Origin of the sequence: Nocardioides luti, assembly GCF_014212315.1 — a bacterium.
Lineage (GTDB): Bacteria > Actinomycetota > Actinomycetes > Propionibacteriales > Nocardioidaceae > Nocardioides > Nocardioides luti.
In genome coordinates, this window is sequence record NZ_JACKXE010000001.1 from 3,719,857 (window position 1) to 3,831,845 (window position 111,989).

Annotated in this window: 112 protein-coding genes and 1 tRNA gene (2 of these 113 only partly in view); 72 read left to right on the top strand and 41 right to left on the bottom strand. The window is 72.1% G+C overall.

Annotated elements, in window-relative coordinates; translation table 11 throughout:
• The 4 genes from H5V45_RS17670 to rsrA form a co-directional block, all read left to right on the top strand.
• Positions 1-513: the 3' portion of an SOS response-associated peptidase gene (locus tag H5V45_RS17670; RefSeq protein ID WP_185254142.1), read on the top strand. The gene continues 243 nt to the left of window position 1, outside the view; only the last 513 of its 756 coding nucleotides appear in the window; its start codon lies off the left edge, out of view; the stop codon is at positions 511-513.
• The gene (locus H5V45_RS17675; protein WP_185254143.1) at positions 510-1,196 is read left to right on the top strand and encodes an alpha/beta hydrolase family protein; all 687 of its coding nucleotides are present in this window, start codon (positions 510-512) and stop codon (positions 1,194-1,196) included. The genes H5V45_RS17670 and H5V45_RS17675 overlap by 4 nt, the downstream gene beginning before the upstream one ends.
• 77 nt (positions 1,197-1,273) lie before the next feature.
• Positions 1,274-1,915, top strand: a complete 642-nt coding sequence (locus H5V45_RS17680; RefSeq protein WP_185254144.1) for a sigma-70 family RNA polymerase sigma factor — start codon at positions 1,274-1,276, stop codon at positions 1,913-1,915.
• The gene (gene rsrA / locus H5V45_RS17685) at positions 1,912-2,193 is read left to right on the top strand and encodes a mycothiol system anti-sigma-R factor (protein WP_185254145.1); all 282 of its coding nucleotides are present in this window, start codon (positions 1,912-1,914) and stop codon (positions 2,191-2,193) included. Before H5V45_RS17680 ends, rsrA begins: the two co-directional genes overlap by 4 nt.
• Before the next feature lie 114 nt (positions 2,194-2,307).
• Here the strand turns inward: rsrA and H5V45_RS22910 are convergent, their stop codons facing one another.
• From H5V45_RS22910 to H5V45_RS17705, 5 genes are all read right to left on the bottom strand, one after another.
• Positions 2,308-2,382 carry a 50S ribosomal protein bL37 gene (locus H5V45_RS22910; protein ID WP_372727394.1) on the bottom strand — a complete coding sequence of 25 codons (75 nt, stop codon included), beginning with the start codon at positions 2,380-2,382 and terminating at the stop codon, positions 2,308-2,310.
• Between the two features lie 87 nt (positions 2,383-2,469).
• Positions 2,470-2,835 (bottom strand): thioesterase family protein, encoded by a 366-nt coding sequence (locus tag H5V45_RS17690; protein WP_343061612.1) that lies wholly within the window; start codon positions 2,833-2,835, stop codon positions 2,470-2,472.
• A 1-nt stretch (position 2,836) separates the two neighbouring features.
• Positions 2,837-3,331 carry a GNAT family N-acetyltransferase gene (locus H5V45_RS17695; protein WP_185254146.1) on the bottom strand — a complete coding sequence of 165 codons (495 nt, stop codon included), beginning with the start codon at positions 3,329-3,331 and terminating at the stop codon, positions 2,837-2,839.
• A 3-nt stretch (positions 3,332-3,334) separates the two neighbouring features.
• A complete protein-coding gene (locus H5V45_RS17700; protein WP_185254147.1) occupies positions 3,335-5,056 on the bottom strand; it encodes an acetolactate synthase in 1,722 nt (573 codons plus the stop codon).
• Positions 5,057-5,091: 35 nt separating this feature from the next.
• Positions 5,092-5,949, bottom strand: a complete 858-nt coding sequence (locus H5V45_RS17705; protein WP_343061613.1) for a DUF2785 domain-containing protein — start codon at positions 5,947-5,949, stop codon at positions 5,092-5,094.
• 59 nt (positions 5,950-6,008) lie between these two features.
• On the opposite strand from H5V45_RS17705, the gene H5V45_RS17710 reads away from it, so the two are divergent.
• Positions 6,009-7,493 (top strand): histidine kinase N-terminal domain-containing protein, encoded by a 1,485-nt coding sequence (locus tag H5V45_RS17710; RefSeq protein WP_185254148.1) that lies wholly within the window; start codon positions 6,009-6,011, stop codon positions 7,491-7,493.
• Between the two features lie 58 nt (positions 7,494-7,551).
• On the opposite strand, the gene H5V45_RS17715 is transcribed toward H5V45_RS17710, so the two are convergent.
• A complete protein-coding gene (locus H5V45_RS17715) occupies positions 7,552-7,803 on the bottom strand; it encodes a WhiB family transcriptional regulator (RefSeq protein WP_085873022.1) in 252 nt (83 codons plus the stop codon).
• A 247-nt stretch (positions 7,804-8,050) separates the two neighbouring features.
• Between H5V45_RS17715 and H5V45_RS17720 the strand changes: the two genes are divergently transcribed.
• Positions 8,051-8,437: a hypothetical protein gene (locus tag H5V45_RS17720; RefSeq protein ID WP_185254149.1), complete on the top strand. Its 387-nt coding sequence runs from the start codon at positions 8,051-8,053 to the stop codon at positions 8,435-8,437.
• 31 nt (positions 8,438-8,468) lie between these two features.
• On the opposite strand, the gene H5V45_RS17725 is transcribed toward H5V45_RS17720, so the two are convergent.
• The 3 genes from H5V45_RS17725 to sodN all read right to left on the bottom strand — a co-directional run bounded on the left by H5V45_RS17725 (position 8,469) and on the right by sodN (position 10,207).
• A complete protein-coding gene (locus H5V45_RS17725) occupies positions 8,469-9,284 on the bottom strand; it encodes an RNA polymerase sigma factor SigF (protein WP_185254150.1) in 816 nt (271 codons plus the stop codon).
• A gap of 1 nt (position 9,285) precedes the next feature.
• Complete coding sequence (locus H5V45_RS17730; protein ID WP_185254151.1) at positions 9,286-9,708, bottom strand: ATP-binding protein; 423 nt, start codon at positions 9,706-9,708, stop codon at positions 9,286-9,288.
• A gap of 97 nt (positions 9,709-9,805) precedes the next feature.
• Positions 9,806-10,207 carry a superoxide dismutase, Ni gene (gene sodN, locus H5V45_RS17735; protein WP_185254152.1) on the bottom strand — a complete coding sequence of 134 codons (402 nt, stop codon included), beginning with the start codon at positions 10,205-10,207 and terminating at the stop codon, positions 9,806-9,808.
• A gap of 63 nt (positions 10,208-10,270) precedes the next feature.
• On the opposite strand from sodN, the gene H5V45_RS22465 reads away from it, so the two are divergent.
• From H5V45_RS22465 to H5V45_RS17755, 4 genes are all read left to right on the top strand, one after another.
• Positions 10,271-10,633 (top strand): S24 family peptidase, encoded by a 363-nt coding sequence (locus H5V45_RS22465; RefSeq protein WP_343061614.1) that lies wholly within the window; start codon positions 10,271-10,273, stop codon positions 10,631-10,633.
• A gap of 110 nt (positions 10,634-10,743) precedes the next feature.
• Entirely contained in the window at positions 10,744-11,949 is a 1,206-nt protein-coding gene (locus tag H5V45_RS17745; protein WP_185254153.1) for an NAD(P)-dependent malic enzyme, read from the top strand.
• 44 nt (positions 11,950-11,993) lie between these two features.
• Entirely contained in the window at positions 11,994-12,962 is a 969-nt protein-coding gene (locus H5V45_RS17750; protein WP_185254154.1) for a zinc-binding dehydrogenase, read from the top strand.
• Positions 12,959-13,645 carry an SDR family oxidoreductase gene (locus H5V45_RS17755; protein WP_185254155.1) on the top strand — a complete coding sequence of 229 codons (687 nt, stop codon included), beginning with the start codon at positions 12,959-12,961 and terminating at the stop codon, positions 13,643-13,645. Before H5V45_RS17750 ends, H5V45_RS17755 begins: the two co-directional genes overlap by 4 nt.
• 30 nt (positions 13,646-13,675) lie before the next feature.
• On the opposite strand, the gene H5V45_RS17760 is transcribed toward H5V45_RS17755, so the two are convergent.
• Positions 13,676-14,317, bottom strand: coding sequence for a TetR family transcriptional regulator (locus H5V45_RS17760; protein ID WP_185254156.1), 642 nt, complete (start codon positions 14,315-14,317; stop codon positions 13,676-13,678).
• A 168-nt stretch (positions 14,318-14,485) separates the two neighbouring features.
• On the opposite strand from H5V45_RS17760, the gene H5V45_RS17765 reads away from it, so the two are divergent.
• From H5V45_RS17765 to H5V45_RS17780, 4 genes are all read left to right on the top strand, one after another.
• Positions 14,486-15,562: a ferredoxin reductase gene (locus H5V45_RS17765; RefSeq protein ID WP_185254157.1), complete on the top strand. Its 1,077-nt coding sequence runs from the start codon at positions 14,486-14,488 to the stop codon at positions 15,560-15,562.
• A gap of 48 nt (positions 15,563-15,610) precedes the next feature.
• Positions 15,611-16,801 carry a fatty acid desaturase family protein gene (locus H5V45_RS17770; protein ID WP_185254158.1) on the top strand — a complete coding sequence of 397 codons (1,191 nt, stop codon included), beginning with the start codon at positions 15,611-15,613 and terminating at the stop codon, positions 16,799-16,801.
• Positions 16,802-16,811: 10 nt separating this feature from the next.
• A complete protein-coding gene (locus tag H5V45_RS17775; RefSeq protein ID WP_185254159.1) occupies positions 16,812-17,015 on the top strand; it encodes a hypothetical protein in 204 nt (67 codons plus the stop codon).
• A gap of 99 nt (positions 17,016-17,114) precedes the next feature.
• Positions 17,115-17,399, top strand: a complete 285-nt coding sequence (locus H5V45_RS17780) for a hypothetical protein (protein WP_185254160.1) — start codon at positions 17,115-17,117, stop codon at positions 17,397-17,399.
• A 21-nt stretch (positions 17,400-17,420) separates the two neighbouring features.
• Here the strand turns inward: H5V45_RS17780 and H5V45_RS17785 are convergent, their stop codons facing one another.
• The 3 genes from H5V45_RS17785 to H5V45_RS17795 form a co-directional block, all read right to left on the bottom strand.
• Positions 17,421-18,023 (bottom strand): acetoacetate decarboxylase family protein, encoded by a 603-nt coding sequence (locus tag H5V45_RS17785; RefSeq protein ID WP_185254161.1) that lies wholly within the window; start codon positions 18,021-18,023, stop codon positions 17,421-17,423.
• Positions 18,024-18,051: 28 nt separating this feature from the next.
• Positions 18,052-18,228: a DUF6104 family protein gene (locus H5V45_RS17790; RefSeq protein WP_185254162.1), complete on the bottom strand. Its 177-nt coding sequence runs from the start codon at positions 18,226-18,228 to the stop codon at positions 18,052-18,054.
• 126 nt (positions 18,229-18,354) lie between these two features.
• On the bottom strand, positions 18,355-22,146 hold the full coding sequence (locus tag H5V45_RS17795; RefSeq protein WP_185254163.1) for a multifunctional oxoglutarate decarboxylase/oxoglutarate dehydrogenase thiamine pyrophosphate-binding subunit/dihydrolipoyllysine-residue succinyltransferase subunit: 3,792 nt from the start codon (positions 22,144-22,146) through the stop codon (positions 18,355-18,357).
• Between the two features lie 140 nt (positions 22,147-22,286).
• On the opposite strand from H5V45_RS17795, the gene H5V45_RS17800 reads away from it, so the two are divergent.
• Both H5V45_RS17800 and H5V45_RS17805 read left to right on the top strand, forming a co-directional pair.
• Positions 22,287-22,892 (top strand): hypothetical protein, encoded by a 606-nt coding sequence (locus H5V45_RS17800; RefSeq protein ID WP_185254164.1) that lies wholly within the window; start codon positions 22,287-22,289, stop codon positions 22,890-22,892.
• A complete protein-coding gene (locus H5V45_RS17805) occupies positions 22,889-23,818 on the top strand; it encodes an LCP family glycopolymer transferase (protein WP_185254165.1) in 930 nt (309 codons plus the stop codon). Before H5V45_RS17800 ends, H5V45_RS17805 begins: the two co-directional genes overlap by 4 nt.
• A gap of 61 nt (positions 23,819-23,879) precedes the next feature.
• Here H5V45_RS17805 and H5V45_RS17810 read toward each other — a convergent pair whose 3' ends face one another.
• Positions 23,880-25,256, bottom strand: coding sequence for a hypothetical protein (locus H5V45_RS17810; protein WP_185254166.1), 1,377 nt, complete (start codon positions 25,254-25,256; stop codon positions 23,880-23,882).
• A 332-nt stretch (positions 25,257-25,588) separates the two neighbouring features.
• Positions 25,589-25,661, bottom strand: a tRNA-Arg gene (locus tag H5V45_RS17815).
• A 146-nt stretch (positions 25,662-25,807) separates the two neighbouring features.
• Between H5V45_RS17815 and argS the strand changes: the two genes are divergently transcribed.
• The 27 genes from argS (at position 25,808) to H5V45_RS17950 (ending at position 53,032) form a co-directional block, all read left to right on the top strand.
• Positions 25,808-27,472: an arginine--tRNA ligase gene (gene argS / locus H5V45_RS17820; RefSeq protein ID WP_185254167.1), complete on the top strand. Its 1,665-nt coding sequence runs from the start codon at positions 25,808-25,810 to the stop codon at positions 27,470-27,472.
• 7 nt (positions 27,473-27,479) lie between these two features.
• Positions 27,480-28,883, top strand: coding sequence for a diaminopimelate decarboxylase (gene lysA, locus H5V45_RS17825; RefSeq protein ID WP_185254168.1), 1,404 nt, complete (start codon positions 27,480-27,482; stop codon positions 28,881-28,883).
• Between the two features lie 8 nt (positions 28,884-28,891).
• Positions 28,892-30,214 carry a homoserine dehydrogenase gene (locus tag H5V45_RS17830; protein ID WP_185254729.1) on the top strand — a complete coding sequence of 441 codons (1,323 nt, stop codon included), beginning with the start codon at positions 28,892-28,894 and terminating at the stop codon, positions 30,212-30,214.
• On the top strand, positions 30,211-31,311 hold the full coding sequence (gene thrC / locus H5V45_RS17835; RefSeq protein ID WP_185254169.1) for a threonine synthase: 1,101 nt from the start codon (positions 30,211-30,213) through the stop codon (positions 31,309-31,311). Before H5V45_RS17830 ends, thrC begins: the two co-directional genes overlap by 4 nt.
• Positions 31,312-31,318: 7 nt before the next feature.
• Positions 31,319-32,224: a homoserine kinase gene (gene thrB / locus H5V45_RS17840; RefSeq protein ID WP_185254170.1), complete on the top strand. Its 906-nt coding sequence runs from the start codon at positions 31,319-31,321 to the stop codon at positions 32,222-32,224.
• 270 nt (positions 32,225-32,494) lie between these two features.
• A complete protein-coding gene (gene rho / locus H5V45_RS17845; RefSeq protein WP_185254171.1) occupies positions 32,495-34,441 on the top strand; it encodes a transcription termination factor Rho in 1,947 nt (648 codons plus the stop codon).
• 110 nt (positions 34,442-34,551) lie between these two features.
• Positions 34,552-34,923 carry a response regulator gene (locus tag H5V45_RS17850; RefSeq protein ID WP_185254172.1) on the top strand — a complete coding sequence of 124 codons (372 nt, stop codon included), beginning with the start codon at positions 34,552-34,554 and terminating at the stop codon, positions 34,921-34,923.
• Between the two features lie 16 nt (positions 34,924-34,939).
• The gene (locus H5V45_RS17855; protein WP_185254173.1) at positions 34,940-35,998 is read left to right on the top strand and encodes a HEAT repeat domain-containing protein; all 1,059 of its coding nucleotides are present in this window, start codon (positions 34,940-34,942) and stop codon (positions 35,996-35,998) included.
• Entirely contained in the window at positions 35,998-37,476 is a 1,479-nt protein-coding gene (locus H5V45_RS17860; protein WP_221634046.1) for a glycosyltransferase family 2 protein, read from the top strand. Before H5V45_RS17855 ends, H5V45_RS17860 begins: the two co-directional genes overlap by 1 nt.
• Positions 37,473-39,134 carry an ATP-binding protein gene (locus H5V45_RS17865; RefSeq protein ID WP_185254174.1) on the top strand — a complete coding sequence of 554 codons (1,662 nt, stop codon included), beginning with the start codon at positions 37,473-37,475 and terminating at the stop codon, positions 39,132-39,134. Before H5V45_RS17860 ends, H5V45_RS17865 begins: the two co-directional genes overlap by 4 nt.
• Positions 39,135-39,219: 85 nt before the next feature.
• The gene (rpmE, locus tag H5V45_RS17870) at positions 39,220-39,450 is read left to right on the top strand and encodes a 50S ribosomal protein L31 (RefSeq protein WP_185254175.1); all 231 of its coding nucleotides are present in this window, start codon (positions 39,220-39,222) and stop codon (positions 39,448-39,450) included.
• A 103-nt stretch (positions 39,451-39,553) separates the two neighbouring features.
• Positions 39,554-40,627 carry a peptide chain release factor 1 gene (prfA, locus tag H5V45_RS17875; RefSeq protein ID WP_185254176.1) on the top strand — a complete coding sequence of 358 codons (1,074 nt, stop codon included), beginning with the start codon at positions 39,554-39,556 and terminating at the stop codon, positions 40,625-40,627.
• A complete protein-coding gene (prmC, locus tag H5V45_RS17880; RefSeq protein ID WP_185254177.1) occupies positions 40,627-41,505 on the top strand; it encodes a peptide chain release factor N(5)-glutamine methyltransferase in 879 nt (292 codons plus the stop codon). Before prfA ends, prmC begins: the two co-directional genes overlap by 1 nt.
• Positions 41,506-41,509: 4 nt before the next feature.
• On the top strand, positions 41,510-42,172 hold the full coding sequence (locus tag H5V45_RS17885) for an L-threonylcarbamoyladenylate synthase (RefSeq protein WP_185254178.1): 663 nt from the start codon (positions 41,510-41,512) through the stop codon (positions 42,170-42,172).
• Positions 42,173-42,179: 7 nt separating this feature from the next.
• On the top strand, positions 42,180-43,319 hold the full coding sequence (locus H5V45_RS17890) for an MraY family glycosyltransferase (RefSeq protein ID WP_185254179.1): 1,140 nt from the start codon (positions 42,180-42,182) through the stop codon (positions 43,317-43,319).
• Between the two features lie 275 nt (positions 43,320-43,594).
• Positions 43,595-43,813: an AtpZ/AtpI family protein gene (locus H5V45_RS17895; RefSeq protein ID WP_185254180.1), complete on the top strand. Its 219-nt coding sequence runs from the start codon at positions 43,595-43,597 to the stop codon at positions 43,811-43,813.
• 36 nt (positions 43,814-43,849) lie between these two features.
• Positions 43,850-44,278 carry a hypothetical protein gene (locus tag H5V45_RS17900; protein ID WP_185254181.1) on the top strand — a complete coding sequence of 143 codons (429 nt, stop codon included), beginning with the start codon at positions 43,850-43,852 and terminating at the stop codon, positions 44,276-44,278.
• On the top strand, positions 44,275-45,066 hold the full coding sequence (atpB, locus tag H5V45_RS17905) for a F0F1 ATP synthase subunit A (RefSeq protein ID WP_185254182.1): 792 nt from the start codon (positions 44,275-44,277) through the stop codon (positions 45,064-45,066). The genes H5V45_RS17900 and atpB overlap by 4 nt, the downstream gene beginning before the upstream one ends.
• Before the next feature lie 72 nt (positions 45,067-45,138).
• Positions 45,139-45,402: a F0F1 ATP synthase subunit C gene (locus H5V45_RS17910; protein ID WP_185254183.1), complete on the top strand. Its 264-nt coding sequence runs from the start codon at positions 45,139-45,141 to the stop codon at positions 45,400-45,402.
• A gap of 46 nt (positions 45,403-45,448) precedes the next feature.
• Entirely contained in the window at positions 45,449-45,991 is a 543-nt protein-coding gene (locus H5V45_RS17915; protein ID WP_185254184.1) for a F0F1 ATP synthase subunit B, read from the top strand.
• A gap of 11 nt (positions 45,992-46,002) precedes the next feature.
• A complete protein-coding gene (locus H5V45_RS17920; RefSeq protein ID WP_246415919.1) occupies positions 46,003-46,812 on the top strand; it encodes a F0F1 ATP synthase subunit delta in 810 nt (269 codons plus the stop codon).
• A 59-nt stretch (positions 46,813-46,871) separates the two neighbouring features.
• Positions 46,872-48,509 carry a F0F1 ATP synthase subunit alpha gene (gene atpA / locus H5V45_RS17925; protein WP_185254185.1) on the top strand — a complete coding sequence of 546 codons (1,638 nt, stop codon included), beginning with the start codon at positions 46,872-46,874 and terminating at the stop codon, positions 48,507-48,509.
• A 3-nt stretch (positions 48,510-48,512) separates the two neighbouring features.
• Positions 48,513-49,442, top strand: a complete 930-nt coding sequence (locus H5V45_RS17930; protein ID WP_185254186.1) for a F0F1 ATP synthase subunit gamma — start codon at positions 48,513-48,515, stop codon at positions 49,440-49,442.
• Between the two features lie 5 nt (positions 49,443-49,447).
• Positions 49,448-50,905 carry a F0F1 ATP synthase subunit beta gene (gene atpD, locus H5V45_RS17935; RefSeq protein WP_185254187.1) on the top strand — a complete coding sequence of 486 codons (1,458 nt, stop codon included), beginning with the start codon at positions 49,448-49,450 and terminating at the stop codon, positions 50,903-50,905.
• Positions 50,905-51,303 (top strand): F0F1 ATP synthase subunit epsilon, encoded by a 399-nt coding sequence (locus H5V45_RS17940; protein WP_185254188.1) that lies wholly within the window; start codon positions 50,905-50,907, stop codon positions 51,301-51,303. Before atpD ends, H5V45_RS17940 begins: the two co-directional genes overlap by 1 nt.
• Positions 51,304-51,387: 84 nt before the next feature.
• Positions 51,388-51,831 (top strand): DUF2550 domain-containing protein, encoded by a 444-nt coding sequence (locus H5V45_RS17945; RefSeq protein WP_185254189.1) that lies wholly within the window; start codon positions 51,388-51,390, stop codon positions 51,829-51,831.
• Positions 51,832-51,865: 34 nt separating this feature from the next.
• Entirely contained in the window at positions 51,866-53,032 is a 1,167-nt protein-coding gene (locus H5V45_RS17950; RefSeq protein ID WP_185254190.1) for an MFS transporter, read from the top strand.
• A gap of 9 nt (positions 53,033-53,041) precedes the next feature.
• Here H5V45_RS17950 and H5V45_RS17955 read toward each other — a convergent pair whose 3' ends face one another.
• Positions 53,042-53,812 (bottom strand): hypothetical protein, encoded by a 771-nt coding sequence (locus H5V45_RS17955; protein WP_185254191.1) that lies wholly within the window; start codon positions 53,810-53,812, stop codon positions 53,042-53,044.
• A gap of 1 nt (position 53,813) precedes the next feature.
• Positions 53,814-54,404: a cob(I)yrinic acid a,c-diamide adenosyltransferase gene (locus H5V45_RS17960; protein WP_185254192.1), complete on the bottom strand. Its 591-nt coding sequence runs from the start codon at positions 54,402-54,404 to the stop codon at positions 53,814-53,816.
• An 18-nt stretch (positions 54,405-54,422) separates the two neighbouring features.
• Here H5V45_RS17960 and H5V45_RS17965 point away from each other — a divergent pair, with 18 nt between their 5' ends.
• From H5V45_RS17965 to H5V45_RS17990, 6 genes are all read left to right on the top strand, one after another.
• Positions 54,423-55,052, top strand: a complete 630-nt coding sequence (locus H5V45_RS17965) for a hypothetical protein (protein ID WP_185254193.1) — start codon at positions 54,423-54,425, stop codon at positions 55,050-55,052.
• Between the two features lie 87 nt (positions 55,053-55,139).
• Positions 55,140-55,439: an STAS domain-containing protein gene (locus tag H5V45_RS17970; RefSeq protein WP_246415920.1), complete on the top strand. Its 300-nt coding sequence runs from the start codon at positions 55,140-55,142 to the stop codon at positions 55,437-55,439.
• Positions 55,440-55,570: 131 nt separating this feature from the next.
• Positions 55,571-57,583: a protein meaA gene (locus tag H5V45_RS17975; RefSeq protein ID WP_185254195.1), complete on the top strand. Its 2,013-nt coding sequence runs from the start codon at positions 55,571-55,573 to the stop codon at positions 57,581-57,583.
• A 39-nt stretch (positions 57,584-57,622) separates the two neighbouring features.
• Complete coding sequence (locus tag H5V45_RS17980) at positions 57,623-58,237, top strand: histidine phosphatase family protein (protein ID WP_185254196.1); 615 nt, start codon at positions 57,623-57,625, stop codon at positions 58,235-58,237.
• A gap of 31 nt (positions 58,238-58,268) precedes the next feature.
• The gene (locus tag H5V45_RS17985; RefSeq protein WP_185254197.1) at positions 58,269-58,469 is read left to right on the top strand and encodes a hypothetical protein; all 201 of its coding nucleotides are present in this window, start codon (positions 58,269-58,271) and stop codon (positions 58,467-58,469) included.
• A 52-nt stretch (positions 58,470-58,521) separates the two neighbouring features.
• Entirely contained in the window at positions 58,522-59,046 is a 525-nt protein-coding gene (locus tag H5V45_RS17990) for a ferritin-like domain-containing protein (RefSeq protein WP_185254198.1), read from the top strand.
• 21 nt (positions 59,047-59,067) lie between these two features.
• On the opposite strand, the gene H5V45_RS17995 is transcribed toward H5V45_RS17990, so the two are convergent.
• The 3 genes from H5V45_RS17995 to H5V45_RS18005 form a co-directional block, all read right to left on the bottom strand.
• On the bottom strand, positions 59,068-60,144 hold the full coding sequence (locus H5V45_RS17995) for an alpha/beta hydrolase (protein WP_185254199.1): 1,077 nt from the start codon (positions 60,142-60,144) through the stop codon (positions 59,068-59,070).
• Between the two features lie 151 nt (positions 60,145-60,295).
• Positions 60,296-60,850, bottom strand: a complete 555-nt coding sequence (locus tag H5V45_RS18000) for a hypothetical protein (RefSeq protein ID WP_185254200.1) — start codon at positions 60,848-60,850, stop codon at positions 60,296-60,298.
• Complete coding sequence (locus H5V45_RS18005) at positions 60,840-62,696, bottom strand: right-handed parallel beta-helix repeat-containing protein (RefSeq protein WP_185254201.1); 1,857 nt, start codon at positions 62,694-62,696, stop codon at positions 60,840-60,842. Before H5V45_RS18005 ends, H5V45_RS18000 begins: the two co-directional genes overlap by 11 nt.
• A 73-nt stretch (positions 62,697-62,769) precedes the next feature.
• Between H5V45_RS18005 and H5V45_RS18010 the strand changes: the two genes are divergently transcribed.
• The 3 genes from H5V45_RS18010 to H5V45_RS18020 all read left to right on the top strand — a co-directional run bounded on the left by H5V45_RS18010 (position 62,770) and on the right by H5V45_RS18020 (position 65,390).
• A complete protein-coding gene (locus tag H5V45_RS18010; RefSeq protein ID WP_185254202.1) occupies positions 62,770-63,690 on the top strand; it encodes an FAD-dependent oxidoreductase in 921 nt (306 codons plus the stop codon).
• Between the two features lie 24 nt (positions 63,691-63,714).
• A complete protein-coding gene (locus H5V45_RS18015) occupies positions 63,715-64,413 on the top strand; it encodes an alpha/beta fold hydrolase (protein WP_185254203.1) in 699 nt (232 codons plus the stop codon).
• Positions 64,414-64,613: 200 nt separating this feature from the next.
• A complete protein-coding gene (locus tag H5V45_RS18020; RefSeq protein WP_185254204.1) occupies positions 64,614-65,390 on the top strand; it encodes a class I SAM-dependent methyltransferase in 777 nt (258 codons plus the stop codon).
• On the opposite strand, the gene H5V45_RS18025 is transcribed toward H5V45_RS18020, so the two are convergent.
• Complete coding sequence (locus H5V45_RS18025) at positions 65,339-65,656, bottom strand: DUF952 domain-containing protein (RefSeq protein WP_185254205.1); 318 nt, start codon at positions 65,654-65,656, stop codon at positions 65,339-65,341. The two genes, H5V45_RS18020 and H5V45_RS18025, sit on opposite strands and share 52 nt — an antisense overlap.
• A complete protein-coding gene (nucS, locus tag H5V45_RS18030; protein ID WP_185254206.1) occupies positions 65,656-66,354 on the bottom strand; it encodes an endonuclease NucS in 699 nt (232 codons plus the stop codon). Before nucS ends, H5V45_RS18025 begins: the two co-directional genes overlap by 1 nt.
• A 24-nt stretch (positions 66,355-66,378) precedes the next feature.
• On the opposite strand from nucS, the gene H5V45_RS18035 reads away from it, so the two are divergent.
• From H5V45_RS18035 to H5V45_RS18060, 6 genes are all read left to right on the top strand, one after another.
• Positions 66,379-66,876 carry a GNAT family N-acetyltransferase gene (locus tag H5V45_RS18035; RefSeq protein ID WP_185254207.1) on the top strand — a complete coding sequence of 166 codons (498 nt, stop codon included), beginning with the start codon at positions 66,379-66,381 and terminating at the stop codon, positions 66,874-66,876.
• 60 nt (positions 66,877-66,936) lie between these two features.
• On the top strand, positions 66,937-68,754 hold the full coding sequence (locus tag H5V45_RS18040; RefSeq protein ID WP_246415921.1) for a 3-hydroxyacyl-CoA dehydrogenase family protein: 1,818 nt from the start codon (positions 66,937-66,939) through the stop codon (positions 68,752-68,754).
• Between the two features lie 54 nt (positions 68,755-68,808).
• Positions 68,809-69,375, top strand: coding sequence for a sigma-70 family RNA polymerase sigma factor (locus tag H5V45_RS18045; protein ID WP_185254208.1), 567 nt, complete (start codon positions 68,809-68,811; stop codon positions 69,373-69,375).
• The gene (locus tag H5V45_RS18050) at positions 69,372-70,424 is read left to right on the top strand and encodes a hypothetical protein (protein ID WP_185254209.1); all 1,053 of its coding nucleotides are present in this window, start codon (positions 69,372-69,374) and stop codon (positions 70,422-70,424) included. The genes H5V45_RS18045 and H5V45_RS18050 overlap by 4 nt, the downstream gene beginning before the upstream one ends.
• Before the next feature lie 87 nt (positions 70,425-70,511).
• A complete protein-coding gene (locus H5V45_RS18055) occupies positions 70,512-71,990 on the top strand; it encodes an MFS transporter (protein WP_185254210.1) in 1,479 nt (492 codons plus the stop codon).
• A 27-nt stretch (positions 71,991-72,017) separates the two neighbouring features.
• Positions 72,018-72,251 (top strand): hypothetical protein, encoded by a 234-nt coding sequence (locus H5V45_RS18060; protein WP_185254211.1) that lies wholly within the window; start codon positions 72,018-72,020, stop codon positions 72,249-72,251.
• 28 nt (positions 72,252-72,279) lie between these two features.
• Here the strand turns inward: H5V45_RS18060 and H5V45_RS18065 are convergent, their stop codons facing one another.
• Positions 72,280-72,873, bottom strand: coding sequence for a DinB family protein (locus tag H5V45_RS18065; protein ID WP_185254212.1), 594 nt, complete (start codon positions 72,871-72,873; stop codon positions 72,280-72,282).
• Position 72,874: 1 nt separating this feature from the next.
• Positions 72,875-73,483 carry a DinB family protein gene (locus tag H5V45_RS18070; RefSeq protein ID WP_185254213.1) on the bottom strand — a complete coding sequence of 203 codons (609 nt, stop codon included), beginning with the start codon at positions 73,481-73,483 and terminating at the stop codon, positions 72,875-72,877.
• Between the two features lie 61 nt (positions 73,484-73,544).
• On the opposite strand from H5V45_RS18070, the gene H5V45_RS18075 reads away from it, so the two are divergent.
• Together H5V45_RS18075 and H5V45_RS18080 are read left to right on the top strand one after the other, a co-directional pair.
• On the top strand, positions 73,545-74,501 hold the full coding sequence (locus H5V45_RS18075; protein WP_185254214.1) for a helix-turn-helix transcriptional regulator: 957 nt from the start codon (positions 73,545-73,547) through the stop codon (positions 74,499-74,501).
• Positions 74,502-74,505: 4 nt separating this feature from the next.
• Positions 74,506-75,279 (top strand): hypothetical protein, encoded by a 774-nt coding sequence (locus H5V45_RS18080; RefSeq protein ID WP_185254215.1) that lies wholly within the window; start codon positions 74,506-74,508, stop codon positions 75,277-75,279.
• A gap of 101 nt (positions 75,280-75,380) precedes the next feature.
• Here the strand turns inward: H5V45_RS18080 and H5V45_RS18085 are convergent, their stop codons facing one another.
• Positions 75,381-77,270 (bottom strand): S8 family peptidase, encoded by a 1,890-nt coding sequence (locus H5V45_RS18085; protein WP_185254216.1) that lies wholly within the window; start codon positions 77,268-77,270, stop codon positions 75,381-75,383.
• Positions 77,271-77,337: 67 nt separating this feature from the next.
• Between H5V45_RS18085 and H5V45_RS18090 the strand changes: the two genes are divergently transcribed.
• Both H5V45_RS18090 and H5V45_RS18095 read left to right on the top strand, forming a co-directional pair.
• Positions 77,338-78,123 (top strand): endo alpha-1,4 polygalactosaminidase, encoded by a 786-nt coding sequence (locus tag H5V45_RS18090; RefSeq protein ID WP_185254217.1) that lies wholly within the window; start codon positions 77,338-77,340, stop codon positions 78,121-78,123.
• A 44-nt stretch (positions 78,124-78,167) separates the two neighbouring features.
• Positions 78,168-78,962, top strand: a complete 795-nt coding sequence (locus H5V45_RS18095) for an alpha/beta fold hydrolase (protein ID WP_185254218.1) — start codon at positions 78,168-78,170, stop codon at positions 78,960-78,962.
• A gap of 15 nt (positions 78,963-78,977) precedes the next feature.
• Here H5V45_RS18095 and H5V45_RS18100 read toward each other — a convergent pair whose 3' ends face one another.
• On the bottom strand, positions 78,978-79,721 hold the full coding sequence (locus H5V45_RS18100; RefSeq protein WP_185254219.1) for a hypothetical protein: 744 nt from the start codon (positions 79,719-79,721) through the stop codon (positions 78,978-78,980).
• Positions 79,722-79,783: 62 nt separating this feature from the next.
• Positions 79,784-80,329 (bottom strand): CGNR zinc finger domain-containing protein, encoded by a 546-nt coding sequence (locus tag H5V45_RS18105; RefSeq protein ID WP_185254220.1) that lies wholly within the window; start codon positions 80,327-80,329, stop codon positions 79,784-79,786.
• A gap of 48 nt (positions 80,330-80,377) precedes the next feature.
• Between H5V45_RS18105 and H5V45_RS18110 the strand changes: the two genes are divergently transcribed.
• Positions 80,378-81,358 carry an EamA family transporter gene (locus H5V45_RS18110; RefSeq protein ID WP_246415922.1) on the top strand — a complete coding sequence of 327 codons (981 nt, stop codon included), beginning with the start codon at positions 80,378-80,380 and terminating at the stop codon, positions 81,356-81,358.
• A gap of 113 nt (positions 81,359-81,471) precedes the next feature.
• Here H5V45_RS18110 and H5V45_RS18115 read toward each other — a convergent pair whose 3' ends face one another.
• The 4 genes from H5V45_RS18115 to mce all read right to left on the bottom strand — a co-directional run bounded on the left by H5V45_RS18115 (position 81,472) and on the right by mce (position 85,916).
• Positions 81,472-82,671, bottom strand: a complete 1,200-nt coding sequence (locus tag H5V45_RS18115) for an AI-2E family transporter (RefSeq protein WP_221634047.1) — start codon at positions 82,669-82,671, stop codon at positions 81,472-81,474.
• A complete protein-coding gene (locus tag H5V45_RS18120) occupies positions 82,668-83,933 on the bottom strand; it encodes a coiled-coil domain-containing protein (RefSeq protein WP_185254222.1) in 1,266 nt (421 codons plus the stop codon). Before H5V45_RS18120 ends, H5V45_RS18115 begins: the two co-directional genes overlap by 4 nt.
• Positions 83,934-84,058: 125 nt before the next feature.
• Positions 84,059-85,396: a crotonyl-CoA carboxylase/reductase gene (gene ccrA / locus H5V45_RS18125; RefSeq protein ID WP_185254223.1), complete on the bottom strand. Its 1,338-nt coding sequence runs from the start codon at positions 85,394-85,396 to the stop codon at positions 84,059-84,061.
• Between the two features lie 73 nt (positions 85,397-85,469).
• Positions 85,470-85,916, bottom strand: coding sequence for a methylmalonyl-CoA epimerase (gene mce / locus H5V45_RS18130; protein WP_185254224.1), 447 nt, complete (start codon positions 85,914-85,916; stop codon positions 85,470-85,472).
• 227 nt (positions 85,917-86,143) lie between these two features.
• Here mce and H5V45_RS18135 point away from each other — a divergent pair, with 227 nt between their 5' ends.
• Together H5V45_RS18135 and meaB are read left to right on the top strand one after the other, a co-directional pair.
• Positions 86,144-87,334 (top strand): acetyl-CoA C-acetyltransferase, encoded by a 1,191-nt coding sequence (locus H5V45_RS18135; RefSeq protein ID WP_185254225.1) that lies wholly within the window; start codon positions 86,144-86,146, stop codon positions 87,332-87,334.
• Between the two features lie 64 nt (positions 87,335-87,398).
• The gene (meaB, locus tag H5V45_RS18140; protein ID WP_246416571.1) at positions 87,399-88,331 is read left to right on the top strand and encodes a methylmalonyl Co-A mutase-associated GTPase MeaB; all 933 of its coding nucleotides are present in this window, start codon (positions 87,399-87,401) and stop codon (positions 88,329-88,331) included.
• On the opposite strand, the gene H5V45_RS18145 is transcribed toward meaB, so the two are convergent.
• The gene (locus tag H5V45_RS18145) at positions 88,321-89,178 is read right to left on the bottom strand and encodes an alpha/beta fold hydrolase (protein WP_185254226.1); all 858 of its coding nucleotides are present in this window, start codon (positions 89,176-89,178) and stop codon (positions 88,321-88,323) included. The two genes, meaB and H5V45_RS18145, sit on opposite strands and share 11 nt — an antisense overlap.
• A 126-nt stretch (positions 89,179-89,304) precedes the next feature.
• Between H5V45_RS18145 and H5V45_RS18150 the strand changes: the two genes are divergently transcribed.
• Positions 89,305-90,420: a glycosyltransferase family 4 protein gene (locus tag H5V45_RS18150; RefSeq protein ID WP_185254227.1), complete on the top strand. Its 1,116-nt coding sequence runs from the start codon at positions 89,305-89,307 to the stop codon at positions 90,418-90,420.
• Here H5V45_RS18150 and mptB read toward each other — a convergent pair.
• On the bottom strand, positions 90,378-91,742 hold the full coding sequence (gene mptB, locus H5V45_RS18155; RefSeq protein WP_185254228.1) for a polyprenol phosphomannose-dependent alpha 1,6 mannosyltransferase MptB: 1,365 nt from the start codon (positions 91,740-91,742) through the stop codon (positions 90,378-90,380). The genes H5V45_RS18150 and mptB overlap by 43 nt on opposite strands.
• Before the next feature lie 207 nt (positions 91,743-91,949).
• Between mptB and H5V45_RS18160 the strand changes: the two genes are divergently transcribed.
• Genes H5V45_RS18160 through H5V45_RS18185 form a run of 6 tightly spaced genes read left to right on the top strand, consistent with a single transcriptional unit; the run spans position 91,950 to position 96,857 of the window.
• On the top strand, positions 91,950-92,105 hold the full coding sequence (locus H5V45_RS18160) for a hypothetical protein (RefSeq protein ID WP_185254229.1): 156 nt from the start codon (positions 91,950-91,952) through the stop codon (positions 92,103-92,105).
• A gap of 38 nt (positions 92,106-92,143) precedes the next feature.
• Positions 92,144-92,644, top strand: coding sequence for a PH domain-containing protein (locus H5V45_RS18165; protein ID WP_246415923.1), 501 nt, complete (start codon positions 92,144-92,146; stop codon positions 92,642-92,644).
• Positions 92,645-92,692: 48 nt separating this feature from the next.
• Positions 92,693-93,193 (top strand): MarR family winged helix-turn-helix transcriptional regulator, encoded by a 501-nt coding sequence (locus H5V45_RS18170; protein ID WP_185254231.1) that lies wholly within the window; start codon positions 92,693-92,695, stop codon positions 93,191-93,193.
• Between the two features lie 44 nt (positions 93,194-93,237).
• Entirely contained in the window at positions 93,238-94,950 is a 1,713-nt protein-coding gene (gene icmA / locus H5V45_RS18175; RefSeq protein WP_185254232.1) for a coenzyme B12-dependent isobutyryl-CoA mutase large subunit, read from the top strand.
• Positions 94,951-94,970: 20 nt separating this feature from the next.
• A complete protein-coding gene (locus tag H5V45_RS18180; protein ID WP_185254233.1) occupies positions 94,971-95,831 on the top strand; it encodes a hypothetical protein in 861 nt (286 codons plus the stop codon).
• Between the two features lie 24 nt (positions 95,832-95,855).
• Positions 95,856-96,857 (top strand): co-chaperone YbbN, encoded by a 1,002-nt coding sequence (locus tag H5V45_RS18185; RefSeq protein ID WP_185254234.1) that lies wholly within the window; start codon positions 95,856-95,858, stop codon positions 96,855-96,857.
• 100 nt (positions 96,858-96,957) lie between these two features.
• Here the strand turns inward: H5V45_RS18185 and ppdK are convergent, their stop codons facing one another.
• From ppdK to H5V45_RS18225, 8 genes are all read right to left on the bottom strand, one after another.
• Positions 96,958-99,627: a pyruvate, phosphate dikinase gene (gene ppdK / locus H5V45_RS18190; RefSeq protein WP_221634634.1), complete on the bottom strand. Its 2,670-nt coding sequence runs from the start codon at positions 99,625-99,627 to the stop codon at positions 96,958-96,960.
• Between the two features lie 42 nt (positions 99,628-99,669).
• A complete protein-coding gene (locus H5V45_RS18195; protein WP_343061615.1) occupies positions 99,670-100,704 on the bottom strand; it encodes an NUDIX hydrolase in 1,035 nt (344 codons plus the stop codon).
• A 175-nt stretch (positions 100,705-100,879) separates the two neighbouring features.
• Positions 100,880-101,824, bottom strand: coding sequence for a type IV toxin-antitoxin system AbiEi family antitoxin domain-containing protein (locus H5V45_RS18200; RefSeq protein ID WP_185254236.1), 945 nt, complete (start codon positions 101,822-101,824; stop codon positions 100,880-100,882).
• Positions 101,825-102,063: 239 nt separating this feature from the next.
• A complete protein-coding gene (gene glgB / locus H5V45_RS18205) occupies positions 102,064-104,256 on the bottom strand; it encodes a 1,4-alpha-glucan branching protein GlgB (protein WP_185254237.1) in 2,193 nt (730 codons plus the stop codon).
• Positions 104,253-105,692 carry a maltokinase N-terminal cap-like domain-containing protein gene (locus H5V45_RS18210; RefSeq protein ID WP_185254238.1) on the bottom strand — a complete coding sequence of 480 codons (1,440 nt, stop codon included), beginning with the start codon at positions 105,690-105,692 and terminating at the stop codon, positions 104,253-104,255. The genes glgB and H5V45_RS18210 overlap by 4 nt, the downstream gene beginning before the upstream one ends.
• Positions 105,689-107,443: a maltose alpha-D-glucosyltransferase gene (gene treS, locus H5V45_RS18215; protein WP_185254736.1), complete on the bottom strand. Its 1,755-nt coding sequence runs from the start codon at positions 107,441-107,443 to the stop codon at positions 105,689-105,691. The genes H5V45_RS18210 and treS overlap by 4 nt, the downstream gene beginning before the upstream one ends.
• A gap of 5 nt (positions 107,444-107,448) precedes the next feature.
• Positions 107,449-109,434, bottom strand: a complete 1,986-nt coding sequence (locus H5V45_RS18220; RefSeq protein ID WP_185254239.1) for an alpha-1,4-glucan--maltose-1-phosphate maltosyltransferase — start codon at positions 109,432-109,434, stop codon at positions 107,449-107,451.
• Positions 109,435-109,581: 147 nt separating this feature from the next.
• Positions 109,582-111,989, bottom strand: partial view of a M36 family metallopeptidase gene (locus tag H5V45_RS18225; protein WP_185254240.1) — the 3' portion only. It continues 1,024 nt past the right edge of the window; 2,408 of the gene's 3,432 nt are visible here — the last part of the coding sequence; its start codon lies beyond the right edge, outside the window — the gene reads right to left on this strand; its stop codon occupies positions 109,582-109,584.

Sequence of the window (111,989 nt, forward strand, 5' to 3'; positions counted from 1 at the left end):
ATGATCAACGCCCGGATGGAGACCGTGGCGGAGAAGCCGGCGTACAAGCGGGCCTTCGCCAAGCGACGCTGCCTGCTGCCCGCCGACGGCTACTTCGAGTGGTACCCCACCTCCCAGCTGACCGCCGCGGGCAAGCCGCGCAAGCAGCCGTTCTTCATCCGGCCGCAGGACCGCGGCATCCTCGCGATGGCCGGGCTCTACGAGATCTGGCGCGACCCCGCGAAGGCCGACGACGACCCGGACCGCTTCCGCTGGACCTGCACGGTGATCACGACCGACGCCGAGGACGCCGTCGGCCACATCCACGATCGGATGCCGCTGATGGTCGAGCGCGACCGCTGGCACGAGTGGCTCGACCCGACCCCGACCGCCCAGGCGTCGCTGCTGGACCTGCTCGTGCCGGCGGCGCCGGGACGGCTCGAGGCCTACCCCGTCTCGACGATGGTCGGCAACGTGCGCAACAACGGCCCCGAGCTGCTCGAGCCGCTGCCGCTGGAGGAGGTCGTCGAATGAGCACCGAGCGCCTGGTCCCGACCCCGCAGGGCGATGCGCGCCTGGTCACCCACCGGGCCCGGCACCCTGCGGTCACGCTGCTGCTCAGCCACGGCGCCGGCAACGGCATCGACACCCGCGACCTCACGGCACTGGCGAGGGCGCTGCCCCGCCACGGGGTGACCGTGGTGCTCCTCGAGCAGCCCTGGAAGGTCGCCGGCCGGAAGATCGCGACCGCGCCCGCCACCCTCGACGAGGCCCTGGTGACGGCGTCCGACCAGCTGCGCGTCCGCACCCCGCTGGTCGTCGGCGGCCGCTCCGCCGGCGCCCGCTCGGCCGCCCGCTGCGCCAAGCGGCTGGGGGCCGTCGGCTGCCTGGCGCTGGCCTTCCCGCTGCACCCGCCGGGCCGTCCCGAGAAGACCCGGCTGCCGGAGCTCCGCGCCGCCGGCGTACCCACCCTCGTCGTGCAGGGCGAGCGCGACACCATGGGCACCCCCGAGGAGTTCCCGGACGGCATCGACCTCGTCGTGGTCCCCGGCGGCGACCACGGGCTCAAGGTCCCGGCCCGCGGCCCGCTGACCCAGGACGACGCGATGGAGATCCTCGTCGAGGCGACGCTGGAGTGGCTGACCCGCGAGGTCACGGGCGGCGGATCGCCCGGGGACGGCCGCGGGAAGGCGCGGGGGAATGGTCCGCGCGGCTGAGGTGTTCTCCTCCCGTGCTAGCCGTTCTGGAACCTCCGACCTCCCGCGTGGGGGAGACCCGACTAAAGTGGGCGTCGATGACTGACTCCCCGATCGGGACGACCGACGAGATCGTCGACCCCGCCACCGAGACCGACGACGAGCGATCGCTGCGCTTCGAGCGCGACGCGCTGCCCTTCCTCGACCAGCTGTACTCCGCCGCGATGCGCATGACGCGCAATCCCGCCGACGCCGAGGACCTGGTCCAGGAGACGTTCGCGAAGGCCTACTCGTCCTTCCACCAGTTCCGCCCGGGCACGAACCTCAAGGCGTGGCTGTACCGCATCCTCACGAACACCTTCATCAACACCTACCGCAAGAAGCAGCGCCAGCCGCAGCAGTCGATGTCCGAGGACGTCGAGGACTGGCAGCTCGCCCGTGCCGAGTCGCACTCCTCCACCGGGCTCCGGTCCGCGGAGATGGAGGCCCTCGAGCACCTGCCCGACTCGCAGGTCAAGGACGCGCTCCAGCGGCTCCCCGAGGAGTTCCGCCTGGCCGTCTACCTCGCCGACGTCGAAGGATTCGCCTACAAGGAGATCGCCGAGATCATGGAGACCCCCATCGGGACCGTGATGTCCCGCCTGCACCGGGGCCGGCGCCAGCTCCGCGACATGCTGTCGGACTACGTCCGCACCAACGACCTGACCCCGGTCGGTCAGCGGAACGGAGGCATCTCGTGAGCCACGACCACCCGCACCCCGACGACGTGTCGGCCAGCGACTGCGCCGACTACCTCGAGCGGATCGTCTACTTCCTCGACAACGAGCTGGACGAGGCCGACTGCTCGGTCGTCCGCGCGCACCTCGACACCTGCAACCCCTGCCTGGAGAAGTACGACCTCCAGCGCACGGTGAAGTCCGTCGTCGCGCGCTCCTGCTCCGAGGCCGCGCCCGACGAGCTGCGCCAGCGCGTGATGCTGCGCATCCGCGAGGTGCAGGTCCGGATCACCGAGGTCTGACCTCCCCGCGGGCGGGCGCCCGCGGAAAGCAACGAGCCCCCGGCCGGATCGGCTGGGGGCTCAGTGCATGTCGCTGTCTGCCGGTGTTCGGCAGCGGCGCGTCGGGGCCTGGACTCAGGCGTTGGGACGCTTGCCGTGGTTGGCCTTGTTCTTCTTGCGCGCGCGGCGCTTGCGACCGGTCTTGCCCATGGTGTCCTCCTCGAATCGGGTGCGACCCGCGAGGGCCAGCGGACAGTCTCTCAAAGGTTGGCGCGGACGGGAAATCCGCCCCCGGGCTCAGAGCCGCGAGAGGAACCGCTCGGCGTCCACGACGACCCGGGTGATCTCGCCGGTGCCGACGACCTTGCCGTTCCCACCGAGGTGCCGGGCGGCGACGGTGAAGCGGTGCAGCCGCCCGTCGACGTACGTCGAGGAGGCGGTGACCTCGACCTCCTGGCCCACGGGGCTGGCCCCGGTGTGCTCGAGGGCGACGCGCGTGCCGACGCTGGTGGCGCCCGCGCCGAGGGTGGGCTCGAGGGCCGCGCAGGTCGCCGCCTCGAGCCAGGCCAGCAGCCGCGGGGTCCCGAGCACCGGCAGGCTGCCGGAGCCGACCGCGGCGGCCGTGTCGTCGTCGGTCACGGTGAAGGTCAAGGTGGCGTCCACGTCACGCTCCGTCCGGGTCGAGGGGCAGGTGGAAGGCGATCAGGGAGACCCCGGGCACGGGGGCCCAGTCGCGCTCGGGGGCACGGCGGAAGCCGAGCCGTCCGTAGAGGCGGTGCGCCCCGGCCATGTCCTCCAGGCTCGAGAGCACCACGGCGGTCGCGCCCTGCTCGCGTGCCCGGTCCACCGCGAGCCGCGCGAGGGCCTCGCCCACCCCGCTGCCCTGGGCGGTCGGCGCGACCGACAGCATCCGGAACTCGCCCTCGTGCGGCCCGGCCAGCTCGCGCCAGGGCGACCCGGGTGGGCACACGGTGACGGTGCCCAGCACCGCGCCGTCCTCCTCGGCCACCCACAGCTCCGCCTCGCGGTCGCGGGTCGCGGTGTCGCGGAGCCGGGCGACGTAGGGGTCGGTGGGGCCGAGCGTGAACGGCTCGTACGCCGCCACGGTCACCTCGCCGGCGGCCTCCAGGTCGTCGGTCGTCGCCCGTCGCAGCCGCACCGCTCAGATCCCGAAGGTGCTGCGCGGGTAGGCCGCCTCGACGTCGGTGATCACGTTGACGAGGTAGGGCACGTTCGCCTCGAACGCACGGTCGATCGCCCCGCCGATCTGGCGCGGGTCGGTCACGGTCTCGCCGGCGCCGCCGAGGGCGCGGACCACCTCGTCGTACGCCGTGCGCGGCGCGAGGTCGGCGGCGACGTCGTAGCCGTAGAGCATCTGCATGGGGCCCTTCTCCAGGCCCCAGGCGGAGTTGTTGCCCATCACCATGACCACCGGCAGGTCGTGGCGCACCAGGGTGTCGACGTCCATGAGGGAGAAGCCGGCGGCCCCGTCGCCGAGCAGCAGCACCACCTGGGCGGACGGACGGGCGATCCGGGCGGCGATCGCGCCGCCGAGACCGGCGCCGAGGCAGCCGTAGGGCCCGGGGTCGAGCCAGCCGCCGGGGCGCTTGGGCTCGACGTACTTCCCGGCGAAGCTGACGAAGTCGCCGCCGTCGCCGATGACCACCGCGTCGTCGGCCAGCCGGGGGACCAGCTCGCCGTAGATCCGGGCCGGGTGGATGGGGTCGGCCTCGGCGCCGAGCAGGGCCAGGTCGCGCTCCACGGCACCCGCGACGGTGTCCTGGAGGTCGCGGACCCAGGCCGCCCAGTCGGGCCGGCGCTGCGAGCCCTCGACCGCGGTCTGCAGCGCGTCGATGACGGCGGTCAGGTCGCCGGAGACCGCCGAGGCCAGGGTGGCGTGGGTCGAGAGCTGGCCGGGGGAGTCGGCGACGTGCACGACCTGGGCGGGCGCGGCCCCGTCCTTGCCGCCGAAGACGCCGTAGCCGAGCCGGAAGTCGAGCGGGGTGCCGACCACGACGACCAGGTCGCTGCCGCCGAGGGCGGCCCCGCGGGCCTTGGTCACGAGCAGCGGGTGCCCACCGGGGACGACGCCACGACCCATGCCGTTGGTGATGGTCGGGATGCCCAGCGCCTCGACGAAGCGGAGCGCGGCCTCCTCGGCGCCGTCGGCCCACACGTCGGTGCCGAGGATGAGCACCGGCCGGGCGGCCTGGACGAGCAGGTTCGCGATCTCGGCGACCTTGTCGAGGTCCGGCTCCGCGCCGCGCCGGCGGGAGCCCGACGGGGCGGGGCCGGAGGAGGAGGCGAAGAACTCGTCCATCGGCACGTCCACGAAGACCGGCCCGCGGTGCGAGGACCCGGCCGCCGTGAACGCCTCGTCCATCCCGCCGAGCACGTCACCGGCGGTGTGGAGGGTCTTCGCGAGCTTGGAGACCGACTGCACGATCGGCGGCTGGTCGAGCTCCTGCAGGCTGCCGCTGCCCCAGCGGTTGGCCGGGGCCCGGCCGCCGACGACGACCATCGGGGAGCCGGCGAACTGCGCCTGGGCGATCGCGCTGACGCCGTTGGTGACGCCGGGGCCCGCCGTCAGCACGGCCAGCCCAGGGACCCGCGTCAGCTTGCCGGTCGCCTCGGCGGCGAAGGCGGCCGTCTGCTCGTGGCGCACGTCGAGCAGGCGCATCGGCGGGTCGGCCTTCACCGCCCCGTCGTACATCGGGAAGACGTGCGCGCCGGACAGCGTGAACATCGTCTCGACGCCGTGCGCCCGGGCGACGGCCACCGCGAGCTGGCCCGCGTGACCGCTGACCTCCCCGGGGGCGGGGGTGGGGGCGTCGGTCCCGGGGGTGCTGTCGGGGCCGGGCGTGGTCGGGTCGGCGTCGCTCATGTCCGCAGGCTACCCACAGGTAGCCGTCGGGCGGCTCACTCGAAAGGGCGCAGGTGGTCCGGGTTCGTGCGCCGGAGCGCGTCGACCAGGACCAGGAGCAGGTCGGAGCGGACGGCGGGCGGCTTCGGGCCCAGCGACAGCTGGAGGTAGAGCGCCCGCAGGAACGCCTCGGCGTTGCCGCCGAGGAGGAACGGGTCGCGGTCGTCGTACGACGCGCGGATGCCGGCGGTCGCCGCGATCCGGGCGATCCACGGCTCCAGCACGGTCAGCGGGACCTGGTTGCGGCGCAGCACCTTCATCGTCGCGCGGGCCAGCCGGTCCGGCTCGCCGGAGGTCCAGAGCCGCTCCACGGGGAGCAGCAACCGGTCGGCGACCACGTCGAGGAGCACCGTGAGCTCGGGGACGGACAGGTGGGGGGACTCCGCCAGCGTGCCGAGCGCGTCGGCGCCGTGGGCGATCGCGTGCGCCCAGCCCTTGCCGGGCACGAAGCCGCGGTGGTCCTGCTCGCGCAGCAGCCAGGTCGCGATCCGGTCGCCCCAGTCGAGGATGGTGCCGCCGGGCAGCAGCGGACGGCCGTTGTCGCGGTGGATGCACTCGGCCAGCACGAGCGAGGAGGAGCTGCGGCGGAAGACCGAGTCGGTGCCGTTCTCGCCGATGCCGACCTGCAGGCCGGCGGCCATGCCGTCGCCCAGCCCGCGCAGGAGGTCGTCGTAGACGCCGCGGTCGACCCAGGTCGCGAGGGTGGGGTACGCCGTGCCGTCGCGCAGCGCCGGGTCCGGGGAGCCGAGCATCGAGGTCAGCTCGGCGGTGAGGTCGTCGAGGGGACGGTCCGACGGGACGGCGAGCCCGTCGGAGTGGACCTGCTTCCAGTACGACCCCGACATGGCCCCCATCTTGCCAAACTCGGCGGACGCCACGCCCGGGCCCCCGGTGTGACCTCTACCCTGACGGTGTGCCGTCCCTCAGCGAGCTCGTCCGCAGCCACACGGACCTCGTGGACGAGGACGTCGCCTGGCTCCAGCTGCTGCAGGCGGACTGGCAGATCATCGCCGACCTGAGCTTCGCGGACCTCGTGCTGTGGATCCCCGACCGCGAGGGCAAGGGGTTCTGGGCGGGCGGCCAGATGCGCCCGACCACCGGCCCGACGGCGTACGTCGACGACGTGATCGGCACCTTCGTGCCGATCGGTCGCCGGCCGATGCTGGACGCGGCGTACGAGCAGGGCCGCCTGGTGCGCGAGGGCGATCCCGAGTGGCGCGACGACGTGCCGGTGCGGGTCGAGACGATCCCGGTCCGGCGGGCCGGCCGGGTGATCGCGGTGGTGGCGAGGAACACCAACCTGCTCGGCGTCCGCACCCCGAGCCGTCTCGAGCTGTCCTACCTGCAGACCGCCGCGGACCTCACCCAGATGATCGCCCAGGGCCACTTCCCGGGCGGGGGCCAGCGCAGCGACCACGCCGACTCGCCCCGCGTCGGCGACGGCTTCCTGCGGGTCGACGCCGGCGGCCGGGTCGTCTACGCGAGCCCGAACGCGCTGTCGGTCTACCGTCGCCTCGGCCTGTCCGGCGACCTCGCCGGGCTCGGCCTGGCCGAGCTGACCCGGGAGCTGGTCCCGCCGCGACGGCGCCCCGACGAGGAGACGCTCAGCGCGGTCCTCGGGGGCCGGGCCCACCTCGACACCGAGCTGGGCACCGACGACGCGTCGCTGATCGTCCGGGCGATCCCGCTGCGGCCGCAGGGCGAGCACATCGGCGCGCTGATCCTGGTGCGCGACGTCACCGACCTGCGGCGCCGCGACCGCGAGCTCGTCACCAAGGACGCCACCATCCGCGAGATCCACCACCGCGTGAAGAACAACCTGCAGACCGTCGCCGCGCTGCTGCGCCTGCAGGCCCGCCGGATGGACTCGGAGTCGGCCCGCTCGGCCCTCGAGGAGGCGGTGCGCCGCGTCGGGACGATCGCGATCGTGCACGAGACGCTGAGCCAGGCCGTCGAGGAGCACGTCGACTTCGACGACGTCGCCGACCGGCTCGGCCGGATGGTGACCGAGGTGAGTGCCGTCGGCAGCCGGGTCCGGGTGCGCCGCGAGGGCCGGTTCGGCGTGCTCAGCTCCGAGGTGGCCACGGCCCTGGCGATGGTGCTCACCGAGACGCTCCAGAACGCCGTCGAGCACGGCTACGACCCGGAGGACCTCGCGGGCCAGGGAGCCACGGGGGAGATCGTCGTGACGGTGGACCGGCGCGTGGGCCGCCTGCACCTGACGATCGCCGACGACGGGCACGGGCTGCCCGACGGCTTCGACCTCGACGGGTCGATGAACCTCGGGCTGTCGATCGTGCGCACGCTCGTGGAGTCCGAGCTGGGGGGCCAGCTCGGACTCGGAGCGGTGGTGGACGGCCCGGGCACCCGGGTCGTCATCGACGTCCCCGTGGAGTGAGGCCCGCGGACGGGGCCGCCACGAGACGTCGGGTCGGTCAGTCGGGGGTCGGGTCGGTCTAGGCCGTGCGGACGCGGGAGCGGGCGTTGCGGCGCTTGAGCGCGCGGCGCTCGTCCTCGCTGAGGCCGCCCCACACGCCGTGGTCCTGACCAGCCTCGAGCGCCCACGCGAGGCACTGCTCGCGCACCTCGCAGCGACGGCACACCTGCTTGGCCTCCTCGATCTGGAGGATGGCCGGACCGGTGTTGCCGATCGGGAAGAACAGTTCCGGGTCCTCGTCGAGGCAGGCGGAACGGTGGCGCCAATCCATGGCTGGGGAATCCCTCATCTCTACAACGTCGTGCAGGGCGGCGATGGCCGGCCTGCGGGCGCGCGCGTGGGCACGACGGAAGTTACCCGTGTGAACCCGTTCACGAGGCGCATCGACAAGCGTGGCAACTATTGGACCGTTAAACAACCCCAAACGACCGGTGGGTTTCGTCATGCGCGTCACACGGGCGTAACACGGGGTCGGCGCCACGGCGGCCCGGGCCCGGACGCCGACTAGCCTAGCCGCCGTGAGCACCCGTCGACCGGACCGTCCCGCACCCCTCGTCGTCGCGGCCAGCCTGGTCGGCGTCGAGGGCGGCCTGCTGCTGCTCTTCGCCGTCCTCGAGCTGGGCAACCTGACCTCCGAGCGGGTCACGATGGGCCTGTCCACGGCCGTTTTCTTCCTGGCCTGCGGGGCGGCACTGCTCGTCTGTGCGGCCGCCGTCGGGCGCGGCCACTCGTGGGCGCGGAGCCCGATCGTGCTCGCCCAGCTGATCCAGCTCGGCATGGCCTGGAGCTTCCGCGGCGGCAGCACGACGGGGGTCGCGGTGGCCCTGGCGGTCGTCGCGGTCGTCGTCGTCGCCGGCCTGCTGCACCCGGCGAGCATCGCGGCGCTCGACGACGACCCGGTCTAGCGCGGCGGGCCGCCCGCGGCACCCGCCCTGGCTAGCGGGCTTCGTCCAGCGAGGTCCGCAGCTGGTCCAGGGTGCGGTTGAGCAGCCGGGAGACGTGCATCTGCGAGACGCCGATCTCCTCGGCGATCTGCGACTGGGTCATGTTCTTGAAGAAGCGCAGCAGCAGGATCTTCTTCTCCCGCGGCTCGAGCCGGTCGAGGAGCGGCTTGATGGACTCACGGATCTCCACGTGCTCGAGCCCGGCGTCCTCGACCCCGAGGGCGTCGAGCATGGTCGCGGCGCCGTCGTCGTGGTCGTCGCTGGCGTCCAGCGAGAGCGTGGAGTAGGCGTTGCTCGACTCGATGCCCTCGACGATCTCCTCGACCGTGCAGCCGATGGCGTGGGCGAGCTCGCGGGGCGTGGGGGAGCGGCCGAGGCTCTGGGTGAGCTCGGCGGTCGCGGCGCCGATCTGCATCCGCAGCTCCTGGAGCCGGCGGGGGACCCGGATCGCCCAACCCTTGTCGCGGAAGTAGCGCTTGATCTCGCCGATGATCGTCGGGGTGGCGTACGTCGAGAACTCGACGCCGCGGTCGGTGTCGAAGCGGTCGACCGACTTGATCAGGCCGATGGTGCCGACCTGCACGAGGTCCTCGAACGGCTCGCCGCGGTTGCGGAACCGTCGGGCGCAGTGCTCGACCAGCGGGAGGTGCAGGTGGACGAGGGAGTCCCGGGCCGTCTCGCGACTGGCCTCGGGTGCGTTCTCGTCACGGAACTGCCCGAACAGTTCCGCGCTGCGTCGTCGGGTGGCTTCGACCCCCGTCAGGACTTCCGGCGTGCTGCCGTCGTCCTGCGTCGTGTCCCCGAACATCTCAGAGGCCCGCCCCCAGGTGACCGGGCACCATCGTGAGGCTGACGGAGAAGACGCCGTCGCCGGCCGTCGCCTCCGCGCTCGTGGCCAGGGTGGTCAGCACCTGCCACGCGAAGCTGTCGTAGTCGGGCGCGGGGATCGCGCTCGTGGAGGTCACGCCGAGCGCGACCGTGAGCTCGCCGGGCCGCAGGTAGAAGCGGCACAGCAGGTCGCCCTCGGGGTCGGCCTCGGGCAGCACCATCGCGCTGGCCTCGCCGACCGCGATGCGCAGGTCCTCGATGTCGTCGATGGGGAAGTCGAGGCGGGCTGCGAGGCCGGCCGTGGTCGTGCGCAGCACGGACACGTAGGCGCCGTCGGCGGGGAGCCGGAGCTCGACGTCCGCACGGTCGCCCGGGTGGTCAGGGGCGGGCCCGGTCACTGACATGTAGCCGTCCTTCGTCGGGGTGGTCGCCGGAAACAGTAGTGGGGGTCGGTCCCCGGGTGCTGCACCCGGCGACCGACCCCCACCGTGTCGGGAGGCGTCAGGCCTTCTTGGTCTCCCAGAAGATCTCGGCGATCTCGTCGATCTTGGCCAGCAGCTCGTCGGCCTTGCCGGCGTCGAGCTCACCCTTGGTGCCGGTCGCGCCGGCCAGCTTGGTGGCCTCGTTGACGAGGGTGTGGAGCTGGGGGTACTTCTCGAAGTGCGGGGGCTTGAAGTAGTCGGTCCACAGCACCCACAGGTGGTGCTTGACCAGCTCCGAGCGCTGCTCCTTGATCAGGATGGCGCGGGTGCGGAAGTCCGGGTCGTCGTTGTCGGCGACCTTGGCGATGATGGCCTTGACGGACTCGGCCTCGATGCGGGCCTGGGCGGGGTCGTAGACGCCGCAGGGCAGGTCGCAGTGGGCGGAGACCTCGAGGGTGGGGGCGAACATTCGCGCGAACATGCGAGTCCTCTCGTCGTGGGGGAACCCTGCATCCACAGGGGTTCGGCTGCGACACTACTCCGCGTGCCACACGAAGATCGAGCCGTTCATTTCCGGCGGAATCGGGTACCCCGCCTGGGATTCGCGGTGGTGCGCGGCGACTCGATGCTCCCGAGCCTGCGGTCCGGGGACCGGCTCCTGGTCTCCTACCGGCGCGAGGTCCGGCCGGGCGCCGTCGTCGTGGCGCGGTTCGCGGACGGGACGCTCGCGGTCAAGCGCGCCTCGGAGCGTCGTACGACGTCGGCCGGCGCGTCCGGCTGGTGGCTGCTCAGCGACAACCCGGGAGCGGGCGTCGACTCCCGGCACCGGGGTCCGGTGCCCGACGAGCGGGTGCTGGCCGTGGTCGTGGGACGGGTGTGGCCGCGCCCCGGCGCTGTGCCAGACTGAGAGCAGGGAGACCCCCTGGTCCGACGAGTTCCGCGAGCCACCCGCACCGCGTCGAGCTGGACCACCGCGCATCCTCAGCACGGCCCCGAGCCTGGAGACTTCAGACGATCATGAGCACCGACGAGACCGGCCTCTCCCCGACGCGTGCGCCGCACCCGCACGCCGGCGACCCCATCTTCGACCTGCACGTCGGCGGCAAGATGGAGACCCGCTCGACGGTCGCCCTCGCCGGCCCCGACGACCTGTCGCTGGCCTACACGCCCGGCGTCGCGCTCGTGTGCGAGGCGATCGCGGCCGACCCGTCGATGACGCAGCACTACACCTGGGTGCCGAACACCGTCGCGGTCGTCTCGGACGGCACCGCCGTCCTCGGCCTCGGTGACATCGGCCCGGCCGCCGCGATGCCGGTGATGGAGGGCAAGGCCGTGCTGTTCAAGCAGTTCGGCGGCGTCGACGCCGTCCCGATCTGCCTGGCGACGACCGACACCGAGGAGATCATCGAGACGGTGGCGCGGCTCGCCCCCAGCTTCGGCGGCATCAACCTCGAGGACATCTCCGCCCCGCGCTGCTTCGAGATCGAGGCGCGGCTCAAGGAGATGCTCGACATCCCCGTCTTCCACGACGACCAGCACGGCACCGCCGTCGTCGCGCTCGCCGCGCTCGTGAACGCGCTGCGGCTGACCGGGCGCAACCCGGAGTCGACCCGCGTCGTGATCTCCGGTGCCGGTGCCGCCGGCGTCGCGGTGGCGCGGATCCTGCTCGAGGCCGGCATCAAGGACCTCGCGGTGACCGACCGCAAGGGCGTCCTGAACTCCGTCCGGGGCGACCTGACCCCGGTCAAGAAGGCGCTCGCCGTCGACACCGCCGACCACTTCGGCCGCACCGGCACCCTGGCGGACGTGCTCGTGGGTGCGGACGTGTACATCGGCGTCTCGGGGGGCACCGTCCCCGAGGAGCACGTGGCCACGATGGCGCCGGACGCGATCATCTTCGGGCTCGCGAACCCGACGCCCGAGGTGCACCCGGACGTCGCGCACCGCCACGCCCGCGTGGTGGCCACCGGTCGCTCCGACTTCCCGAACCAGATCAACAACGTGCTGGCCTTCCCCGGGATCTTCCGGGGTGCCTTCGACGTGCACGCGACCGCGATCACCGAGGGCATGAAGCTCGCCGCGGCCACCGCGCTCGCGGACCTGGTCGGCGACGACCTCGCCCCCGACCACGTGATCCCCTCGCCGTTCGACCCCCGGGTCGGGCCCGCGGTCGCGACCGCCGTGGCGGCCGCCGCGCGTCGCGACGGCGTCGCGCGCCGCTGACCCTGCACGGTCGGGCCGCTCCCGAGTCCCGGTAGGTTCGGAGAATGTTCTCCGTCTATGCCGACACGTTCTCCTCCGACGACCCGCTCTCCGGCCTCGTGGTCGGTGAGCGGCCCGACCCCGTGGCCCCCGAGGGCTGGACGACCGTGACGGTCAAGGCCGCCTCGCTCAACCACCACGACCTCTGGTCGCTGCGCGGCGTCGGCCTGCGCGAGGAGGCCCTGCCGATGATCCTCGGCTGCGACGCGGCCGGCCACGACGAGGACGGCAACGAGGTCGTCGTGCACGCGGTCGTGAGCGACCCCGACTGGTCGGGCGACGAGACCTTCGACCCGAAGCGGTCGCTGCTGTCCGAGCGCCACCAGGGCACCTTCGCCGACCAGGTGGTCGTCCCGCGCCGCAACGTCGTCCCGAAGCCCTCCTCGCTGTCGTTCGAGGAGGCCGCCTGCCTGCCGACGGCCTGGCTGACGGCGTACCGCATGCTCTTCACGCAGGGGAACCTCAAGGCCGGTGACACGGTGCTGGTGCAGGGTGCCGGCGGCGGCGTCGCCACGGCACTGATCACGCTGGCCCGGGCGGCCGGCCTGCGCGTCCTGGCCACGAGCCGCGACGAGCGCAAGCGCGCGCGGGCGCTCGAGATCGGCGCCCACGACGTCTTCGAGTCCGGTGCCCGGCTGCCGATCAAGGTCGACGCCGTCATGGAGACCGTCGGCCGCGCGACCTGGTCGCACTCGATCCGGGCGCTGCGCCCCGGCGGCGCCATCGTCATCTCCGGCACGACGTCGGGCCCGAAGCTCGACGACGCCGAGCTGACCCGGATCTTCTTCCTGCAGCTGCGGGTGATCGGCTCGACCATGGGCACCCGCGACGAGCTGGCGAAGCTGGTCACGATGCTGGACGCCACCGGCGCCCGCCCGTTGATCGACCGGGCGATCCCGATGACCGACGCCCGCGACGGCTTCGCCGCGATGGCCGACGGCGACGTCTTCGGCAAGATCGTCTTCACGCGGTGACCCGCACCCACCTGGTCACGGGTGCCGGCTCGGGCATCGGGGCGCTGCTCGCCGAGCGGCTCCTGGAGCGCGGCGACGCCGTCGTGCTCACCGCCCGCTCCGAGGCGCGGGCGCACGACCTGCGCGCGGACCTGCCGGGCGCCGAGGTGCTGGTGGCCGACCTCGCCGACCCCGCCGCGGTCGAGGCGCTCGGTCCGCGGCTGCCGGACCGGCTCGACTCCGTGGTGCACGCGGCCGGGGTGGTCGACCTCGGGCCGGTCGCCGAGCTGTCCGCCGCCGCCTGGCAGGAGCAGCTCGCGGTCAACCTGGTGGCCCCGGCGCTGCTGACGCGGGCGGCGCTGCCGGCGCTGCGCAGCGCCCGCGGCACCGTCGTGCTGGTGAACTCCGGCGCGGGTCTGAGCGCCCACCCGACGTGGTCGGCGTACGCCGCCTCCAAGCACGGGCTCAAGGCACTCGCCGACGCGCTGCGCGGCGAGGAGCAGGACGCGGGCGTGCGGGTGACGACCGTCTACCCGGGGCGGACGGCGACGCCGATGCAGGAGAAGGTGCACCGCCAGGAGGGCAAGGAGTACGACGCCGCCGCCTGGATCGACCCCGCCACCGTCGTCGCGACGATCCTGCACGTCGTCGACCTGCCGGGCGACGCCACGATCCCGGACGTCACGCTGCGACCGACGCCGTAGGAGCCGATCGCGCCGCCGGTGCTGCCGGCGTCAGCCGCGCGACTGCCAGTTGAGCGCGCCGATCAGCACCATCCGCAGCTGGGTGCGCGCGGCCTCGACGATCTGCTTCTCGGCGTCGGGGCGCGGGGGAGCGGCCATGATCGCCTCGGCGGTCGCGACCATCGCCATCACGATCAGGTTCGACAGGGTCCGCAGGTCGTCGCCGGACCACGAGCTCGGCCCGGGCAGCCGGGCCAGGTCGGTGGCGAGCTCGCGCTCGCACAGCTCGATCTCGTGCCGGATCGCCTCGCGCACGGCGAGCGGCCCCGCCGCCCGCTCGCGCGCGATGAAGAGGAAGTGCGAGCGCTGCCGGTGCACGTGCTCGACGAGGATCGAGATCGAGCGGTCGACGATGTCGGTGAAGGACGGGTCGCGACGGCGCACGTCGCGCAGCATCGCGCGCAGCGACACGAACGACTCGTCCACCAGGGCCAGGCCGAGGGCCTCGATCGACTCGAAGTGGCGGTAGAACGCGGTCGGGACGATGCCGACCTCCTTGGCCACCTGGCGCAGCGAGAGGGCGACCAGGCTGCTGTCCTCGCAGAGGGCAAGGGCGGCGTCCAGGATGGCGCGCCGGGTGCGCTCCTTGCGCTCGCCCCGGGTCTCCGGGGGAGTCGCCGCCTGCTGTGCCATGCCCTCGATGCTAGTCCTCGGTGAACGGGCGTGCACTCCACGTCACACCGGGAGCGGCGCGTGGCCAGCGTCACCGTGGGTCGTCCTTGACCGTACCCGCGGTATGCGGCAGGGTTTTCAGTGAACGCTTGTTCACTCAATCTGATCCTGCATCGAAGGGAGGCACCCATGAGCATCGCCACCACCATCCTCCGCTCCCGGGCGGTCGCGGCACTCGCGTCGCCCCACGGGGTGGACCGCTACCTCGAGCAGGTGAACCCGATGTGGGCGGCCCACGAGGTCCGCGCCAGGGTCGTCGACGTGCACCGCGAGGTCGACGTCGACGGTCACCCGCCGGTGGCCACGATCACCCTCCAGCCGACGAGCACCTGGCGTGGGCACCGCGCCGGCCAGCACGTCCAGCTCGGGGTCGAGATCGGTGGCGCCCGGCGCACCACGCGCGTCTTCACGGTCTCCAGCCCCGACTCGCGCCACGGCGACCGCTTCACGATCACCCTGCGGGCGAACCCCGACGGCCTCGTGAGCCGCTTCCTCGTGGAGGAGGCCCGGCCCGGCACGATCGTCCACCTCTCGCAGGCGGAGGGCGACTTCGTGCTGCCCGACCACGTGCCCGACCACATCGTGCTCATCTCCGGCGGCTCCGGCATCACGCCCGTGATGTCGATGCTGCGCTCGCTCCAGCGCCGCACCCACCGCGGCCGCATCACGTTCCTGCACTACGCCCAGGGCCCCGAGCACCAGATCTACGCCGCGGAGCTCGACGACATCCGCCGCTCGGGCCACGGCATCGACGTGCACCTGCTCCACCCCGAGCTCGGGGACCCGGCCCTCTCGCCGGCCTGGCTCGGCCGCCTCGTCCCCGGCTACCGCGACGTGCCCACCTGGGCCTGCGGACCGGCCCCGCTGATCGAGGCCGTCCAGGCGGCGTACGACGGCTCCGAGGCGCTCCACGTCGAGTACTTCAAGCCCCCACGCACCGCGACCGGCTCCGCCGAGGGCGAGGTCGCGTTCTCCCGCTCGGGCGCGGAGGCGGCCAACACCGGCGCCTCGCTGCTCGAGCAGGCCGAGGCCCTCGGGCTCAGCCCTGAGTTCGGCTGCCGGATGGGCATCTGCTTCTCGTGCACCTCGCGCAAGACCGAGGGCACCGTCCGCAACGTCCTGACCGGCGAGGAGTCCTCCCTCCCGGACGAGGACATCCGCATCTGCGTCTCGGCTCCCGTCGGCGACTGCGTCGTGGAGCTCTAGCCCCGTCTCGCCCAGTCGGCGCCCACAGACCACCGAAAGGCCATCACGATGACTGCCACCCAGATCAAGCCCAGCACCACGTCGAAGAAGAAGTCCACCGCCCGCCAGTCGGAGGCGCCCACCGTCCCCGGTGACGACCTCTTCGAGCGGCTCACGCCCGAGCAGCTCGAGGCGTTCGGTGACGAGATGGACGCGATCCGCCAGCGGGTCATCTCCCAGCTCGGGGAGGAGGACGCGGCGTACATCCGCAACGTCGTCAAGCGCCAGCGCCAGTTCGAGGTCGCCGGCCGGGCGCTGTTCTACCTGCCGCCGGCCTGGCCGCTCGCCGTGGCCGCGCTCAGCGTCTCCAAGATCCTCGACAACATGGAGATCGGCCACAACGTCATGCACGGCCAGTACGACTGGATGGGCGACCCCGGCCTGAACTCCCGGATGTACGAGTGGGACAACGTGTGCCCCTCGGAGCAGTGGAAGTACAGCCACAACTACATCCACCACACGTTCACCAACATCCTCGGCAAGGACCGTGACGTGGGGTACGGCATCCTGCGGATGGACGAGGAGCAGCCGTGGCGCCCGTACTACCTGGGCAACCCGGTCTACGCGCTGCTGCTGATGACGTTCTTCGAGTGGGGCGTCGCGATGCACGACCTCGAGGTCGAGAACATCGTGGCCGGCAAGCGCAGCATCGCCGACAACAAGCCGCTCTACCCGGGCCTGATGCGCAAGATCCGCAATCAGGCGCTCAAGGACTACCTGCTGTTCCCCGCGCTGACCGGTCCGCTCTTCCCGCTGACCCTCGCGGGCAACGCGACGGCGAACCTGGTCCGGAACATCTGGGCCTTCAACATCATCTTCTGCGGCCACTTCCCGGCCGGGGTCTCGACCTTCTCCCAGGAGGAGTGCGAGGACGAGTCGCGCGGGCACTGGTACTACCGCCAGCTGCTCGGCTCGGCCAACATCACGGGCAGCAAGCTCTTCCACGTGATGACCGGCAACCTGTCGCACCAGATCGAGCACCACCTGTTCCCGGACCTGCCGGCGCGCCGCTACCCCGAGATCGCCGACGAGGTCCGCGAGATCTGCGAGCGGTACGGCATCGCCTACAACACCGGCCCGCTCGGTCGCCAGCTCGCCAGCGTCGCGAAGAAGATCTGCCGCCTGGCGCTGCCCGACCGGCTCACCGGTCGCGGGTCCCGGGACGCGGACGTGGTGGCCGACGACGCCGTCGCGGCCTGAGGATGGACGCATGAGCGACCACCTCAGCAAGGGCGAGATCCGCAAGGACGCCGTGCAGGGCGCCGTCCAGGCCGCTGCCACGACCGTGGGCCAGGTGACCTCGATCCTCACCGGCGCCGTCCGCGACGTGGCCGAGGCCCTGGGCGGCTTCGCCACGGAGATCTTCGAGATCCGTGACTCCGCGCGGAAGGCCGCCGGCGACCACGAGGAGTGACGTCCGGTCCAGACCTGTGGTTCGGGTCACCCGGGCGGGGGTACGAGTCGGTCCTCGGGGACGGGGGTTCAGGTTTCGCACCGGACCGTGGGAGGGCTCATGGACACGACCTTTGCAACGCACTACGACCCGGGCACGAGCACGCTCGAGCTCACCGGGACGTTCGACCACGCTGCCTGGGCGCTGGTCGACGCCGAGATCGACCGCGCGTTCCGGCGTACGGCGTGCCGGCTGACGATCGACCTGTCCCGCGCCACCGACGTGCCGCCGCACGCGGTCGGGCGCCTCGTCCACCTCTGCAACTGCGCCTACCCCGGCACCATCGTGCGGGTCGCCTCGCGCTCGCGTGCCGCCGTGCAGGTGCCCGCGCCTGTCGCTGCCTGACGACGTCCGCTCGGGCGCGCCTCAGCCGAACGACATCCGGAAGCCGGCCATCCGCACGGACGCGACCGCGCGCTGGCCGCGCAGCCAGCCGAGCGGGCCGTCGCCGGCGAACTCCCAGGTGCCGCGGCACGGCAGCGTCCTGGCCGAGCCGCGCATCGTGGCGGTCCGCTCCTCGCCGCCGGTCTCGGCGATGCCGGGCTGCCAGGTGCCGCCCCTGAAGGGGAGGCGTACGGCGGCCCGGGAGACGTCCGTGAAGCGCGCGTGTGCGATCGGGCGGCGCTCGGCGCTGGCCGACCACTCGGTCCGGCAGAGCGGGCCGGTGTGCGAGGACTCCAGGGTGAAGTCGCACAGGTCCTTGGGGATCGCCCACAGCTCCCGGCCGCCGAGCATGGAGGCGGGGGAGTCGACCCAGATGTTGCTGATCGAGACCCGCCGGCCGTGCTCGTCGGAGCGCACCGGGTGCGCCACGAGGAGCTCGGAGTAGGTCAGCGAGCTGCCCTCCTCGTAGCTCACGAAGGCGGCGCCGTGGATCCCGTCGGGGTGCCCGGCCACGCCCTTCACGCGGAAGAGCGAGAGCCACATCTGGCCGACCATGGGCCAGGGGGCGGGGGGATAGGTGCTCATGCCCCCACCCTGTCAGGCGCCGGGGCGCTCAGTCGTCAGGATCGTCGAGCCGGGCCAGCCACGTGGCGAACCTCTCGACCGGCGTCTCGAACTCCGGGTGCGTGTCGGTGAACTCCTGCAGGCGCTCGGCGAGCCACGCCAGGGTGACCTCCTCGTCACCCCGGCGCTTCTCGAGCTCCTCGATGCCGCGATCGGTGAAGTACATGGTGGTTGCTCTTCCTCCTGCGCTCACGGTGTCTCGACACGGCGGTCGCGGCCTCGCAGGCTCGGCCGCGCGCCTGCTCGACCTCCCTGAGATCCGGATCCGTCCTCGTTCCTCGGACGGCTCCGCTCAGTGAAATGCCCGGTCGAGCAGGTCCTTCTGCTCGGCCGTGTGCCGCTTGACGGTGCCGACGGACGGCGAGGACGAGGCCTCCCGGGTGACCGGCTCGACCTGGGCGTCGACCTCGGGCCACACGTTGAGCGCGTAGTGCGGCCACGGGCCCATGTTCGAGGGCTCGTCCTGCACCCAGCGGACCGCCTTGAGGTGCGGGTAGCGGGCGATCTCGGCCTTGATCTCGTCGATCGGGCGCGGGTAGAGCTGCTCCACGCGCGCGATCGCGAACCGCTCCGGGTTCTCGCGCTTGGCCCGGTCGACCATCAGGTCCCACGTCACCCGGCCCGAGCACAGCAGCAGCGTGTCGACCTTGTCCTGGTCGGCCGCGGCGTCGCCGATGAAGGGGCGGAACGTCCCGCTGGTGAAGTCGGACGGCTGCGAGGCCGCCTCCTTGCGCTTGAGCATCGACTTCGGGGTGAAGACGATCAGCGGGCGGTGCTCCTCGCCGAGCGAGTGCTGCCGCAGCAGGTGGAAGTACGACGCGGGCGTGGACGGCTGGGCGACGACGAAGGCCTCGTCGGCGCACATCGCCATGAACCGCTCGATCCGGGCGGAGGAGTGGTCCGGGCCCTGGCCCTCGTAGCCGTGCGGCAGCAGCAGCACGACGCCGGACTCCTGGCGCCACTTGGTCTTGCCGGCGGTGATGAACTCGTCGATGACGGTCTGGGCGCCGTTGACGAAGTCGCCGAACTGCGCCTCCCAGAGGACGAGCGCCTCGGGACGGGCCACGGAGTAGCCGTACTCGAAGCCGAGGGCGGCGTACTCGCTGAGCAGCGAGTCGTAGACGTAGAACTTGGCCTGGTCCTCGGTCAGCGAGGTCAGCGGCGTCCACTCGTCCGCGTTGAGCCGGTCGATGATCGTCGCGAACCGCGAAACGAAGGTGCCACGGCGGGAGTCCTGGCCGGCCAGGCGGACCGGGCGGCCCTCCATGAGCAGCGCGCCGAAGGCGAGGATCTCGCCGGTGCCCCAGTCGATCGGCCCCTCGGTGATCGCGGCGGCCCGGCGCTGCAGCTGCGGCATCACCTTCGGGTGGACGGTGAAGCCCTCGGGCGGCGTGACGTAGGCGTCGGAGATCCGCTTGAGGACGTCGACGGACACGGCCGTCTCCGTCTCGCCGGCCGGCTTGTCCGGGTAGTCCGGGACGGTCGTCCACTCGGACGGCTGGCTGCTGGCCTCGCGCACCTCGGTGAAGACGCGCTCGAGCTGCTGCTGGTAGTCGCGCAGGACCTGCTCGGCCTCCTCGATCGTGATGTCGCCACGACCGATGAGGGACTCGGTGTAGAGCTTGCGGACCGAGCGCTTCTGCTCGATCAGGTCGTACATCAGCGGCTGGGTGTACGACGGGTCGTCACCCTCGTTGTGACCGCGACGGCGGTAGCAGACGAGGTCGATGACGACGTCCTTGTTGAACGCCTGGCGGTACTCGAAGGCGAGCCGGGCCACCCGGATGCACGCCTCGGGGTCGTCGCCGTTCACGTGGAAGATCGGCGCCTGGACCATGCGGGCGACGTCGGTGCAGTAGAGCGACGAGCGCGAGGAGCCGGGCGAGGTGGTGAAGCCGACCTGGTTGTTGACGACCACGTGGATGGTGCCGCCGGTGCGGTAGCCGCGCAGCTGGGAGAGGTTGAGCGTCTCCGCGACCACGCCCTGGCCGGCGAACGCCGCGTCGCCGTGCACGAGCAGCGGCAGCACGGGGAACTCGCCGCCGCGGTTGAGCACGTCCTGCTTGGCGCGGGCGATGCCCTCGAGCACGGGGTCGACGGCCTCGAGGTGGGACGGGTTCGCGGCCACGGAGACCTTGATCTTGTCCTTCGAGCCCGCGACGAACTCGCCCTCGGCGCCGAGGTGGTACTTCACGTCGCCGGAGCCCTGGACCGTGCGCGGGTCGATGTTGCCCTCGAACTCGCGGAAGATCTGGGAGTACTTCTTGCCGACGATGTTGGCGAGCACGTTGAGGCGGCCGCGGTGGGCCATGCCGATCGCGACCTCGTCGAGGTGCGCCTCGGCGGCGGCCTCGCAGAGCTCGTCGAGCACGGGGACCGTGGTCTCGCCACCCTCGAGGCTGAAGCGCTTCTGGCCGACGAACTTCGTCTGCAGGAACGTCTCGAAGGCCTCGGCCTGGTTGAGCTTCAGCAGGATGCGGAGCTGCTCCTCGCGGGGCGGCTTCACGTGCGGCTGCTCGACCCGCTCCTGGATCCAGCGGCGCTGCTCGGGATCCATGATGTGCATGTACTCGATGCCGGTCGTGCGGCAGTACGAGTCGCGCAGGATGCCGAGGATGTTGCGCAGCTTCATGAACGGGCGACCCTTGCCGCCGAACGAGCCGGTGGCGAACTCGCGGTCGAGGTCCCACAGCGTCAGGCCGTGCTGCTCGATCTCGAGGTCGGGGTGGCTGCGCTGGCGGTACTCGAGCGGGTCGGTGTCGGCCATCATGTGGCCGCGCACGCGGTAGGCGTGGATCAGCTCGAGGATCCTGGCCTGCTTGCTGATGTCGTCGTCGTGCGTGGTCGCGATGTCCTTGGACCAGCGGATCGGCTCGTAGGGGATCCGCAGCGACCGGAAGATCTCGTCGTAGAAGCCGTCCTCGCCCAGCAGCAGCTGGTGCAGGCGGCGCAGGAACTCGCCGGACAGGGCGCCCTGGATGACGCGGTGGTCGTACGTCGAGGTGAGCGTCATGACCTTGCTGACGGCGTTGCGCGTCAGGGTCTCCTCGGAGGCGCCTTGGTACTCGGCGGGGTACTCCATCGCGCCGACGCCGATGATCGCGCCCTGGCCCGACATCAGGCGGGGCACCGAGTGCACGGTGCCGATGCCGCCGGGGTTGGTCAGCGAGATGCTGGTGCCCTGGAAGTCGGCCACGGTGAGCTTGTTGTCGCGCGCCTTGCGCACGACCTCCTCGTAGGCGGTCCAGAAGCCGGCGAAGTCCATCGTCTCGGCGGCCTTGATGCTCGGCACCAGGAGCTGGCGCGAGCCGTCGGGCTTCGGGACGTCGATGGCCAGCCCGAGGTTGATGTGCGCGGGGGTGACGAGGTTGGGCTTGCCGTCCTTGACCTCGAAGCCGACGTTCATGTCGGGGATCGAGCGCACCGCCTGCACCAGCGCGTAGCCGATGAGGTGCGTGAAGGAGACCTTGCCGCCGCGGGCGCGGGCGAGGTGGTTGTTGATGACGGTGCGGTTGTCCCAGAGCAGCTTCACCGGCACCGAGCGGACCGACGTCGCGGTCGGCACGGTGAGGGAGGCGTCCATGTTCGCCGCCGTGCGCGCGGGCGCTCCGCGCAGGACGGTGTACGTCGGCTCGTCGCTCGCCGCGGCAGGGGCAGCGGTCTTCGACTCCTTGGGCACCGGGTTGCTGGTGCCCTTGGCGGGCTCGGCGGCCTTCGCGTCGGGGCGCGGCTTGGCCTGGGCGGCCGGCGCGCTCTTGGCCGGCTCGGCCTTGGCGGGCTCGGCCTTCTCGGGGGCCTTCTCGGGGGCCTTGTCGGCGGCCTTCGGCGCGGCCGCCGGCTTCGACGCGGCCTTCGGGGCCTGCTGCTTCGCGGGCTCGGCGGCCTTCGCGGGGGCGGAGCCGTTGCCGGCGCCGTTCGCGGTGCCGTTGCTCAGCCCGTGGTCCTTGAAGTACTGGACCCAGGTGGCGTCCACGCTCCCCGGGTCGGACGTGAACTGGTCGTACATCTCCTCGACCAGCCACTCGTTGGCGCCGAAGTCGGCGGAGGGCTGTTCAGGGGACTGGGGGCCTGACGACTGCGGCACGACTTGCTTCGCCTCTTCCGGGAGCGCGCGGGGATGAGTTCAGTCCTCAAGGCTAGACCCACACGCCAGCAAATGCCGAGGGAAGGGTGGCCTTTGGGGCAGGGTGTTGCGCGAGCCACACGACAGGGAGATTCACGAGCATGAGAACACCCGCCCGAACGGGCGCACCTGTGGCCGCCGTGCTGCTGGTCCTGGCGCTCCTCGCGGGGGCCTGCAGCGGCGACGACGGGGGCGACGGTCCCGGTGCCGAGGCCTCGGCCACCGCGACCGGCAGCGCCGCGGCCGACGAGCCCGCGCCGATCACCACCACCGCGTCGCTCGGCGTGCTGACCGGGAAGCTGGGCAGGAAGGACCGGGCCCGCTTCACGAAGGCCGTCACCCGGGTCGTCGACGACTGGATCGACGCGGCGTACCTCGACGGGGACTACCCGCGCGGCGACTTCAGGGCCTCCTTCCCGCACTTCACGACCGGCGCCCGCGCCGAGGCGCTCCGTGAGAGGGACCTGATGACCAACCAGGACGTCGGCCGCCGCATCGACGGCGTCACCGCGACCCGCCGGGTGCTGCACATCGACGCACTCGTGGTGCGCCACCGGCCGGTCGGGGCCACGGCTCGCTTCGTCCTGCGGCTGCGCACGACCGGCGACCTCGAGCGCCGCATCGAGGTGGCCGGCCGCCTCTTCCTCACCCAGCACCACGGCTGGCGGATCTTCGGCTACGACGTCCACAAGGGAGCCCTGACGTGAGCACGCCCCACCCGCGCCGGAGCACCCGCTACCCGCGCCTGCTCCGCTGGGCCGCCCTCGCGGCCGTCCTCGGTCTGGCCGCGCTGGTCGTGCCGGCCTCCGCGGTGAAGCCGACCGAGGTCGCGCTGGTGAAGGTGCACCGCGGCTCCGGGGTCGACGTGAGCCCGGACGTCGTGTGGATCCTCGCGGTCGGCTCCGACGCGCGGCCGGGGGAGAACATGACGCGCACCCGCGGCGACGCCCTCCAGCTGATCGGGATGAACACCCGCACCGGGGCGGCCGCCGCCATCGGCGTACCCCGCGACTCCTACGTCTCGATCCCCGGCCACGGCTACGACAAGATCAACGCCGCGCTGTACTTCGGCGGCCCCGACCTCCTCGGGCAGGCGGTCGGCAACCTGGTGGGCATCCAGCCGGACTACGTGTTCGTGTCGCGCTTCCCGTTCTTCATCGACATGGTGCGCTCGATCGGCGGCATCGAGGTGCGCAACCCGGTCGCCTTCGCGGACACCTACCTCAAGCCGAAGGGCTTCCGGGCCGGGCGCATCCACCTGAGCGGGTACGACGCCATGGCGTTCGCCCGCACGCGCCACGACCTCATCCGCGGGGACTTCGACCGCTCCGCCAACCAGCAGCGGGTGCTGCGCGGCATCCAGGCCAAGGTGCGGGCCCGCGCGGACCGGCCCGGCTTCATCGAGCGCGGCGTGATGAACGTGATGGAGCACCTCTACACCGACCTGCCGCCGGCCGAGCTGTTCCGGCTCGCGCAGGCGATGGCCCAGGTGGAGCCCGCGAAGATCACCACCTGCGTCGTCCAGGGCAGCATCGGCGAGGCAGGCGGAGCCAGCATCGTGCGGCCGTTCACCAGCCAGGCGCGGATGCTCGGCAACGAGGCCCGCAAGGACGCGACGCTCGAGCACTGCTGAGCCCGCGCCGACGTACGAACGACCCCCCGACCAGCAGGTCGGGGGGTCGTCCGCGTGGGGATCAGTAGGCGAAGATCCGGCTCTGCGCCTTGGCCAGGTCGATGACGAGGTTCTCGTCGACCAGCGTGAGCCGCAGCGCGGTGACGGTGTTGCTGCTCTTCTCGAAGGACAGGCCCTCGAGGTAGCCGATGTCACCGAGGTTGACCGTCTTGCCCGGGCCGGGGGCCGCGACCGTCTCGCCCTGGTAGGTGATCGAGCCGACCGAGCCCGAGTGACCGTTGGTGATGTCACCCTTCCTGTTCATCCGGGCCGTCGACCGCGCGACGATGTCGTTGAGGGTCAGCTGGAGCGAGGGGATGCTGATCTCGCCGATCCGCTGGACCTCCAGGCCGCGCGCGCTGCCGTCCGGGCGCTGCCGGCCCATGAACGTGTAGTCGATGTCGGTGGCGCCGATCAGCAGGCCGCCGGGCGCCACGCTGGCCGAGTCGAGGTGCCGGTGGGCGGTCCGGCCGCGGGTGCCGGCGCACGGGATCGTCTTGGGCTTGACGGCGCCGAAGTGCAGGACGCCGTCCAAAGCGCTCACCTCGAGCGGCATCGACGTGGAGCGGAAGACGCCGGCCGGCGTCGGGCCGCCGATGACCGCCCGCGCCTGGCCCAGCTGGAGCGACTGCTCCTCGCCGGTCGCGTCGATGACGAACTGCAGGGCCTTGGTGTCGGACTCGGCGCCGTACTTGCCGGCGTGGCCCTTCATGTAGCCCATCGCGATGCTGCCCAGCTGCGGGATCTCGATCGGTGCGCCGGCCTGCTGGAGCACGTCGATGACCTGTCCGGTCAGCTGGTTGCCGGTCTGCTCGAGGGTGTCGAGCAGGTCGGTCAGCTCGGGCGGGATCGGGACACCGTTGTCGGTCAGCACGCTGACGTCGATGGCCAGGGTGGGGGCCGTGAACGACTCCTTGTGGCCGTAGCCCTGGGCGGTGTGGAAGGCGTCGGCCGTCGTCTGCAGGCCCTTGAGGGTCACGATCGGGGTCGACTCGTCCTGGCCGGGGAGCGTGCCACCGAGGGTGATGTCGCCCAGCGTGTTGACCGCGCGGACGCCGTACCGGCCGTTCTTCGCGTAGCTCAGCGTCCGGCTCGTCGACTCGGACAGAGAAATGAGGGAGTTCTCCGGTGCCGTCAGCTTCCCGCTCGCGTCGACGACCCGGTCGACCTTGCGGGTGCACCGCAGGGGCGCCTCGGCCTCGCGCAGCGACAGGTTCTCCACGTTGCCGGTGATCAGGCGGGCGCCGACGGCGGTGCCCTTGTAGCCGTAGCCGGTGATCTTGCCCGGGCGCTCGGCCCGGCCCTGCTGGGCGGAGGCGACCGGACCGGCCGTCAGGGTGGCGGCCACGGCCGCGCAGATGGTGGTGGCGGCGAGCGCGCGCCGGACGGTTGGCTTCACTGCGGGATCTCCCTCGGGTGTGGCGACAGTGGGAGGCCGGGATGGGGGCTCCGGCCCGTGCCCGCGCCCCCGAGGACGACGAGCGCTGACTCAACGAGATCTTGTTCCCGTGGTCACGTCGCGGGACCGAGGTCGCACCAGATCGGCCGAGCCGTCTGGACCGCACGGCAAAACTGCCGTGGAAAGGTTCCGCGGGCACGCCCCGCGGGTGCACACTGCTCGGTCCTCCGAGGCGGGGGAGGTGGCTGCGCCGGGGCTGCGCGCGGGCCGGGCAGGGCGGAGCCGGACCCGGTGAGGGTCCGGCCGGCCGGATCTCCGGAGAGATCGAAGGGTGCCCCCGGCAGGATTCGAACCTGCGGCACCTGGTACCGGAAACCAGTGCTCTATCCCCTGAGCTACGGAGGCATGCTGCCGCGACGTACGCCGTCGTGGTGGCTGCCCGAACCCTACCGTCGACCCCCGACCGGGATGCAATCGGCCCGGGATCGGGCGGCGATCCCACCAGCGATATCGATGCGGGGCGGTGAAGCGGGCGCCGATACGCTGGGGTGGTGACTCCCGAGCAGCTCTCCACCACGATCGTCGACGTCCTGACGACCCTCTCCGACCGGGGTGACCTCACCCTGCCCGAGGGCGTCCCCACGACCGTGACGGTGGAGCGCCCGCGCCAGAAGGGGCACGGCGACTACGCCACCAACGTGGCGCTGCAGCTCGCCAAGAAGGCCGGCACCAACCCGCGCGACCTCGCCACGCTGGTCCAGCAGGGGCTCGAGGCGGCCGACGGCATCGCCGCGGTCGAGATCGCCGGGCCCGGCTTCCTCAACATCACGGTGGCGGCCGGCGCCCAGGGCGTGGTGGCGGCGCAGGTCGTCGACGCCGGCGCGGCGTACGGCGGCAGCGACGCGTTCGCGGGCGAGAGGATCAACCTCGAGTTCGTCTCCGCCAACCCGACCGGCCCGATCCACATCGGCGGCGTCCGGTGGGCCGCGGTCGGCGACGCGCTGGGCCGGATCTTCACCGCGACGGGCGCGCAGGTCACCCGGGAGTACTACTTCAACGACCACGGCGCCCAGATCGACCGGTTCAGCCGGTCGCTGCTCGCCAGCGCGCTGGGCCAGCCCGCGCCGGAGGACGGCTACGGCGGCGCCTACATCCACGAGATCGCCGCGGCGGTCGTGGCCAAGGAGCCCCAGGTCAAGGACCTCACCGATGCCGAGGCGCAGGAGGTCTTCCGCGCCGAGGGCGTCGAGATGATGTTCGAGGAGATCAAGCAGAGCCTCCACGACTTCGGGGTCGACTTCGACGTCTACTTCCACGAGAACAACCTGCACCGCAGCGGGGCCGTCGACCGGGCCGTGGCGCGGCTGGGCGAGCTCGGCAACACCTACGAGAAGGACGGCGCGGTCTGGCTCGCCACCGAGAGGTTCGGCGACGACAAGGACCGGGTGATCATCAAGTCGGACGGGGAGGGTGCCTACCTCTCCGGCGACCTCGCCTACTACCTCGACAAGCGCGAGCGCGGCTTCGACCGGTGCCTGATCATGCTCGGCGCCGACCACCACGGCTACGTCGGCCGGATGAACGCCATGTGCGCGGCGTTCGGCGACGAGCCCGGCACGAACCTCGAGATCCTGATCGGCCAGATGGTCAACCTGCTCCGCGACGGCCAGCCGCTGCGGATGTCCAAGCGCGCCGGCACCGTCGTGACCATCGACGACCTCGTCGAGGCCATCGGCGTCGACGCCAGCCGCTACGCCCTGGCACGCTTCAGCTCCGACTCCAACATCGACCTCGACCTGGACCTGTGGGCGCGGCAGACCAACGACAACCCGGTCTTCTACGTCCAGTACGCCCACGCCCGGGTCTCCGGCATCCTCCGCAACGCGGGCGAGCTCGGCATCGCCTGGGGCACCGACTCCTTCGACCCGGCGCTGCTCGCCCACGAGAAGGAGGGCGAGCTCCTGCGGGCGCTGGCCGAGCTCCCGCGCGTGGTCGCCAGCGCCGCCGAGCTGCGCGAGCCGCACCGCGTCGCCCGCTACCTCGAGGACACCGCCGGGGTCTACCACCGCTTCTACGACAGCTGCCGCGTGCTCCCGATGGGGGACGAGGAGGTCAACGACCTCCACCGGGCCCGGCTGGTCCTCGTGGCCGCGACGCGCACGGTGCTCGCCAACGGTCTCGGCCTGCTCGGCGTCTCGGCGCCCGAGCGGATGTGAGCGGCTGATGCGCGCGCACGAAGCAGGCTGGGCCCATGCCGAGGGCGCCCTCAAGGGGCCCTCGTGGCTGCGGGAGCCCGCAGACGCCAACGAGCTGGTCCGCCACCTGTGGTCGACGACGGCTCGCAAGGCCGACGGCGTCCTCGAGGTCGGCGGGGTGTCGCTCGCGGCGCTGGTCGCGGAGCACGGCTCCCCGGCGTACGTCCTCGACGAGGACGACTTCCGGGCCCGCGCCCGGGCCTTCCGCGACGCGTTCGCGGCGTACGACGTCTACTACGCCGGCAAGGCGTTCCTCTGCACCGCCGCCGCGCGCTGGATCGCGGAGGAGGGGCTGAGCCTCGACGTCTGCTCGGGCGGCGAGCTCACCGTCGCCGAGCGTGCCGGGGTCGACCCGGCCCGGATCGGCTTCCACGGCAACAACAAGACCCCCGCCGAGCTGCGCCGCGCGGTCCGGCTCGGGGTCGGGCGGATCATCGTCGACTCCTTCGTCGAGATCGAGCGGCTGGCCGCGATCGTCGCCGAGCTCGGGGCGACCGCGGGCGTGATGGTGCGGGTGACCGCCGGCGTCGAGGCGCACACCCACGAGTACATCGCCACGGCCCACGAGGACCAGAAGTTCGGCTTCTCGATCACCAACGGCCAGGCCTTCGACGCCGTCCGGGCCGTCCTGGACGCGCCGGGGCTGGAGCTGCTCGGCCTGCATTCCCACATCGGCTCGCAGATCTTCGACTCGTCGGGCTTCGAGGTCGCCGCCCGCCGGGTGCTCGCGCTGCACGCCCGGATCTCCACCGAGCTCGGCGTGACGATGCCCGAGATGGACCTCGGGGGCGGCTTCGGGATCGCCTACACGACCCAGGACGACCCGTCCGACCCGTCGCAGCTCGCGACCGAGATGAGCAAGATCGTCGAGCACGAGTGCCGCGCCCTCGGCATCCCCGAGCCGCGGCTCTCGATCGAGCCCGGGCGCGCGATCGTCGGGCCCGCCATGTGCACGGTCTACGAGGTGGGGACGGTCAAGAAGGTCGCGCTCGACGGGGGAGCGGTCCGCACCTACGTCTCCGTCGACGGCGGCATGAGCGACAACATCCGCACCGCGCTCTACGACGCCGACTACTCCTGCACGCTCGCCTCGCGGCACTCGGACGCACCGGCCGTGCTGACGCGCGTCGTCGGCAAGCACTGCGAGGCCGGCGACATCGTGGTCAAGGACGAGTTCCTGCCCGGCGACGTCGCGGAGGGGGACCTGCTGGCGGTGCCGGGGACGGGTGCCTACTGTCGCTCGATGGCCTCCAACTACAACCACGCGCTGCGACCGCCGGTGATCGCAGTCCGGGACGGCGTCGCACGGATCGTCGTGCGCCGCGAGACTGAGGACGACCTGTTGGCAACCGACGTGGGAGACGTTTCGTGAGCACCGGCATGACGGAGGGCGACAAGCCCAGGACCAGCCTGCGCGTGGCGGTGCTGGGCTGCGGCTCGGTCGGCTCGCAGGTGGTGCGGCTGCTCCAGGAGCAGGCCGGCGACCTGGCGGCGCGCGTGGGCGTGCCCGTGGAGCTCGTCGGGGTCGCCGTACGCCGGCTCGACGCGGCCCGCGAGGTCGAGGTCGCCGCGGGGCTGCTCACCACGGACGCCGCGGGGCTCGTGGCGCGCGACGACGTCGACCTGGTCGTCGAGGTGATCGGCGGCATCGAGCCGGCCCGGTCGCTGATCCTGTCGGCGCTCGAGAACGGCGCCAGCGTCGTCACCGCCAACAAGGCTCTGCTCGCCGAGGACGGACCGACCCTCTTCGAGGCGGCCGCCAAGGCCGACCGCGACCTCTACTACGAGGCCGCCGTGGCCGGGGCGATCCCGATCCTGCGTCCGCTGCGCGAGTCGCTCGCCGGTGACCGGGTCACCCGGGTGCTCGGGATCGTCAACGGCACCACCAACTTCATCCTCGACAAGATGGACAGCTCCGGCGCCGGCTTCACCGAGGCGCTCGAGGAGGCCCAGGACCTCGGGTACGCCGAGGCCGACCCGACCGCCGACGTCGAGGGCTTCGACGCGGCGGCCAAGGCCGCGATCCTGGCCTCGCTGGCGTTCCACTCGCGCGTCACCGCGGCCGACGTCCACCGCGAGGGCATCTCCGAGGTCACCGCCGCCGACGTGCAGTCGGCCCGCGACATGGGCTGCGTGGTCAAGCTGCTCGCGATCTGCGAGCTGCGCCCCACGGAGAACGGCGACGACGCGGTCGCCGTGCGCGTGCACCCCGCGATGATCCCGCGCTCGCACCCGCTGGCCTCGGTCCGCGAGGCCTACAACGCGGTGTTCGTCGAGTCCCAGGCCGCCGGCCAGCTGATGTTCTACGGCCCCGGTGCCGGCGGCGCCCCGACGGCCTCCGCCGTCCTCGGCGACCTCGTCACGGTCGCCCGCAACCGCCTCGGCGACACCCGGGGCGCCGGCGAGTCGGCGTACGCCGACCGGGCGGTGCTGCCGATGGGGGAGACCCGCACCCGCTACCACGTGGCGATCGACGTCGACGACAAGGCGGGCGTGCTCGCCGCGGTCGCGCTCGCGTTCGCCGAGCAGGGCGTCTCCATCCAGACGGTCCGCCAGGAGGGCCGCGGTGCGGAGGCCCAGCTCGTCGTGGTTTCGCACGAGGCCACCGACGCCCAGCTCAGCGCCACCGTGGAGCACCTCCGCGGGATGGACATGGTCCGCGAGGTCACCTCGGTGATGCGCGTCGAAGGGGAGCAGGAATGACCACCGCACCGACCGTCGGCCGGACCCGCCAGTGGCGGGGCGTGATCGAGGAGTACCGCCACCTGCTCGAGATCCCCGAGGGCACCCCGGCGGTGACGCTCCGCGAGGGTGGCACCCCGCTGGTGCACTCGGAGTGGCTCTCCGGGCTGACCGGCGCCGAGGTCTGGCTCAAGGTCGAGGGCGACAACCCCACCGGCTCCTTCAAGGACCGCGGCATGACCGCCGCGATCTCGGTCGCCAAGCACGACGGCGCCGAGGCGGTCGTCTGCGCCTCGACCGGCAACACGTCCGCGTCGATGGCGGCCTACGCCGCCAAGGCCGGCCTCAAGCCGCTCGTGCTGGTCCCCGAGGGCAAGATCGCCGCCGGCAAGATGGCCCAGGCCGTCATCCACGGCGCGCAGGTGATCATGGTCCGCGGCAACTTCGACCACTGCCTGATGCTCGCGAAGGGCCTGGCCTGGGACTACCCCGTGGCGCTGGTCAACTCCGTGAACCCGGTCCGCCTCGAGGGCCAGAAGACCGCCGCCTTCGAGATCGTCGACTTCCTCGGCGACGCCCCGGACTACCACCTCCTGCCGGTCGGCAACGCCGGCAACATCTCGGCGTACTGGCTGGGCTACACGCAGTACGCCGACCTCGGCCTGGCCACCCGTCGTCCGGTGATGCGCGGCTTCCAGGCCGAGGGCGCCGCGCCGCTCGTCACCGGCGAGCCGTTCCCCGACCCCGAGACCCGGGCCACGGCCATCCGGATCGGCAACCCCGCCTCGTGGAAGCTGGCCGAGGCCGCCCGCAACGAGTCCCACGGTCGCTTCGCCGCGGTGAGCGACGACCAGATCCTGGCCGCCCAGCGCGAGCTCGCCTCGCACGACGGCGTCTTCGTCGAGCCGGCCTCCGCCGCCGGGATCGCCGGGCTGCTCCAGGAGCTCGCGGCGGGGGAGTCGTACGCCGGGAAGTCGGTCGTCGTGACCGTCACCGGGCACGGGCTCAAGGACACCGCCACGGCGCTCGAGGGCTTCGCGAGCAGCGGCCACAGCATCGTGGACACCGTCATCGACGCCGACGTGAGCGCGGCCGCCGAGGCTGCCGGACTCGCCTGACCGCGTCGTGACCACCTTCGTCACCGGCCCGGTCCGGGTCAGCGTCCCGGCCACCTCGGCCAACCTGGGTCCCGGCTTCGACTCGCTCGGCCTCGCGCTCGACCTCCGCGACGAGCTCACGGCCGAGGTGCTGGCCTCCGGGCTGGAGATCGAGGTCGAGGGCGCCGGCGCCGCGGACGTCCCGCGCGACGAGACCCACCTCGTCGTCCGCGCCATGCGTGCCGCCTTCGCCGAGATGGGCGCCCAGCCGAGCGGCCTGCGCCTGTCCTGCCGCAACGTCGTCCCGCACGCCCGCGGCCTCGGCTCCTCGTCGGCCGCCATCGTCGGTGGCGTCAGCCTGGCCCGGGCGCTGGTCGCCGGGGGCACGCTGCTCCTCGACGACGACGCGGTCTTCCGGCTCGCGGCGCGGCTGGAGGGCCACCCGGACAACGTGGCGCCCGCGTTCTACGGCGGGTTCGTGATCTCGGGCCGGGAGGCGGACGTCTTCTACGCCGTCCGCTCGTCGGTCGACCCCCGGGTCTCGGCCGTCGTCCTGGTGCCGCCCTCGCCGGTGTCGACCGCGGTGGCCCGCGGCCTGCTCCCGGCCGAGGTTCCGCATGCCGATGCCGCCGCGGACGCCGGGCGCACCGCCCTGCTCGTCGCCGCGCTCGCCGGACAGCCCGAGCACCTGCACCTGGCCACCCGCGACTACCTCCACCAGGAGTACCGCCGCCCCGCGATGCCGGAGTCGCTGGCGCTCGTCGACGCGCTGCGGGTCGACGGCGTCCCCGCCCTCGTGTCCGGTGCCGGACCGACGGTCCTGGCGTTCGCCGACGGCGACCGGGTGGCCACCGCCGCGCTCCTGGCCCGCTGCCCGGACGGCTGGGCCGCGCACCACCTCGCCGTCGACGCCGACGGCGTCCGCGTCGGGTGAGCTCCGCCGTCCGCGCGACGCGGCTCGCGGACGATGTGCCCGATGCCACACCGGGCATTCCCGGTGCTACCCTCGGAGCGCGTCAGACATCTCGGCGTAGCGCCATCAGGTGACATCAGTCCCTGGGTGCGCACCTTCCTCGATCCCGTGCGGGCCCCGTCCCGCGCCACCGTCGCTCTGCCCTCTCCCGAGGTCGGACGGCCGGGGAAGCAATGACCAGACGCCGACGGCTCGTCGAGCCGAGCGGCTGATACGTGGGAAGGACCTCACGTGACGGAAACCATCGAATCCTCCACCTCCTCCTCGGACGCTCCGAAGAAGCGCGGTGGCGGGCTCAACTCCCTGCTGATCGCCGACCTGAAGTCGATGGCCGGCGGCATGGGGATCGCCGGCGCCGGCTCCATGAAGAAGGCCCAGCTGGTCGAGGCCATCAAGGCCGCCCAGTCGGGCCCGGGCAAGGCCGCCGGCACGACCGCGTCGAAGCCGGCGCGCAGCGCGGCCCCGACCAAGGAGGCCGCGCCCGAGCGGGCCGCGTCCCCGGACGCCGCGCCGCAGGAGGCGTCGCCCACCCGTGAGGAGCGGCCGCGCAAGGCACGCACCCGCGGGGGTCAGCCGCGCCAGGACGACGCCCGCGCCGACGAGCCGCGTGCCGACGAGTCCCGCCAGGACCAGCCCCGCCAGGCCGAGGGCCGTCAGGACCAGCCCCGCAAGGCCGAGGGCCGTCAGGACGACGAGCGCAACGACCAGGGTCGCCAGGGCGACCAGGGTCGCCAGAACGACCAGGGTCGCCAGAACGACCAGGGTCGTCAGAACGACCAGGGTCGTCAGAACGACCAGGGTCGTCAGAACGATCAGGGTCGTCAGAACGACCAGGGCCGGCAGAGCGACCAGGGCCGCCAGAACGACCAGGACGGCAACGCCGAGCAGGGCGAGGGCAGCCGCCGCAACCGGCGGCGCCGCGGGCGCGACCGGGACCGCGAGCCGCAGCCGCAGCGCGACCAGCCGGCGAACCGCGAGCCCCGCGCCGCCCGCAGCGGCGGCCAGCGCAACGAGCCCGACACCACGATCCTCGAGGACGACGTCCTCGTGCCGGCGGCGGGCATCCTCGACGTCCTCGACAACTACGCCTTCGTGCGCACCAGTGGCTACCTCCCGGGCAGCGACGACGTCTACGTCTCGCTGTCGATGGTCCGCAAGTTCGGCCTGCGCCGTGGCGACGCGATCGTCGGCCAGGTGCGCCAGCCCCGCGAGGGCGAGAGCAAGGCGAAGTTCAACCCGATGGTCCGCATCGAGGGCGTGAACGGCGCCGACCCCGAGTCGGCCCGGACCCGCGTCGACTTCGCGAAGCTCACGCCGCTCTACGCCTCGGAGCGGCTGCGCCTCGAGACCGAGCCGACCAACCTGATCGGGCGGGTCATCGACATCGCCGCCCCGATCGGCAAGGGCCAGCGCGGCCTGATCGTCTCGCCGTCCAAGGCCGGCAAGACGATGATCCTGCAGTCGATCGCCAACTCGATCACGACGAACAACCCCGAGTGCCACCTGATGGTGGTCCTCGTGGACGAGCGTCCCGAGGAGGTCACCGACTTCGAGCGCTCGGTCAAGGGCGAGGTCATCTCGTCGACGTTCGACCGCCCGGCGAGCGACCACACGATGGTCGCCGAGCTGGCGATCGAGCGGGCGAAGCGGCTGGTCGAGCTCGGCCACGACGTGGTCGTGCTGCTCGACGGCATCACCCGCCTGGGCCGGGCCTACAACCTGGCCGCGCCTGCCAGCGGCCGGATCCTGTCCGGCGGCGTCGACTCGGCCGCGCTGTACCCGCCCAAGAAGTTCTTCGGCGCCGCACGCAACATCGAGAACGGCGGCTCGCTCACGATCCTCGCGACCGCCCTGATCGAGAGCGGCTCGAAGATGGACGAGGTGATCTTCGAGGAGTTCAAGGGCACCGGCAACATGGAGATCCGGCTGCGTCGCGACTTCGCCGACAAGCGGATCTTCCCGGCCATCGACGCCGTGCAGTCCGGCACCCGCCGCGAGGAGCTGCTGATGAGCGCCGAGGAGCTCGCCGTGGTGTGGAAGCTGCGCCGGGTGCTCTCGGGCCTCGACGGCCAGCAGGCCCTCGAGCTGCTGCTGGAGCGCCTCAAGAAGTCCTCCACGAACATGGAGTTCCTCCTGCAGGTCCAGAAGTCCACGCCCAAGCCGGGCAGCAGCGACTGACCACGCCTCGGGACCGGACCCGGGTCGCCCCGATCGGGCGGCCCGGTCCGCCGTCGAGGTGGCCGGGCATGCCCTAGGCTGCCACCACACCTGCAGGAGAAGGGGAAATCGTGGCTCGCATTCTTGTCGCTGACGACGACGTCGACATCCGTGAGCTCGTCGAGTTCAAGCTCTCGACGCTCGGGCACGACGTGATCGCCGTTGCGGACGGCGCGGCCGCGATCGACGCCTGCCAGGCCCAGCGGCCGGACCTCGCGGTGCTGGACGTGATGATGCCGGGCGTCTCCGGTCTCGACGCGATCCGCGTCATCCGCGCCGACCCGGCGCTCGCCGACCTCCCGGTCATCCTGCTGACCGCGCGGGCCCAGGAGTCCGACGTCGAGACCGGCTTCGACTCCGGTGCCGACGACTACATCACCAAGCCGTTCAGCCCTCGCGAGCTCGCGTCCCGAGTCCAGGCGTTGCTGTCCCGATCCCGATGAGGGCACCCGGCACGACATGAGCGTCGCGAATCTCGGGTATGTCGCGGCCGTCGTCCTCACGCTGGCCTGCGTCGCGGTGGTGCTGCTGCTGGTGACCATCCGGGTCACCAAGGACCGCAGCGAGGCACGCCGCGTGCACCTGCGCGGGCCGGTCTGGCGCCACGTCATGACCCTCAGCACGGGGGAGAAGGACGAGGTCGAGGAGTCCCTCGCGGTGCTCCTGGCCGCTGGTCCCCAGGACCGTGCCGCCGTCGTCGACGACGCCTTCGCCCTGGTCCCGAAGCTGCGGGGCACGGCCCGCGACCTCCTGCGCGACGTGCTCCGCGAGTGGGGGTCCCTCGACGACGCCGTCGCCCAGACCCGGGCCCGCTCGGCGGTCCGTCGCTGCCGCGGGATCTACCGCCTCGGCGTGCTGCGCTACCCGACCAGCCGCGACCTGGTCCTCGCCGGTCTCGACGACCGCGACTTCGGCGTACGCCGCACCGCGATGCTCGCCCTCGGTGCCTTCCACGAGGCCGAGGTGGTCGAGAACCTCCTGCGCCGGGCCGCGCTGGAGCCGCGGCTGCGCCGCGACTTCCTGTCCTCGATCGACCGCATCGGCAGCGTCGCGGTCCCCGTGCTCCGCGCCGGGCTGCGCCAGTCGGTGTCCGACGGCGAGAGCGGGGACCGGCGCGGCTCCCTGGCCGCGGCCGCCCTCGGCCTGGTCGGTGCCATCCAGGCCGTCCCCGAGCTCGAGCAGGCCCTCGAGGACGGGGACGTCGAGCTGAAGATCGCCGCCATCTACGCGCTCGGCGAGCTCGGCGCCTCGAGCTCGGTCATCGCGCTCGCGGCTCCCCTCGGCCACGGCGACGCCGACGTGCGCCGCGCGGCGGCCCGCGCCCTGGGCCTGATCGGGGGCGACTGGGCCGTGCCGGCGCTCGCGAGCGTCCTGCACGACGACGACAACGTCGAGGTGTCCCGCGCCGCCGCGAACGCCCTGCACCGGTGCGGTGCCGCCGGCCGCGAGGTGCTGGAGCACTCCCGAGCCCCCGTGGCCCGCGAGGTCGTGGCCCTGGCCGCCCTGGGGGGCAGCTGATGCAGGTCCTCCTCCTCGACGGGTTCGTCGCCGGCTTCAGCCAGGTGATGTTCGCGCTCGGGATCGCGTTCGCGATCTACTCCGTGCTGATCAACTCCAGCTTCCTGATCCTCACCGGGCTGGCCCTGAGCGACCTGCTGGCCTACCGCCGCCGCGTCGACTTCGCGGGGTACGACGAGTGGTTCCTCGACCCGCACACCCGCGGTGTCTCGGTGCTGATGCCGGCGTACAACGAGTCCGCCACGATCGTGCAGTCGGTGCAGGCGATGACGTCGCTGCGCTACCCGGACTTCGAGGTCGTGGTCATCGACGACGGCTCCAAGGACGACACCGTCGCGAAGATGGTGGCCGAGTTCGACATGGTCGAGGTGCCGCTGGTGCCGGGCGGCCGGATCGCCACCAAGGGCGAGGTGCTGAGCACCTGGGTGAGCCGCCGCGGCTCGCACAACCTGGCGCTGGTCGCCAAGGGCAACGGCGGCAAGGCGGACGCGCTGAACGCGGGGATCAACTACTCGCGCAAGGAGCTGGTGTGCATGGTCGACGCCGACTCCCTGCTCGACCCGCAGGCGCTGCTCGACGTCGCCCGGCCGTTCGCCGACGACCCGGGGCGGGTCGTCGCCTCGGGTGGCGTGGTCCGGGTCGCGAACGGCTCGCGCGTCCAGCGCGGCCGCGTGACCGACCTGCGGATGCCGGGCGGCTGGCTGGCCCGCATCCAGGTCGCGGAGTACCTCCGCGCGTTCCTCATCGGGCGCGCCGGCTGGTCCCGGCTCGGGGGCCTGCTCATCATCTCCGGGGCCTTCGGCCTCTTCCGCAAGGACGTGCTGCTCGAGGTCGACGGCCTGGCCACCGACTGCATCGGCGAGGACGCCGAGCTGGTGGTCCGGATCCACCGGATGCTCGGCGACGAGGGCCGGGACGCCGACGTGGTGTTCGTCCCGGAGCCCGTCGCCTGGACCGAGGTCCCCGAGGACCGGGCCGTGCTGCGCAAGCAGCGCCGTCGCTGGCACCGCGGCCTCACCGAGATCTTCGTGCGGCACCACCGGATGCTGATGCGCCCGCGGTACGGCGTGATCGGGATGGTCACGATGCCGTGGTTCCTCTTCTTCGAGCTGCTCGCGCCGATCGTCGAGGTCTTCGGCCTGGCCTACTTCGTCTTCCTGATGGTCGGGCTCGGTCTGGAGCACCTGTTCTTCCCGAGCTGGGACGTCGTGAACGTGCCCATCGTGGTGCTCCTGCTGTCCGCCTCGATCCTCTTCGCCTGCTTCGTGACTCTTGTGTCGCTTCTGGCCGAAGAGGTCTCGTTTCGGCGCTACCGTGGACTTCCGGATCTGTTCCGGGCGATGGGTGCTGCGGTCGAGGAGAACTTCGGCTACCGGCAGATCAACGCCTGGTGGCGTCTGGGGGGGATCGTCGAGGTGCTCCGTCGGTCGAGGCACGACTGGGGAGACATGCAGCGCAAGGGGTTCGGTGGGACATGAGCGGTGGACGTCCGGTCGCGCGACTGGTGGCTCCGGTCATCACCCGTGTCTGGGCGCTGGTCGGGCTGATGGCCCTGATCGCGATCACCGGGGTGGTCCTGTCCACCCGCAGCGTCGACTACGTCAGTGACCGGCTGCAGCCGGCGGCCGCCGCGAACCAGGACGTCCTCCAGGACCTGACCGACATGGAGGCCGCCGTCGGGGCCTACGCCCGCAGCGGCGAGACCGCGTCGATCGACGACTACCGCCAGGCCCTCTCGCGGCTGCCGGCCCACGAGCAGCGGGTCGCGCAGTTCGCCCGCGGCGACGTCGAGCTCGAGCTGCTGGTCGCCCGCCAGGAGGCGACCGCCCAGGCCTGGCTCGACCGCTACGCCGAGCCGCGCGTCGCGGCCCCCGGCGGGCCGGAGACCTTCCAGCCCAAGCGGTTCCGCACCGGGCAGGTCCGGTTCGCGGAGTTCCGCTCGGCGCACCAGGAGACGTCCGAGGCCTTCGACCGCCGGGTGCGCCAGGCCAACGCCGACGCCGGGGTCCGGCTCAAGGGCACGATCATCGCGATCCTCGCCCTCGCCGCGGCGGCGTGGTACGTCGTCGCCCGGGCCCGCCGGCGGCTCCTCGACGAGCTGTCGCGACCGCTGGCCGACCTCGAGGCCGTGGTGCAGCGGATGGCGCGCAACGACCCCGACGTCCGCGCCGAGGCGGCCGGCCCCCAGGAGGTCCGGGCCGTGGCGGCGGCGCTCAACGAGTTCGCCGAGGCCCAGGGCCGTGCCCGGGCCGTCGAGCACCGGATCCAGGACGAGCTGCGCACCCTCGACACCGCCAAGGACGACTTCGTCTCCAACGTCTCCCACGAGCTGCGCACCCCGCTGACCACGATCAGCGGCTACCTCGAGATGGTCGCGGAGGAGTTCGAGGACGTCATGGCGCCCCGTCACGAGCGGATGCTCGAGGCGACCCGGCGCAACGTCACGCGGCTCAAGACCCTCATCGACGACCTGCTGACGCTCTCGAAGGCGGAGGCACGCGGCACCGACCTCGAGCAGGTCGACGTGGTCGCCCTGGTGCGCGACGCCGTGACCGACGTCCGGATCACCGCCGCCCGGCGCGGCATCCAGGTCGAGGTCGCGGTCCCCGACGAGCAGCTGATGGTCCTCGGCGACCGCGCGATGCTGCACCGCGCCTTCCTCAACGTCACCGCGAACGCCGTGAAGTTCAGCCGCGACGGCGGGACGGTCGAGGTGGCGGTCGCCCGGGTCCGCCAGCGGGTCACGGTCACCGTCACCGACCACGGCATCGGCATCCCCGCCGCGGAGATCGATCGGCTGGGCTCCCGCTTCTTCCGGGCGTCGAACGCCGTCACCAACGAGATCGCGGGCACCGGGCTGGGCCTGAGGATCGTCCAGACGATCATCGAGAAGCACGCCGGCGACGTCGTCATCGAGTCCGACGAGGGCAAGGGCACGGCGGTCGCGATCGACCTGCGGCTGCAGGGCGAGCCCCGCGCGCGGGTGGCCGCCCCGCCCCCGCCCGAGCCGGTCTTCCGGGCCGAGCCGGGCACCGAGCGCGACGCCGGTCCGGTGCGGGCCGAGGACCCCGAGGTGCTCGTCGAGACGGCCGGCAGCGAGGCCGCCCCGGACGACGGGTCCGTGATTACCGGTTGACCGCGCCGGGTGGCAGAATGGACCACTGGTTCCGGTTCACGCCGTCCGCAGGGCGCGGAGGCGACCCGGCGACTGAGAGGACACCATGAAGAAGGACATCCACCCCGACTACACGGTCACGAACGTCACGTGCACCTGCGGGGCCCAGTTCGTCACGAAGAGCACCTCGGCCTCCGGCTCGATGCACGCCGACGTGTGCTCGCAGTGCCACCCGTTCTACACCGGCAAGCAGAAGATCCTCGACACCGGCGGCCGCGTGGCCCGGTTCCAGGCTCGCTACGCCAAGGCTGGCGACAAGGCCGGCGACAAGAAGTAGCCACCACCGAGCGCCGGTTCCTGCCCACGGGCGGGGACCGGCGCTCGTGTCGTGTCCGGGGGACCGTGCCGGTCCCCACCAGATCGTCAGCGAGGGGTCAGCCGTGTTCGAGGCCGTCGAAGGTCTGCTCGTCGAGCACCGCGAGCTCGAGGGCAAGCTCGCCGCCCCCGAGACGCACGCCGACGCCCGGCTCGCCAAGCAGCTCAACCAGCGCTACTCCCAGCTCTCGTCGATCATCGGCGCCTGGCGCGAGTGGCAGCAGCTCGGCGACGACCTGGGAGCGGCGCGCGAGCTGGCCGGCGAGGACGCCGCGTTCGCCGAGGAGGCCGAGCAGCTCGTCGAGCGCCGGGCCACCGCCGAGGAGCGGCTGCGCCGGCTGCTGGTCCCGCGGGACCCCACCGACGAGAAGGACGCGCTGCTCGAGGTGAAGTCCGGCGAGGGCGGCGAGGAGTCCGCGCTGTTCGCGGGCGACCTGCTCCGTATGTACACCCGCTACGCCGAGGCCCGCGGCTGGAAGGTCGAGATCCTCGACGCCACCGAGTCCGACCTCGGCGGCTACAAGTCCGTGACCGCGGCGGTGAAGGCGAAGGGCACCCCGGAGTCGGGGGAGGCCCCGTTCGCCCAGCTCAAGTTCGAGGGCGGGGTGCACCGCGTCCAGCGGGTGCCCGTCACCGAGTCCCAGGGGCGCGTCCACACCAGCGCCGCCGGCGTCCTCGTCTTCCCCGAGGCCGAGCAGATCGACGTCCAGGTCGACGAGAACGACCTGCGCATCGACGTCTACCGCAGCAGCGGCCCGGGCGGCCAGAGCGTCAACACCACCGACTCGGCCGTGCGGATCACCCACGTGCCGACCGGCATCGTGGCCAGCTGCCAGAACGAGAAGAGCCAGCTGCAGAACCGCGAGCAGGCGATGCGGATCCTGCGTGCCCGGATCCTCGCCGCCGCGCAGGAGAAGGCCGACGCCGAGGCCGGCGCCGCGCGCCGCAGCCAGGTCCGCACCGTGGACCGCTCCGAGCGGATCCGCACCTACAACTACCCGGAGAACCGCATCTCCGACCACCGCACCGGCTACAAGGCGTACAACCTCGACCAGGTGCTCGACGGCGACCTCCAGCCGGTGCTGGACTCCTGCATCGAGGCGGACCTGGCCACCCAGCTCGAGTCGCTCGAGTCCTGATGACCGGCACGGACGCGACCCCGGTGGACCGGCGTCGGCTGCTGGCGGAGGCGACGGCCCGGCTCGAGGCCGGGGGAGTGGCCAGCCCGGCGCACGACGCGGCCGAGCTGCTCGCCCACGTCCTCGGCACCACCCGCGGCCGGCTGGTCCTCGTCGACGAGGTCGCGGCCGACCGGGCCACGGCGTACGACGCCCTCGTGACGCGCCGCGCGGCCCGGGAGCCGCTGCAGCACCTCACCGGGACGGCGCACTTCCGCTTCGTCGAGCTGCAGGTCGGGCCGGGGGTCTTCGTGCCCCGCCCGGAGACCGAGCTGCTGGCCGGCTGGGCGATCGAGCAGGCGCTCGCGGTGGCCGCGACCGAGGGGCGCCCCCCGGTCGTCGTGGACCTGTGCACGGGCTCGGGCGCGGTCGCCCGCGCGATCGTGGACGAGGTCCCGGGGGCCGTCGTGCACGCCGTCGAGCTGGACGAGGACGCGCACGCCTGGGCGCAGCGGAACCTGGACGGCACCGGCGTCGACCTGCGGCACGGCGACATGGCCACCGCCTTCGACGAGCTGGCCGGCACCGTGGACGTCGTGACCTGCAACCCGCCGTACATCCCGCTCTGGGCGTGGGAGTCCGTCGCGCCCGAGGCGCGCGACCACGACCCGCACCTCGCCCTCTTCTCCGGCGACGACGGCCTGGACGCGATGCGCGTGCTGGCCCGGCGCGCCGCGCTGCTGCTGCGGCGCGGCGGGGTGGTCGGCGCCGAGCACGCGGACGAGCAGGGCGTCGAGGCGCCGGCCGTGTTCACCGCCGACGGGCGCTGGTGCGAGGTCCGCGACCACGAGGACCTCGCAGGGCGTGCGCGCTTCCTGACGGCGCGACTGGCACCATAAGGCGGTGACCTCCGAACGTTTCCCCACGAGCACCGAGGACGAGCGCGAGAAGGCGATCGAGGCCGCGAGCCTCGCGGTGCAGCGCGGCCAGCTGGTCGTGCTGCCCACCGACACCGTCTACGGGATCGGCGCGGACGCCTTCGACCCGGTGGCCGTGCGCTCGCTGCTCGACGCCAAGGGCCGCGGCCGCGAGATGCCGCCGCCGGTCCTGGTGAGCAGCGCGACCACCGTCGACGCGCTGGCCGTCGGGATCCCCGGCTACGCCCGTGCCCTGATCGACGCCTTCTGGCCGGGGCCGCTGACGCTGGTCTGCCGGCAGCAGTCGTCGCTGCAGTGGGACCTCGGCGACACCCGGGGCACCGTCGCGGTCCGGATGCCCGACCACGACATCGCCCGCGAGATCCTCGAGCGCACCGGTCCGCTCGCCGTCTCGTCGGCCAACCGCACCGGCATGCCCGCCGCGACCGACGCCGACCAGGCGCTCGAGATGCTGGGCGAGCACGTCGAGGTCGTCGTCGACGCGGGGGAGTCCCCGGGTGGCGAGGCCTCCACGATCGTCGACGTCACCGGTACCCAGGGCCGGGTGCTGCGCCGCGGCGCGCTGTCGCTCGAGGACCTGAACGCCGTCCTCGAACCCCTCGGGGCGACGCTGACGGACGAGGACTGACCGCCCGGTGCGCGAGTACGCCCTCGTCTTCCTGGTCGCCGCCTCGGTGACCTACCTGCTGACCGTCGTCGCGCGCGAGATCGCGCTGCGCACGGGAGCGGTGGCCGAGGTGCGGGACCGCGACGTGCACGCCGAGCCCATCCCGTACCTCGGTGGGCTGGCGATGCTGGGCGGGCTCGTGGCGGCGTACGTCGTGGCGCGGCAGCTGCCGTTCCTCTCCACCAGCAGCCCCTTCGTCTTCCGCGACGCGGGCATCGTGCTGATCGCCGGGGCGCTGATCTGTGCGGTCGGCGTCCTCGACGACCTCTTCGAGCTGGACGCGCTGACCAAGCTGGGCGGGCAGGTGCTCGCGGCCGGCTTCCTCATCGTCTTCGGGATCCAGTACGTCTTCTTCCCGACCCCCGACGGCAGCCAGTTCTCCCTCGACGTCTCCCAGGGCGCGCTGTTGACGGTGCTCGTCGTCGTCTCGACCGTGAACGCCGTGAACTTCGTCGACGGCCTGGACGGACTGGCGGCCGGCGTGGTCGGGATCGGCGCGGTGGCGTTCTTCCTCTTCTGCTACCAGCTCGCCAACATCAACGACGTCTCGCTGGCGACGACGGGGGCGCTGCTCAGCGCCGCTCTCGCAGGCGCGTGCGCGGGGTTCCTCCCGCACAACTTCCACCCCGCCCGGCTGTTCATGGGGGACAGCGGCTCGATGCTGATCGGCCTGGTGCTGTCGGCGAGCGCGCTCACCCTGACCGGACAGTTCTCCGGCACCGAGATCAGCCAGGGTGCCGACGGATCGAGCGCCAGCCTGCTGCCCACGTTGCTCCCGCTGCTGCTGCCGGTCTCGATCCTGGTCGTGCCGATGGTCGACCTGCTGCTCGCCGTCGTACGCCGCACGCGGGCCGGCCGATCGCCGATGGCCCCGGACAAGCAGCACCTGCACCACCGGCTCCTGGAGATCGGCCACTCGCAGCGCCGCGCGGTCTTCATCATGTGGCTCTGGGCGGGCCTGGTGGCCTTCGGGACGGTGCTCGCCAGCCTCTACACGGGGGTGTGGATGTGGACCTCGCTGGCGGTCATGGCGGCCGTCACCGTGGGCCTCACCTTCGTCCTCCCGGTGCTCCACAAGCCCCACCTGTCACTGCCCGAGGAGACCTGATCGGGGCCGGTTCGCAGGCCCTCCGGACTTTGTGCTAGTTTTCACAAGCACCACAGATCCTCCGACGACAGAACGGCCGCCACCATGACGACCGCGACCAGCTGGACGACCTCCGGGCCCTCCGCGAGCACCCCTGGGACCACCCCGGTCCCGAGGTTCGCGGGCCCCCTCGCCTGTGGTAGTTTCACGCCGTCGTCGGACGTCGATGAGTGGAGTGCCACGAGGCCCCACGGTGCCGACGTCTTCAAGCCTGCCGATGAAAGCGACTTGGGTGAATGGTCGATGAGAGCTCCCCGAACGGCCTACGAGGTCGCGACCTCATCGGGCTCGGTGGACTTCTCGTCGGCGCCGTCGTCGCGGGGCTGGTCCTCGGTCTCGTCGTCGACGACCGTGCCGGCACCGCACCGACGTTCGCGCTCGTCGGCATCGCCCTCGGGATCCTGGCCGGTGGCCTCGGTTTCGTCGCGCGGGTCCGTGCCGCTCTCCGGGACTGAGGTCGGGCGATGACCGACCAGACGACGGAGGACACCATGACCGAACCCGCCTCGCAGCCCGTCCCCGCGACCGGCACCGCCTCGCTGGGCCGCGTCCTACGCGACCAGCGCAAGACCTTCTTCGTCGCGCTCGGCCTCGCCGTGGCGACGTACTGGATCGCGGGCCAGCTCGGCGAGTGGGGCCTGGCCGGCTGCATCGTCGCGGGCATCGCCCTCGGCCTGGCGAACCACGTCGCCACCGAGTACTGGCTGCTCAAGACGATCACGTCGGGCGCCCAGCCCTCGCGCAACGAGCTGATCGCTGCGACGCTGGTGCGGCTGGCCGTCCTGTCGGTCGTCGCCGTCGGCATCGCCGTCTGGTTCTGGCCCGACGGGATCGGCCTCCTGCTCGGCCTCGCCATCTTCCGCCTGATCGCACTCGTGATGACCAGCGTCCCCCTGCTCAAGGAGCTGAACCACCCATGACCGGCCTGTTGCTGCCCCTCGAGGGGTCCGAGATCGAGATCGGCAAGCACGTCGAGCGCACGATCGGCGGCTTCACCTTCAACCTCGACACGATCTGGGCGACCGCCGTCGCCGGCACCCTGGTGCTGATCCTGGGCTTCGTGGCGCGCAGCGCGCTCACGAAGAAGAACCCCAGCCACGTCCCCACCAAGGTGCAGCTCATCTGGGAGACGATCGTCGGCCAGGTGAACACCCAGGTCGAGGACAACCTCGGCAAGATCAACCCGTTCGTGGTCCCGCTCGCCGTCGCGCTGTTCTTCTTCATCCTCTTCGCGAACTGGCTCGAGCTGCTCCCGACCGAGCTCAACCACGACGCCCACCTGCTCCCGGCCCCCACGGCCGACACCAACCTCACCTACGCCATGGCGCTGATGGTGATGGTCGGCGTCTGGACCTACGGCATCCGGCAGAAGGGCGTGAAGGGCTACTTCAAGCACTTCCTCGAGCCCTTCCCGATCCTGCTCCCGCTCAACATCCTCGAAGAGCTCATCAAGCCGCTCACGCTGGCGCTGCGACTCTTCGGCAACATCTTCGCCGGTGGCATCATGCTCGCCCTGATCGCGCTGATGCCGGCCTACCTCCTGTGGGCCCCCAACCTGATCTGGAAGCTGTTCGACATGGCGATCGGCGGCATCCAGGCCTTCATCTTCGCGCTGCTCACCGTCCTCTACTTCGGCATGGCCGGAGCGGGCCACGGCGAGCACGAGGACGAGCACGCCGACGAGGAAACCCCCGCACTTGCGCACTGACCGGCCCATCCGGTCCGGCGCACGACCAGGTAAGTGAAAAGCACCGCACGCGGTGCGTAACCAAGGAGAGACATGGCAGACAGCGCAGCACTCGACTCGGCCATCAAGACCGCCGGCGCCTTCGTCGGCGGCGGCATGGCCCTCGCCGGTGGCGCCATCGGCGCCGGTATCGGTGACGGCCTGGCCGGCTCGTCGTACATCCAGGGCGTCGCCCGCCAGCCCGAGGCCCAGGGCCGCCTGCAGACGATCTTCTTCCTGACGGTCGGTCTGTGTGAGGCCGTGTTCTTCATCAACCTGGCCTTCATGGCGCTGTTCGTCTTCGTCCTCGGCAAGTGACGAAGCCCGAACCCACACCGCACCGCCTGACACAAAGGATCCGTAGATGAGTAGCGCAGCGCTCCTCCCGATGGCGAGCAACTTCCTCGTCCCGAACGCTACGTTCTTCGTCGAGCTGTTCGCCTTCGCGCTGATGGTGTTCATCCTCGGCAAGTACGTCATCCCGCCGATCAACAACGCGATGACGGCTCGCCAGGAGGCCATCCGGCAGCAGTTCGCCGAGCTGGACGAGGCGAAGTCCGACGCGCAGGAAGCCGAGCAGGAGTTCCGCTCGCAGATCGCGGAGGCTCGTCACGAGGCTGCGCGCATCCGCGAGGAGGCGCGTGAGCAGGGGGCGACGATCATCGCCGAGATGCGGGAGCAGGCCCAGGCCGAGGCGAACCGCATCGTCGAGCACGCCCACACGCAGATCGAGGCGGACCGCAAGCAGGCCGTCGCGTCGCTGCGTGCCGAGGTCGGCGACCTCGCCACCACGCTCGCGGGTCGCATCGTGGGCGAGGCGCTCGAGGACGAGGCTCGCCAGAGCCGCGTGGTCGACCGCTTCCTCGCCGACCTGGACGCCGAGCCGCAGACCCAGGCGGCTCCGTGATGCAGGGTGCGATGCAGGGTTCGTCGGCCGACTCGCTGGCTCGTCTGACCGACGCGCTGGGCACGGCGATCGAGGGCGGCGCCGACGGCGCGGCCCTCGGCGAGGGGCTCTTCGGTGCTGCCGACGTGCTGCGGGCCCAGCCCGCGCTGCGTCGTGCGACCACCGACCCGTCCATGCCGGCCGAGGCCAAGCGGGCGCTCGCCACCGGGGTGTTCGGCAGTCACCTGGATGCCGCCGCCACGGAGATCGTCGGCACCGCCGCCGGTCTGCGGTGGACGCGCAGCAGCGACCTCGGTGCCGCGCTGGAGCAGCTCGGTGTCGTGGCGCTGGTCAAGGCCGGCGACGCGAAGGGCGAGGGCGACCGGATCGAGGACGAGCTGTTCGCCTTCGGTCGCGCCGTCACCGAGAACCACGACCTGCGTGACGCGCTGTCCGACCCGGGCCGCTCGGACGCGGACAAGCAGGCGCTGGTCCGTGGCCTGCTCGAGGGTCGTGCCAGCGACGGGAGCATCCGCCTCGCGGAGCGCTCGGTCTCCGGTGCGCACCTCACGGTGACCCGGGCCATCGGCGAGTACGCCAAGATCGCCGCCGGCACCCGCAACCGCCTCGTCGCGCTGGTCCGGGCCGCCCGCCCGCTCGGCGACGACGAGCAGCAGCGCCTCGGCGAGGTCCTCTCGCGCCAGTACGACCGCCCCGTGCACATCAACGTCGTGGTGGAGCCGGCCCTGGTCGGCGGCGTCCGCGTCGAGATCGGTGACCAGGTCATCGACGGCACGATCGCCAGCAGGCTCGACGACGCCCGCCGTCGTCTCGTCGGCTGATCCGGTTCGACCAGCTCAACCACAATTTTTCGCAGACTGAGAAGAGAGTAGGGACGAAGATGACGGAGCTCACGATCCGTCCGGAGGAAATCCGCGACGCGCTGCAGAAGTACGTCGCCGACTACAAGCCCGAGGGTGCCAGCCGCGAAGAGGTCGGCACCGTTGCGGAGGCCGGCGACGGCATCGCGCGGGTGACCGGTCTTCCGTCGGCCATGGCCAACGAGCTGCTGGAGTTCGAGGACGGCACGCTGGGCCTCGCCCTGAACCTCGACACCCGCGAGATCGGCGTCGTCGTCCTCGGTGACTTCGACAAGATCGAGGAGGGCCAGACGGTCCGCCGCACCGGCGAGATCCTCTCGGTCCCCGTGGGCGACAACTTCCTCGGCCGGGTCGTCGACCCGCTCGGCACCCCGATCGACGGCCTCGGCGACATCGAGTCCGACACCCGGCGTGCCCTGGAGCTCCAGGCCCCGACGGTGATGGACCGCAAGTCGGTGCACGAGCCGCTCGCCACCGGCATCAAGGCCATCGACTCGATGACCCCGATCGGCCGCGGCCAGCGCCAGCTCATCATCGGTGACCGCGCGACCGGCAAGTCGACGATCGCGATCGACACGATCATCAACCAGAAGCAGAACTGGGAGTCGGGCGACCCGACGAAGCAGGTCCGCTGCATCTACGTCGCCATCGGCCAGAAGGGCTCGACCATCGCCTCCGTGCGTGGCGCCCTCGAGGAGGCCGGCGCGCTCGAGTACACCACCATCGTGGCCTCGCCCGCGTCCGACTCCGCCGGCTTCAAGTACCTCGCCCCCTACACGGGCTCGGCCATCGGCCAGCAGTGGATGTACGACGGCAAGCACGTCCTCATCGTGTTCGACGACCTGACCAAGCAGGCCGAGGCGTACCGCGCCGTGTCGCTGCTGCTGCGTCGCCCGCCGGGCCGCGAGGCCTACCCGGGTGACGTCTTCTACCTGCACAGCCGGCTGCTCGAGCGCTGCGCGAAGCTCAGCGACGCGCTCGGCTCGGGCTCGATGACCGGCCTGCCGATCATCGAGACCAAGGCCAACGACGTGTCGGCGTACATCCCGACCAACGTCATCTCGATCACCGACGGCCAGATCTTCCTGCAGTCGGACCTGTTCGCGGCCAACCAGCGCCCCGCCATCGACGTGGGTGTCTCGGTCTCGCGCGTGGGTGGTGCCGCCATGACGAAGGCCATGAAGGCCGTCACCGGCTCGCTCAAGGTCGACCTGGCGCAGTTCCGCGCCATGGAGGCGTTCGCGATGTTCGCCTCGGACCTCGACGCCGCGTCGCGCCAGCAGCTGGACCGCGGGCAGCGCCTGATGGCCCTGCTCAAGCAGCCCGCGTACTCGCCGTACCCGCTCGAGGAGATGACCGCCTCGCTGTGGCTCGGCACCACGGGTCGCCTGGACAAGGTCCCGGCCGACGACGTGCTGCGCTTCGAGCACGAGTTCCTCGACTACCTGCGTCGCTCGCACGAGGGCGTCCTCGCGGCGATCCGCGAGACGCAGAAGTTCGAGGACGACACGGCGAGCTCGCTCGAGAGCGCCTACGACTCCTTCCTCGACCAGTTCGAGACCTCGGAGGGTGGCTCGATCAAGGTCGGCCACGAGCCCGAGGTCGAGGCGCTGGAGGACGAGGACCAGGAGCAGATCGTCAAGCAGAAGCGGGGCTGACCCATGGCTCTTTCGGTGCGTGAGTACCGTGCGCGGATCAAGTCGACGGAGTCGATGAAGAAGATCACGCGCGCCATGGAGCTGATCGCTGCGTCGCGCATCATCAAGGCGCAGCAGCGGGCCCAGTCGGCCGCGCCGTACGCCCGTGAGCTGACGCGTGCGGTGTCGGCCGTCGCCACCTACGCCAACGTCGACCACCCGCTGACGCGGGAGCCGGAGGACCCCAAGCGGGCCGCCGTGCTCATCGTCACCAGCGACCGTGGTCTCGCGGGTGCCTACTCGTCCAGCGTCCTCAAGGAGTCCGAGCGACTCGCCGAGAAGCTGCGCGAGGAGGGCAAGGAGGTCGACACCTACATCGCCGGACGCAAGGGGGCCGCGTACTACAAGTTCCGCGGTCGCCCGGTCGTCCAGTCGTGGTCCGGCTTCTCCGACCAGCCCTCCAACGCGGCCGCCAGCGACATCGCCAAGGCGTTGATCGAGGCGTTCCTGCTGGAGGACGGCGAGCAGGGCGAGGACGGCAAGCACGGCGTCGACGAGGTGCACGTGGTCTACACGCGCTTCAAGTCGATGCTCGTGCAGGAGCCCACCGCGGTGCGGCTGCTGCCGCTCGAGGTGGTCGAGGGCGAGGAGAAGCCCAGCTCCGACGAGGTCCTGCCGCTCTACGAGTTCGAGCCGTCCGCCGAGAGCGTCCTGGACGGGCTGCTGCCGCAGTACGTCCAGAGCCGGATCTTCTTCGCCCTGCTGCAGGCGGCCGCCTCCGAGCTGGCCGCCCGTCAGAAGGCGATGAAGTCCGCGACGGACAACGCCGACGAGCTCATCAAGAAGTACACCCGAATCGCCAACCAGGCCCGCCAGGCTGGTATTACCCAGGAAATCAGCGAGATCGTCGGTGGCGTGAACGCCCTCGCCGACGCCAACGCCGGGAATGAGTGAGAGCAATGACTGCGACGATTGACGAGACCACGGAAACCACGGGCAAGGGCGGCGTCGGCCGCATCGCCCGGGTCATCGGCCCGGTGGTGGACATCGAGTTCCCCACCGACCAGATGCCCGAGATGTACAACAAGCTGGAGACCCAGCTGGAGCTCGGCGGCGAGACGTCCGTCCTGGCCCTCGAGGTCTCGCAGCACATCGGCGACGGCATGGTCCGCGCCATCTCGCTGCGACCCACCGACGGCCTCGTGCGCGGCGCCCAGGTGACCGACACCGGTGGCCCGATCACCGTGCCCGTGGGCAACGCGACCCTCGGCCACGTGTTCAACACCCTCGGTGACTGCCTGAACCTCGAGGAGGGCGAGACCCTCGACGTGCAGGAGCGGTGGGGCATCCACCGCAAGGCGCCCGCCTTCGACCAGCTCGAGTCCAAGACCCAGATGTTCGAGACGGGCATCAAGGTCATCGACCTGCTCGCGCCGTACGTCCTCGGTGGCAAGATCGGCCTGTTCGGTGGTGCCGGCGTCGGCAAGACCGTGCTGATCCAGGAGATGATCGCCCGCGTCGCCAAGGACCACGGCGGTGTGTCGGTGTTCGCCGGTGTCGGTGAGCGCACCCGTGAGGGCAACGACCTCATCGTCGAGATGGAGGAGGCCGGCGTCATCGGCCAGACCGCCCTCGTCTTCGGCCAGATGGACGAGCCGCCGGGCACCCGCCTGCGCGTCGCCCTGTCGGCCCTGACGATGGCGGAGTACTTCCGCGACGTGCAGAGCCAGGACGTGCTGCTCTTCATCGACAACATCTTCCGGTTCACGCAGGCCGGCTCCGAGGTCTCCACGCTCCTCGGCCGGATGCCGTCCGCGGTGGGCTACCAGCCCAACCTCGCCGACGAGATGGGCACGCTCCAGGAGCGGATCACCTCGACCCGTGGTCACTCGATCACCTCGATGCAGGCGATCTACGTGCCGGCCGACGACTACACCGACCCGGCCCCGGCCGCGACGTTCGCGCACCTCGACGCGACGACCGAGCTGTCCCGCGACATCGCGTCGCAGGGCATCTACCCGGCCGTCGACCCGCTGACCTCCACGTCGCGGATCCTCGACGCGCAGTACATCGGTCAGGCGCACTACGACTGCGCGATCCGGATCAAGCAGATCCTGCAGCGCAACAAGGAGCTCCAGGACATCATCGCGATCCTCGGTGTCGACGAGCTCTCCGAAGAGGACAAGATCATCGTGTCCCGCGCCCGTCGCATCCAGCGCTTCCTGTCGCAGAACACCTACGTGGCCAAGCAGTTCACCGGCCTCGAGGGCTCGACGGTCCCGATCGCCGAGACCATCGACGCGTTCAACAAGATCGCCGACGGCGAGTACGACCACGTCGCCGAGCAGGCCTTCTTCATGTGCGGTGGTCTCGACGACGTCGAGAAGAAGTGGTCCGAGATCCAGAAGGGCATCTGATGGCGTCGGAAGGCGACCAGCTGCAGGTGGAGCTCGTCGCGGCCGACCGGACCGTGTGGTCCGGTCAGGCCTCGATGGTCGTCGCCAAGACGGCGGAGGGTGACATCGGCGTGCTGCGCAACCACGCGCCGCTGCTCTCCCTGCTCGTCGAGGGCCTCGTGGAGATCGACGCCGTGGAGGGTGACCGCCTCGTGGCCGCCGTCGACGGTGGCTTCCTGTCGGTCGCGAACAACCGCGTGTCGATCCTCTCGGAGAACGCCGTGCTGGCCGCGGACATCGACGTCGAGGCCGCTCGCGCGGCCCTCGAGGAGGCCAACGCGGCCGACTCCGACGACGAGGACGCGGCCGCTCGGGGCCGGGCCGCCCAGGCCCGGATCCGGGCTGCGGAACGGGTCTGACCCCGGCGTCCACCTCCCGGGCCCGGTCGCTACAGTGGGCGCCCTCCGGTGCGCACCACGGCGTGCCGAGTCGGGAGGGGACGCATGCCGGTCTGGCAGTGGCTGCTCGACACGGCCGGCGCCCTGCTCCTGCTCGTCCTGCTCTACGGCGTCGCGCTGATCGTGCGGCGCCGTGTGCTCTCCCGCAACGGTGGCACCTTCGAGCTCTCCTACCGCGTCCGTCCCGAGAGGGCCGGGCGCGGTTGGCTTCTCGGGCTCGGTCGCTACTCGGGGGAGACCCTCGAGTGGTTCCGCATCTTCTCGCTCTCGCCACGCCCCAAGCGGTCCTGGCCGCGGGCGCGGCTGGCCTACGGCGACCGGCGCGAGCCCGAGGGCGTCGAGCAGATGTCGCTCTACCCCGACCACGTCGTGGTCTGCTGCATGACGCCCGACGGCGAGGTCGAGCTGGCCATGGGCCCCTCCTCGCTGATGGGCTTCCAGGCCTGGCTCGAGGCCGGTCCTCCCGGAGGGACGGCCCGCCCCCGCTGACCGGTCGTCCGACCGCGTGCGATGGACTGGTCCCGTGCCGTCCGTGATCCCCGCCCGCAACGCGGTCGCCCTGACCTTCGGCCTCAACGGCCTGTGCTTCGCGACCCTGGTCTCGAGGATCCCGGACGTCCGGTCCGACCTCGGGCTCGACAACGGCGACCTGGGCCTCCTGCTGCTGGCGATCGCGGCGGGCTCGGTGCTGGCCCTCCCGTCGAGCGGGCGCCTCATCGAGCGCGGCAGCGCGGCCGGGGTGGTCCGGCTGGGCGCGGTGTTCGCCGCCGGCGGCCTGCTCGTCGCCGCCGTCGGCGCGGGGGTGGTCGCCTCGACCGTCCTCTGCGCCCTGGGGCTGTTCGCCTACGGCATCGGCATCGGCATCTGGGACGTGGCCATGAACGTCGAGGGCGCCGAGGTCGAGCGGCAGCTGGCCCGCACCGTGATGCCGCGCTTCCACGCCGGCTGGAGCGTCGGCAGCATCGTCGGGGCCGGGATCGGCATCCCGATGGCCGCGCTGCACGTGCCGATGCCGGTGCACCTGGGCGGTCTGGCCCTGCTCTCGCTCGGCGTCGTCTGGGTCGTGTCCCGGGCGTTCCTCCCTCCGGTCCCCGCGCCGGAGGTGCCGGTCGTCCACCGCTCGGCGTGGCTCGAGCCGCGAACCCTCGCCGTCGGCGTCATGGTGCTGTCCTTCGCCGTGGTCGAGGGGTCCGCCAACGACTGGCTGGCGCTCGCGCTGATCGACGGGTACGACGCCCGCCACTGGGTCGGGGTGGCCGGCTTCTCCCTGTTCGTGACCGCGATGACGATCGGCCGGCTGGTCGGGCCGGTGGCGCTCGACCGCTTCGGCCGGGCGCCGGTCCTGTGGGGCACGTCCGGGGTCGCGGCCGCGGGCGTGCTGCTGGTCGTGCTGGGCGGCAGCGCCCCGGTTGCGGCGACCGGCATCGTGCTCTGGGGGCTCGGGGCGGCCCTGGGCTTCCCGGTGGGGATGAGCGCCGCGGCCGACGACCCGGTCCGCTCGGCGGCCCGGGTCAGCGTGGTGTCGACGATCGGCTACGCGGCGTTCCTGGCCGGGCCGCCGCTGCTCGGCCAGCTCGGCAACCACGTGGGCACGCTCGACTCGCTGCTGGCCATCGCCGCCCTCATGGCGCCCGCCGCGCTCACGGTCTTCGCCGCCCGCGAGTCGGGCTCGCGGCAGCGCACTGCCTGACGCCGGGTCCTACTCGGGCTCGAGCCCGTCCTGCACCGACGTGATGAGCGTGACGACCGCCTGCAGGTAGGCCTCCACCCGCGACTCCTCGGCCACCACCATGGCCACCGGCACCACGAGGACGACGTCGCTGACGACGCCCTCCGCGCTGTCGTCGTCCCCGCTGGTGTCGTCCTCGTCCTCCCCGGCACCCTCCCAGGCCGAGATCTCCATCTCCTCGACGTCGCGCACGACGACGTGCAGGGCGATCCCGTGGAGGCGGGCCCGCCGGGCGGCGAACTCCTCGTCGTCCAGCAGCACGCCGAGCGCGGCCTCCCACGCCTCGTCGGTGGTCGCGACCAGCGGGAGGCCCGGGTCGTCCCCGGCGTCGTCGTCGGGGCGCCACGAGGTCTCGACGCCGACCGGCACCTGCCTGCTCTTCCACTGCAGGGTCAGGCCGACCTGCTCGAGGTCGGTCAGGAAGCCCGCGACGAGCAGGTGCTCGGCCTCCGCCCAGGCCCAGTCGTCGGGATCGAGGGGGCCACCGGCCGACAGCACGTGCTCGTAGCGCGAGCGTCCGCTGGCCACCACCGCGGCCGCGAGCCACTCGGCGGTGTCGCCGGCGTGCGAGGGCGGGACGGTGCAGGCGGTCAGCAGCTGGCGGACCTTGTCCTCGACGAGGTCGAGGAACTCCTCGGACTCGCCGGACTCGACCAGCACCGCCTCGAGCCGCGGCACGGTGCGGTCGTCGGCGACCCCGCCGAGGACGTCGACGAGCTCCCAGAAGCGTGCGGACTCCATCTCAGCCCTCGCCGCGCTGGCCGCGCTCCCCGCCGGGCACCCAGAGCACGTCGCCCTGCTCGCGGTTCGCGTGGCGGGCCAGGATGAAGAGCAGGTCGGAGAGGCGGTTCAGGTAGGTGATCGCGAGCGGGTTCATCGTCGCGGCGTGCTCCGCATGGGCGGCCCAGGCCGACCGCTCGGCACGGCGTACGACAGTGCGCGCGACGTGGAGCAGCGCGCCCCCGTGGGTGCCGCCATTGAGGATGAAGGAGCGCAGGTTGGGCAGCGTCTCGTTGTAGTGGTCGCACCACTGCTCGAGCCGGTCGACGTAGTCCTGCTCGATGCGCAGCGGCGGGAACTCCGGCTCCGCGACGACCGGGGTGCAGAAGTCGGCACCCACGTCGAAGAGGTCGTTCTGCACGTGCGTGAGCACCTGCACCACGTGGTCGTCGAGGTCGCCCTGCGCCAGCGCCAGGCCCAGGTGGGCGTTCGCCTCGTCGACGTCGGCGTAGGCGTGCAGCCGGAGGTCGTTCTTGGTGGTGAGGCTCATGTCGCCGAGGCGGGTCTCGCCGGCGTCGCCGGTGCGGGTGTAGATCCGGGTGAGGTTGACCATGCAGCGAGACTAGTGGCCATGCCCCGGTCCCGGTTCGCGCTCCCCGTCCTGCTCGCGCTCCCCGGACTGGCCCTCGCGGTGGCCGGGCTCTTCCACCCGCACCACCTCACGTACGCGACGTCCGAGCGCTGGTGGACCCTGCACGTCCCCGGCCTGCTGGTCTTCCCCCTCGTGGGGCTGGCGCTGGCCCACCTCGTCCGCGGGCGGCGCGACGCCGTGGCCTGGGTGGTCCGGCTGACGGCGTACGCCTATGCCACGTTCTACTCCGCGCTCGACGTCATCAGCGGCATCGGCGCGGGCTACGTCACCCACGAGCTCGGTCCCGGCGCCGCACGTCCCGAGGCCGTCAGCCTGATGTTCCGGATCGGCACCGACCTCGGTCGGGTGGGGGAGTACGCCCTGCTCGCCTGCGTCGTGGTGCTCGCCGTCGACCAGGTCGTCCGGCTCGGCGTGCGGGCACTGCCGGGGCTGCTGCTGGTGCCCGGGGCCTGGCTCGTGCACGTCGGGCACATCTTCGCGCCGCAGGGCGTCGCCGGCACGGCGCTGCTCGGCGTGGCCACCGGCTGGCTCGCCTGGGTCGCCGCGACGCGGGGCGCCGTCCCGACCCACCGGACAACTCGCCGTCGGGACGCAACCCAATCGGGGTGATGCGCGTCATAGTGGGTACAGAGGCGTCATCGACATCGACGACCGCGGTTTCTCTGGGCCACGGGGGATGAGGCAACGATGGACATCATGACCGACGGAGCGACACTGGTCCTGAGCGGCGACTTCGACGTGCGCAGCACGTGGGAGGTGCGCAACGCCCTCTACGAGCACCTCGAGGGCCACGACGAGGACGTCGTCATCGACATGACCGACGTGAACGCCGTCGATGTGACCGCGCTCAAGGTGCTGGCCGTCGCCACCCGGCAGGCCGTCCGCGCCGGGCACCACCTCACGCTGCGCGGCTGCTCTCCCGCCGTACGCCGGATGCTGCACCTGTCGCGGCTGATCCGCGTGCTCGAGGTCGAGCGCCAGGCCGTCAGCGCCTAGTCTCGACACGGTCGGTGCGCGACCTGCTCGACCACCGAGGACGGGGCGGCGCCCGAGATGTGTTCCACGTGTCGGATGTCCCACACGCCAGACTCGTGACCCGCCGGTAACCCACGTCCTACGCTCACCCCATGAGCGAAACCGAACGGGCACCGAAGGACCGTCCCTGGGTGATGCGCACGTACGCCGGCCACTCGACGGCCACGGCGTCCAACGCGCTCTACCGCACCAACCTGGCCAAGGGCCAGACCGGCCTGTCGGTGGCCTTCGACCTGCCGACCCAGACCGGCTACGACCCCGACTCGCCGCTCGCCCGCGGCGAGGTCGGCAAGGTCGGCGTCCCGGTGCCGCACCTCGGCGAGATGCGCCGCCTCTTCGACGACATCCCGCTCACCGGGATGAACACGTCGATGACGATCAACGCCGTCGCGATGTGGATGCTCGCGATGTACCAGGTGGTCGCCGAGGAGCAGAACCCGGACAGCACCCCCGAGGAGGTCGCCGCCCAGCTGGCCGGCACGACCCAGAACGACATCATCAAGGAGTACCTCTCCCGCGGGACCTACGCGTTCCCGCCCGAGGCCTCGATGCGGCTGATCGCCGACATGATCGCCTACACGGTCCACCAGATCCCGAAGTGGAACCCCATCAACATCTGCAGCTACCACCTGCAGGAGGCCGGCGCGACGCCGACGCAGGAGCTCGCCTACGCGCTGAGCACCGCGATCGCCGTGCTCGACCAGGTCAAGAACGCCGGCCAGGTCTCCGACGACGACTTCGAGAAGGTCGTCGGCCGGATCTCGTTCTTCGTGAACGCCGGTGTCCGGTTCGTCGAGGAGACCTGCAAGATGCGGGCCTTCAACCAGCTCTGGGACGAGATCACCCGGGAGCGGTACGGCGTCGAGGACCCGAAGATGCGCCGGTTCCGCTACGGCGTCCAGGTCAACTCGCTCGGCCTCACCGAGGCCCAGCCCGAGAACAACGTGCAGCGCATCGTGCTCGAGATGCTCGGCGTGACGCTGTCGAAGAACGCCCGCGCCCGCGCGGTCCAGCTCCCGGCGTGGAACGAGGCCCTCGGCCTGCCCCGTCCGTGGGACCAGCAGTGGTCGCTGCGCCTGCAGCAGGTGCTGGCCTTCGAGTCCGACCTGCTGGAGTACGACGACATCTTCGACGGCTCGCACGTCATCGAGGCCAAGGTCGCCGAGCTGGTCGAGGGCGCCCGCGCCGAGATCGACCGGGTGCAGGCGATGGGCGGTGCGATCGCCGCGGTGGAGTACATGAAGTCCGAGCTGGTCTCCTCGCACGCCGCCCGCCGTGCCCGGATCGAGTCCGGCGAGGAGAAGATCGTCGGCGTCAACGTCTACGAGACCACCGAGCCCTCCCCGCTCACGGCCGACCTCGACGGCGCGATCATGGCCGCCGACCCGCAGGCCGAGCAGTCCGCGCTGACCTCGGTCGATGAGTGGAAGGCCGCCCGGGACGAGACCGAGGTGGCCGAGGCGCTCGCGCGGCTGGCCGCCGACGCCAAGACCGACGCCAACCTGATGGCCGCCACGCTGGCCGCCGTCCGCGCCGGCGCGACCACCGGCGAGTGGGCGGGCACCCTGCGCGAGGTGTTCGGCGAGTACCGCGGCCCCACCGGCGTCAGCGGCGCCGTCGTGGCCGAGGCGGGCGCCGAGCTGACCGCGGTGCGCGAGAGGGTCCGCGCCACCGGCGCCGAGCTGGGCGGGCGGCTGCGGCTGCTCGTTGGGAAGCCCGGCCTCGACGGCCACTCCAACGGCGCCGAGCAGGTGGCCGTCCGGGCCCGCGACGCCGGCTTCGAGGTGATCTACCAGGGCATCCGCCTGACGCCCCAGCAGATCGTCGCGGCCGCGGTGGCCGAGGACGTGCACTGCGTCGGCCTCTCGATCCTGTCCGGCTCCCACATGGAGCTGGTGCCGGACGTGCTGGACGGCCTGCGCGAGGCCGGGCTCGGCGACGTCCCGGTCATCGTCGGCGGGATCATCCCGGACTCCGACGGCCGCCGGCTCAAGGAGCAGGGCGTCGCCGCGGTCTACACGCCCAAGGACTTCGGGCTCACCGAGATCATGGGCGGCATCGTGGACGTCATCCGCCGGGCCCACGACCTCGACGACCAGGACTGAGCCCGACGGGGACGGCGCCGGGCGCGCTAGCTTCGGGCCATGAGCTCGCTGCAGTGCCCGGCCCGCCTCGTCCTCGCCCGCCACGGCGAGGCGGAGTACGAGACCGACCTGGTCACCGACGACGGCGGCTCGCTGAGCGCCGCCGGGCGTCAGCAGGCACGGGCGCTGGGGGAGTCCCTGCGCGGCGAGCGGGTCGCGCGGGTGTGGACCAGCCCGCTGTCGCGCGCCGTCCAGACGGCGGAGCTCGCCGCGGGCGTGCTCGGCACCGACGTGGTCGTCCGCAACGGCCTGCGGGAGTACGGCGTGGGCTCGCTGGCCGGCACCGACGGCGACGAGGGCGCGACCATCGGGCCGGTCTTCCGGGCCTGGGCCGAGGGTGACGACACCGCGGCGATCGACGGGGGAGAGGTCGTCGGCGACATCGTCGCCCGGGTGCACGCCGTGCTCCGGGAGGTCGCGGACGCGCACCGCGGGGAGACGGCGCTCGTGGTCAGCCACGGCGGCGCGATCCTCGCGAGCGTGCCCGGGCTGGTCGGGGCGCCCCGGCTGTCGTCGTACGACCTGGTGCTGCCGAACTGCGGGTTCGTGGTGCTCGAGGCCGACGACGAGGGGTGGCGGCTCGTCAGGTGGGATGCCGCTCACACAGTGAGGTAAGGCTGCCCTTGGTGATGTTAGGCTCACCTACATGGGCAAGAAGAAGGCGTCGGCGGAGGTGCGCAAGCTCCCCAAGACGGAGTGCTGCGTCTCCTCGTCGAAGTGCGGGCGCTGCCCCCTGCGGATGCTCAAGGAGGGCACGCTGCCCGCCGGGTATACCGTCAAGAAGCGCAAGCTCGTCCGGGTCGACGGCAAGAAGGTCACCAAGAAGAAGCTCGCGAAGGCCGCCTGACGCCTCCCGTGGCCGCACCACCCGCCTGATCCGTCGACCCGAGGAGCGCCCCGTGGCCGCCACCCGATTCACCGACCAGCTCAACGTCCAGATCGGGAACGAGCTGGCGGCGCACAACCAGTACCTCGCCTGCGCGGTCCACTACGACGACCTGACGATGCCGCGGATGGCGGCGTTCTTCTACGCCCAGGCGCTCGAGGAGCGGGCGCACGCCGCGATGATGATCCAGTACCTCCTCGACACCGACACCAAGGTCGTGATCCCCGCCGTCGAGGCCCCCGTCAACGACTTCGCCGACGTCGTCGCGCCGGTTGCGCTCGCGCTCGAGCAGGAGAAGCGGGTCACCGACCAGATCAACGGCCTGCTGCGGATCGCCCGCGAGGAGTACGACTTCGCCTCCGAGCAGTTCATGCAGTGGTTCATCAAGGAGCAGGTCGAGGAGGTCGCCACGATGAGCGACCTGCTCGCGGTCACGACCCGCAACCGCGACGACATCGAGGACATCGAGGAGTACGTCGCCCGCGAGCAGGCGTCCGGCGAGGCCGACCCCACGGCCCCGCGCGAGGCCGGCGCCTGACGCGCAGGCCCCGCGCTCGGGTCAGTCGAGCGTGTGCAGCCAGTGCAGCACGCGCGAGCGGGTCCGGGCGGCGGAGGCCTCGAGGGCCAGGGCGCTGCCCGCGCCCTTCACGGTGTGGTGCGTGACGCCGGTCGAGGAGTCGTAGGCGTCGACCTGGGTCTGCCGGGCGTCACGACGGTTGAGGGCGTCCTTGCCGCCGAAGAGCAGCAGCACGGGGGCCTCGATCTTGCGCGTGGTGGTCGGTGCGGACGCCACCATCTGGGAGAGGCTCAGCGCGTCGCCGCACGGCGTGGCCGCGCGGAGGTCGGCACCGTCGCGCTGCACCGTGCGGGCAGCGCTGGCGAACAGCAGGCTGCGGTAGTCCTTCTTCGAGCCGCCGAAGGTGGCGTGGTCCTGCCCCTTGAGGCAGAGCGAGGACTGCGCCTGCGCCGCGTCGAGCGCGCGCTGCGAGGCGCCGCGGTCGGTCCACGACATCACGACCAGGCCGTCGATGTCGTCGTACGTCCCGGCCTCGAGCTCGGCGATGGCCGCCCCCGTGGAGTGGCCGTGGACGACCACGTGCTCGGCGGCGGGGGTGCCGCGGTCGGGGTGCCGCGAGAAGTCGTAGTGGCCGGAGCGCAGGTGCTGGACGACCTGGTGGAGCATGTCGGCCTGCGCGCCCAGGCAGGTGGCGTTGCCGTCGGGGAGGGGGCTGCGGCCGTAGCCGAGCCGGTCGAGGACCAGCGAGGTCTCGCCGCGCTGGGCGAGCTTGCGCGCGTAGTCGACGCCGGGGTGGCGGCGCAGGTGCCACGACCACGAGCCCGTCGCCAGGTCGTGGACGAGCACGTTGATGCGGGGGGCGCTGGCGCTGAGGACCTCGTGGCGGGGACCGACCAGGCTGCCGTGCAGCTCGTAGGACTGGTTGTCGGCGGAGCAGGCGAGGTTCGTGCCGTTCGTGTTGACGACGTCGAAGGTGACCGCGCGGGAGACCACGTCCGTGCCGCGGGCGGACGGGGTCGCCGGCGCGGCGCCCACCGGCGAGGAGAGCGGAACGGCGGCCAGCACGCCGGCGACGAGGCCTGCGGCGACGAGTCGGGCGACGGGTCGGACGGTGAGCATGGGGAACCCCTCAGGTGGACGGTCTTATTGAAGATGTGTCAACAAGAGGGTTCCAGCATGTCATACCGACGGTACGCGAAACGGCCCTGCGGGTGAGTTCTCCATCACCACGCAGGGCCGTCGCAGGGCCGTTCGTTTTGTCGAGGCGGACTCAGCCCGGGGGACGCGAGGTCGCCGTGGAGCGGGGGCAGAACGCCTCGCGGGGCGAGCCGGTGTGCACCTCCTCCGGCAGCGTGAGCGTCACGTCGTCGTCGAAGACGCCGGCCTGCTCGGTGCGCAGGTTGACCTCGGTGACGAAGGCACCGGCGCGGGCCGAGAGCGACTCGCAACCGCCCATCTTCAGGGCCAGGGTGAGGCGGCCGGTCTCACCCGGGCCGAGGTGCAGCGTGCGCGCGCCGTCGGTCGTCGTGAGGCCGGTGTAGGTGAACAGCCGGGTCTTCGGCTGCTCGTCGGCCAGGCCCAGGACGGTCAGCGGCAGCCGACCGTCGTTGGTGACCGGGAACGTGTAGCGGAGCGTGCCGCCGTCGTCGTACCGGATCTGGCGCACCGTGCGGTCGGCGATGGTGAAGACCGTGGTGGCGTCCGTGCCGGCGACCGCGGTGCGCCCGTGGCTGCTGAGTGCCGGGGTGCTGCGCGCCACCGCCACCCCGCCCCCCACGAGGAGGAGGGCGAGGACGGCGAGGGCGACGAGTGCCTTACGCAGCATGGCTCTGGCGCCGGCGGCGCAGGCCGAGGGCCACGAGCAGGGCGCTCACGGCCGTCATGACCGGTGCGGCGACCAGGAAGCCCGAGTCCTGCTCCGAGGCCTCTGGGGCGCCGGTCGTGCTGCCGGAGGCGTCCGGCTTGGTCGGGCTGTCGAACCAGTTGCACCCCTCCGGGTGCGAGAAGTTCGGGTCGTCGCGGTCGTACTGGCTGCAGCTCAGGAAGCCCGCGTCCTTGACCGGGGCGCCCGGCGTGAAGACCGAGCCGCCGTCGGCGCACGAGGGCGGGTCGACGGTGAAGTTGTCCGTCTGCACGCCGCGGGAGTAGGTGTTGTTCTCCCAGCAGTTGCCGTTGCCCTGCTCGTCCCACCAGTGGTCCGAGCCGTTGTGCTCGATCTCGCCCGACTTGGTGAAGCCCATCTGGTTGTCGGTCGTGTGGTTGTGGTGCGAGGTGTCGTTCTGCAGGGCGGGGTCGTACTCGTCGCGCAGCGCCGCCGGGACCCAGAACTGCATGGTGCCGAAGCGCCAGTTGTCGTAGATCCAGTTGTGGTCGGTGCGGTCGAAGTTGCCGCCGGCGATCAGCACGCCGGTGCCGACCGGGGTCGGGACCACGGGGCACACGGTGCCGTTGATGTAGCCGCGCTGCTTCATCGGCTTGGCGCAGACGCCGGTGTCGACGAAGCGGGTGTACCAGTTGGAGTTGTTCGAGTAGATCTCGTTGCGGTTCCAGCGCGCGTGGTCCTGGGGCAGGCCCGGGTGGCCGGGGAACAGCGAGTCCGTCGCGATGCCGGTGGCGTTCTTGTAGAACTTGTTGTCGTGGGCCCAGATCGAGTTGCCCGCCGTGCCGGAGTAGCCCAGCGTGTTGTGGTGGCTCTTGTTGAAGCGGATCTCGATCGCGTAGCGCGTGGCCTCGAGGTTGGGGTTGTCGGCGTTCAGGTCCGAGCCGGAGCCGGGGTAGAAGCCCGAGTCGCCGTTGTAGTACGCCTCCGAGCGCTGGATCAGCCCGTGGTCGCTCGCGAACGCGAGGATGCCGTACTCGTCGTTGCCGCGGGCCATCACGTGGTCGACCACGAAGCCGTCGGTCTCGAGGATGTAGACGGAGTTGAACTCCGCCTGCTCGAAGGTGATGTTCTTGAGGTAGAGCCCGCCCGCGCGGTCGGCGCGGATGCCGTTCAGCTTCGAGAAGCGGTTGTTGACGATCACGTCGGTCTTGCTGCGGCCGGTGCCGACGACCTGCAGGCCGCAGAACTTGCTGTCGCAGGAGATCGACTTGTTCTTCGGGGTGCGGTCACCGAAGACCGCGATCAGGTTCAGGTTGTGCGGGCATGCGCGCTGGTCGGCGTACGACAGGGCGATGGGGTTCGACGTGCCGCCGCTGTCCTCCTTCGCGCCGGTGTCGGGCGAGGAGAGGCTGCCGATGTACTCCGACGCCTCCAGGGGCGACTTCGACGAGGTCTCGAGGTGCGAGCAGTACTGCGAGCGCTTCCGGTGGGCCCAGCGGGCCTCGGTGTAGACGCCGGGGAGCACGTAGACCGAGGTCCTCGGCTTCCTGATCGAGTTGATCGCGGTCTGGATCGACCGGAAGTCGCACTGCTTCAGCAGGCGCTCGTTGCGGGTCTTGAGCTTCCCCTCCGGCATCGCGGCGATGCGGGAGGCGCTGCTGGGCTTGCAGACCACGCGGGCGCGGGGGTTGTCGTAGCCGAGGAACGACGGGCGGTGGCCCGTGCCGTCCGGGAACTGTGCGGGGCGCTCCTCGTGGGCGGAGGCGGCGGTCGATCCGGCAGCGAGGCCGGTGGCGACCAGACCGGGGACGACCACGAGAGCGAGGAGTGCACGACGGAGTCGGGGCATGGGGATCCTTTCGTCAGGCCACCAACGAGCCGGAGGTGATGTGGGTTACGTGCCGGTAGGTCAGACTGCGTCCATGAGCAGGGTGATCGTCGTGGGTGCCGGCGTCGTGGGGCTGTCGTGCGCGGTCCGGCTGCTCGAGGCCGGGCACCGCGTCGACGTGGTCGCCCGCGACCTGCCCCGGGAGACGACCTCCGCCGTCGCGGCGGCGATCTGGTACCCCTACCGCGCGCTCCCGCAGGACCGGGTCACCGCGTGGTCCGGGACGACGTACGCCGTCCTGGACGCGCTGGCCGCTCCGCTGGCGTACGGCGGCTCCCCGGAGTCGGGGGTGCGGATGCTGCCCGGCACCGAGGTCTTCGACCGGCGCCAGCCCGACCCGTGGTGGCGGGCCGCCGTCCCGGCGCTGGAGCGGGTGGACGCGCCGCCGGCCGGCTTCGTCGACGGCTGGTCGTTCACCACGCCGGTCGTGGAGATGCCCGTCTACCTGCCGTGGCTCGCCGGGCGGGTGGAGGAGCTCGGCGGCACCATCACCCGGCTGAACCTGCGGGCGCTCCCGGAGGGCGGTGACCTGGTCGTCAACTGCAGCGGCCTCGGCGCGCGGCTGCTCGGGGCCGACCGGACGGTCGTCCCCGTGCGCGGCCAGGTGGTGTACGTCGAGCAGGTCGGGCTCGAGCGCTGGTGGCTGGACGGCTCCGGGCCGACGTACGTCGTGCCGCGCAGCCACGACATCGTGGTCGGCGGCACCGACGAGGAGGGGGAGTGGAGCCGGACGCCCTCGCCCGAGTCCGCCGCCGAGATCCTCCAGCGGGCCTCCCGGCTGGTCCCCGCCCTCCGCGACGCCAAGGTGCTCCGGCACAAGGTCGGGCTCCGCCCGGTCCGCCCCGCCGTCCGCCTCGAGCGCGAGGGCCGTGTCATCCACTGCTACGGCCACGGTGGCGCCGGCGTCACGCTGAGCTGGGGCTGCGCCGACGAGGTCGCCGCGCTCGCGGAGTAGCGCGGCTTGCTAGCGTCCGCGACCATGCAGGCGAGCAGGGTCGAGGTCGACGGTGTCGAGCTGCACGTCGGCGTGACCGGCGAGGGGCCGGACGTCGTCGTGCTGTCGGGCGGGCCGGGGTGCGTGCACTACCTCGAGCGCGACGAGATCGCGCCGGCCGGGTACCGCTGCTGGTACCCCGAGCCGCGGGGAGTCGGGCGCTCGGGCGGCGGTCCGCACACGATGGAGCGGGCGGTCGACGACCTCGAGGCGATCCGCGCGGCGATGGGGGTGGAGCGCTGGACCGTGCTCGGGCACTCGTGGGGGAGCGACCTGGCGGTCCGCTACGCCGTCGACCACCCCGAGGCCGTCGAGGGCGTGGTCGGCCTGTGCGGTCGCGGCCCGCAGCGGGACCGGCACTGGTCCGAGGCCTACGAGGCGGGCCGGCCCGACGAGCCGGTCGTGGACATCGCGTTCGACCCCGGGGTGCACGCGTCGCTGGGGGCGTCGTTCACCGAGTGGATCCACACGCCCGACCTGTGGCGCGGCCTCGCGGACTGCGACGTGCCGATGCGCTTCATCGCCGCCGAGCACGACATCCGTCCGTCGTGGCCGCTGGCCCAGCTGGCGGCCCTGGTCCGGCACGGCTCCTTCGAGACGGTGCCCGGGGTGCCGCACGACTTCTGGTCCACCCACCCCGACGTCTGGCGGGCGACCGTCGCGCGGGCCTGCTCGATCCCGTAGCCCGGTCGTTTGTGTGTGGTTGATCGGTGTCACCAGGTGACAGTGATCCACCGCAGAACGGGCCGGTGCCACGGCTTCTGGCCCCCGAGACCGGTGCGCGAGCGCTTGTGTGGTGGATCCGGTTCACCAGGTGAACCGGATCCACCACACAAGCAGTGAGGAGCGGCCCCGCGCGGTGCTCGCGTGTCAGGATCGTCGACATGGCGTCCTCACGAGCAACCAGCTTCGGCGCGTGGGCGGACGAGTACGACGAGTGGCGGCCCACCTACCCCGAGTCGGCCGTCGACTGGCTCGTCCCGTCGGGCCTGGCCAGCGTCGTGGAGGTCGGAGCAGGGACAGGGAAGCTGACCGACCACTTGGTGGCGCGCGGGCTCGACCCGGACGTCGTCGAGCTCGACGGCCGGATGCTCGCCGTCCTCCGGCGTCGTCACCCAGGGCTTCGGACCCACGAGGCCGCCGCGACGGCCCTCCCGTGTGGAGACGCGACCGTGGATGCGGTGCTCGTCGCGGACGCCTGGCACTGGTTCCCCCGTGACGAGGCCGCCGCCGAGGTGTCGCGAGTGCTTCGCCCGGGAGGCTGGCTCGGCTGTGTCTGGAACGTCCCGGTGCTCGACCACGAGTGGGAGTGGCGTGCCCTCGGGCTCGACCCCGCCCTGCAGCGACCCGCCGACCTCGACCCGCTCGAACGGCTCGGACTCACGAGCGGTTCGGCGGAGCAGCGGACGTTCCGTTGGACGTGGTCCCTGACCCCGCAGCAGTGGCGAGGCTTCGTGTCGACCGTGTCGCACGTCCGACTGCTCCCAGCTGACGAGTGCGCCGATGCCCTCGACGAGACCGAACGTCTCGTGGCGCAGGCGTGCGCGGACGCCGGGTCCGGGGCCGTGACCCTCACGCATGACGCGCTGTGCGTCCGGTGGCGCCCCGATCAGGACAGCGGGCGGACCTCGACGACGGCGGCGGGGTCGAGCGGGCCGTAGATGTGGGGGAAGGTCTCGGTCGTGCCGGGGGCGGGGGCCTCCTCGACCAGCGGGACGCCGAGCAGGTCGGGGTCGATGACCAGGAGGACGAGGGGCTCGGTCACGTCGGCGTAGTAGCGGGCCCGGACGCCCTCCCACTGGTGGGCGTGGCTGGCGTGGAGGTAGCCCTCCTGCTCGAGGGTCACCCCGAGCGTCGAGGTGGTGTAGCTGCCGCTCGCCAGCGCGGCCTCCCACTCGGAGGCGAGGGCGAGGTGGTAGATCGCCATCAGAAGAGCCGGTGCTCGGAGTCGTCGATGCCGCGCAGGGCGTCGTAGTCGACGGTGGCGCAGGCGATGCCGCGGTCGGTGGCGAGGACCCGCGCCTGGGGCTTGATCTCCTGCGCGGCGAAGATGCCGCGGACGGCGCCCTTGCGGGTGAGGGCCGGGTCGCGGTTGAGCAGCTCGAGGTAGCGGGTCAGCTGCTCCACGCCGTCGATGTCCCCGCGGCGCTTGATCTCGACGGCGACGCTGAGGCCCTCGGCGTCGCGGCACATCAGGTCGACCGGGCCGATCGCGGTGGGGAACTCGCGGCGTACGAGCGTCAGGCCCGTCGCCAGCGTGGCGGGGTGCTCGGCGAGCAGCTCCTGCAGGTGCTTCTCGACGCCGTCCTTCTGCAGGCCGGGGTCGACGCCGAGGTCGTGCAGGGAGTCGGAGACGATCTCCTCGAGCAGGATGCGCAGGGTGTCGCCCGGGCCCTTGGAGCTGGCCTTGCTGGACACCGTCCACTCGACCTGCCCGTCCTCCGTGGTGCCCTCGCGGAAGGTGCACGGCGGCGACATCCAGTTCAGCGGCTTGTAGGAGCCGCCGTCGGAGTGCACGAGCACCGACCCGTCGGCCTTGATCATCAGCACCCGGGTCGCCATCGGGAGGTGGGCGGTCAACCGCCCGGCGTAGTCGACCTGGCAGCGCGCAACGACGAGTCTCACGGGCGCCGAATCTACAGTGACGTCATGTCGTACGACGTCCGGCGGGCCACCCGCGAGGACCTGGCCGCCCTGCAGTCCGTCGAGCTGAGCGGCAACCCGATGTTCGACGAGCTGTTCGGGCCCACGGGCTGGGGCGCCCCGACGGGAGCCGAGCGGGCCGCCCAGCCGGGCTTCGTCCTCGTGGCCGGGGACCCACCCGTCGGCTTCGCGCACGTCCTCGACCTCGAGGGGACCGCCCACCTGGAGCAGCTCTCCGTGCTGCCGGACCTCCTCCGCCAGGGGATCGGCAGCGCGCTGGTCCGGGCGGCGCAGGCGGAGGCGGCGGCGCGCGGCCACGCCGCGCTCTCGCTGTGCACCTACCGCGACGTGCCGTGGAACGCGCCGTTCTACCGGACCCTCGGCTTCGTGGAGGCCGAGCGGCTGACGCCCCTGCAGCGCCGGCTGCGCGACCACGAGCACGACGCCGGACTGGACCGCTTCGGGGTCCGCGTGGTGATGGTCGCCCCGCTCGCCGGGCCGTAAGTTACCGGCCAGTGAACTTGCTCACGGCGGGGTCCCGGAGGCCGTGCCATGATGCGGCCCATGACGAGCACCCCTCCTGAGTCCGCCGCGCCCGCAGCCGGTCGCGAGTTCCGCACCATCGGCGTGATCGGCCTGGGCACCATGGGTGCCGGCATCGCCGAGGTGTTCGCCCGCGAGGGCTTCACCGTGGTGGGCGTGGAGCGGGACGAGGACGGCCTGGCCCGCGGCCGTCAGCACCTGCAGCACTCGACCGCCCGCGCGGTGAAGCGCGGCAAGATCACCGAGGCCGAGCAGGGCGAGATGCTGGGTCGGATCACCCTGACCACCGAGATGAAGGACCTGGCCGAGGCCGACTTCGTCGTCGAGGCCGTGGTCGAGTCGCTCGAGATCAAGAAGGCCATCTTCCGCGAGCTGGACGGCATCGTCGGCAAGGACGCCGTGCTCGCGACGAACACCTCCTCGCTGTCGGTCACCGAGATCTCGACCGCGAACTCCAGCCCCGGCCGCGTGATCGGCGTCCACTTCTTCAACCCCGCGCCGGTGCAGAACCTGGTCGAGGTCATCCGCACCGTCGTCACCGAGCAGAGCGTGCTCGACGACGTCGCCGGCCTGGTCACGAAGCTCGGCAAGAACCCCGTGGTCTGCGGCGACAAGGCCGGCTTCATCGCCAACACCCTGCTCTTCGGCTACCTCAACCACGCCGTGTCGATGTACGAGGGCAGCTACGCCTCCCGCGAGGACATCGACGCCGCCATGCGCTTCGGCTGCGGCTACCCCATGGGCCCGCTGGCGCTGCTCGACCTGATCGGCCTCGACACGGCGTACGAGATCCTCGACACGATGTACAAGCAGGGCCGCGACCGCCTGCACGCACCGGCGCCGCTGCTCAAGCAGTACGTCACCGCGGGCCTGCTCGGCCGCAAGTCGGGCCGCGGCTTCTACACCTACGAGTCCGCCGACAGCCCGGTCGTCGTCGACGACGCGCACACCCCGAGCGCCGACGACCAGCCGCAGCTGCGCCACGACATCAAGCTCGTGGGCGTCGTCGGCACGGGCACGATGGCCAGCGGCATCGTCGAGGTCTTCGCCAAGAGCGGGTACGACGTGCTCTTCGTCGGCCGCAGCCAGGACAAGGTCGCCGGCGTGCACGCCGCGATCACGAAGAACTTCGACAAGCAGATCCAGCGCGGCAAGACGACCGAGGAGGTCAAGGCCGAGGTGCTGGCCCGGGTCACCGGCACCACCTCGCTCGACGACCTCAAGGACGTCGACATCGTGGTCGAGGCGATCGCCGAGGACCTGACGATCAAGACCACGCTCTTCGAGAACCTCGACGAGATCTGCAAGCCGGGCGCGATCCTGGCGACCACGACCTCCAGCCTGCCGATCATCTCGATGGCCCGCGTGACCAAGCGTCCCCAGGACGTCATCGGCATGCACTTCTTCAACCCGGCCACGATCATGAAGCTGGTCGAGGTCGTCTCGACCGTGGCGACCGACGAGAAGGTCACCGAGACGACGCGCGCCCTGTGCGGCGCGGTCGGCAAGGTCGCGGTCTCCTGCGCCGACCGGGCCGGCTTCATCGTCAACGCCCTGCTGTTCCCCTACCTCAACGACGCGGTCAAGATGCTCGAGGCGCACTACGCCACGGCCGACGACATCGACGTGGCCATGAAGCAGGGCTGTGCGCTGCCGATGGGTCCCTTCGAGCTGCTCGACGTGGTCGGCAACGACGTGTCGCTGGCGATCCAGCGCGAGCTCTACCTCGAGTTCCGCGAGCCGGGCTTCGCGCCGGCGCCGCTGCTGGAGCACCTGGTCACGGCCGGCTACCTCGGTCGCAAGACCAAGCGCGGCTTCCGGGACTACAGCCAGCGCTGACCTGCGCCGGAACCGGCGTGCAACGATCGGCGCCGTGCCGGACATGAGCCTGACGTGAGCCAGCGCCAGGAACGCTTCCGACGTCTGTACGCCGAGCAGTTCGACCCGCTCCTGGGCTACGCCCTGCGCCGGGTCGACCGGCCCGAGGACGCGGCCGACGTCGTGGCGGACGCGTTCCTGGTCGCGTGGCGCCGGCTCGACGACGTACCCCCCGGCGACGAGGCGCGCCTGTGGCTGTACGGCGTCGCGCGCCGGACGCTGGCCAACCACCGTCGCGGCGACGGCCGGCGCGGCGCGCTGGGGGAGCGGCTGCGCCAGGACCTCGCCACCTCGGTGCCCGACCACGCCGACGGCGTGACCGAGCGCGAGACCGTCCGCCAGGCGCTGCACCGGCTGGCCGCCCGCGACCGCGAGGTCCTCGAGCTGGCCGCCTGGGAGGGGCTGGAGCCCCGCGAGATCGCCGAGGTGCTGGGCATCTCGCCGATCGCCGTGCGCAGCCGGCTGTCGCGCTCCCGCGCCCGGCTGCGGGCCCTGGTCGACCAGGACGCCGGCAACGATCCCGGGCCACCCGGACATGTCCCCAGCAGACAACCGCAGCTCGCCCGGAGGGAGGACCGATGAACGACCAGGACCCGCTGATCCCCGCACGGATCACCGACGACGAGGTCGCCCGTCTGCCCGTCCACGCCGGGCGCGCCGACCTGCTGGAGGACCTCATGGCCACGCCCGTCGTCGACCGAGTCGACCACCGCCCCACCCGCCCGCGCCGCCCGGTCTCCGCCTGGCTGGCCGTGCCCGCCGCGGCCGCCGCCATCGCCGCGATCGCCCTCGTGCCCGTCCTGCGCGGAGGCGCGGACGGCCCGACCCCCGACCGCCAGGGGCCGGCCGGCGGCAACGTCCCGTCGGCGTCGCCGTCCACCCCGACCACCGAGGCCAGCCCGGCCGCCGAGGGCGTGCGCTCGGTCCCCGGCGGTGAGTACGTCGCGCTGGACGCGCCCGGCTGGACGGTGGAGTACGTCGCCGAGGACGGCGTCACCTTCGCCCACGACGGCCAGACCCTCGAGATCGTCAGCTACCCCGCCGACGCGCACGCGAGCTACTACGAGGACCGCGAGCACGTCAGCGACCCGGTGCCGCAGGAGCTGCTCGGGCTGGCCTCGTCGACCTTCACCTACAGCGGCGACGACCACGCCACGATCCGGCCGGCCGAGGGCGACCGCTTCCTCGAGGTGCGCGGCTCGGGCATGGGGCTCGCGGCCTACCGGCGGCTGCTCGGGCAGCTCGTGCAGACCGACGCCCGCGGCTTCGCCGACGCCGTCCCGCCGGCGATCGTGACGCCGTACGACAAGGACGAGGCGATCGCCGACCTGCTCCGCGGCGTCGACGTGCCGGACGGCTTCTCGGCCGCGGACGTCCGGCTCGACGGCTTCCACGACCGCTACCAGGCGGCGGTCGCGGTCGCCGGCGCCGTCGGCTGCGCGTGGCTCGACGTGTACGCCGGGGGAGGCGCGGCCGGCCGCCAGCAGGCGCTCGCCGCGCTCGACGGCAGCGGCGGCTGGCCGTTGGCGGACGACCTGGCCAGCGGCATGTACGGCTCCGTCCTCCGCGACACCGCCGACCAGCTCAGGAGCGGGGCGTCCACGCAGGACCTCCGCGGGGGCCTCTGCTGACCCACCCGGGTGACCGCCGTCGCGCGCCGGAAATTCGACGGGTGTGACGGTGGTTACCCTAACGGGTGAGTGGGTACGCCCTGCGACATGGCAGTAGAAACAGGACGCATCACGACCGACATCCCGGCCCGGCTCGACCGGCTGCCCTGGGCGAAGTTCCACTGGATGGTCGTCGTCGGCCTCGGCACGGTCTGGATCCTCGACGGGCTCGAGGTCACGATCGTCGGCTCGATGTCGACGGCGCTCGCCGACCCGAAGACCGGCCTCGGGATGAGCAGCTACCAGGTCGGGCTGGCCGGTGCGGTCTACGTCGCCGGGGCCTGCCTCGGGGCGCTGTTCTTCGGGCAGCTGACCGACCGGCTCGGTCGCAAGAAGCTCTTCCTCATCACGCTCGCGGTCTACACCGTCGCGACCGTGCTGACGGCGTTCTCGATGAACGTGATGTGGTACCTCGCCGCCCGCTTCCTGACCGGCGCCGGCATCGGTGGGGAGTACGCCGCCATCAACTCCGCGATCGACGAGCTGATCCCCGCGAAGTACCGCGGCCGCGTCGACGTCGCGATCAACGGCTCCTTCTGGGTCGGTGCCGCGGGCGGTGCGATCCTCACGATCCCGCTGCTCAACCCGACCGTCATCGACCAGAGCTGGGGCTGGCGGCTGGCCTTCGGTCTCGGCGCGATCCTGGCCGTCGGCATCCTCGTCGTACGCCGGCACGTGCCCGAGAGCCCGCGCTGGCTCTTCATCCACGGCCGCGAGGACGAGGCCGAGTCGATCGTGAAGGACATCGAGCGGACCGTGAAGGACGAGACCGGGCGCGAGCTGCACGGCGTCTCGGACTCGATCACGATCCGCCAGCGCAAGACGATCAGCCTGGTCCTGATCGCCAAGACCGTGTTCACGATGTACCCCAAGCGCACCGTGCTGTGCTTCTCGCTCTTCGTGGGCCAGGCGTTCCTCTACAACGCCTTCTTCTTCACCTACGGCGACAGCCTCACGACGTTCCTCGACGTGAAGCAGACCGGGTGGTACATCGCGGTCTTCGCCCTCAGCAACTTCGCCGGGGCCCTGCTGCTCAGCCGGCTCTTCGACACCGTCGGCCGGGTCAAGATGATCACCGGCACCTACGTGCTCTCGGGCGTGCTGCTCGGCATCACGGGCCTCTTCCTCGGCAGCGTCACCGCCGTCACGCTCACGCTCATCGGTGCGATCATCTTCTTCTTCGCCTCGGCCGGCGCCAGTGCGGCGTACCTCACCGCCAGCGAGGTCTTCCCGATGGAGACGCGGGCCCTGTGCATCGCGTTCTTCTACGCGATCGGCACCGCGGTCGGCGGCATCAGCGGCCCGCTGCTGTTCGGCAAGCTGATCGACGACGCGTCCGCCAGCGGTGACATCACCGGGCTCGCACCGGGCTACTTCCTCGGCGCCGCGCTGATGGTCGCCGGCGGCATCGTGGCGGCGTTCCTCGGCGTCAAGGCCGAGGGCCAGTCGCTCGAGAGCATCGCCGCGCCGCTGACCGCCGAGGACGCCGACGAGCCCGGCGGGCGCAAGACGCCCCAGCCGGCCTGACCCCCCCCCACGCAGAGGAGAGCCACCATGCCGATGCCGCCCCCGTCCCCGTCGACGGACCGTCGCGACCGCCACACCTTCCACGAGATGGGCCAGATCGTCCGGGCGCTCGAGTCGCGCGGGCCGCTCACGCCCGAGGCCCTGGGCGAGGCCCTCGGCGCGGAGTTCTGGGAGGCCGGCCGCTTCGAGCGCGCCGTCGCCCTCGCCGTCGCCGACGGGCTCGTGCAGCGCACCGACGAGGGGACGCTGGCGGCGGTCTGAACCGCCGCCGCGCCGGCCGGTCGCCCCGCTAGTCGGCCGGCCGCCAGGGCTTCAGCCAGTCGGTCTCCGGCCAGCCCTCCCGGCCGGCGACCAGCTCGTACATCGTCGCGCCGTCGACCGCCTCGCGGACCAGGTCGGCGTGCCCCGCGTGCCGGGCCAGCTCCTCGATGAGGTGGAACCACACCCACCGCACCGACCACGCGTCGATGTCGGTGGGGTTCCACGGCGCCGGTGGCACCGGCACGGGCGTGTCCAGGTCGCGCTCGGCGACCGCCGCCTGCACCTGCGCGCAGACCTCGTCGTACGCCGCCAGCGCGGCCTTCACGGTGTCGTGGTCGTGCCAGGTCCAGCCGTCCTGGTGGGCGGCGTACTGCTCCTCCATGGTGCGGGTGTCGTCCGGGCGGCCGGGCGCCGCCAGCACCCGCTGCAGCCAACCGTCCTGGGTCTGGGTCACGTGCTTGAGCAGCGAGCCGACCGTCAGCGTGCTGGGGGCGACCGAGGCCGTGCCCGCCTGCTCGTCGGTCAGGCCGAAGATCGCGGCGCGGAAGGCGTCCTGCTGCTGGACGAGGTAGGCGGCCAGGGCGGAGCGCTCGTCGGCTACGGGCGGGGCTTGTGCGGGCAAGTCAGGCGTCCTTCGGGTCGGTGGTGGGGGTGCTGGGGAAGCGGTGGGCGTACAGGTCGCGGAGCAGGCAGATCTCCGCACCGTGGTGGATCACCTCGCGGTGGATGTGCAGGACGAGCGCGGCCATCGGCAGGTCGCCGAACGGCCCCTCGGCCGGGCCGCAGGGCCGGGCGAGCCCGTCCTCGCCGAGCGCGAGGACACCGGCGCGCCAGGTGTCGACCTCGCGGTCGAGCTGCGCGAGCGCCTCGGCGGCGGTGCCGGCGTACGCCCACGACTCGTAGTCGGTCGCCTCGCGCCCGAAGTGCGAGGCGCTGCGCATGGCCAGCACCTCGACGGTGATGTGCGCCAGCCGCCACGCGATCGTGGTGACCGGTGCCGGGTCGGGGTCGTCGGGAGCATCGTCCCTCTCGAAGGCGCCGACGCCGATCGGGGCCGGCGAGGTGCTGGTCCCGCGGGGCCGGATGCTCCAGGCGCCGTCGGCCGGCTCCCAGAGGTACTCGTCGTCGGTGAGGCCCTCGAGGCGGGGTCGCAGCGCGTGCTCCCAGTGGAAGGTGAGCTGGTCGAGGAGGAGCTCGTTCCAGCCCGGTGTGGCGGTGGGGTTCGTCGTCATGCCACCAGTCTGCGGATCAACTAGGACAGGTTCTGTCCGCTAGGTGTGGCACCGTGGGCCCATGGACCAGGGGACCGGGACCACCGAGCGGGTGCTGCAGCTGCTCGCAATGCTGCAGCGGCGACCCGTGTGGACGGGGACCGAGCTGGCCGAGCGGCTGGGCGTGACGACGCGGAGCATCCGGCGCGACGTGGAGCGGCTGCGGGCGCTGGGCTACCCCGTGAACGCCACGCAGGGCTCGGGCGGGGGCTACCAGCTCGGGGCCGGCCGGGCGCTGCCGCCGCTGCTGCTCGACGACGAGGAGGCGATTGCCACGGCCGTCGCCCTGCGGCTCGCGGCGGGCGGCACGGTGGCCGGCGCGAGCGAGGCGGCGGTGCGGACGCTGGCGAAGCTCGACCAGGTGCTGCCCGCGCGGCTGCGCGGCGAGATCCGCGCGATCCACGACGCGATCGTGACGCTCGACGGTGGCCGCGTGGAGGTCGACGCCGATGCGCTGCTGGGGCTGGCCCGGGCGTGCCGGGACACCGTGCGCGTGGAGTTCGGCTACGTCGCGCTCCGGGGCGAGCGCACCGAGCGCCGGGTCGAGCCCTACCAGCTCGTCGCCACCGGACGGCGGTGGTACCTCCTCGCCTACGACCTCGAGCGCGACGACTGGAGGTCGTTCCGGCTGGACCGGATGAGCGAGGTCCGGGCCGGCACCTGGCGCTTCACCCGCCGCGAGAGCCCCGACCCGGCGGAGTACGTCCAGCGAGCGGTCACCGTGGCGGCGTACCCCCACCAGGCGCGGGTGCTGGTCCACGCGCCCGCCGCCGAGGTGCGCGAGCGGACCACGGTCGGCAGCGCGACGGTCGAGGAGGTCGACGAGCGGACCTGCCTGCTGCTGGCCGGCTCCGCGAGCCTCTACTCCCTGGCGCTGCACGTCGGGATGCTCGGCTGGGACTTCGAGGTGCAGGAGCCGCCGGAGCTCCGCGAGGCCGTCGCGGAGCTCGCCGGACGTTTCGCCCGCGCCGTACCCTGAGGCCATGGGATACGTGCTGCTGCTCCTCCTGGTCGCGATCGGCGTCGCGGTGTTCGTGTCGTCGCGCAACGGCAAGCAGCGGGAGCTGGAGCGGCGCACGGCCGAGCTCGAGCCGGTCAAGAAGTTCGCCTTCGAGGACATCACCGCGCTCGGCGTGGAGCTCCAGTCGCTCGACGGCGAGCTGGCCGGCCACGACCTCGACGCGGGCGCGAACGCCGACTACCAGCGGGCCCTGGACGCCTACGAGGCCGCGAAGACCGCCGGTGACGCCATCGCCCGCCCGGAGGACCTCAAGCACGTCACCGAGATCCTGGAGGACGGCCGCTACGCCATCGCCTGCGTGCGGGCCCGGGTCGCCCACGAGCCGCTGCCGACGCGTCGGCCGCCGTGCTTCTTCGACCCGCGGCACGGGCTCTCGGTCGAGGACGTGCCCTACGCGCCGCCCGGTGGCGCCACCCGCGACGTCCCGGCCTGTGCGCTGGACGCCGAGCGGGTCCGCGCGGGTGCCGACCCCGACATCCGCAAGGTGATGGTCGGCGCCCAGCGGGTGCCCTACTGGCAGGGCGGGCCGGCGTACGCGCCGTACGCCAGCGGCTACTTCGGCCGCTTCGGCGTCATGGACATGATGTTCATGGGGATGATGTTCGGCGGCCTGGGCGGCTTCGACGCGCTCGGCGACGGCATCGGAGCCCTGGGCGACGGCATCGGCGACGGGCTCGGCTCGATCGGCGACGGTGTCGGCGACATGTTCGACGGGTTCGACGGCTTCGACTTCTGAGGGTGGTGGGCGCCAGCCCCCGCCCCCGCGAGCACGCACGGCCCGCCACCCCCAGCCGGGGTGGCGGGCCGTCGTCGTTCGCCGCTCGCGACGGCGACGTCTCAGTCGCGGACCAGCTGGGCCGCCTGGAGGAACACCACGCGGCCGTTGACCGAGTCGCTGTCGACCGTGTCGGGGTCGCTGGCGGCGTAGTCACCGGTGACGGTGATCGTGTAGGTGCCGGCCCGGACGCCCTTGACCAGGACGTGCGCGATGCCGCTCGTGTAGAGCACGTCGGTCGTCGTGACGCCGACCTGCTTGCCGGCGGCGTCGGTGACTGTCGCGGTGAAGCCGGCGAGGTTGGCCGCCGTGCCGGGGGTCGGGTAGACGAGAGCGACCTTGAGGGCGTCGGTGCCGCGCTTCACGCGGACGCGGTGCGTGGCGGTGTACGAGCCACCGACCGTGGCGGCGGGGGCGTCCTCCTGCCAGAGGTCCGCGCGGGTGACCGCCCAGGCGTCCTGGCCGAGCACGCGGCGGTCGGCCTTCCGCGACCGGGTCGTGAGCGCCGTACGCCACGAGTCGCGGCGCACCAGCGCGACGGCCTTGTCGAGGTTGACGTGGCCGTAGCCGACCTGCCAGCCCGTCAGGGCCCCGGATCCGGAGCGCACGGGGGAGGCGGTCGCCGTCAGCGCGTCCTGGACCTGGCGCACCCCCAGCTTCCGGTTCGCCTGGAGGAGTACGGCGGCGGCCCCGGCGATGTGCGGGGCGGCCATCGAGGTGCCGGACGCGGTGGCGTTCTCGCCCGGGCCGCACGGCCCGATCACGCTGCCGGTGCTGTCACAGGTCGACGAGATGTCGGCGCCGGGGGCCATCAGGTCGGGCTGGGTGTTGCCGACCCGGTCGCCCAGCAGGACCGTGTGGCCGCCGGCGCCGATCGGGACGGCGCGGCCGTTGTCGACCTCGAGGCCGTTGGAGGAGAAGTCGGCGCGCTCGCGCTTCAGCGAGCCCGCGGCCACCGAGACGACCCAGGGCGCCTGGTTGAAGGGGCTGACGCTGGCCTCGCCGTTCGCGGAGCCGGAGTTGCCGGCGGCGAAGACCACGACCACGCCCTTGTCGGCCACGGCCTTCGTGGCGACGTTGACCGGGTCGCGCGGGTCGAACTGGCGGAAGCTGTTGCCCCACGAGTTGTTGATGACGTCGATGCCGAGCAGCTTCGGCTGGTCGAGGATGTAGTCGAAGCCGGTGACCACGGCCGTCGTGGTGATGACCGCGCCGATCGAGAAGCAGGCGAGCTCGGCGTCGGGGGCCACGCCGAGGTGGTCGGGGCTCGTGGTGCCGTCGGCGGCGATGATGCCGGCGACGTGGGTGCCGTGCCCGCTGCCCAGGTCGGTGTTGTTGTAGGGGCCCTGGTCGATCGGGACGACCAGCGTCGGGTCGGTGCCCTGGTTGGCGTACTCCGGGCTGTAGAGCGTGATGTTGTGCTTCACGTGGTCGGCCAGGTCCGGGTGGGTCCCGTCGCAGCCGGAGTCGATGACCCCGACGGTGGTGCCCTTGCCGGTGAGGCCCTGGGCCCGCAGCCCCTTCGCCGCACCGAGGGTGGAGGACATGGCGTCGGAGGACGCGGTGTCGGTGTACTGCAGGACCTCGTCGGGGTACACGTCGGTCCCGATGCCCTGCGTCACGGCGCTCGCGATCTGGGCGACGGAGCCCTGGACCAGCGCGAGCGGGAGGCGGTGCATCGGCTGCACCGTCAGGCCGAGCGCCTCGAGGCGGTCGACCTGCGCGGCCGTGGGAACGGCGTCGAGCTCGACGATCCCCCGGCCGGTCGGGGTGCCGGACGACAGGAGGCGGTCGAGCCCCGGGCGCGTGGCACGGAGGACGTCGAGCGAGCTGCCCGACGCGGCGACGGTGCCGGCGGCGGTGGCCGGGCCGGCGGTGGTGATGCCGGCCGTCGAGAGCACGGCTGCCGCGGCGCAGGTGAGCGCGAGGAGCCGGGTGCGGAGGTGCGACATGGAGGAGGTCCCTTCGGAGGTCGTGACCTGACAACGCCGGGCCGCCCGCGCGGGTTACGTTCTCCCCATGAGACGTCCAGCCCGGTTCGCCGCGCGCCTCGTCGCGCTCGTCCTGCTCGGGAGCGGGCTCGCCGCGGCCCCGGCGTACGCCGTCGATCCGACGCTGCCGCCGGTCGGCACGGACTTCGACTACCAGCTGGGCGGCAACCGTCCGGTGCCCGACCGCGTGGGCATCGAGGTGCGCGACCGCGGCGCCGCACCGGCCGACGGGCTCTACAACGTCTGCTACGTCAACGGCTTCCAGACGCAGGAGGACGAGAAGGACTTCTGGCGCGAGCAGCACTGGGACCTGGTGCTCAAGGATGACGGCCGGGCCGTCGTCGACGAGGGTTGGGGCGAGTGGGTGCTCGACCTCCGGACGCCCGCCAAGCGCCGCGCCCTGGCCCGGATCGTGGGGCGCTGGGTCGCCGGCTGTGCCGACGACGGGTTCGCGGGCGTGGAGCTCGACAACCTCGACTCCTACTCCCGCAGCCACGGCCTGATCTCCCGGACCCAGACGAAGAAGTACGCCGCCCTGCTGGTGCGCCGCGCGCACCGGGCCGGCCTGGCCGTGGCGCAGAAGAACATGGCGCAGTGGGACGGCACCACCGTCGGCTTCGACTTCGCGATCGCCGAGGAGTGCGCGCATTGGCGTGAGTGCGGCAGCTACGTCGAGCACTACGGCCGCCACGTGCTCGCGGTGGAGTACACCCGCAAGGACTTCCGTCGCGCGTGCCGCACGGTCGCGGACGAGATCGCCGTGGTCCGTCGCGACGTCCCGCTCAGCCCGCACGGGGTGCGCCGCTGGTGCTGACCGCGGGTGCCGGCCGTCCCCGCGCCGCTCGGTAGCCTCGGGACATGCCCACCCCGCCCCGCGCCGCCGGCCTGCACACGACCTCGCTGGGGGAGTCCGGGCCCCGGGTGGTCTTCTGCCACGGCCTCTTCGGGCAGGGCAAGAACTGGACCCGGATCGGCAAGGAGCTCGCCGTCGACCACCGGGTGCTGCTCGTCGACATGCCCGACCACGGGCGCTCGGCGTGGAACGACGAGTTCGACTACGTCCGGGCCGCCGACCAGGTGGCGGACCTGCTGGCCGACGACGACCCGGTCGCGCTCGTCGGGCACTCGATGGGCGGCAAGATCGCGATGCTCGTGGCGCTGCGGCACCCCGCCCTGGTCGAGCGGCTGTGCGTCGTGGACGTCTCGCCGGTGACCTACCGCCACACCTCCGAGTTCGCCGGCTACATCGCCGCGATGCAGGGGCTGGACCTCGGCGCGCTCGAGCGGCGGGCGGACGCGGACGCCGCCCTGACCGAGGCGGTGCCGAACCCGGTCGTGCGCAGCTTCCTGCTGCAGAACCTGCGCCACCACGACGAGGGCTGGTCCTGGCAGCCCAACCTCGCGGTGCTCGGCCGCGACCTGGAGCGCCTCGGAGGCTGGCCCGAGGACCGGCTCGAGCCCGGGACGACGTACGACGGCCCGGTGCTGTGGGTGGCGGGGCAGACGTCCGACTACGTCACGGGCGAGTACGCCGCCGCGATGGACCGGTGGTTCCCGCGCAACCGCAGGGTGACGATCAAGGGCGCCGGCCACTGGGTGCACTCCGAGCAGCCCGAGGTATTCGGTGAGGTGCTGAAGCGGTTCCTGGCCTGAGGCCCGGGCGGGCTCTCAGGACTGCGTGACGCTGCCGATGAGCAGGGCGAGCAGGAACGCCCAGCCGCCCGTGATCCGGCGGTGGCTCCGCGGGCTGAGCGGGGGGCCGGCGAGCACCAGGAAGGCCGCGAGCCCGACCGGGGAGCCGAGGAACATCAGCCAGAACCACGCCCAGCGGGTGCCGCGCCACGGCTCCGGGCCCGACACCAGCAGCCACAGCGTCGCCAGGGCCAGGCCCAGGCCGACCCAGCGCCACCACGAGGTCATCGGCAGGCCGAAGATCGTCCAGCCCGACCGGTGGACCTGCTCGGCCCGGGTGACGTCGAGCCCCGGCTGGAGCCCGGTCAGCTGCGTGATGACCTTGCCGCTGACCACGCTCGTCCCGCTCGGCGGTGTGACCGGACCCCGCGCCAGCCGCGCAGGGGGCACCTGGAGCACCGTCGCGACGCGGCGGAGCACGCCGTCGCGCCAGGCCACCTCGACCGTCGTGCGTCCGCCCCCGGCCTCGTCGTAGGCGTCGCCACGGACCGTCACCTGCTGCACGTCGCCGGCGGACACCCGGGACACGAGGTCGTCGTACGAGCCCGGGTGCTCGACCGTGACGGCGTAGCCGGCCCCGAACACCAGCCAGCCGACGACCACGACGAGGCGCAGCCAGCTCCAGCCGCTGCGGCGCTGGTGCTCCCAGGTGAGCGGGGCGAGCGGCGCGAGCCGCGGGCGCGCCCGCAGCGCCTGGTCGTCCGTCGTCCCCGAGGTCATGGGCGGAGTCTAGGTCCCGGCAGCCGTCGCGGCTGGCCGAACGGGGCCTGGCAGGAGGGCGGTCAGGCCGGGGTGTCGGCGGCCTGGCGGGCGCGGTAGGCCGCGACCGCGTTGCGGTTGCCGCAGGAGGTGGAGCAGAAGCGTCGCGACCGGTTGCGGGACAGGTCGAGGACCACGCCGCCGCAGGTGTCGTCGGCGCACAGGCCCAGCCGCGACATCTCGTCGGCGCGGATCACGTCGATCATCGCCATGGCGGTCTCGATGAGGATCCGGGTTGCGAGCGGGGCGTCCTGGGAGACCGCGTGCAGGTGCCAGTCCCAGCTGTCGTGGCGCATCAGCTGGGGGAGGGCGCGGCCCTCGAGCAGCATCGCGTTGACCAGCTCGACGGCCCGGTCGCGGTCGCTGGTGAGCAGCTCGCGCAGGGCGGGTCGCAGGCGGCGTACGGCGTCGAGCTCGGCCTGGTCGTGGTCGCGGCGGCCGGCGTACTCGAACTCCGCGTAGAACGCGTCGAGCTCCTCGAGGGTCTCCAGCGTGTCCGGGTCGCACGCGGAGTTGACCAGCGTGGCGGCGGCCAGCAGCGACATCTCGGTGTCATGGGCGAAAACCATGTTGACAGGTTACCGCACCGCTCCGTAGTGTCATCGACCATGACGGCGATGACTGATGACGTGACGACGCCGCTCGTGCCCGGGGGCTCGCGCCTCGTCAGCGGGCTCGCGTTCGCGATCCTGTCCGCCTCGACGTTCGGACTGTCCGGGGCGCTGGCCCGCGGCCTGCTCGACACCGGCTGGAGCCCCGGCGCCACCGTGCTGGTCCGCGTCGGAGTGGCGGCGCTGGTCGTGCTGCCGTTCGGGATCCGCGCGCTCCGCGGCCGCTGGCACCTGCTGCGGCGCAACGCCGGCCTGATCGCGGTGTACGGCGTGCTGGCGGTCGCCGGCGCCCAGTTCTGCTACTTCTCGGCCGTCTCGCACATGCAGGTCGGTCCCGCGCTGCTCATCGAGTACACCGCTCCCGCCGCCGTGGTCGTGTGGCTGTGGCTGCGGCACGGGCAGCGGCCCGGCGCTCTCACCCTGGTCGGGGCCGGCCTGGCCGCCCTCGGGCTGGTCCTCGTCCTCGACCTGCTGTCCGGCGCGGACCTGAGCGTGGTCGGCGTGGCCTGGGCGCTGGCCGCGATGGTCGGCGCGGCGACGTACTTCGTCATCTCCGCCGACGAGAGCAACGGTCTGCCGCCGATGGTGCTGGCGGCCGGCGGCCTCGTGGTCGGCGCCGTCGTGCTCGGCCTGCTCGGCCTCGTGGGGCTGCTGGCGATGGACACCTCGCGCGCCGACGTCACCTACTCCGGCACGACGGTCGTCTGGTGGGTGCCGCTGCTGGTGCTCGGCATCGTGACGGCGGCGATCTCCTACACCTCCGGGATCGCCGCGGGGCGGCGGCTCGGCTCGCGGCTCGCGTCGTTCGTGGCGCTGCTCGAGGTGCTGGCCGGGGTCGGCTTCGCCTGGCTGCTGCTCGACGAGCTGCCAGGCGTCGCCCAGCTCGTCGGCGGGCTGCTCGTCCTGGCCGGCGTCGTCGCGGTCAAGCTCGGGGAGCGGACCATCACGCCGGTGCCGCCGCTGGCGCCGACGGCGACCCCCGCCTGATCCCCGCCTGATCCGGCACGGAGCTTGTAACGCCCGGTTATGGGCTCTGGGGGCCCGTTCGAACGGGTCCCCAGATGCGACAACCGGGCGTTGCAAGCGGCGGGTCGGCCGGACTAGCGGTCGTCCTGCCGCGCGATGAAGACCTCCTTGGTCAGCAGCAGGATCGCCGCCGCCGTGGGGATCGCGAGCAGGGCGCCGACGACGCCGAGCAGGCCGGCGCCGACGAGGGCGGCGATCACGATGACCGCACCGGGGATGTCGACAGAGCGGGACATCACGCGGGGGTAGATCACGTAGTTCTCGACCTGCTGGTAGATCACGTAGAAGATCAGGCAGGCGACGCCGATCTTCGGGTCGGTCGCGAAGCCGATCGCCACGACGATGACCGCGCCGATGGTGGCGCCGATCATCGGGATCACGTCGAGGAGCGCGACCACGAAGGCCAGCGCGACGGCGTACTCGCCGAGGCCCACGACGAACAGGAACACCAGCGACGAGAGGCCCGCGGCCACGGCGACGATGAAGGCGCCCGAGACGTAGGACCCGACGTTGGAGAGGATCTGGTCGCCGAGGAGGCTGACCCGCGGGCGGCGGCTGGCGGGGGCGAGGCGGTACATCGCGGCCTTGGTCTTCGGCAGCGACGAGAGGAAGTACAGCGTCAGCACGGTGATGATGAACGCGTTGAACAGCGCGCCCAGCACCGCGATGCCGATGCCGAGGACCCCGCCGAAGGCGGCCGAGGCGAAGTTGCCGTCGGCGATGTACTGCTTGGCCTTGGCGATGATGTCGTACTGCTCGTCGAGCTTCTCGACCTGCGAGTTGTGCTGGAGCTGGTCGAGCCAGGTGGGGGCGTTCTTGGCCAGCTGCGTGACCTGGTCGCTGATGACCGGGACGATCGCGACGAGGAAGAGCGCGAGCGCCACCACGACCAGCGCGATGACGACCACGACCGACCACGACCGCTTCAGCCCGCGCCGCATGAAGAACTCGACGAGCGGGTTGAGGCCGACGGCGAGGAACGCCGCCACCACGATCAGGATGATCGTCGAGCTGACGACCAGCACCTGGTGGCCGAGCCAGATCGCGAGCAGGGCGCCGACGGCGCCGAAGAACCCGACGTAGAAGGGCGAGTGCGGGGAGAGCGGCGGACCGGGCTCGACGTGGGGCGTCTCCTCGGGGATGAGGAACTCCTCGTCGAACGCGACGGCCTCCTCGGCGACCTCGGCCGCCGTCTCGGCGCGTTCCGCGGCGTCCTCGGCCCGCTCGGCTGCTTCTTCCGCCTTCTCGACCTCGGGCGTCGGGTCCTTGCTCAACTGGTGGCCTCGTCGTCCTCGTCGTCGTCGCCGAAGCCGGACACCACGTCGCGCAGGGAGGCGAGCTGGGCCGAGATCGCGTCGCGGCGCTTGGTCATCCGGCCGAGCTCGGCCCGGACGCTGGCGAGCTGGCGCTCGGCCTCGGCGTTGCCGGACGCGGTGATCGAGTCGGCCTGGGTCCGTGCGGAGGCGACGATCTGCTCGGCCTCGCGGCGGGCGCGGGTGAGCAGGGCCTCGGACTCGGACGCCGACTGCTGGCGGTGCTGGGTCGCCTGCTGCGTGGCCTCGCGGGCCCGCTGCTCGGCGGCGGCCGCACGCTGCTCGGCCTCCTCGACGAGGCGCTTGGTCTCGGCGGTGGCGCTGCTGTGGTGGTCGGTGGCCTCGCGGGCGAGGCGCTCCTTCTCGACGGCGAGGGTGCGGCGGGCCTCCTGGACCTCGCGGTCCGCGGCGGCACGCAGCTGCTCGGACTCGCGCTTGGCCGAGGTCCGCGCCTCGTTGGTCTCCTGCTGGGCGGCCAGGCGGACCTGGTCGGCCTCGCGGCGGGCGGCGGCCAGGATGTCCTCGGCCTCGCCGGTGGCCAGGGCCTTCTCCTGCTCGGCGTCGGCCAGCAGCCGGGCGCGGGTCTCGTCGAGCTCCTTGAGCTGGACCATCCGCATGTCCTCGGCCTCGCGGGACGCGTCGGCCCGGATCGCCTTGGCGTCGCGCACGGCCTGCTCGCGGATCTCCTTGGCGTCGCGCTCGGCGATGGCGCGCACGTCGGTGGCCTCCTCCTCGGCGAGGCGGAGCATCGCGCTGGCGCGGCCGCCCAGGCCGGCGTACGACGGGTTCTTGTTCTCCTCGAGCTCCGTGCGGGCGCTCTCGAGCTGGGCCTCGAGCTCCAGCACGCGCTTCTCGGACTCGGTCAGGCTCGCGGAGAGGCCGGACTTCTCGGTCACGAGCTGGCGGACCTGCGCGTCGACGGCGTCCTTGTCGTAGCCGTTGCGCCGCACCACCGGGAAGCCGGCGGCCGGCGGGACCATCCGCTGCATGGCGTCGGTGGGAGCGGGGCGCTGGGCGGCCGGGCGCGCGGCCGGGGGGATGACCGGGGCGGGCTTCGCGGCGGCCGCGGGCGGCGGCACCACGGGGCTCTCCTGGGTGCGCTGGGCGTCTCCGGGGGCCGGCTTGCGGCTCGTCACGGGGATCACCTGGGTCGCCTCGTCATCGGCAGGCGTGTCGGTGCCTTCCGGCTCGTTGTCGAAGATGGACAGACCCTGGTTGCTCATGGTCGGCAGTACCTCTTCCCGTGTCGGTGTGCGTCCCGACCAGTCTCCCCGATACCCCGCAAATGACCCACCCCGGCTCGCGGACGAATCGCGGGCCGGGGCGGATGGGGCGGGTGAGGTGGGTCTCAGACCCCGCGGAAGCGGTTGATCGCGTCCAGGTGCTGCTCGCGCATCTCGTGGTTGCGGACGCCGAGGCCCTCCTCGGGGGCCAGGCAGAGGACGCCGACCTTGCCCTGGTGGGCGTTCTGGTGGACGTCCAGCGCGGCCTGGCCCACCTCGTCGAGGCTGTAGGTCCGCGAGAGCGTCGGGTGGATCATGCCCTTGGCGATCAGGCGGTTGGCCTCCCACGACTCGCGGTAGTTGGCGAAGTGCGAGGAGATGATCCGCTTGAGGTTCATCCACAGGTAGCGGTTGTCGTACTCGTGCATGTAGCCGCTGGTGGAGGCGCAGGTGGTGATGGTGCCGCCCTTGCGGGTGACGTAGACCGAGGCGCCGAAGGTCTCGCGACCCGGGTGCTCGAAGACGATGTCGATGTCCTCACCGCCGGTGAGCTCGCGGATCTTCGCGCCGAAGCGCTTCCACTCCTTGGGGTCCTGGGTGTGCTCGTCCTTCCAGAACTTGTAGCCCTCCTCGGAGCGGTTGATGATCAGCTCCGCGCCCATCGAGCGCGCGATCTTCGCCTTCTCCTCGTTGGAGACCACGCAGACCGGGGTGGCGCCGCCGTTGAGGGCGTACTGCGTCGCGAAGCCGCCCAGGCCGCCGGAGGCGCCCCAGATCAGGACGTTGTCGCCCTGCTTCATGTCGCCGCCGTTCTTGCTGACGAGCTGGCGGTACGCCGTGCAGTTGACGAGCCCGGGGGAGGCGGCCTCCTCCCAGGTCAGGTGCGCGGGCTTGGGCATCAGCTGGTTGGACTTGACCAGCGCCACGTGGGCGAGGCCGCCGAAGTTCGTCTCGAAGCCCCAGATCCGCTGCTGCGGGTCGAGCATCGTGTCGTCGTGGCCGTCCGGGTCCTCGAGCTCGACCGAGAGGCAGTGCGCGACGACCTCGGTGCCGGGCTTCCACTTGGTGACGCCGGGGCCGGTGCGCAGCACGACGCCCGCGAGGTCGGAGCCGACCACGTGGTAGGGCAGGTCGTGGCGCTTGGTGAGCTCGGAGAGGCGGCCGTACCGCTCCAGGAAGCCGAAGGTCGAGACCGGCTCGAAGATCGAGGTCCAGACGGTGTTGTAGTTGATGGCCGAGGCCATCACCGCGACGAGCGCCTCGCCGGGGCCGAGCTCGGGGAGCGCGACGTCCTCGACGTGGAGGGACTTGCGGGGGTCCTTGTCCTTCGAGGCGATGCCCTCGAACATGTCGGCCTCGTCCTTGTGCACCGTGACGGCGCGGTAGGACTCGGGGAGGTCGAGGCTCGCGAAGTCCTGGGGCGCGGCGTCGCCGGCCTGGATCGCGTCGAGGATGTTCTGCACGTTCTGCTCCTGGGGTCGGGGGCGATGCGCCGAAGATTACTGGTGGGTAACCGCTGTGGATACCCGGTGTGACCTACTTCGCGGCGCCGGCGGGCTGGACCAGCTCCACCAGGACGCCGCCGGCGTCCTTCGGGTGCACGAAGTTGATCCGCGAGTCCGAGGTCCCGCGGCGGGGCTCGTCGTAGAGCATCCGCAGCCCGCGTTCGCGCAGGATCGCGCTGACCTGCTCGACGTCCGTGACGCGGTAGGCGACCTGCTGGCAGCCGGGGCCGTTGCGGCCGATGAACTTCGCGATCGTCGAGGTCTCGTCGATCGGGGCCAGCAGCTGCACGCAGGAGGTGGAGTCGCCGACGGCCATCATCGCCTCGCGGACGCCCTGCTCCTCGTTGGTCTCCTGGTGGGCCAGCGTCATGCCGAAGGTGTCGCGGTAGAAGGCGATCGCCTCGTCGAGGTCGGGGACCGCCATGCCGACGTGGTCGATCGCGGTGAACAGGTGCTCGGGGATCAGGGTCTCGCTCATGCGGCACATCGTCGTACGACGGGAGCCGGGCCCGCACCGGCTTGTGACATGTTCCTCACCGCAGGGGGCGGGACACCCTCGCCCGGGGTCCGCGCCGGTGGGTATCGTCCCCGGGAGGGCGCCGGACGGCGCCGGCTCGACCAGACCAGCACCAGCCCAGCATCAGATCAGCATCAGATCAGCACCAGCCCAGTACCGGCCCAGCAACAGCTCCGTGGAGGCACCTCATGACCGAAACCGTGATCGTCGCAGGGGCTCGCACCCCGATCGGCCGCCTGCTCGGCGGCCTCAAGAGCCTCTCCGCGGCCGACCTGGGCGGCGTGGCCATCAAGGGCGCCCTCGACAAGGCCGGCGTCAGCGCCGACCAGGTCGACTACCTGATCATGGGCCAGGTCATCCTGGCCGGCGCGGGCCAGAACCCCGCCCGCTCCGCCGGCATCGCCGCGGGCCTGCCGATGAACGTCCCCTCCATCACCATCAACAAGGTGTGCCTCTCGGGCCTCAACGCGATCGCGCTGGCCAGCCAGATGGTCAAGACCGGTGAGGCCGAGATCGTCGTCGCCGGCGGCATGGAGTCGATGACGAACGCCCCGCACCTGCTGCCGAAGTCCCGCGAGGGCTTCAAGTACGGCGACACCGCGCTGGTCGACTCGATGGCCTACGACGCGCTCTACGACCAGCTGACCAGCCAGGCGATGGGTGGCCTCACCGAGGACTACAACGCCGCCGGCACGAAGCTGACCCGCGAGGAGCAGGACGAGTTCTCCGCCCGCTCGCACCAGCGCGCGGCCGAGGCCTGGAAGAACGGCGTCTTCGACGACGAGGTCGTCCCGGTCGAGATCCCGCAGCGCAAGGGCGACCCGGTCGTCGTCTCCGCCGACGAGGGCGTGCGCGGCGACACCACCGCCGAGTCGCTCGGCAAGCTGCGTCCGGCCTTCAGCAAGGACGGCACGATCACGGCCGGCTCCGCCTCCCAGATCTCCGACGGCGCCGCCGCCGTCGTCGTGATGAGCAAGGCCAAGGCCGAGGAGCTCGGTCTCACCTGGCTCGCCGAGATCGGTGCGCACGGCCAGGTCGCCGGCCCCGACTCCTCGCTGCAGCTGCAGCCGGCCAACGCGATCGCCAAGGCCGCCGAGAAGGACGGCATCGCCGTGTCCGACATCGACCTCTTCGAGCTCAACGAGGCGTTCGCGGCCGTCGGCATCGAGTCGGCTCGCCAGCTCGGCATCTCCGACGACCAGGTCAATGTCAACGGCGGCGCGATCGCGCTCGGCCACCCGGTCGGCATGTCCGGCACCCGCGTGGTCCTGCACCTCGCCCTCGAGCTCCAGCGCCGCGGCGGCGGCACCGGTGCGGCCGCCCTCTGCGGCGGCGGCGGTCAGGGTGACGCGCTGATCGTGCGAGTTCCCGCTGTCTGACGAGGGGTCCGGCACGGCCGCGGCCCGCGGCGGCCGGCGCCGCTCCACGGCGTCGGTCCCCGACCTGGTCGGTCGGGCCCGCGAGGGGGACGCCCGCGCGGTGGCGCGGCTGATCTCCCTCGTGGAGGACGAGTCGCCGCTGCTGCGCGAGGTCATGAAGGCGCTCGCCCCGCACGCGGGGCACGCTCAGATCATCGGGATCACCGGCTCGCCGGGCGTCGGCAAGTCGACGTCCACGAGCGCGCTCGTGACCGAGCTGCGCAAGGCCGGCAAGCGCGTGGGGATCCTCGCGGTCGACCCGTCCTCGCCGTTCTCCGGCGGGGCCCTGCTCGGTGACCGGGTGCGGATGCAGGACCACGCCCTGGACCGTGAGGTCTACATCCGCTCGATGGCCTCGCGCGGCCACCTGGGCGGCCTCGCGTGGACCACGCCGCAGGCGCTGCGCGTCCTCGACGCGGCCGGCTGCGACGTGATCCTCATCGAGACTGTCGGCGTCGGCCAGAGCGAGGTCGAGGTCGCGGGCCTCGCCGACACCACGCTGGTGCTGATCGCCCCCGGCATGGGGGACGGGATCCAGGCCGCGAAGGCCGGCATCCTCGAGATCGGGGACCTCTACGTCGTCAACAAGGCCGACCGCGACGGCGCCGACCAGGTCCGCCGCGACCTGCGCTCGATGCTGGCACTGGCCGAGCGGCCCGAGGGCTCGTGGAAGCCGCCGATCATCAAGACGGTCGCCCAGAAGGGCGACGGCGTCGACGAGGTCGTGGCCGCCATCGACGAGCACTTCGCGTGGCTCGAGACCTCCGGCGAGCTGCGCAAGCGTCGCACCCGGCGTGCCCGCGACGAGATCGAGGCGATCGCGGTCACCGCCCTGCGGGCGCGCTGGGGCGACGTGCACGGGCGCTCCGAGCTCGACGAGCTCGCCGAGTCCGTTGGCGCGGGGGAGTCCGACCCCTATACGGCCGCCGACGTGCTGCTCGACGCCTTCACCGACTGACCTCCTCGGCCACCCGGCGCGCAGCCGCGGGGTCGAACAGGATCGTGTAGTGGTTCGTGCCCGGCACGGTCTCCACGCGCAGGCCGGCCAGCTCGTCGTCGTACCGCTGGACCGCCTCGGCGGGGAGCAGCCCCGGCGGCTGGCCGAACATCCCGGCCGGGGCGACGAGCAGCGAGGCCGGGACCGGCACGGCCCGCAGCGCCGCGTCGAGCACGTCGGCCGAGACGAGCAGGTCGCGACCGTCCGCGCGCACGGCCTCCTCGAGCGCCCGGGAGCGCACGCCCGCCGGCGTCTCGAGCACGTCGTAGCGGACGTAGTCGGCGATGGTCTCGTCCCAGCTGGGGCCGAGCGCGGGGTGGGCGCGGTAGAAGTCGAGGTACGCCTCGACCGAGGGGTACGTCGTGTGCAGCCGCTCCAGCGCCGGGCCGAGCGTGGCGGCCAGGACCTCGTCGGGGTCCACGCCGCCCGGGAGCACCAGCGGCACGCCCCCGTCGACCAGGGTCAGGGTCGTGAACAGCTCGGGCCGGCGGGACGCGGCCAGCGCCGCGACGTAGGCCCCCATCGAGTGCCCGGCGAGCGCGACCGGCCCGCCCAGGGCGGTGGCGGCCGTGGCCACGTCGTCCGCGTGCGTCGCGAGCCCGTAGGGCCCGGGCAGGTCGCGCGACGCGCCCCGGCCGCGCAGGTCGAGCGCGACCAGGCTCCAGTCCGCGGGCAGCGCGGCCGCGACCGCGGCCCACGCCATCGCCGAGGCGCTGATGCCGTGCACGGCCAGGACGGTGCGCTCGCCGGTGCCGAAGCGCAGGGCGTGCAGGGGGCCGCCGGGGACGTCGAAGGTGAGGGGCGTCATGCCCCGATCATGCCTGCCCGGTGGTGCAGGAGCCGGCCCCGCGGCGGGGACGCCGGTCGGGTGGACTTCGCACGACACCCACGTCGGCGTCACCACGCGTTCAACCGCCCTCGTGACCGTGGAGGCATGCGCGTCGCCATCGTCACCGAGTCCTTCCTCCCGCAGGTCAACGGCGTCAGCAACACCGTGCGCCACGTCGTCGAGCAGCTCGCGCTGCTCGGCCACGAGACCCTGGTCGTCGCCCCCGGCGCCGGCCCCGCCCACCACCACGGGACGCCGGTCGTCCGGGTCCGCTCCGTCGGGCTGCCGGGCTACCGCTCCTTCGCGGTCGGCCTGCCGGACGCCGCCGTCGAGCGCGCCCTGGCCGACTTCCGCCCTGACGTGGTCCACCTCGCCTCACCGGTCGCGCTCGGAGCCGTCGGGCTCCGCGCCGCACGGCGCCTCGGGATCCCCACGGTCGCGGTGTTCCAGACCGACATCGCGGGCTTCGCCCGGCACTACGGCGTGCACGCGGACCTGCTCACCTCGCGCTGGGTCGGCCGCATCCACCGGCGCTCGGACCGCACGCTGGCACCGTCTCGCGCGTCGTACGACCAGCTGCGCGCGATGGGCGTCCGCGACGTGCACCTGTGGCGGCGCGGGGTCTCGCTCGACCTGTTCTCGCCCGCGCGTCGCGACGAGTCGCTGCGGGCGTCCTGGGCGAGGCCGGGGGAGACGCTGGTCGGGTACGTCGGCCGGGTCGCGCCCGAGAAGCAGGTACGCCGCCTGGCGGAGGTGGCCGCCGTGCCGGGCGCCCGCCTCGTGGTCGTGGGCGACGGGCCGGAGCGGGCCTGGCTGGAGCGGCACGTGCCGGAGGCCCGCTTCACCGGGATGCTCGGTGGCGAGGAGCTGGCCCGCGCGTTCGCGAGCCTCGACGTCTTCGTCCACCCCGGTGAGGCCGAGACCTTCTGCCAGACCGTCCAGGAGGCCCAGGCCAGCGGCGTGCCCGTCGTGGCGCCGGCCGCCGGGGGTCCGCTCGACCTGGTCGACCACGGCCGGACCGGGCTCCTCTACGCGCCGCGCGAGCGCGGTGCCCTGGCCGCCGCCGTCGGCTCGCTCGTCGACGACCCGGGGCTGCGGGACCGCCTCGCGACCGCCGGGTGCCGCGCCGTCGCGTCCCGCACCTGGGCGCACGTGGTCGGGGAGCTCGTCGAGCGGCACTACCGGCCCGTGACGTCCTCGCGCTCGGGCGCCGCTGCCTGAGGCGTCGCCGTCGTCCGGGCGGTCCAGCCCGTGATGGCGAGCCCGCCGGCCAGCAGGCCGATGCCCGCCGGCACGTAGCCCAGGGGCGCCGCCACCCCCAGCACCAGGCAGGCCCAGGCCAGCAGGGCGGTGCCGCGCGGGCCGAGGCGGGCAACGGCGAGGAACGGCACGCACCACAGGGCGTACCACGGGTGCACGACCGGGCTGAGCACGACCGTGGCCGTGAGGGCGGCCGCCGTGGCCCGGAGCGCGGTGAGACGGTCCCCGGTGCGGGCCACGAGTGCGGTGGCCGCCACGAGCAGGAGTGCCAGCCCGGTGCCGGCCGCCCGCGCGCCCGGCACCAGGTGGCCGAGCAGGGACGTGACCGACAGCGCGCTGTCCAGCGTGCCGGGCACGCCGAGCGCCTCCACCCAGCCCGTCCCGACGCCGGTGAGCACGCCCGCCGCCACCACGGTGGCCCCGCTCACCGCGGCCACGCCGAGCAGGCGGCGTACCCGTTGGGCGAGCGGAGCGAGGGTGGGCAGCGTGAGGACGGCGATGCCGATGCAGACGAGGCCGCCGGGCACCTTCACCGAGGCGGCGAGACCGCCGACCACGGCCCCGGCGACCCAGCCGCGCTCGGCCGCCACGACCAGCGCGGTGGCGGCGAGGCCCACCATCAGCAGGTCGTTGTGGAGCCCGCCGACCCCGTGGGCGAGGACGAGCGGGCAGCCCAGCACCAGCGCGCTCACCGCCGCCGGACTGGCGCCGGACCAGCCGGCCAGCCGGGGCAGCGCCCGGGCCAGCAGGACCAGCCCGGCCAGGGCCAGGAGCCGGTGCGCCACGACGAGCAGCCAGGGGTCGCGGACCAGGTCGGCTGCGAGGGCGCCCCAGAGCAGCGGCAGCGGGCCGTAGGGCGTCGCGGTCGGCAGCCAGCGCGGGTCCACCGCGTCGACGAGCGACCCGTGCAGCACCCCCGGACCCCAGACGTACGGCGAGAGCCCGATCCGGGTCAGCTCGCCCTGGGCGACGTAGCTCCACCCGTCGCGGCTGAACAGCGGCGGCGCCAGCAGCAGCGGGACGCACCAGGCGGCGACGGCCCGGCGTACGTCCCCGACGTCGACCCGTCCGGCCACGGCCGCCCGCCACAGCCGCAGCCAGGCCGCCGCCAGCAGGGCCAGGCCGACGAGCACCGTGACCGTGCCGAGCAGCCGCCCGCCCGCCGAGAGGCGCAGCGGGAGCCCGGCAGCCCAGGAGTCCGCGGGCAGCGTCGCGGTCACGAGGCCGCCGGCGAGGATGAGCACGGCGCCGAGGACGCCGGGACGGGTGTGCGGGGATCTCACGGGGGGCACGGTAGGGAGGCCGGGCGAGCGGCCGGCCTCGGCGCGGTGAACGGGCGGGCAAGCCCGGGCGACGGAGCGTCCGCCGCGGGCCGGCGCACGACACGGACCGGGCGCGCCTCACCCCGCCGGCGGTCTAGCCCTGCTAGACATGTCTGGACCTGTCGCCCGCCTTCCCCCGGACGGAGATCTGCCATCAACGGCAAGAAGGTGTTCCTCACCCTGCTCGTGGTGTTCCTCGGCTTCTGGATGTACCACGACCCGCACGGCTTCGCCGTGTCCGCCAAGGCCCTCGGGTCCGGGTCCTGGGACGCGCTGAGCTCCCTGTTCACCGGACTGATCCGCTTCTTCGACCAGATGCGCTGAGCGGGCGGCGAGGCGTGGGCCGCGGGGGGCGTCGGGCCTTGGACCCGGACATCCGCAAGCACCTGCTGCGCGACGAGGGCGAGGTCATCGTCGACGAGGTGCGCCACCACTGGGTGGCGTTCGTGCGGCCGGTGCTGGAGACCGTGCTCGGGATGCTGCTGCTGGTCTCGTCGGCGTACGTCCCCGTCGAGATCGGCTGGCTGCCGCTGCTGCTGGCCCTCGCGGTGTTCCTGCACGCCGCGTGGATCGCGCTGCGCGAGCACCGGGACCGCTTCGTCATCACCAACATGCGGGTCTTCCGCGTGCACGGGGTGCTCTCGCAGAACCTCGCGACCATGCCGCTGAGCAGGATCCTCGACATCACCGTCGTGAAGCCGCTGCACGGCCGGATCCTCGGCTTCGGGCACTTCTGCTTCGAGTCGGCGGCCCAGGAGCAGGGGCTGCGCGACATCCGGTACGTCGGCCAGCCCGACCAGCGCGACCTCGCCATCCAGCGGGTCGTCCAGCGCTCCGGGCTGCGCGGGCCGCGGGTCAACTGAGCGGGCGGCGGACCGGTCCGCTCGTCCGGCGGCACTAGTCTGCTCCGCATGTCCACGGGTGCCCGCTTGCCGTTCGACCCGATCGACGAGGCGGCCCGCCAGTGGGGCGAGCGCTGGGACGGCGTCCCCGCGATGCACGCGGTGACCTCGCTGATGCGCGTCCAGCAGCTCGTGATCGGCCGGCTGGACGCGATCCTGAAGCCGCACGGGCTGACCTTCGCGCGCTACGAGGCGCTGGTGCTGCTGGTGTTCTCCTCGCGGGGCTCGCTGCCGCTGGGCAAGATGGGGGAGCGGCTCCAGGTGCACCCCACGTCGGTCACCTCGATCGTGCGGCGGCTGGAGTCCGCGGACCTCGTCGTACGCCGTCCCCACCCGGAGGACGGCCGCGCCGTCCTCGCCGAGATCACGGCTGCGGGGCGGGCGCTGGTCGAGGCCGCAACCGCCGACCTGGTCTCCTCGGACTTCGCCCTCGAGGCGCTGTCGACCGAGGACCTGCAGCGGCTCTCGGCCCTGCTCGCGCCGGTGCGGGAGTCCGCCGGCGACTTCTGAGCCGGCGGCTGGCCCCAACTACTTGCACGTCCTACTATCTGAGCATGGTCGATGACACCGCACGCTCCCGCTGGCAGTCCCGCTACGACTCCTCGCGGGTCCGGGACGTCGACTTCACGACGCTGAGCGGGCTCGAGGTGGAGCCGGCGTACGGCACCGACGACAGCGAGTGGCCCGGCCAGTTCCCGTTCACGCGTGGGCTCTACCCGACCGGCTACCGCGGGCGCACCTGGACGATCCGGCAGTTCGCCGGCTTCGGCAACGCCCAGCAGACCAACGAGCGCTACAAGATGATCCTGGGCCGCGGCGGCGGCGGGCTCTCGGTCGCCTTCGACATGCCCACGCTGATGGGCCGCGACTCCGACGACCCCAAGTCGCTCGGCGAGGTCGGCCACTGCGGCGTGGCCGTCGACTCGGTCGCCGACATGGAGGCGCTCTTCGACGGCATCGACCTCGGCCAGGTCACCACGTCGATGACGATCAGCGGCCCGGCCGTGCCCGTCTTCTGCATGATGATCGTCGCCGCGGAGCGCGCGGGCGTCGACACCGGGAAGCTCAACGGCACCCTGCAGACCGACATCTTCAAGGAGTACATCGCCCAGAAGGAGTGGCTCTTCACGCCCGAGCCGCACCTGCGCCTGATCGGCGACCTGATGGAGTACTGCGTCGAGAAGATCCCGGCGTACAAGCCGCTCTCGGTCTCCGGCTACCACATCCGCGAGGCCGGCTCGACGGCCGCGCAGGAGCTCGCGTTCACCCTCGCCGACGGCTTCGGGTACGTCGAGCTCGGGCTGTCCCGCGGCCTCGACGTCGACCTGTTCGCGCCCGGCCTGTCGTTCTTCTTCGACGCGCACGTGGACTTCTTCGAGGAGATCGCGAAGTTCCGCGCCGCCCGCCGGATCTGGGCGCGCTGGATGCGCGACGTCTACGGCGCCACGACCGAGAAGGCCCAGTGGCTGCGGTTCCACACCCAGACCGCCGGGGTCTCGCTCACCGCCCAGCAGCCCTACAACAACGTGGTCCGCACCGGCATCGAGGCGCTCTCGGCCGTGCTCGGCGGCACCAACTCGCTGCACACCAACGCCCTCGACGAGACGCTGGCGCTGCCGTCCGAGCAGGCCGCCGAGATCGCGCTGCGCACGCAGCAGGTGATCATGGAGGAGACCGGCGTCGTGAACGTCGCCGACCCGCTCGGCGGGTCGTGGTACGTCGAGGCGCTCACCGACAAGATCGAGGCCGAGGCCAACGCGATCTTCGACAAGATCCTCTCGATGGGCGGCTCCACGCTCACCCACGCCGACACCGAGGACCTCGCGGCCGCGATGACCGAGGCCACCGGTGCCGCGGACGCGGCCCAGTGGCCGATGACCCGCGGCCTGCTGCGCGGCATCGAGGAGGGCTGGTTCATGGGCGAGATCGCCGAGGCCGCCTTCCAGTACCAGGTGGCCCTCGAGAAGGGCGACAAGCGGATCGTCGGCGTCAACTGCCACCCCGACTCGGTCACCCACGACCTCGAGATCCTCCGGGTCTCCCACGAGGTGGAGGTCGACCAGGTCCGCGACCTGGCGGCTCGCCGCGGCGCCCGGGACGACGAGGCGGCGGTCGCGGCCGTGCAGCGGATGGTCGACGTGGCCCGCACCGACGGCAACATGATCGAGGCGATGCTCGAGGCCTGCCGCGCGGAGGCCACGCTCGGCGAGATCTGCGACGCGCTGCGCGCCGAGTGGGGCGAGTACCGCGAGCCGGCCCGCTTCTGACCCGCCGCCCACCTGACGCGATGGGTCCTCGCAGCGGCGCCACGCTCGACCTGGCGACCCGGAAGTGGTGGCGCGCCGTCGGCCGGCGCGTCGACCTCGCGGGCGAGCACGCCTGGCTGGCCGCGCCGGTGTCACGCGGCCCCCTCGTGGGCGACGGGTGGCTGCACGACGAGGCCGCCCGCCTCGGTGGGCAGGTGCGCGACGGCGTGCCCGGCGCCGGGCTGCTCGCCGACGTCGCAGTGCTCGACGGTCCGGGCTTCCGCGCCGCCGACCTGGCCCCGGAGGTCCGGGCGTTCTACGAGCACACCGCCGACTGGCGGATGGAGGTGTGGACCGGCTGGACGCCGCTCTTCTGGCCCGGCGGCGAGCTGGTCTCGCGCCTGTTCGGGCGCCGGGTGGGCCAGCTGGCGCTGCCGATGCGACCGCTCGACGTCGCGCACGGGATGGACAGCCGGGTCTCGGTGATCAGCGACGCCGACGGCACCCAGCGCGCCGCCGGCTGGCTGCGGACCCTGCGCTCGACGGGGGAGTACGTCTTCAGCGGGTGCTACTCGGCCCGCCGGCTCCCGGGCGCCGACCGCCCGAGCGTCCACGTCGCCTTCCCGCTCGAGCACGGCAACGTCCAGGTCTTCCTGCGGCCCGACGTCGACCCGGACGGCTCGCTGTGGCTGCGCTCGCCGGGAGGCCGCTTCGGGACGGACGGCGCCTACGTCGTGGTGGAGGACGGCGGGGCGTCGTACGCCGCCCGCGCGCCGATCCACGAGGAGTTCCACGTCCACCTCGACCGCGAGGGCGTGCTGCGCACCGACCACGACCTGCGGCTGTGGGCGGCCGACGTGGTGCGGCTGCACTACCGGCTCGAGCCGAGGGCGCGGGCCTGAGCGGGGCTCTCTAGGATTGGCGGCATGACGCAGCAGCCGTTCAGCCGTCCCGGAGCGATCGACCTCTCCGCCCTCAAGCGCCCCGCGCAGCCCACGCCCGCCCCCGGTGGCGGCGCGCCCCGCGCACCGGGCGGCGGGGCGCCGGCGGGTGGCGCACCGGCCGGCCCGTCGTCGTACGCCGTCCAGGTGACGGAGGAGAACTTCCAGGGCGTCATCGAGGCGTCGATGGGCGCCGCGGTGCTGCTGGCGTTCTACTCGCGCACGCGGATGCCGGAGAGCGGCGACCTCGCCGCCGACCTGGTGACGCTGTCGGCGGAGTTCGAGGGGCGCTTCCTGCTGGGGCTCGTCGACATCGACGCGGCGCCGCAGATCGCCCAGGCCATGCAGATCCCGTCCATCCCGCTGGTGGTCGCGGTCGTGGACGGCCGCCCGATGCCGCTGTTCCAGGACGTGCTGCCGATCGAGGAGCTGCGCACCGCGCTGACCCAGGTCGCCCAGCAGCTCACCACCCAGGGCATCACCGGCCGGCACCAGCCGCGGGCCGCGGCCGGGGCTCCCGGTGCCGACGGGGCCGGTGCGCCCGGTGCCGAGGGCGAGGACGCCGAGCCGCCGGTCGACCCGCGTTACGCCCCCGCCCAGGACGCGCTGGGCGACGGCGACTTCGACCGGGCGGTCGAGGAGTACCACAAGCTCGTCACCGCCAACCCCGCCGACAGCGAGGCCGTCGCCGGGCTCGCGATGGCGCGGCTGCTGCAGCGCACGGCCGGCGTCGACCTCGACCACGCCCGCGCCGCGGCCGACGCCGCGCCGGACGACCTCGATGCCCAGACCCTCGTCGCCGACCTGGACCTCCTCGGTGGCCAGGTCGACGAGGCCTTCACCCGGCTGATCGAGCTGGTCCGGCGTACCTCCGGCGACGAGCGCAACACCGCCCGCGAGCACCTCGTCGCGCTCTTCGGCGCCGTCGGCAACGACGACCCGCGAGTGCTCAAGGCGCGCGGCCGGCTGGCCTCGGCGCTCTACTGAGCCTGGGCGCGCTTCATCACGGGATGCAGGTGAAGCGCGGCTTCCCTCGGCGAATCCACCGGGGGAACCTCCACTCCGCCTGCATCCCGTGATGAAGCAGCTACTCGGCCCCCAGCGCCGAGCGCCCGGCCTCGAGGCGGGCGACCGGCACCCGGAACGGCGAGCACGACACGTAGTCGAGCCCCGCGTCGTCGAAGAAGTGGATCGACGCCGGGTCGCCGCCGTGCTCGCCGCAGACCCCGAGGTGCAGGTCCGGGCGGGTGGCGCGGCCGCGCTCGACGGCGGTCCGCACCAGCTCGCCGACGCCGGCGGTGTCCAGCGACTCGAACGGTGAGACCGGGAAGACGCCCTGCTCGAGGTAGGTGCTGAAGAACGACGCCTCGACGTCGTCGCGGGAGAAGCCCCAGGTCATCTGCGTGAGGTCGTTGGTGCCGAACGAGAAGAACTCGGCCGACCCGGCGATCTCCCCGGCGGTGAGCGCCGCGCGCGGCAGCTCGATCATCGTCCCGATCTTCACGTCGAGGTCCAGCCCGGACTCCTCGGCCACCTCCCGGGCGATCACGTCGATCCGCGCCCTGACTAGGTCGAGCTCCTTCACCGACGCGACCAGCGGGATCATGATCTCCGGGCGCGGGTCGCCCCCGGCCCGCTTGCGGGCGACGGCGGCCTCGAGGATCGCCCGGGCCTGCATGGTGAAGAGACCGGGGATCACGATGCCGAGGCGTACGCCGCGGAGCCCGAGCATCGGGTTCTGCTCGTGCAGCCTGCTGACCGCGTCGAGCAGGCGACGCTCCCGCTTCTTGCGGTGACCGCGGGTGTCCGCGATCGCCATCGCCACCGACAGCTCGGTGATGTCGGGGAGGAACTCGTGCAGCGGCGGGTCGATCAGCCGGATCGTCACCGGCAGGCCGTCCATCGCCTCGAGGATCTCGGTGAAGTCCTGCCGCTGCAGGGGCAGGAGCGCGTCCAGCGCCTTCTCCTGGCCCTTCTCGCCGTCGGCGACGATCAGGTCCTCGACCAGCTGGCGCCGGTCGCCGAGGAACATGTGCTCGGTGCGGCACAGCCCGATGCCCTGGGCGCCGAACCGGCGGGCCCGGGCCGCGTCCTCGGCCGTGTCGGCGTTGGTCCGCACGCGGAGGCGGCGTACGGCGTCGGCCCGCTCGATCAGCCGGGTGACCGCGTCGACGAGCGGGTCGTCCACGTCGTCGCCCTCGAAGTACCGGACCACGTGCGAGTCGACCACGTCGACGGCGCCGTCGAAGATCTCGCCGGTCGACCCGTCGATCGAGATCAGGTCGCCCTCCTCGACCGTCTTCCCGCCGCGGACCGTGAAGCGGCCCTCCTTGGTGTCGACGTCGAGCGCCTCGGCGCCGCACACGCAGGTGCGGCCCATCCCGCGCGCGACGACCGCGGCGTGGGAGGTCTTGCCGCCGCGGCTGGTCAGGATGCCCTTGGCGACGACCATGCCGTGCAGGTCGTCGGGGCTGGTCTCCTTGCGGACCAGGATCACGTCCTCGCCGCGCTCGGCCCACTCGACGGCCGTGCCCCAGTCGAAGACGGCCCGGCCGACGGCGGCGCCGGGGGAGGCGTTCATGCCCTTCGCGAGCAGCGTGCGCCGCGCCTTCGGGTCGAAGCGCGGGAACATCAGCTGGGCGAGCTGGGCGCCGCTCACCCGGCGTACCGCCTCGTCGAGGTCGATCAGGCCCTCGTCGGCCATGTGCACCGCGATCCGGAACGCCGCCTCGGGCGTGCGCTTGCCGACGCGGGTCTGGAGCATCCAGAGCTTGCCGCGCTCGACGGTGAACTCGATGTCGCACATGTCGCGGTAGTGCTGCTCCAGCGTGCTCATGATCTCGAGCAGCTGGTCGTGCGAGGCCCGGTCGATCTCGCCCATGTCCGCGAGCGAGACGGTGTTGCGGATGCCGGCGACGACGTCCTCGCCCTGGGCGTTCTGCAGGTAGTCGCCGTAGACGCCCTGGTTGCCCGACGCCGGGTCGCGGGTGAAGGCGACGCCGCTGCCGGAGGTGTCGCCGCGGTTGCCGAAGACCATCGCCTGGATGTTCACCGCGGTGCCGAGGTCCTCGGGGATCTGCTCCTGGCGGCGGTAGAGCACGGCGCGCTCGGTGTTCCACGAGTCGAAGACCGCGCGGACGGCGAGGTCCAGCTGCTCGCGCGGGTCCTGCGGGAAGTCGCGGCCGGCGTGCTCGCGGATGGCCTGCTGGTACGTCGACACGAGCTCGCGCAGGTCGTCGGGGGTCAGCTCGGTGTCCTGGTCGACGCCGCGCTGCCGCTTGAGGTCGTCGAGCGCGTCCCCGAAGACCTCGCCCTCGATGCCCAGCACCGTGGCCCCGAACATCTGCAGCAGCCGGCGGTAGGAGTCCAGCGCGAACCGCTCGTCCTCGCTCTGGGCCGCCAGCCCGGCGACGGACTCGTCGTTGAGGCCGATGTTGAGGACCGTCTCCATCATCCCGGGCATCGAGAACTTCGCCCCCGAGCGGACCGAGACGAGCAGCGGGTCGGCCGGGTCGCCGAGTCGCCGGCCCATCGCCTCCTCGAGCGCGGCGAGGTGCTCGCTCACCTCACGGGAGAGCGCCTCCGGCTCGCGCCCCTCGGCGAGGTAGGCGCGGCAGGCCTCGGTCGTGATCGTGAAGCCGGGCGGCACGGGCAGCCCGAGGTTCACCATCTCGGCGAGGTTGGCGCCCTTGCCGCCGAGGAGGTCGCGCTGGTCCTTGTCGCCCTGGGCGAAGTCGAAGACGTAGGTGCTCACCAGGCATCTGTACCGCAGATCGGGCGGCTTGGGCAGGGGCTGAGGTCAGTTCCCCGACTCGGTGTACGTCGTCCCGCCCGGCGCCGCGAGCGACCGCAGCGCGGCCTCGATCCGGCGCGCGGTGAAGTCGGCGCAGCGCTCGCGGACCTGCTCGACGGTGAGGAACTCCGCCGAGCGGATCTCCCGGGCCTGCTTGACAATCCCGTCGGTGATCGACGCCGGGTGCTCCCCGCCGTCGAAGACGAGGCACAGGGCGTCGTCCCAGCCGCCCCAGGGGGGCAGCCAGTCGGTGAGCAGCAGCCGGCCGGCGGGCAGGTCGAGCGCGAGCTCCTCGGTGACCTCGCGGGCCACCGCCAGCTGGGGCGACTCGCCGACCTCCACGACCCCGCCGGGGAGGTCCCAGTCCTGCTTGTAGGTCAGCTGGCAGACCAGCACCCGGCCGTCCGGGTCGCGGACGAGCATCTGGCTGATCGCGCGCTTGCGGGGGAGGAACGAGTTGAGGAGCGCGCGGAAGCTGGTCGCGTCGCTGAGCGGCGGGTCGTCGGCCAGCCGGGCGAGGACGACGTACTCGGTCGTCGCGGCCCGGTCGCCGGTCCCGGCCACCACCCGGCGTACGCCCTCGCGCCGGAGGCCGGAGCGGGTGGCCACCCGCAGCGACGCCTCGTTGCCCGGCTCGACCTTGGCCTCGAGGCGGCTGACGCCCCACCCGCCCTGGCCGGTCCCGGTGGTGGCCCAGTCGGCGAGCACGCGCACCGCGCGGGTGGCGTGGCCCCGGCCGCGGTGGCCGGCGTACAACGCCCACGACAGCTCGCCGGTGTGCTCGTCGGTGCGGCGCACCTCGCAGCAGCCCACGACCTCGCCGTCGTGCTCGATGACGAAGCTGACGACGCTCCCGTCGGCCCAGCCGCGGCGCCAGCGCTCGACCGCGGCGGTCTGCGCCTCGTGGCTCGGCGTCACCGTGTCGAAGCCGAACCAGTGCGCGATCACCTCGTCGTGGCCCGCGACCGCCACGTCCACGTCGGCGTCGCGCCACGGTCGCAGGGTGATCGCGCCGTCGGTCAGGGTCGGCTGCTCGGTCACCTCGTCACCCTACCGAGGGGGTGTGGGGCTGGTGCGCCTCCGCCGCTTGCTTCATCACGGGATGCAGTTGAACTGGTGCTTCTCATGGTGAGTTCGCCGGGGGAACCTCCGCGTGGTCTGCATCCCGTGATGAAGCAGTGACAGGAGGGGAGAACCGCGGCAGCACAGGGAGTGGTTACCCAGCTCGGCGCAGCAGCCGCTCGAACCGCGCTCGCAGGAGTCTCGGCCGCTCGAAGTCCGACCAGACGATGCGGATCATGCGCATGTCCGTCACCTCGCGGAGCAGGTCCTCGCGCTGCTTCTCGGCGAAGACCACCGGTCCTGGCTCCTGCCCGTCCTTCAGGAGCCGGCCGTACTTCAGCTTGCCGTCGAACTCCCCCAGCAGGCGGTGCTTCTTCCAGACCCAGTCACACGTGCCGATGAGACGGCCGTCGGCCGAGTAGACCGCGAACTGTGGCTCCGGTGCCGGGAAGCTGTTGTGGAAGAAGAAGTTCACCCCACGCGACTCACCGATGCTGCCGGTGCGCTTGTCGGCCAGCCGCACCGGGACGTGGAGGTGCTGGGTGAACGGCCAGAACTGCATCGTCTTGAACTGCTCCGCCAGCTCGTCCGCGTTGCACAGCTCACGCCTGAGGAGACTGTCGAAGTGGCAGAGGGCCACTTCGCTGGAGCTGCGGCCGACGGCTTCGATCGCGGCTCGGGGCGCTGCCATCACCAGCATTCCGTCGATCTCCACGATGTCGTCCTCGATCGCCCGTCCCTCGTGGTGCACGACATCGCCTTCGATACGACCAGCACCGCCGTCCAGTCTCGTGACGTGCACCTTGTCCAGGGGGATGCCCCAGATGTCCAGGCCGTGCACGATCGAGGCGGAGACGTGACTCAGGGCGACGACGCCGGGGCCGAGTGCGTCCATGACGGCGCGCGCTCGCACCGCGTGCTGCTGCTCCTCGCTCAGCGACCGCCATCTGCTTCCGAGGCAGTAGTAGCCCCGTCGGAATCGATGCCAGTGACCCGAGCGTGCCGCCGAGGCGATCTGGGTGTCGCTGTAGCCGGCAGACCGCGCCTCGGCTCGGGTGAAGAACCCGCGGTCCTCGCAGAGCACGTCGATGATGTCCATGCCGTCGAGTGGCTCACGGCGGGACCATGTGGCGCACCCGCGTCGCGCGGGCCTGGGGACAACCGGTGCTGCCAGGGCCTGTGTGGACTGTTCGTGGCTGCTGACTCGCTCGTGGCGGTCGTTGCTTCATCACGGGATGCAGGTGAAGCGGAGCTTCCCACGGCGAATTCGCCGTGGGAACCAGCACTTCGACTACATCCCGTGATGAAGCGAGCGAGCCGCGACCCCGCGGGAGCCCCTCAGCCCCGCCGCCGGAACCACACGGTCGCGAGCGGCGGCACGGTGATGTCGGCGTACGCCGGCTGGCCGACGTGCTCGCCCGCGACGGCGGTGACCGCACCGAGGTTGCCGACGCCGGAGCCGGTGTAGGTCTCGGCGTCGGTGTTGACGAGCTCCTCCCAGACCCCGGTGGCGGGCAGGCCGAGCCGGTAGCCCTCGTGGGGGACCGAGGCGAAGTTCGACACGCAGACGACGTCCGCCTCGCCGTCACCGCTGCGGCGGATGAACGAGTAGACGTTGCGGCCGGCGTCGTTGGCGTCGATCCACTGGAAGCCCGCGGGCTCGTGGTCGAGCGCCCACAGCGCCGGGGAGGAGGAGTACGCCGTGTTGAGGTCGCGCACGAGGGAGTGGACGCCCTGGTGCTCGGGGTGGTCGAGCAGCCACCAGTCGAGCTCGCGGGCCTCGGCCCACTCGGACTCCTGGCCGAGCTCGACACCCATGAAGAGCAGCTGCTTGCCGGGGTGCGCCCACATGAAGGCGAGGTAGGCACGCAGGTTGGCCAGCTGCTGCCAGCGGTCGCCGGGCATCTTGCGCAGCAGGGAGCCCTTGCCGTGCACGACCTCGTCGTGGCTGATCGGCAGGACGTAGTTCTCCGACCACGCGTAGACCAGCGAGAAGGTCATCTCGCCGTGGTGGTGGGCGCGGTGCACGGGCTCGTGGGCCATGTAGTCCAGCGAGTCGTGCATCCAGCCCATGTTCCACTTGAAGCCGAAGCCGAGCCCGTCGTTCGCGGTGGGCTTGGTGACGCCCGGCCACGACGTGGACTCCTCCGCGATCGTGGTGATGCCGGGGACCCGCTTGTAGACGGTGGCGTTCATCTCCTGGAGGAACTGCACCGCCTCGAGGTTCTCGTGGCCGCCGTGGATGTTGGGCGACCACTCGCCCTCCTCGCGGGCGTAGTCGAGGTAGAGCATCGAGGCGACGCCGTCGACGCGGAGCCCGTCGGCGTGGAACTCCTCGAGCCAGTAGAGCGCGTTCGCGTAGAGGAAGTTGCGGACCTCGCGGCGGCCGAAGTTGAAGATGTGGGAGCCCCACTCCTTGTGCCACCCGCGCTGGGGGTTGGGGTCCTCGTAGAGCGGGGTGCCGTCGAAGTTGGCCAGCGCCCAGGGGTCGGTCGCGAAGTGCCCGGGCACCCAGTCCAGGATCACGCCGATCCCGGCCTGGTGCAGCCGGTCGACGAGCAGGCGGAAGCCGTCGGGGTCGCCGAAGCGGGAGTCGGGGGCGAAGTACGACGTCACGTGGTAGCCCCACGAGCCGCCGAACGGGTGCTGCATGACCGGCATCAGCTCGACGTGGGTGAACCCCAGGTCGGCCAGGTAGGGCACCAGGTCGTCGGCCATCTCCGACCACGACCAGAAGCGGCCGTCGGGGTGCTTCTTCCACGACGCGAGGTGCATCTCGTAGATGCTCATCGGCGCCGCGACCGGCTGGCGCGCGGCCCGCTCGGTCATCCAGGCGTCGTCACCCCAGGTGTAGGACGACTCCCACACGCGCGACGCGGTCTGCGCGGGCACCTCGGCCCACTCGGCCATCGGGTCGGCCTTCTCGCGCCACTCGCCGTCGGCGCCCAGCACGGCGTACTTGTACGACGTGCCGGAGCCGATGTCCGGCACGAAGAGCTCCCAGACGCCGGACGTGCCGAGCTGCCGCATCGGGTGCTCGCGGCCGTCCCAGCTGTTGAAGTCGCCCTTGAGCCGGACGGCCCGTGCGGACGGCGCCCACACGGCGAACGCCGTGCCGGTGACGCCGGCGTCGTAGCGGTGCACCCGGGCGCCGAGGACCTTCCACAGGTCCTCGTGGCGCCCCTCGTTGATGAGGTGCAGGTCGACCTCGCCGAGTGTCGGGAGGAAGCGGTAGGGGTCGTCGAGCTCGATCGTGGTGGTGTCGTAGGACACCGCGAGCCGGTAGTCGGGCACGTCGCTGACCGGCAGCACGCCGACCCAGATGCCTTCGTACTCGTGCTCGAGCCGCGTCTCGGTGCCGCCGTGGCGGACCACGACGCTGGAGGCCAGCGGCTTGAGGACGCGCACGGTGACGGCGCCCTCGTGCACGTGCGGGCCGAGCACGGCGTGCGGGTGGCCGTGCTCGCCGCGGACGACCTGGTCGAGCTCGTCGCGGCCGACGGGGGCCGCCGTGGGGGAGGTGCTGGTCATGAGGCTCCGATCCTCGCCACGGCCTCGAGCGGGATGGCCACCCAGGTCGGACGGTTGCGGGTTTCGTAGACGGTCTCGTAGACCGCCTTGTCGGCGACGTACGCGGCGAGGAGGGTCTCCTCGTCGGCGGTCAGGTCACGACCGGCGTACGCCGTCAGGAAGGCGTTGCGGTTGCGCGCGGCCCACTCGGCGGAGCGGTAGGCGCGCTGGTCGGCGCCCTCGTCGAGGCCGTCGCCCCAGGTGCGCTCGACGACACGGGGCGCGTAGTCGAGCGAGCGGAGCATCCCGGCGACGTCGCGCCAGGGGGAGTCGGGCAGCACCCGCTCGGCGAGCGTCTTGGCGGGCTCGCCCTCGAAGTCGACGATCTTCCAGCCCCGCGCGGTGCGCAGGGTCTGGCCCAGGTGCAGGTCGCCGTGGATCTGCTGGACCCGGACCCCGTCGAGCGCGCCGAGGGCGTCGTAGGCGCCGCGCAGGTCGTCGGCGTACGCCGTCAGCTCGGGCGCAACCGCGAGGGCGGCCTCGAGCCGCCGGTGCATCGCGTCGGCCAGCGCGCGGGCCGCCTCGGCGGGGCGGTCCTCGGCGGGGAAGTGCTGCTCGAGGGTCCGGTGCGTCTCGGCGAGGGCCTCGCCCAGCCGGGCGGCCTCGCCGGCGAAGTCGCCGCCGACCTCGTCGGCGTGCAGGTCGGCCTCGGCGAAGAGGTTGCGGACGCTGGCGAGCGCGAGGTCCCAGCCGTCGGTGGCGGTGCGCAGGAACTGCTGCAGCATCGCGAGCTGGAGCACCCGGTCCTGCGGCTCGCCCTCGGTGGTGATCGAGGGGGTCTCGAGCCAGCCGTAGAGCGCGGCCACGTGGTCGGAGCCGGCGCGGGTCAGCACCTCGTGGATCGAGATGTCGGGGTTCGCGCCCGGGGTGATCTTGCGGAAGACCTTCATCAGGGCGTCCTCGCCGAACGCGACCGAGGAGTTCGACTGCTCGCCGCTGAAGAGCGTCGAGTGGGCGTCGAGGTCCAGGTCGTGTCCCGGGAGGCGGTGGAAGGCCAGCGGCCCGTCGGCCGGCGGGTTCGCGAAGGAGCGCAGCCAGCAGGCCATCGCCTCGCGGTCGTGCACGGCGTCGTAGACGTGGCAGGTGCCGAAGTCCTCGTCGCCCCACTGCCCGAGGTGGGCGTGGGCGAGGCGGTCCTGCGGCTCGGCGTAGAACGCGAGCGGCAGCTGGTAGTACTCGTCCTCGCCGCCGTCCTCGAAGGTCACGGTGACCAGGTCGATCGCGACGTGCGGGCCGTCGGCGACGTGGCCGGGCACCTCGCCCAGCCGGCGTACGCCGCCGATGGCGAAGGCGCGGCCTTTGCCGCCGAACCAGCGGGCCTCGGCCACGAAGGGGTGCAGCAGCTCGCGGAGCCCGCTCGGGTCGTCGGTGGGGTGATCGGTGGGGTGATCGGTCACGTGGTCATCCCGTCGTCGGTGTCGGCCCCGGTCAGCCGGAACCAGTAGAAGCCGTACCCACCCAGCGTCAGGAGATACGGCAGCTCGCCGATCGCCGGGAAGGGCACGCCGCCGAGCAGCTCGACCGGCACCATCCCCTCCCAGCGGCGCAGGTCCAGCTCGACCGGCTGGGGGAAGCGCGAGAGGTTGTTGATGCAGACGATGATGTCGCGTCGGCCGTCGTCACCCAGGTGCTCGCGGACGTACGACAGCACGGTGGAGTTAGAGCCGCCGAGGTCCGTGAACGAGCCGAGCCCGAAGGCCTGGTGCTGGCGGCGGGCCTGGATCATCCGTCGCGTCCAGTGCAGCAGCGAGGAGGAGTTCTCCAGCTGGGCCTCGACGTTGACGCTCTGGTAGCCGTAGATCGGGTCCTGGACGGCGGGCAGGTGCAGCTTGCCCGGCGTCGCGGAGGAGAAGCCGGCGTTGCGGTCGGGGGTCCACTGCATCGGGGTCCGGACGCCGTCGCGGTCGCCGAGCCAGATGTTGTCGCCCATCCCGATCTCGTCGCCGTAGTACAGGACGGGGGAGCCGGGCAGCGAGAGCAGCAGCGCCGTGAACAGCTCGATCTGGTTGATGTCGTTGTCGAGCAGCGGGGCCAGCCGCCGGCGGATGCCGATGTTGGCCTTCATCCGGGGGTCCTTAGCGTACTCGCCCCACATGTAGTCGCGGTCCTCGTCGGTGACCATCTCGAGGGTCAACTCGTCGTGGTTGCGCAGGAAGATGCCCCACTGGCAGCCGTCGGGGATCGGCGGCGTCTGCTCGAGGATCTCCGAGATCGGGAAGCGCGACTCGCGGCGCACGGCCATGAAGATGCGCGGCATCACCGGGAAGTGGAAGGCCATCTGGCACTCGTCGCCGCCCACGGCGGGGTCGCCGAAGTACTCGACGACGTCGGCGGGCCACTGGTTGGCCTCGCAGAGCAGGACCCGGCCGGGGTACTTGTCGTCGACGAACCGGCGGACCTTGCGGAGGAACTCGTGGGTCTCGGGGAGGTTCTCGCCGTTGGTGCCGGGCCGCTCGTAGAGGTACGGCACCGCGTCGAGGCGGAAGCCGTCGAGGCCCATGTCCAGCCAGAAGGACATCGCCTCCATCATCGCCTCGTGGACCTTCGGGTTGTCGAAGTTGAGGTCGGGCTGGTGCGAGAAGAACCGGTGCCAGAAGTACTGCTGGCGGACCGGGTCCCAGGTCCAGTTCGAGGGCTCGGTGTCGACGAAGATGACCCGGGCGTCCTGGTAGAGCTCGTCGGTGTCGGACCAGACGTAGAAGTCGCCGTACGGCCCCTCGGGGTCCTCGCGGCTGGCCTGGAACCACGGGTGGGCGTCACTCGTGTGGTTCATGACGAAGTCGATGATCACCCGGATGTCGCGCTTGTGGCACTCGTCGAGGAAGTGGTGGAAGTCCTCGACGGAGCCGCACTCCGGGAGGATGTTCGTGTAGTCCGCGACGTCGTAGCCGCCGTCGCGCAGCGGCGAGGTGAAGAACGGCGGGACCCACAGGCAGTCGATGCCGAGCCACTGCAGGTAGTCCAGCTTCTCGGTCAGGCCGCGGAAGTCGCCGGTGCCGTCGCCGTTCGAGTCGCGGAACGAGCGGACCAGAACCTCGTAGAAGACGGCGGTCTTGAACCAGTCGGGGGTGCTGCCGACGGAGTCCGGGAACGGCTCGGTGTCGTCGGCAGGGTCGGAGTGGTCGTTGGTCGAGCTTGTCGAGACCATCTCGGTCAACGGGGGCTCCTCACGGTCAGGATGTGGGCGGGCTCGTGCGCGGGGTCGAGGCGCACGTAGTTGTGCGCGCCCCAGCTCCAGTCGGCACCGGTGATCTCGTCGTGGACGACGAAGGAGTCGTGCCACTCGAGGCCGAGCGCGGGGAGGTCGAGGTGGACGGTCGTCTCGCGGGTGGCGTGCGGGTCCAGGTTGATGACCACGACGACGGTGTCCGTGCTGCCGTCCGGCAGCGTGGCGCTCTTCGAGAACACCAGGACCGACTCGTCGTCGCTGCCGTGCACGCGCAGGTTGCGCAGCAGCTGCAGCGAGCGGTGCTGGCGGCGGATCTCGTTGAGGCGGGTGAGGTACGGCGCCAGGGTCCGCCCCTCGGCGGCGGCACCGTCCCAGTCGCGGATCCGGATCTGGTACTTCTCCGAGTCGAGGTACTCCTCGCTCCCGGGCTTGACCGCGACGTGCTCGTAGAGCTCGTACCCGGCGTACACGCCCCAGCTCGGGGAGCCGGTCGCCGCGAGAGCGGCGCGGATCTTGAACGCCGCCGGGCCGCCGTACTGCAGGAAGCCGTGCAGGATGTCGGGGGTGTTCACGAAGAAGTTCGGCCGCATCAGGTGGTCGGACTCGGTCGCGAGCTCGCGGAGGTACTCCTCGATCTCCCACTTCGAGGTGCGCCAGGTGAAGTACGTGTAGGACTGCTGGAAGCCGATCGCGCCGAGCCCGCGCATCATCGCGGGGCGGGTGAACGCCTCGGCGAGGAAGAGCACGTCCGGGTCGGTGCGGCGGATCTCCTTGAGCAGCCACTCCCAGAACGCCACCGGCTTCGTGTGCGGGTTGTCGACGCGGAAGATGCGCACGCCGTGCGCCATCCAGTGCCGGACCACGCGCAGCACCTCGCGGCAGATGCCGGTCGGGTCGTTGTCGAAGTTGACCGGGTAGATGTCCTGGTACTTCTTCGGGGGGTTCTCGGCGTAGGCGATCGTGCCGTCGGCCCGGGTGGTGAACCACTCCGGGTTGGACGTCACCCACGGGTGGTCCGGCGCCGCCTGCAGCGCCAGGTCGAGGGCCACCTCGATGCCGAGCTCGCCGGCCCGCGCCACGAAGGCGTCGAAGTCCTCGAGGGTGCCCAGGTCGGGGTGGATCGCGTCGTGCCCGCCGTCCTTGGAGCCGATCGCCCACGGCGAGCCGGTGTCCTCGGGGCCGGGCGTCAGGGTGTTGTTCGGGCCCTTACGGTTCACCTCGCCGATCGGGTGGATCGGGGGCAGGTAGATCACGTCGAAGCCCATCGCGGCGACGGCGTCGAGACGCTTCGCGGCGGTGCGGAAGTTGCCGCTGGTGACCTTGCCGGAGGCGTCCTTGACGGCGCCCTCGGAGCGGGGGAAGAACTCGTACCAGCTGCTCGCCAGGGCGGTCACGCGGTCGGCGTACGCCGGGTAGGGACCCTCGACCGTGACGAGCTCGCGGACCGGGTTGGCGTGCAGCAGGGCGGCCAGCTCCGGGTCCTGGAGGGCGGCGAGACGGGCGCCGACGGGACGCTCGGTGTCGCTCGCGGCCACCAGGCCGCCGGCGACCAGCTCGTGGCCGCGGGTGTCGGCCGGGTCGAGCGCGGCCTGGACCCGCTCGAGCAGCAGCCGGCCCTCGGTGAACATGAGGTCGACGTCGACGCCGGCGGGGATCTTCAGCCCGGCGGCGTGCTGCCAGGTGCCGATCGGGTCGGACCAGGCCTGCACCTCGAAGGTCCACGGCCCGGGCGCGTCCGGGGTCACCCAGGCGTCGTACCGGTCCGGCACGTCCGCGTGCTTGACCATCCGCACGGGGTCGCGCCGCCGGCCGTCGGGTCCGGTGAGGACGACCTCGGCGCCGAGCTTGTCGTGTCCTTCCCGGAACACGGTTGCGGACACGGGGAGAGGTTCTCCCACCGTGGCCTTCGCCGACTGCCGACCGAGATCGACGACGGGCATGACGTTCATGACGGGGATGCGTCCGACCATCCCCCAACACTTGCGGGTTGCCGGTGGCCACGCAAGCCGGGACCCCCTCGGAGTCCGCAGGCCGGTCATCCCGACCCGGAAATGCAACCGGACGGGTGAACCCGCGAGGGTCCACCCGTCCGGTGCCGGGTCACGTGGAGGAGCGGGTCAGTAGACCTGCAGCTCCGCGGCGTGCACGATCGAGCCCCGGTCCGACGCGGTCCGGCAGTCCGTGTCGTTGGTCGGGTCGTTGTCCTGCTCGCCGGCGTACGCCGGAGTGCCGGTGCACTGGTTCTCCAGCGCCACGAACCGGATGGCGGCCGCCTTGGTCGGCTTGACCTTGAAGGAGCGCAGGATCAGGTCCGGCGCCACCGGCCGCGGGGCCAGCGACGGGAACGCCGCCGCCTTCGAGGTGTAGAACCGCTTCCACTTCGCGCCGGCAGAGCCGCACTTCGCGACGCAGGCCTCGAGCGCGAACCGGCGCAGGGCGGTGAACCGCGAGCCCGAGTCCGGGTCGGCGGCCAGCGGGATCTCGCTGGGGTCGGCGGGGGCCGGGTTCAGCATCGCGCTGACCTGGACCCGCTTGACGACGTGCTTGCCACCGGCGAGGTCGACGACGACGAAGGGGCTCTTGTCGTCGACGTTGGTCGCGTCGGCGTTCACGCCGCCCCAGTTGGTGGCCTCGGTGCCGTCGATCAGGGACTTCGGGTTCAGCGAGCCGTCGCTGGCCCCCAGCACCTTCGCGCCGGACGCGGCCGCCGCGAGGTTGCGCGGTGCGGCGACCTTGACCTTCGTGCTCCGGCCGGGCGCCACGGTGATGCTGAAGCGCTTGAAGCCACGGTTCTTCGAGACGTAGAGCATCGAGTAGCGGCCGGCCACGAACGGGACGGTGGCGTCGAGCTTGGTCTTCTTGACCGTGTCGGCGACCGGGGTCACGCGGGCTTCGTACTTGCCGACGTAGATCGTGCCGCCCTTCGGCGCCTTGAACGTGACCTTGCCGTTGTGCGAGCGGAACTTCGAGGCGAAGCTCGGGGTCGGCTCGTCGGAGTCGGCGTTCTTGGTCTTCGCGCCCTTGCCCATGCCGCGGGAGGCGAACGCGTCCCACAGCACCTGCTGGTTGGAGCCGTCGAAGCGCATCCGGTCCGAGGCGAGCATCGCGTCGCGGGCGTCGAGCATCGACGTGGCGCCCTGCTGGAGCAGGAAGGCGTCGAAGATCATCTGGATCCAGCGGCGGTTGCCGGGGCACAGGTCGGCGCGACGCGGACCGCGGGTCTCGCGGTCCTCGGCGCACTTCCGCTGCAGCTTGTCGTTCGCGTAGGGGTACTTCTTGTTCCACTTCTTGACCAGCGCCTGGCGCACCGACCACTGGGTGCCGTTCCAGATCTCGCCGTCGGCGTGGACCTCGGGACCGGTGCTGTCGAAGCCGTAGTCCGAGTAGTTCAGCGGGTTGGCGAAGATCGCGTAGTCACGAATACCGACCTTGCGGTTGCCCGTGGCGTAGCCACCCTCGACGAACGGCTTGGTGCCGGTGTCGTAGCCGTGGCTGAACTGGTACTCGCTGGCGGTGAGGTCGCCCCACGACTCGCCCATCGCGCCGCCCTGCTCGGACGTGATGCCCTGGTCCGGGCCGCCGATCATGCGGTTGCTGATCGCGTGGGTGTACTCGTGGCCGACCACGCCCATGTCGAGCGAGCCGTCGGCGCACGGGGCGTAGAAGGCGCCGGCGATCGGCTGGAAGAGGTACTGGTTGGTGATCCCGGGGATCCCGTCCTGCAGCGCGATCTGGTTGGCGTTGTCGCGACCGAGGTACGACGGCTGGCCACCCGAGAGGGCACCCGCCTGCGCGTTGCCGATCTCCTGGTCACCCTCCGCGCCGCCCCGACCGAGGTTGTCGAGCTGCAGGTTGTAGTTCTTCTCGGTGAAGCCGAGGTAGTACGAGTAGTCGTGCATCCGGTTGTGCGACACGAAGAGGTTCCCGACCGACTGGTCGATGTCGTTGCCGCCCGGGGTGAGCTGCGACGGGTCGCACTTGGAGTTGTTCCAGATGTCCTGGAAGGCGGTGGTGTACTCCCGGGTGGGGGAGACCGGCGCCTGCAGCGTGCCGCCGGGGGTCAGCGGGCTGCCCCAGGCCTCGTGCGTGTTGGCGGCGTTGCCGACGGTGGTGAGCGTCGGCTGGCCGGTCTTGGCCGTGGTGTCCCACGGGCCCGGGTCGGCGACGCTGACGAGCGGACCGGTGCCCAGCGTGCAGGCGTCCTTGTCCTTGCTCTCGAGCCAGCAGCCGATGACGCTGTTCTTCGGCGTCACGGTCGAGCTCAGCGACGCGAGGCTCGGGTTGGCGGCGAAGAAGAGCCAGCGGGGCGAGAACTGCGCGTCGGCGGCGTTCGGCGTGCCCTGGTCGCTCGTCGTGGCGATCGCGGCGTAGTTGCCCGGGGGCGTGAACGGCGCGGTCGGGTTGAGGAACGGGCAGACCTGCATCGAGTAGATGCCGGCCGGGATGTTCGACGACTCGTACGTCGCGGTCTCGGGGCTGGTGCCGAGGTCGCCGGTCGTGAGGACCTGGCCGTTCGGGTCGAAGA

Coding starts and splice junctions, on each gene's coding strand:
- H5V45_RS17780 (WP_185254160.1), top strand. CDS start 17,115: ATGGACACGACCTTTGCAACGCACTACGACCCGGGCACGAGCACGCTC.
- H5V45_RS17910 (WP_185254183.1), top strand. CDS start 45,139: ATGGCAGACAGCGCAGCACTCGACTCGGCCATCAAGACCGCCGGCGCC.
- H5V45_RS18070 (WP_185254213.1), bottom strand. CDS start 73,483: ATGACGACGAACCCCACCGCCACACCGGGCTGGAACGAGCTCCTCCTC.
- rpmE (WP_185254175.1), top strand. CDS start 39,220: ATGAAGAAGGACATCCACCCCGACTACACGGTCACGAACGTCACGTGC.
- H5V45_RS18020 (WP_185254204.1), top strand. CDS start 64,614: ATGGCGTCCTCACGAGCAACCAGCTTCGGCGCGTGGGCGGACGAGTAC.
- H5V45_RS17865 (WP_185254174.1), top strand. CDS start 37,473: ATGAGCGGTGGACGTCCGGTCGCGCGACTGGTGGCTCCGGTCATCACC.
- glgB (WP_185254237.1), bottom strand. CDS start 104,256: ATGACCAGCACCTCCCCCACGGCGGCCCCCGTCGGCCGCGACGAGCTC.
- H5V45_RS18075 (WP_185254214.1), top strand. CDS start 73,545: ATGGACCAGGGGACCGGGACCACCGAGCGGGTGCTGCAGCTGCTCGCA.
- atpA (WP_185254185.1), top strand. CDS start 46,872: ATGACGGAGCTCACGATCCGTCCGGAGGAAATCCGCGACGCGCTGCAG.
- H5V45_RS17855 (WP_185254173.1), top strand. CDS start 34,940: ATGAGCGTCGCGAATCTCGGGTATGTCGCGGCCGTCGTCCTCACGCTG.
- H5V45_RS17765 (WP_185254157.1), top strand. CDS start 14,486: ATGAGCATCGCCACCACCATCCTCCGCTCCCGGGCGGTCGCGGCACTC.
- H5V45_RS18135 (WP_185254225.1), top strand. CDS start 86,144: ATGACCGAAACCGTGATCGTCGCAGGGGCTCGCACCCCGATCGGCCGC.
- H5V45_RS17790 (WP_185254162.1), bottom strand. CDS start 18,228: ATGTACTTCACCGATCGCGGCATCGAGGAGCTCGAGAAGCGCCGGGGT.
- H5V45_RS17960 (WP_185254192.1), bottom strand. CDS start 54,404: ATGGTCAACCTCACCCGGATCTACACCCGCACCGGCGACGCCGGCGAG.
- H5V45_RS18150 (WP_185254227.1), top strand. CDS start 89,305: ATGCGCGTCGCCATCGTCACCGAGTCCTTCCTCCCGCAGGTCAACGGC.
- H5V45_RS18005 (WP_185254201.1), bottom strand. CDS start 62,696: ATGCCCCGACTCCGTCGTGCACTCCTCGCTCTCGTGGTCGTCCCCGGT.
- H5V45_RS17830 (WP_185254729.1), top strand. CDS start 28,892: ATGACGGAGGGCGACAAGCCCAGGACCAGCCTGCGCGTGGCGGTGCTG.
- H5V45_RS17800 (WP_185254164.1), top strand. CDS start 22,287: ATGAGAACACCCGCCCGAACGGGCGCACCTGTGGCCGCCGTGCTGCTG.
- H5V45_RS18105 (WP_185254220.1), bottom strand. CDS start 80,329: ATGGTTTTCGCCCATGACACCGAGATGTCGCTGCTGGCCGCCGCCACG.
- atpD (WP_185254187.1), top strand. CDS start 49,448: ATGACTGCGACGATTGACGAGACCACGGAAACCACGGGCAAGGGCGGC.
- lysA (WP_185254168.1), top strand. CDS start 27,480: ATGCGCGCGCACGAAGCAGGCTGGGCCCATGCCGAGGGCGCCCTCAAG.
- H5V45_RS18055 (WP_185254210.1), top strand. CDS start 70,512: ATGGCAGTAGAAACAGGACGCATCACGACCGACATCCCGGCCCGGCTC.
- H5V45_RS17980 (WP_185254196.1), top strand. CDS start 57,623: ATGAGCTCGCTGCAGTGCCCGGCCCGCCTCGTCCTCGCCCGCCACGGC.
- H5V45_RS17675 (WP_185254143.1), top strand. CDS start 510: ATGAGCACCGAGCGCCTGGTCCCGACCCCGCAGGGCGATGCGCGCCTG.
- H5V45_RS18100 (WP_185254219.1), bottom strand. CDS start 79,721: ATGACCTCGGGGACGACGGACGACCAGGCGCTGCGGGCGCGCCCGCGG.
- H5V45_RS17955 (WP_185254191.1), bottom strand. CDS start 53,812: ATGGAGTCCGCACGCTTCTGGGAGCTCGTCGACGTCCTCGGCGGGGTC.
- H5V45_RS17975 (WP_185254195.1), top strand. CDS start 55,571: ATGAGCGAAACCGAACGGGCACCGAAGGACCGTCCCTGGGTGATGCGC.
- H5V45_RS17775 (WP_185254159.1), top strand. CDS start 16,812: ATGAGCGACCACCTCAGCAAGGGCGAGATCCGCAAGGACGCCGTGCAG.
- H5V45_RS18035 (WP_185254207.1), top strand. CDS start 66,379: ATGTCGTACGACGTCCGGCGGGCCACCCGCGAGGACCTGGCCGCCCTG.
- H5V45_RS17705 (WP_343061613.1), bottom strand. CDS start 5,949: ATGGGGGCCATGTCGGGGTCGTACTGGAAGCAGGTCCACTCCGACGGG.
- H5V45_RS18000 (WP_185254200.1), bottom strand. CDS start 60,850: ATGCTGCGTAAGGCACTCGTCGCCCTCGCCGTCCTCGCCCTCCTCCTC.
- icmA (WP_185254232.1), top strand. CDS start 93,238: ATGGTCGATGACACCGCACGCTCCCGCTGGCAGTCCCGCTACGACTCC.
- H5V45_RS18180 (WP_185254233.1), top strand. CDS start 94,971: ATGGGTCCTCGCAGCGGCGCCACGCTCGACCTGGCGACCCGGAAGTGG.
- H5V45_RS17965 (WP_185254193.1), top strand. CDS start 54,423: ATGCCCCGGTCCCGGTTCGCGCTCCCCGTCCTGCTCGCGCTCCCCGGA.
- thrC (WP_185254169.1), top strand. CDS start 30,211: ATGACCACCGCACCGACCGTCGGCCGGACCCGCCAGTGGCGGGGCGTG.
- H5V45_RS17985 (WP_185254197.1), top strand. CDS start 58,269: ATGGGCAAGAAGAAGGCGTCGGCGGAGGTGCGCAAGCTCCCCAAGACG.
- H5V45_RS18185 (WP_185254234.1), top strand. CDS start 95,856: ATGACGCAGCAGCCGTTCAGCCGTCCCGGAGCGATCGACCTCTCCGCC.
- H5V45_RS18040 (WP_246415921.1), top strand. CDS start 66,937: ATGACGAGCACCCCTCCTGAGTCCGCCGCGCCCGCAGCCGGTCGCGAG.
- H5V45_RS17940 (WP_185254188.1), top strand. CDS start 50,905: ATGGCGTCGGAAGGCGACCAGCTGCAGGTGGAGCTCGTCGCGGCCGAC.
- H5V45_RS18085 (WP_185254216.1), bottom strand. CDS start 77,270: ATGTCGCACCTCCGCACCCGGCTCCTCGCGCTCACCTGCGCCGCGGCA.
- H5V45_RS17945 (WP_185254189.1), top strand. CDS start 51,388: ATGCCGGTCTGGCAGTGGCTGCTCGACACGGCCGGCGCCCTGCTCCTG.
- H5V45_RS17730 (WP_185254151.1), bottom strand. CDS start 9,708: ATGTCAGTGACCGGGCCCGCCCCTGACCACCCGGGCGACCGTGCGGAC.
- H5V45_RS17915 (WP_185254184.1), top strand. CDS start 45,449: ATGAGTAGCGCAGCGCTCCTCCCGATGGCGAGCAACTTCCTCGTCCCG.
- H5V45_RS18200 (WP_185254236.1), bottom strand. CDS start 101,824: ATGGACATCATCGACGTGCTCTGCGAGGACCGCGGGTTCTTCACCCGA.
- H5V45_RS18060 (WP_185254211.1), top strand. CDS start 72,018: ATGCCGATGCCGCCCCCGTCCCCGTCGACGGACCGTCGCGACCGCCAC.
- H5V45_RS18080 (WP_185254215.1), top strand. CDS start 74,506: ATGGGATACGTGCTGCTGCTCCTCCTGGTCGCGATCGGCGTCGCGGTG.
- H5V45_RS18095 (WP_185254218.1), top strand. CDS start 78,168: ATGCCCACCCCGCCCCGCGCCGCCGGCCTGCACACGACCTCGCTGGGG.
- H5V45_RS17970 (WP_246415920.1), top strand. CDS start 55,140: ATGACCGACGGAGCGACACTGGTCCTGAGCGGCGACTTCGACGTGCGC.
- H5V45_RS18120 (WP_185254222.1), bottom strand. CDS start 83,933: ATGAGCAACCAGGGTCTGTCCATCTTCGACAACGAGCCGGAAGGCACC.
- H5V45_RS18090 (WP_185254217.1), top strand. CDS start 77,338: ATGAGACGTCCAGCCCGGTTCGCCGCGCGCCTCGTCGCGCTCGTCCTG.
- sodN (WP_185254152.1), bottom strand. CDS start 10,207: ATGTTCGCGCGAATGTTCGCCCCCACCCTCGAGGTCTCCGCCCACTGC.
- H5V45_RS18015 (WP_185254203.1), top strand. CDS start 63,715: ATGCAGGCGAGCAGGGTCGAGGTCGACGGTGTCGAGCTGCACGTCGGC.
- H5V45_RS18110 (WP_246415922.1), top strand. CDS start 80,378: ATGACTGATGACGTGACGACGCCGCTCGTGCCCGGGGGCTCGCGCCTC.
- H5V45_RS18010 (WP_185254202.1), top strand. CDS start 62,770: ATGAGCAGGGTGATCGTCGTGGGTGCCGGCGTCGTGGGGCTGTCGTGC.
- H5V45_RS17920 (WP_246415919.1), top strand. CDS start 46,003: ATGCAGGGTTCGTCGGCCGACTCGCTGGCTCGTCTGACCGACGCGCTG.
- H5V45_RS17680 (WP_185254144.1), top strand. CDS start 1,274: ATGACTGACTCCCCGATCGGGACGACCGACGAGATCGTCGACCCCGCC.
- treS (WP_185254736.1), bottom strand. CDS start 107,443: ATGGTCTCGACAAGCTCGACCAACGACCACTCCGACCCTGCCGACGAC.
- H5V45_RS17895 (WP_185254180.1), top strand. CDS start 43,595: ATGGTCGATGAGAGCTCCCCGAACGGCCTACGAGGTCGCGACCTCATC.
- H5V45_RS17770 (WP_185254158.1), top strand. CDS start 15,611: ATGACTGCCACCCAGATCAAGCCCAGCACCACGTCGAAGAAGAAGTCC.
- H5V45_RS18170 (WP_185254231.1), top strand. CDS start 92,693: ATGTCCACGGGTGCCCGCTTGCCGTTCGACCCGATCGACGAGGCGGCC.
- H5V45_RS17930 (WP_185254186.1), top strand. CDS start 48,513: ATGGCTCTTTCGGTGCGTGAGTACCGTGCGCGGATCAAGTCGACGGAG.
- H5V45_RS18220 (WP_185254239.1), bottom strand. CDS start 109,434: ATGGTCGGACGCATCCCCGTCATGAACGTCATGCCCGTCGTCGATCTC.
- H5V45_RS17750 (WP_185254154.1), top strand. CDS start 11,994: ATGTTCTCCGTCTATGCCGACACGTTCTCCTCCGACGACCCGCTCTCC.
- mce (WP_185254224.1), bottom strand. CDS start 85,916: ATGAGCGAGACCCTGATCCCCGAGCACCTGTTCACCGCGATCGACCAC.
- H5V45_RS17785 (WP_185254161.1), bottom strand. CDS start 18,023: ATGAGCACCTATCCCCCCGCCCCCTGGCCCATGGTCGGCCAGATGTGG.
- prmC (WP_185254177.1), top strand. CDS start 40,627: ATGACCGGCACGGACGCGACCCCGGTGGACCGGCGTCGGCTGCTGGCG.
- H5V45_RS17900 (WP_185254181.1), top strand. CDS start 43,850: ATGACCGAACCCGCCTCGCAGCCCGTCCCCGCGACCGGCACCGCCTCG.
- H5V45_RS18025 (WP_185254205.1), bottom strand. CDS start 65,656: ATGGCGATCTACCACCTCGCCCTCGCCTCCGAGTGGGAGGCCGCGCTG.
- atpB (WP_185254182.1), top strand. CDS start 44,275: ATGACCGGCCTGTTGCTGCCCCTCGAGGGGTCCGAGATCGAGATCGGC.
- H5V45_RS18145 (WP_185254226.1), bottom strand. CDS start 89,178: ATGACGCCCCTCACCTTCGACGTCCCCGGCGGCCCCCTGCACGCCCTG.
- H5V45_RS17715 (WP_085873022.1), bottom strand. CDS start 7,803: ATGGATTGGCGCCACCGTTCCGCCTGCCTCGACGAGGACCCGGAACTG.
- H5V45_RS18050 (WP_185254209.1), top strand. CDS start 69,372: ATGAACGACCAGGACCCGCTGATCCCCGCACGGATCACCGACGACGAG.
- H5V45_RS17760 (WP_185254156.1), bottom strand. CDS start 14,317: ATGGCACAGCAGGCGGCGACTCCCCCGGAGACCCGGGGCGAGCGCAAG.
- H5V45_RS17745 (WP_185254153.1), top strand. CDS start 10,744: ATGAGCACCGACGAGACCGGCCTCTCCCCGACGCGTGCGCCGCACCCG.
- H5V45_RS17995 (WP_185254199.1), bottom strand. CDS start 60,144: ATGCTCACCGTCCGACCCGTCGCCCGACTCGTCGCCGCAGGCCTCGTC.
- H5V45_RS17860 (WP_221634046.1), top strand. CDS start 35,998: ATGCAGGTCCTCCTCCTCGACGGGTTCGTCGCCGGCTTCAGCCAGGTG.
- H5V45_RS17725 (WP_185254150.1), bottom strand. CDS start 9,284: ATGTTCGGGGACACGACGCAGGACGACGGCAGCACGCCGGAAGTCCTG.
- H5V45_RS17700 (WP_185254147.1), bottom strand. CDS start 5,056: ATGAGCGACGCCGACCCGACCACGCCCGGCCCCGACAGCACCCCCGGG.